A 107,787-nucleotide genomic window follows, 5' to 3' on the forward strand; every position below is an offset into this window, starting at 1 on the left:
GAACCAGTCGGCCTGTTCGCCGGCGGTGCGGCACCAGTAGAAGAAGTGATAGGCGCCGCGCCTCAAGCCGGCAGCGTCGGCATTGCGCCAGTTCTTCATGAACATCGGATCGAGATGGTCGCCGCCGTCTGTCGCCTTGATGTAGGCGAAGTTGGCGCCCTGGGCGCGCAGCTTGCCCCAGTTGACGTCGCCTTGCCAGCGCGAGACGTCGACGCCGTGCACGGCGAGGTGGCGCGGCGAAGCCTTGCCGAAATTGATCGGCTTGGCGTCGCGAAAACCATAACGGGTGAGTGGCCCCGCAAGCATGGCCGGAGCGGCGCGGGTCAATAGTTTTGGCGGCGACACCAAGGCTGCCGGCTCGACCGGCAGCCCGCCGACATCAGGCACCTGGGGATCAGGCACATCGGGCGCGGCAAAAACCCCCGTCTCTTCCTCCTCCGCCAAGCCGAACGGGCGCGTTTTTTCACCCGGACCGTTGCCAGACATGGGAGCCAATTCGGCCCTTGCCGCCCTGTTACCCCTTGCCGCCGGAGCAGCGGCGATCGGTGCCGGCGGCCGGATCACGGAACTGGTGGTTTCGCTCGATGGCAAATCCAGCGCATCGACGCCGGCTGTCGACGAGCAGCCGGCAAGGCACAACGATGCAATCAAAAAACTGACGACGCCCGGAATCCGCATCTGGACCTGTACTCAAAACACAACAGACCGAGGGCAAAACGACAGCCAACGGACAAACCGGATCATTTATGAATGAGAAATTACCAATAAAGTTTGAATCAAAGATTATTAGTCGGAGCGAAGGTTGGCGAACGGGGTCCGCAACGGCCAAGCGGGAGCCGGGAAGAGAGTTCGGGCGCTAGCCATTCTTCCTGAAGACCCCGATCATCGGCCCCAGATTCCAGTAGTCGTCGTTGCGGCCGATGGCAGGCGCAAACAGGCTGGATATCGTGCCGTCGAGGAACAGCGCATTGTCGCAGCCGAGAGCGTCGCGGAAGAGCCGGGCGAAGGCATGGAAGGTCACCGTGCCGTTCGAAATCGCAAAGACCGCGGCGCCGTCCTTTCGCACCCCGACACCGTCGCGGGTTTTTCGCGAGGTGCTGTCGGCCTGGAATTTCGGATGCAACTGGCCATCGATCACCAGCATCGGCCCGGATTGCGTCGCATAGTCGACGGAAGGGCGCCTTTTGACAAAATCCCTGGTGGCGCGGACCGCGGCCTTGCCGTCGCGCATGTAGAAAATACCGTTCGGCTGCAGGGAGAAATTGCCGCTTCCCGATCCCGTCTTCACCGAGGCTATTTCCTGGCCATGCTCGACATAGAGACCGACCGGCGCGAGGTTCGGATGATACATGCCGGCGTTGATGCCAAACAACATCGTGCGCCCGGCCGCCTGCTGCGCGGCATGGAGATTGTGCAGCGACTGAAAAGGCTTGCCTGCCGGATCCTTCCAGAACAGTTCGACCTGATATCGTTTCGGGTCGACCTCGCAAACGAGATAGCTGGTCGCCTCGAAGGCGAAGTCCCGGCATGGCGGTAGCGAGGCAACCCACTGGCCCAACCCCATGCCGAGTGCCGCCACCGACGGCAGTGCGCCCTTGGCCAGCGCCAGCAGCAGCGGCACCGATTGCAGAAAGGTCAGAAAATCCATGCGCGTACCGGAATCCAGTTCGATGATCCGGTACGGATATAGCCCGTTTCAAGCGATACTGTGAAAGTGCCCTAGACGAGCCATCCCATCGCCACGCCCAGCAGCAGGACGACGCCGAGCAGGCCGCGATAGATGACGAACGGCCAGGCCGAAAAACGCTCCAGCACGTGCATCAGCCCCCATATGGCGAAGAAGGCGGAGATCGAGGCGACGACCAGCCCGACGGCGAGGATCGACCAGCCATGGGCGTCGAGATGGACCTTGTGCAGCTCCCAAAGCTCCTTGAGGCCAGCGAGTGCGATCGCGGGCAGCCCGAGCAGGAAGGAGAAGCGCGCCGCCTCGGCGCGCTTGAAGCCGAGCCCCAGTGCCGCCGTCAGCGTCGAGCCCGAGCGCGAGACGCCCGGAATCAGCGCGCCGATCTGGGCGATGCCGACGAGCAGCGCGTCGCTCAGCGAGGCTTCGACCATGGTGCGCCGGTGACGTGCAAAGATCTCGGCCAGCGCCAGCAGGATCGCCATGGCGATGCATGCCCAACCGATCACCGTCAGGCTGCGCAGCGGCGAATTGCAGGCGTTGAGCACACCCGACAGCGCCACGCCGGCGATGACGATCGGGATCGTCGCCAGCACGATCCACAGCGCCAGCTTGAAATGCCGGTCAGCGAAATCGCGTCGTGCCAGCGCGTCGAGCGACCCAAACAGGATATCCCTGACGTCACTCCAGAAATAGCTGACCACCGCGGCAAGGGCCGCAAGCTGCATGGCGGCGGAGAAGGCGGAACCGGGATCCTGCCAGCCGAGCACGGCCGGCACGATGCGCATATGGGCGGTGGAGGAAATCGGCAGCAATTCGGTGATGCCTTGCACCACGCCGAGGAACGCCACCTTGGCGAACCCCAGGCCGACGAAGCCCGTATCCAGGCCTTGAGTGCAGATGTCGGCCAATGTCGAATTCCATGCGTGAGAGATCGGACTTGCGCGGACCGACCAGCGTCGGTCAATCCGAGGCAAGCCTTATCGTCATGGGCCGGATAATCAATTTACGGATTTGTAAGCTGGTGCCGAGATGCACGCGATTCAAAACCGACCCACCTTGGGGCCGGCTTGAAGTCATAGGGAAAACCGCAAGGCGATCACGGGCAGAGCCAGAGTTTCTGGCATGTCCTGGCGATCACATGCGCCGGCGGCACCTCAGGTTCATCGACGGAAGGCCGGCGAACCCGTTCGAGCAGCATGCGCACCTGTTCGGGGCGCACACGATCGCGCTCCATCACAAGCAGGACCATCGGATCGCTCAAAAGCTCGTCCAGGGTGCTGATGCTGTCGTTCATCCGTCGTCTCCTCGAATGCCGTGCCCGCGCCCCTTAAATAGGGAGACAAAGATGGCCCGCCAATGACGCTTTGCCGGCTATCTCGTGTTGATTTGGATTAAATTTTGTCCAGGGTGAAATGCGGTCCGCGCAGCGGACGAAAAGCCAATTGCTTGGCTTTTCGAGCTTTGAACGCCCTGAACGCCCTGAGCGCCCTGAGCGCCCTGAGCATGCGAAGAGCCGGACGGTGGACGATCCGCCATGCCGGATCCCCCTTTCCGGCATGGTCGGAGAAGGGAAAAACTCAGCCTGGCGGCGGGGCGCCTTCGTGCTGCGGCAGGCCGTCATCGAGCACCAGCCAGGGCTGCTTCGAGGCCGTGAAAATATGCATTTGCGGTTTGAAAACAGAGGGATCGTCGAGCGAACCAGTGGTGACGCCGATGATATCAGCGGAATCGCGCCGGGAGAACATCGTCGTGCCGCAGCCCGGACAAAAGCCGCGCTTGAGATCTGGCGAGGAGTTTATCGTCGCCAATGGCCCATCGACCGTCAAATCGTCGATGCGAAACAGCACGCGTGCGTTGAAGGCGGCACCGATCGCCTTCTGGCAAACCCGGCAGTGGCAGATGCGTTCGTTGATGGGCGCCGCGTCGGTGCGGTAGCGCACCGCCTTGCACAGGCATCCGCCCTCATATCTTGCCATCGCCCGGATCCATTGGTTGAGAGAATAAGCGACAAGGTAGCGGTGAGGCCGATTGGGTCAATTGAAAAGCTTTGATACAACACCATCGATTATGGTGATGCGGGTGGAACTGGAGCCATGACGCCGGACATCGAAACCATCGGCATTGCGGACCTGTTCGGGCCGCCCTCGCCCGCTCGCGACCGCATCGACGCCAGGATCATGGCTGCCGCCTCCGGGATCGGCTTCATGGCGGTCCGGGACTTTCCCGGCGACGATTGGCTGACGCCGGACAAACGCGCGCAAGTGCTGCGCATCTTCTCGCTTGCCGACGCCGAGAAACAGAAACTGCTGCGCTGGAATTTCGACCGCACGAAAAACAATTTCTATCGCGGCTGGTTCCCGCTGCAGCCGACCGCCGTCTCCTACAAGGAAGGCATCGACATGGGACCGGACCTTGCCCATGCGGCTGATGTCCCGGCTTCCGACGATCCGTTGTGCGAGCCGACGCCCTTGCCGGCCGAAGACGCCCTGCCCGGCTGGCGTGCGGCGGCAGCGGATTACTACCGCGCGATGGAGATGGTGGGCAACGCGCTGATGCGCTCGATCGCCCGCGGGCTTGGCCTGCCGGAAACGATCTTCGATGCCAATTTCGACCATGGCATCTCGACGCTACGGCTGATCCGTTATCCCCTGCGGGACGCCAATGCCGGGGTCGACACCAGTGGGCCGGAATTTTCGGTTGTCCACAAGGGCGAGACTCGCGCCATCATAGGCCGCGAGCATGCCGATTCAGGTTTCGTCACCTTGCTGGCGCAGGACGGCGTCGAGGGCTTGCAGGCAAAGACCCTCGCCGGCGAATGGATCGACGTGCCACCGGCCAACGGCACGCTGGCGGTCAATTTCGGCCAGTTGCTGGAGCGCTGGACCGGCGGGCGCGTCCGGGCGACGCGGCATCGGGTGATTGCGCCGAAGACAGCACGCTTCTCGATCCCGTTCTTCTACGAACCACGCGTCGATGCCGAGATCGCGCCTCTGCCGCTGGCGGGCACTGAGCCCTTCGAGCCGTTTCTCTATGGCGACTATCTCTGGGAGGCGGCGACGAACTTCGTCGAGATGAGAGGCATCAAACATCTCAGGCAGCCGCGCCGCGCCAAGGCTTCTTAAGCCCCAACGCGATTGTCTTCGGGGCGGCCGTCGTCAAAGTCCCTTGGCGAGTTGTTCGAGTTGGTCGGTGCACTGGCCCCAGCCCTCGTGGAAACCCATCTTCTCGTGCTGCTCGCGGTCGGCAGCGCTCCAGTGCCTGACCCTCGCGATGTAGCGGGTCTTGCCGTTGCCTTCGTCCTCGAAGGTCAGCACGCCGGTCATGAACGGCTTTTCCGATGGCTCCCATGCCTTTGTGTAGGCGTCGGTGAAGACGATCTTCTTGCCGGGAATGACTTCGAGGAAGACACCCGGGTTGGGAAATTCGTTGCCGTCGGGGCCTGCCATGACGACAAGGCTCGAGCCGCCGCTGCGCACATCCATTTCGGCGCGTGGCGTCGTCCACGGCTTTGGCGCGAACCACTGCGTCACCAGTTTCGGGTCGGTCCAGCAGCGATAGACGTTTTCGCGCGGCGCATCGATGATGCGGGCAAGGACCAGTTCGCGGTCGGTGGCGGGAGCGATGTCGAGCTTGGTGGTCATGGTGGTGTCCTCGGAGTGCGTTTGATCTGGCTTCCGCCCCAAGGACGAGCCGATGAACCGCAAACCGACACCGCCAGCGAAAATTTTGCGACGACGTTGGTGCGTGCGCCGATTGGGTGGCGAACGAAGGACGTATCAGTGACGCTTGGCTTGCACCAGATAGGCCTCTATCTCGGTCTCGCCGAGCCACTTTGCCGCCTCCAGCCGATGCAGGCCTTCGACGAGGATATGGCGCTTGCCGTCATGGCGGACCTGGATCGGCGTCTTCATGCCGTTTTCCAGGATGTCCTCGGCCAGATGGCGGACGGTCTCGGGATGCAGCGTCTTCTTGCGCGCCGTCGGCACGTAGATCTCGTCGACCTTGACCTTCTGCACTCTGAGCATGCCGACCCCCGTGGCGGAAACGCCGCCTCCCCTGAGATAGTCCGTTTGATGGAGGCGGCCAAGGGCGCGGCTAACGAATACGAGGCGCGAAGGCCATTCCCGGCCTGAAGATGCCATGACAGCAGACCGTTTGCCTGTCGGCGTGCGTTTCGATATTGCGTCGGCGCGATCGTCGATGGCCACGGAGCAAAATCCCCATGAGCAAATCTCTCGTCACCTTTGTCGGCGTCGCTCATCCCTGGATGTGCGATGTGATGGGGCACGTGAATGTGCGTCACTACGCGGCGATGTTCGACGATGCCAGCTTCCAGCTTCTCGGCCATATCGCCGGACAGGACGATAACCAGGCGTCGCAAATCGGATGGGCCGATGTGCGCACCGAAATCGACTATCGGCATGAAACGAAAGCCGGTGCGCTCATCACCATCCGCTCGCATGTCGTGAAGATCGGCCGTACGTCAGTCACCTTCGAACAGGTTATGTCGGGCTCGCTAGACGGCGTTGTCCGGGCATCGAGCCGGACGACCAGCGTGCGCTTCGACCTCGCCCAGCGCGCCTCGGTGGCGCTGGACGAGCCGATGCGCAACCGCGCGGCGGCCTTGCTGAATGAATAAGCGAAGACCGGTCAGCCTTGGTAGATGCGGTCCTCGAGCGGCGTCTCGGCAATTAGCGTCTGCAGCCCTGACAGCAGCGCCTTCTCGGCGCGGTTCATCGCCTTGTCCGGATTGAGCAACAGGAAGATGTCGATGGCCGGCGGCGCATCGTAGGGCGGCAGCCGCCACAGCATTCCATCCGCCACATCGCGCCGCGCCACGTGCAGCGGCAGCGGGCCGATGCCGAGCCCGGCGACGATCATGCGCCGTACCTCTTCCAGGCTGGAGGACACGCCGACGACATCGGCGTTCAGCCGGGCTTCGCTGCGCAACAGCGCGACCGGCCGCAACGCATCCGAAATATGGTCGGTCTGGAACGATACCGAGGGTTCATTCCTGAGATCGGCCAGCGTCAGTCCTTTTTGCCCGTAGAGCCTGTGCTGCGGCCCGCAGAAGAAGCCGAAGAACTCGCGGTAGACCATCGCATATTCCAGCGCCGGATCGCGCTGGCTGACCAGGCAGATGCCGAAGGAGGCACGCCGCTCCCTCACCTGCTTGGCGACTTCGGTGCTAGCCGCCACCGAAATGGTGATGCTGGCGCGCGGGTAGTTGCGGTGAAACTCCGACAGTGCCTGATCGAAGAGCGGCGAGACGACATGGCTTGCGGTGGCGATCATCACATGGCCGGTGACGTCGTCGCTGATGCCGCGCATCAGCAGCGGCAGTTGCGATATGGTGCCGAACACCTCGACGCTCTGCTCGTAGAGAAGGCGTCCGACCTCGGTGAGTTCGAAACGTGTCGCGTCGCGCTCGACCAGCCGCCGACCGACCCGATCTTCCAGCCGCCGCAGGGCGTTGCTGACGCTGGGCTGCTTGAGGTTCAGCCGCTCGGCGGCGCGCGTGATGCTCTTGACCTCCGCGATGACGACGAACGTCCGCAGAAGGTTCCAGTCCAGATCCCAGACCAGCCGTTCGGGGCGCGGCAGTGCCATTCCTGATATCTATGCTCCCTATTCCCATTATCTATTTGCGCAATGATACCGCAAAGGCAATCATTGAAGTCAGGAAAGCGTCCGTACGCCTCCCAAGAACAAACCTTGCGCGCCATCCAGAGGACAGGAAATCAGATGAACAGAGTATTTTCCGGCATCGCCGTTGCAGCCCTGCTGCTTGCGTCGACCCTCACGACCGTTTCGGCCAGGGCCGACGACCTCGAGAAGATCAAGGCGGCGGGCGAGCTGAAGATTTCCATGAGCGGTCAGTATCCGCCCTTCAACTTCGTCAACGACCAGAATGAAGTCGTCGGCTTCGACGCCGATATCGGCAAGGCCATCGCCGAGCGCATCGGCGTCAAGGGTACCATCATCACCACGGCCTGGGACGGCATCATCGCCGGCCTGCTCGCCAACAAATACGACACCGTCGTCGGCTCGATGACGATCACGCCGGAGCGCGAAAAGGTGGTCGATTTCGTCGGGCCTTACTACCATGCCGGCCGCGCCGTTTTCGTCAACGAGGCGTCCAAGGTGCAGAGCCTCGATGACCTCAAGGGCAAGACCATTGGCGTGACGCTGGGCGAAACGCACGAGAAATGGGCGCGCGAAAAGGGCGGCTGGGATATCCGCACCTACAAGGGCCTGCCGGAACTGCTGCTGGAGCTGAGGGCCGGCCGCGTCGATGCCATCGTCGTCGACAACATTCCGGTCATGGTTGCCGTCAAGGAGACGGGTGAGAAAGTCCGCAAGCTCAACACGCCCGATATCGAAGGCGGCGCTGTCGCCATCGGCATCGCCATCCGCAAGGACAATCCGGAATTGAAGGCTGCCATGCAGAAGGCGCTGGACGACATGCTGGCGGACGGCAGCTACGAAAAGATCTCGATGAAGTGGGTCGGCAGCGACATCCGCTGATCACTCCTGGCCTCAGGCGGCCAAAGCCGCCTGAGGCCGAGCGTCACTCCTGCTGGACCCTTTCATGGATTTCTCCTTGATGCAGCGCGTCTTCCCGTTCTTCGTGGAAGCCGCCCTGGTGACGATCGAGATCACGGTGCTGGCCCTTATCCTGGGCCTTGCGGCTGCTTCATTGGCCGCGGCCGCCAAGATGTCGAGATCGGCGATCCTGCGGACCATCGGCACGCTCTATGTCAGCCTGTTTCGCGGCACTCCGTGCCTGATCCAGCTCTTCGTGCTCTATTTCGGCGGCCCGCAGATCGGCATCAATCTGGAGCCATTCGCGGCCGGCGTCATCGGCCTCGGCCTCAACATCGGCGCCTATATGGCGGAATCGATCCGTGGCGCGCTGGTCGCGGTCGACAGGGGCCAGACCGAGGCCGCCCGTACAATCGGCTTCAGCCGTTTCCAGACCTTGCGCAAGGTCGTGCTGCCGCAGGCCGCGCGGCTGATGATCCGGCCGCTCGGGGTCAATACAGTTGCTTTGTTGAAGGGATCCGCACTGGTGTCGACCATTTCAGTCGTCGAACTGACCTACACCGCCCAGCGCTTCATCGGCTCCACCTACAAGCCGTTCGAGATCTTCGGCGTTGCAGCCCTGCTATACATGATCATGGTCTACGCGGTCGCACGGGTCGTCGACCTGCTCGACAAACGCTTCGCCATCGTCTGACCGGAGAGCACGATGCAAGGTTTGGATTTCACCGTCGTCGCGCCCTACTGGGATCTTCTGCTGATCGGCGCCTGGTGGACCGCGGTGCTGACCGTTTCGGCGGGCGCGCTCAGCTTCATCGGCGGCATCCTGTTTGCGGTCACCGTGCTCTATGCTCCGGTGATCGTCGCCTATCCCGTGCGCGCCTTGATGTGGGTGTTCATGGGCACGCCGCTGCTGCTGCAGCTGTTCCTGATCTATTTCGGCCTGGTGCAGATCGGCATCGACATTCCCGCCCTTGCCGCCGGCATTGTTGGACTTGGCCTGCATTTTGCCGTCTACAATGCCGATATCATCCGCGCCGGCATCGTGGCCGTCGATGTCGGCCAGACCGAAGGTGCGCGCAGCATCGGTTTCGGCAAGTGGCAGACGCTGCGCCATGTCGTGGTACCGCAAGCCATCCGCAACACGGCACCGCCGATCGGCGGCAATCTGATCGCGCTGCTGAAGGAGTCCTCGATCGTCTCGGTCATCGGTATCGCGGAGCTGGTCCATTCGGCCCAGCTGGCGATCAGCGAAACGTTCCGCCCGTTCGAGTTCTACATCACGGCCGCGGCGCTCTATTACATTCTCAACCTTGTGCTCGAGGCGGCCTTGCGCCTGTTCGAAAGACATGTGGAGGCTTCCCGATGAGCACACAGCGGCCAATGGTCGAGGTTCGCGGCGCGCGCAAATCGTTCGGCGCGGTCGAGGTCCTCAGAGGTATCGACCTGTCGGTCGACCGCGGTCAGATCGTCGCGATCATCGGGCCGAGCGGCTCCGGCAAGAGCACGCTGCTGCGCTCCATCAACCATCTGGAATCCCTGAACTCCGGTGAAGTCTGGCTCGACGGCGTGCAGGTCAACCAGCCTTTGCACGGCCAGGCTTTCGAGCGGCACATCAACAAGGTGGCGCCAGCAGATGGGCATGGTGTTTCAGCACTTCAATCTGTTCCCGCATCTGACCGTGATCGAGAACATTTCCATGGGACCGATGATCCTCAAAGGCATGAGCAGGAGTGACGCGCATGCGCTTGCGCATAGCCTGTTGTCCAAGGTCGGGCTCGCCGACAAGATCGACGCCTATCCGTCGCGGCTTTCGGGCGGCCAGAAGCAGCGTGTGGCGATTGCCCGTGCGCTGGCGATGCAGCCCAAGGTGATGCTGTTCGACGAGGCCACTTCGGCGCTCGACCCGGAACTGGTCGACGAGGTCAACGCGGTGATGAAACAGCTTGCCGCCGAACACATGACCATGCTCATCGTAACGCATGAGATGCGCTTTGCCGGCGAAGTGGCCGACAGGGTTCTATTCATGGATGGTGGCGTTGTCGTCGAGGAAGGCCCGCCGGGCGACATGTTCCGCGCTCCGCAGAAGGAACGCACGCGCAGCTTCCTCAAGAAATACCTTTCCGCCTGAGTATCATCATGACCAGACCAAACACGGAATTTCCCGATTTCGGACTGACGCCGGAGCAGCGCCGGCACGCGGTGCGTGGCCACTATTACGAATGGCCGGGGATGGATGGCGAGCGTGGCGAGATCTGGTGCTACAGCGACCGGCTTTCCTATCGCGCCGGCGAGACGGTGGCGTTGCATGTCAGTTCGACAGCTCCGACGTTCGGCATGACAATCACCCGGGATGGCGGCAGCGAGACCAAAGTGTTCGAGAAATCGGGCATCGCTGCGCGCTGGCAAGAAAGTCCGGACCAATGTTCGGCTGAAGGCTGCGGCTGGGAAGCCTCGTTCGAATTCCGTATCGGGAGCGACTGGCCGTCAGGAGCCTATCGGGTCACGCTGACCGCGGACGGCCGCGACGGCAAGCCGATCCAATCCCATCATATTTTCATCGTCGCGCCCCAGCCCGGCAAGAAGCCCGGTCGTGTGCTGCAGGTGGCGGCGACGGGAACATGGCTCGCCTACAACACCTGGGGCGGCTCCAACCACTACCAGGGCATCACCGGGCCGGACCGCAACCAGTATTCGCCCATCGTGTCGACGCAGCGCCCCTGGTGCCGTGGCTTCGTCGTGCTGCCGAAAGACGCGCCGCGCGTACCGTTGGAAGTCGCCGTGCCACCGAAGACGGTGCCGCGTTATCCCCATATGGAATGGGCGCTCGCCACCGGCCATTCGAAGAAATACGCCTCGTCGGGCTGGGCCAGTTACGACAGCCACTTCTTCCGCTTCGCTGAGCGGGCCGGCTATGAAGTCGATCTCGCCAGCCAGCACGATCTGCATGTTTCACCTGAGATTCTCGACGGCTATGACTGCGCCGTCTTCGTCGGCCATGACGAATATTGGACCTGGGAGATGCGCGATGCCGTCGACACCTATGTCGAGCACGGCGGCCATGCGGCGCGCTTTGCCGGCAATTTCATGTGGCAGACACGGCTCGAGGACGAGGGCCGCCGGCAAGTCTGCTACAAATATCGCTCGCGTGCCGAAGACCCGGCCTATCTTCCAGGCGGCGACGTCACCCGCGCCACCAATTCCTGGGAAGCGCCGGAAATCGGCCGGCCGGGTTCGGCGACCTTCGGGCTCAATGCGACCCGTGGCCTCTATGCCGGCTGGGGCGGCTGCGCGCCGCGCGGCGTGCGTGGCTTTCCGGTCTACCGGCCCGAGCATTGGGCCTTTGCTGGCACCGGCATCTACTATGGCGACCTGCTGGGCGCCGACAGCCATGTCTATGGCTACGAGGTCGACGGGCTCGAGTTCGAGATACGCGGCGGCCTGCCCTACCCCACGTCCGATAGCGGCGCGCCAGACGGGCTGCAGGTGCTCGCCGTCGGCATGGCCTCCCAGGTCGAGGAAAGCGCCGACATCCCGATCGAGGACCAGTTCCTCACCGACGAGGATGGCCGCTTCACCGCCGAAACCCTGTTCGGCGAGGCGAGCGACGCCAATCTGGAAAAGGTCAAACGCGGCAACGGCATGATCGTCAACTTCCCGCGTGGCAAGGGCGAGGTGTTCCACGCCGGAAGCTGCGAATGGGTCGCCGGCCTGCTAAGACAAGACCCGATGGTCGAACGCGTTACCCGCAATGTCCTCGATCGTTATCTCGGAAAGTCCTGACATGTCGAAAGTCCAGACCGCCACGCAAGACACTGACGCCCGGCGAGAGTCGCATCTGTTCTATCTGTCCAGCCTGCGCCGGCCGCTGATCGACCGCGCCGAGGGCATCTATATGTGGACGCAGGACGGCCGCCGCTTCATCGACGGCTCGAGCGGTCCGATGGTCGCCAATATCGGCCACTCCAACCGCAATGTGCTCGACGCCATGAAGCGGCAGATGGACCGCGCCACTTTCGCCTACCGGCTGCATTTCGAAAACGAGCCGGCCGAGGAGCTTGCGCGGGAACTCGCCGGCAAGCTGCCGGAAGGCATGGACCGCATCTTCTTCGTCTCGGGCGGCTCGGAAGCGACGGAATCCTGCATCAAGCTGGCGCGGCAATGGGCCGTCGCCACCGGCCAGGCCAGCCGCTGGAAGGTGATCACGCGCTTCCCCTCCTATCATGGCGGCACGCTGGGTTCGCTGTCGATCACCGGCGACGATGCGCTCGCCGAAACCTTCGAGCCGATGATGCGGGTGATGCCGACCGTGCCGGCACCGAATGCCTGGCGCGACCGCGACAATCTCTCGATGGAACAGCGCGGCATCCGCTACGCCGATATGCTGGAGGAGAAAATTCTTGCGGAAGGCCCGGAGAGCGTGGTCGCCTTCATCATGGAGCCGATCGGGGGTGCTGCGACCGCGGCGCTGGTAGCGCCCGACAGCTACTATGCGCGCATCCGCGAGATCTGCGACCGCTACGGCATCCTGCTCATCCATGACGAGGTGATGAGCGGGGCCGGCCGTACCGGCAGATTCCTCGGCGGCGACCACTGGAACTGCAAGCCCGACATCGTCGCGCTGTCCAAGGGGCTGGGCTCGGGCTATGCGCCGCTTGGCGCGCTGGCCGCACCGATGCGGCTGGTGCAACCGCTGCTCGACTCGGGCGGCTTCCAACACGGCCACACCTATGCCGGCAACCCGCTGGCCTGCGCCGCCGGGCTGGCCGTGCTCGGCGAGATGGACCGGCTCGACCTGATCGCCAATGCGGCTGCCATGGGCGACGTGCTGATGGACGGGCTGAAGGGGCTGGCGAAGCGGTTTCCGTTCATTGCCGACGTGCGCGGCAAAGGTCTGCTCACCGGCGCCCAGATGGTCGCCGATCCCGAGACGCTGAGGCCGATCGACCAGAACAAGAAAGCCACGCAGCGGCTGCTCGACCTCGCCTACGAACGCGGGTTGATCATCTATGGCCGCAGGGTAAAGGGCGGCGTCGACGGTGACAATTTCATGGTCGCGCCACCGACGATCGTCACCAGCGAGCAGGTAGGCGAGATCATTTCCATCATCGGCGATTCGCTGGAGGTTCTGGCCTCCGAGCTCGACCTGCCGGTCGAAGGGTAAGAGCATGGCGTCGCGAAAGGTCATCATCACCTGCGCCGTTACCGGCTCGGTGCACACGCCGTCGATGTCGCCCTATCTGCCGGTGACGCCGGACCAGATCGCCGCCGACGCGATCGCGGCGGCCGAAGCCGGCGCCTCGATCCTGCATCTGCACGCCCGCGACCCCAGGGATGGCCGCCCGACCGCCGATCCCGACGTCTACATGCAGTTCCTGCCTCGCATCAAACAGGCGACCGATGCGGTGATCAACATCACCACCGGTGGCTCGTCGCTGATGACGCTGGACCAGCGGCTGGCTGCCCCTTTGCGGGCCGAACCCGAAATGTGCTCGCTCAACATGGGCTCGATGAACTTCGCGCTGTTTCCGATGCTCGACAAGCCACGGGAATGGCAGCACGAATGGGAACCCAAGCTGCTCGAAGCGACGCGGGACACCATCTTCAAGAACACTTTCGCCGACATGGAAGGCGTGCTGGAGAGGTTGGGCAAGGGTTGCGGTACGCGCTTTGAATTCGAATGCTACGATGTCGGCCATCTCTATTCGCTGGCGCATTTCCGCGATCGCGGGTTGGTGTCGGGACCGCTGTTCATCCAGTTCGTGCTGGGCATTCTCGGCGGCATAGGCGCCGATCCGGACAATCTCATCCATATGAAGCGCATCGCCGACAAGCTGTTCGGTGACAGCTATCAGTTCTCCGTGCTCGCCGCCGGCCGTCAGCAGATGCCGCTGATCTCGATCGCCGCGGCCATGGGCGGCAATGTCCGTGTCGGGCTGGAAGACAGCCTCTATGACGGCCGCCAGCTTGCGAAATCCAACGCCGATCAGGTGCGCCGCATTCGTGGCATTCTCGACGGGCTGTCGCTGGAGGTTGCCACGCCCACCGAAGCGCGCGACATGCTGGCGCTCAAGGGTGGCGACCGGGTGGCGTTTTGAGATGACGGCGTTCATAGGAAGACAATCTGAGATGATTGCGATCCTTCCCACCCCCCTCTGTCCTGCCGGACATCTCCCCCGCAAGGGGGGAGATCGGATTTCCTTTCCGCTTTCGCTAATTTTCGATGTTTTACAATGGGCGGCGAGATCAAAACTGCCAATCTCCCCCCTTGCGGGGGAGATGTCCGGCAGGACAGAGGGGGGTGCCTGGGCGCCGAGCCTCCAATGACTGCCGAGCCCGAAATCATCCTCCGCCCCGGCCGGATCGAAGACGTCGACACCATCCATGCGGCGATCCTGAAACTCGGCAGCCATATCGGTGCGCCGGAAGAAATCATCTCGACGCCTGACGATCTCAGAACCTACGGCTTCGGCGAGAAGCCATCCTTCTCGACCCTGATCGCCGAAGTCGGCGGCGAGTTTGCGGGCCTCTGCCTGCATTTCCCGATCTTTTCGACCTGGATGGGGCGGCCCGGCGTCTATGTGCAGGACCTCTATGTCGAAGACCGCTTTCGCGGCCGCAAGATCGGCGAACTGCTGCTGCGGCACGTTGCGGCGCAGTGCCGGAAAGAAGGCGGCGTCTATCTGCGGCTGTCCGTCGACACCGACAATGAAGGTGCCAAGGCCTTCTACGAAAGGCTGGGCATCGCCTGGTCGAGCTACGAACAGACCCAAAAAATCATCGGCGAGGCCTTCTTTGCCTTCGCCGACACGGTCGAAAATGGGGATCAGGAATGAAAGCCTTCTATGCCGAGGAACAGAAGCGCCACGACCCCAAGGCCTTTCTTTCGAGCGGTGCGGCGCAGCCCAATCCGGAGAAGCCGGAGCGCGTCGAGAGATTGTTATCCGGCGCATTATCCGCCGGTTGCACAATCGAGCGGCCGCGCAATCATGGGCTCGGCCCGGTCGCGGCGGTACATACGCCGGAGTATCTCGACTTTCTCGAGCATATCTACACCCGCTGGCAGCGCATCGAAGGCGCATCGGCTGAAGTGATTCCAAACATCCATCCGATTGCGCGCAATGGCTCCTATCCTGCCTCGGCGGTCGGCCAGGCCGGCTATCACATGGCCGACACGGCTTGCCCGATCTCGGGCGAGACATGGCAGAGCGCGCTGTGGAGCGCCTGGAGCGCGGTCGACGCGGCCGAGGCGGTGATGTCAGGCGCGCCGGCCGCCTACGCTCTGTGCCGCCCACCCGGCCACCATGCCTTCACCGACGTCGCCGGCGGCTTCTGTTTCATCAACAACTCGGCCGTTGCCGCGCAGGTCTTGCGCAGGACGGCATCGCGCGTGGCGATCCTCGATGTCGACCTGCATCACGGCAACGGCACGCAAGGCATCTTCTATGCACGGCCGGATGTGCTGACCGTCTCGGTGCATGCCGATCCCGTGCGCTTCTATCCGTTCTTCTGGGGCCATGCCGACGAGCGCGGCGAAGGGTCGGGCCTCGGCTACAATTTCAACCTGCCTTTGCCGCGCAAATCGGCCGACGCGGCGTTTCTCGAAGCGCTTGAGGTGGCGTTCCAGCGCATCCGTGCCTTCTCGCCGGAGGCGCTGGTCGTGGCGCTCGGGCTCGACGCGTTCGAGGGCGATCCGTTCGGCGGACTTTCGGTGACGACGCCTGGCTTTGCGCGCATCGGCGAGGCCATCGCAAAGCTCGGCCTGCCGACGGTCATCGTCCAGGAGGGCGGCTACCTCTGCGACGAACTCGGAGACAATCTCACGGCGTTCCTCACCGGCTTCGGCGGCAAGACGCGGTGAAGATGGAAGCCAGCGTCAGGACCGCAGCTGCCTGAGCATGGCGATGACCCGATGCACGCTCGCCAGCGTCTCGTCGATTTCGGCTGATGTGTTGTAGTGGGCAATGCCGATGCGCACGACGCCATGCTCGGCCGGAATGCCGAGCTGGTGGACGATCTCCCAGGCGTAATTGTGCCCCGACCACAGGAAGATGTTCTCGGCGTTCATCTGCCGAACGATCGTTTCGGGCACGATGCCGTCGACGGTGAAGGAAACCGTCGGCACGCTGCTCGCCAAGCCGCTTCGGATCGGTGATGCCATGGATCGTCAGACCTGAAATGTCGGAGAGGCAGTCGATCAGCTGTTGCGCCAGCGGGTTTTCATAGGCGATCGAAACCGCAAACGCCTTGGCAATCTTCCGCCTTCTTGAACCGCCCTCGCCCGCCGCCGCGCCAAGGTCGGCAAAGTAGTCGACCGCGGCGGTGAGACCGGCCATCAACTCGATCTGCGGTGTGCCGAGTTCGAACCGCTCCGGCAGACCATTCGACGAGCAGCGGCATTTGTAGGGTGTCAGGCCGTCGATGACGCCGCGCCGGCCCCACAAAATGCCCATATGCGGGCCGAAGAATTTGTAAGCCGAGCAGATCAGGAAATCGCAGCCTAGCTCCTGCACGTCGATCAGGCCGTGCGGCGCGAACTGCACGGCGTCGACATAGACAAGCGCGCCGGCGTTCCTGGCGATGGCGGTCAGCGCCTTCACGCGATTGATGGAACCGGTCAGGTTGCTGGCATAGTTCAGCGCGACCAGCCGGGTCTTCTCCGAAAGCAGACCAGCCAGCGTCGCCTCTTCGACCTGCCAGCTCTTTTCGTCGAACGGCAGCCAGCGCACGACGAGGCCGAGGTCCTCGGCCAGCTGCAGCCAGGGCGATACGTTGCCCTCATGGTCCATGCGGGTGAGGATGATCTCGTCGCCGGGCTTCATCGTGCGGCCGAGCGTGCGCGACATGTGATAGGTCAGCGTCGTCATATTGGCGCCGATGATGATTTCCTCGGGGCTTGTGGCGCCAAGGAAATCGGCCATCGCCCGGTGCGCCTCATCGACCACGGCTTGCGCGGCAATCGTCGTTTCGAAATAGCCGCCAAGATTGGCGTTGGTGGTCAAAAGGCAGCGCGACACGGCGTCCGCGACGGCTTGCGGCACCTGCGTGCCGGCGGGATTGTCGAGATAGATGCGACGGCGGCCCTTGTCGGTCAGGGAGAGAGCGGGAAACCTTCCACGTACGGCCTCGATCGGAAAATCCACCATCGTCGTCTCCACCCCTCTGTTATTCCTGGATAATTCCGCTTCAAACCAATCAAGGACAGGGATTGCCGACCCGCTGATGGATTGCATCCACCGCCTTCTGCATCTCGTCGGTCCAGACGACGTCCACGGAGGACAGCGCCATGTCGAGTTGCGAAATGGTCGTCGCGCCGACGATGTTCGAGGTCACGAACGGCCGGCTCGAGACATAGGCATTGGCAAACAGCGCCGGCTCCAGGCCAAAGGAGCGCGCCAGCTCATTGTATTCGAGTTGTGCTTCGGCGGCATTGGGCGTCTCGTAGCGCTGGCCGCGGTTGAACAGCTGCGAGCGCGACCCTTGCGGGCGGGCGCCATGATCGTATTTGCCTGAGAGATAGCCCTGCGCCAGCGGCGAATAGGGCAGCAACGACACCTGCTCGCGCTCGCAGACCTCGGCGAGATTCACCTCGAAGGTGCGGTTGACGAGATTGTAGGCGTTCTGGATCGACGCGACGCGCGGGCCGATGCCCTTGTCAGCTTCTGCAAGGAACCGCATCACGCCCCAGGAACTCTCGTTCGACAGGCCGAAATGGCGGATCTTTCCTGCCTTCACCAGCTCGTCGAACACGGCAAGCGTCTCGGCGATCGGCGTTTCATCGGCCGGCGCGCCGACAGAATCGGCGCGCGGCGATACGGCGCCGACGCGCGTCGGGTTGGCGCCCCAGGGGATGTCCCGTTCCGGCCAATGAATCTGGTAGAGGTCGATATAGTCGGTGCCGAGCTTGGCCAGCGACTTGTCGATGGCGTCAAAAATATCGGCGCGCACCAGTTGCGATGGCCGGTCGCCGCGAAACCATCTGTTGGCGGTGCGGCCGACAACCTTGGAGGCAATGATCACCTTGTCGCGGTTGCGGTTGGCTTTCATCCAGCTGCCGATGATCTTTTCGGTTCGTCCTTGCGTCTCCGCCTTGGGTGGGATCGGGTAGAGCTCGGCAGTGTCGATGAAATTGACGCCGCGTGAAAAGGCAAGGTCCATCTGGGCATGCCCTTCAGCCTCGGTGTTCTGCTGGCCCCAGGTCATGGAGCCCAGGCAGATCTGGGTAACAAGAAGATCGGTCCGACCGAGACGGCGCTTGTGCATGGAAATTCGGCTCCGGAGGGAAAGCTTGCGCGGTAGCGCGGGAGGAAGCGCATCTATAGGCAAAGCAGAGGCGCTCTCCAAGCCTCGGCAGACCGACTTTTGCGTGAAGCCGAAAGGTTTAGCGGCGAGCGCCGGCCAGCGCGCGGCGCTTGGCCTCGTCGATCAGCATGTTGGCCACCTGCATGCGGATCATGGCGCGCTGGCGCAGATGCGGGGCGACACGGTCCGGATGGTTTGCAAAGGCAAAGCTGCGGCGCATGCGGCTGAAATCGGCGACCTGCTTGGGCTGGTTGAGGCCAAGTTCGACGGCGATGGATTCGGGATCGATCGACGGCAGCTTTTCCTCGGGCTTTGGGTCTTCGCCGGCGAGAGCCAGTTTGGCATGATCGAGCAAGGCGGCGAATTCGGTCGCCAGATCGGCACCCGCCTCGCGATATTCGGTGGCAAAGCCGCTGCCCGAAACCTTGATGCGGCCGGAATGGAGTTCATCGGCCACCGAGAGATAGTCGAACGGGATGGATGGACGAGCGCCGGCCTCTTCGCCCTCGATCCCGTCATCCCCAATTCCATCGCCCTTGTCGGAGGCGACGAAGAGGTCGTCGAGCAACGAAGCGAAATCCCGCTTGGCGCCAGTAGCGATGTCAGCCTCCCCCTTGCCCAACCGTGCAAGCTTCAGAGCATAGAACCGGCTCGTTAAAAATGCATGCCAACGATCTTAACGAATTTAGCCGTTGCGCGGGTTCGCCGCTTGAACCTCCTCAACCCCAAAACAAAAAGCCGGACTGCACTTTCATGCAGTCCGGAATTCGCCAGGAGTGGCGAGGAAAAACCGGCCATGTAGCCAGCATTCGAGGCTACGGGGCGCGCCGGGCAAAAGTTTCACCCAGCTGCAGAAATATGGCCAGGGAAATCACCAGGACATGGCAGGCATGCAAATGCTGCACTGCACAATTGTCACGATTCACCTATATTGGTTGGTGTGGAGGACCAAACTGGAGCCTGGATCATGGGTTTCTTCACTGAAATGTTCGCCCGGCCGCGTCCGCAGGAACATCTGAGATACCGCTCGGCGCTCGCACTGCTCCATGCGATGAGCAATGCCGACCGCGCCGACATCGGCATCAAGCCGGCCGATTTTCCGCGCATCGCCCGCGAAATGTCCATTCGCTAAGCGCCATCGGAGTCGTCAGATGTCCCGGATCAGCCCGGGACATCTGGAAAACTCTATCCTCAACGCGCTCCCAGGAACGTCGCCTTGCCCAACGGCACGCCATTGTGGCGAAGGATGTCGTAAGCGGTGGTGAGGTGGAAATAGAAGTTGGGCATGGCCACGTGCAGCAGATACTGCATGCCTGGCATTGAGCTTTCGCGTCCGCCAAGCTTCAGCTCGATGATCTTGTCGTCGGAGCCATCGAACTCGGCAGCCGAAAAGGTCGCGAGAAGGTCCAGGGTCTTCGTGATGCGCGCCTGGATATCAGCAAAACTCGCCTCGTTGTCCTCGTATCTCGGCACTTCGCGCCCGGCGAGCCGGGACGGTGCGCCCTTGGCATGGTCGGTGGCGATCTGCACCTGCCGGGTCAGAGCGTACATGTCGGGCGCCAGCCGAGCGGTCAAAAACACCTGCGGATCGATCTTGCGGTCAAGCGCATTCTGTTCGGCGGTCGCCAGTACAGTGGAAAGCGCTTTCAGCCTGGCTGAAAACACAGGCACGGATGCCTCATACATCGATATCGTCACGTCAAATCTCCTACCCGGCCGAACGCCGGCGGACGCGACGTAGCGCCTTCGCGCAGGATTTTTCAAGGCCGCCGACGCTGCGTCACCACGTTGCCGCAATCGCCAGAGTAGAATCTCCCTATCGAGCGGAGATTCCCGATGAGACGCGCCCTTTTCGCAGCGACTGCCTTTCTCTCCCTTGCCCCGATCGGCCAGACGGCATTGGCCGCCGAAGATGCACCCGAAGCGCCCTATGTCGACGATCGGTCGAGCGCCGAGGCGGTTGTCCGCTCGCTCTACAGCGCCATCAACCGACATGAGTTCGCCCGCGCCTGGGGGTATTTCGGAGATACTAAGCCGGCAAAAGATTTTGACAGTTTCGTCAAGGGCTATGACGGCACCGACAAGGTCGAGGTCGCCACCGGTGCGGTTTCAGATGAAGGCTCCGCCGGCAGCATTTTCTACAATGTCCCCGTCGCCATCCGCGCCACCGACAAGACCGGCAGCGAAAAGGTGTTTGCCGGTTGCTATACGCTGCGCCAGGTGAATGCCCAGATCCAGGCGGCGCCACCCTTCGATCCGATCCACATCGAAAAAGGTGCGCTGAAACCCTCCACAGCCGATTTCGAGGAGGCGCTGCCGCCGAGCTGCGGCGACGGCCCGCCGCCGCCCAAGAAAGACACCGCGCTGGAGCAGGCCAAGAAAGCCTTTCTGGCGACTTATGGCGACCAGTGCGACAAGCAGTTCCTCGCCGATGAGCCGACCGTTTTTTCGATCAAATACAAGGACAACGATGCGCAGCCCGGCGATCCCGACAAGGAAACGCGGCTGTTCCATTTTTCCTGCTCGGCCGCGGCCTACAATGAAAGTTCGGTCTACTACATGACCGACGAGGTCTCGGGCGTGCAGCAATTGCAGTTCGCCGAACCCAAGATGGACATCCGCTACGAGAACAATGACAGCGACGGCAAATTGCTGGGCATGACCATCGTTGGTTTCCAGACGTCCGGCTGGGCCGTCAATTCCGACTATGACGAGGCTGCCCACACGATCACCACGTTCAACAAGTGGCGCGGCGTCGGCGACGCGTCCGACGCGGGGACATATCTGTTCCGCAATGGCAATTTCTCGCTGGTCCAGTACGACGTCGATGCGTCCTATGACGGCGAGCAAAATCCGCAGACGGTTGTCGATTACAACACCGCGCCCTGAGCCTGGACGGGCTCCCTGCGGTGTCGGTCAAGGCGCCTTCGACAGCATCCAGTTGAGCGTGCCGCGCCAGTCGGTCATGCGGATCGGGGTGCCGTGGGTGCCGGTCTCGAAGCGGACGAAGCGGGTCGGATACGGGTAGGCTTTCGATTTGGCGATGATCGAGCGGAAGAAGGCTTCCTGCTTTTCCACCGGGAAAACCACGTCATGGCTGCCCTGGCCGAAGAACACCGGGACATGGCGCCTGAAGGCGGGGCTGGCGAGGAAACTCTCGTCCCATAGCGAGCCAAGCAGCAGCAGCCCATTGATGCGCCGGCCGGTGTCGTTGCGAGCGGCAAGCTTCCAGCACAGCGCGCCACCCATCGAGCCGCAGGCGACGAAGATCTTCGCACCGGGCGATTGTTCGGCATAGTGACCGATCAGCGCCGCCACCTGCGCCGCTCCCTTGTCGCCGAAATCGGTAAAGTCCGGGCTGAGATAGAGGCCGCCATTGCCGGCCATCAGGTTCTTGAGCCGGTTGAAATTGCCGCCAAAGGTGAAGTCGTCGACACCTTGCTTGCGGCTGCCGCCCTGCCCGTGCAGGTAAAGCACGATAATGCCGGCGCCCTCGGTCTTGCCGACGGCAACATGCCTGACATCGCCGGCATCGGTCTTCAGCAACAGATCCTGCTGCACCTTGCGAACGTTGGTGTCGGTGTATTGGGCGTTCACCCGGCGTTCCGGCACCTGGTCACGCTGGTTGATGTCGCGCAGTTCGCGATAATCGAGGACCGTGTAGGCGCCGTTGCTGTCGGACGACAGCGTGGCCGGATAGGCGAAGAGATCGTCCTTGAAGGGTTTTAGGGACAGCGTCTGACTTTGTGCGACCGACGACAGAAACGCGGTCGCGACTACAAAGGCACAGAAAAATTGGCGGTGAAAAGACATGTCCAAGGCATGCTTAATTCGGCCTGGGTTTGTCAATCCTGCAGCACGCCGCCGGCGCCTTCTAGTGCCTCGCGCGTGTCGACATCGACAGACGCCGCCGCACCGATCTCGACATCGATGACATCGAGCCCTTCGGTCTCGACCAGATGGCGTGCGCCTGTGTCGCCCTCCAGATGGGCAATCCCCGGAAACAGCGAACGCGGCAAAAGCACCGGGTTGCCGCGCTTGCCGTCATGCGAGGCGCGGACCACAGAATTGCCGCCGGCCTTGCGGAAGGCATCGATCAATCCGTCGAGGTCGTCGGACGTGATGTCAGGCATGTCGCCGAGAACGATCATCACGCCGGCGACGTCCTCCGGCAGATAGGCAATGCCGGCCTTCAGCGAAGTGGACAAGCCCTCGGTAAAATCGGGATTGTCGGCGAAGGTCACGTCGAGGCCCGCCAGCGCGGCGCGCACCCGCTCGCGCTGGTGGCCGGTGACGACAATCGTGCTTGACGCCTTCGAGCCGAGCGCCCGCTCGGCGGTGCGGCGCACCAGCGGCTTGCCGTCGAATAGTGCCAGAAGCTTGTTGGGCCCGCCCATGCGGCTCGACCGGCCGGCCGCCAGCAGCACGATGCCGACCTTGAGCTGGCTTTTGGCCGGCAGCGGTTCGCGCGGCTGCGGCCGCGTCGGGATTTCCATCAACAGCCCGCCGACTCCCATGCCGGCAATATCCCTGGCGGTCACGTCGAGACCGGCGATCAGCCTGTCGAGCACCCAGTCAAAGCCGTTTTCCTTGGGGCTGCGGGCGCAACCGGGCGCGCCGATGACGCACTTGCCATCAAGCATACCCAACACCAGCAGGTTGCCTGGATCGACAGGCATGCCGGCGCGGATGACAGTACCACCCGCTTTCTCGATCGCCGCTGGAACGACATCGGCGAAATCGCTCATCGCCGAGGCGCCGAAGATCACCACCATGTCGTTGTCGCGCGCCAGGGAGACCGCGGCTTCCGCCACCGGCGCGATCTCATGCGGCGTGCGGCGCTCCGCCGTCAGCCTGCCGCCCGTGCGCGCCAGCCGCGCTTCGGTGACGCGCAGCGTCTTGTCGAGCACGGAAGGCTTGATGCCAGGCAGAACCGTCTGGATGACGCCGACGCGGACTGGCTGGTAGGCATTGACGGCAAATATCTCGCCACCGGCGCAGATTTTTGTCGCAGCGTCGACCAGTGCTGAACTGACCGCGAAGGGGATGATCTTCACGGTTGCAACCATCTGGCCTTTCTCGACCGGCGCATGCTGCGCCAAGGTGGCGATGGTGATGGCCGGATCGATGGCATTGATGGCGTCGATGGCAGCGGCATCGACCGTGAAGATGCCGGACGCTCTGGCATGGAGATTGACCCGCCCGGTCGCGGCCGACCTGGCCTCGATGCCGCGAAAGGCCATGCTCTCGGCTATTTCCTGCGCGGCGGCATCCTCGCCGAGGTCGTCGGCGGCCAGCACGGCCGCAACAACCTGCGAAATGCCGGCGGCCCGCAGCAGCGCCACATCGTCGGCGCTCAGCCTGTGCGCCTTGCGAAAGCGGCGTTCACCGGCGGTGGTGGCGTGCGCCAGCACCGCGCCTTCCGCCGTCTCGATCGGGATCGGGCCGAATTTCACGCTGCCGCGCCTTTGGCATCAAGACCGCGCGAGCGGAAGGCGTGGATCGCTTGCGCCAGCACCGCAACGGCGATCTCGGCCGGGCTGGCAGCACCAATATCGAGCCCGATCGGCGCATGGATACGGGCGATCTGGTCAGCGCTCGCTCCCAACGCCAGCAGGCGTTCGACTCGCTTGGCATGCGTCTTCCTGCTGCCGAGCGCCCCGACATAGAAACAGTTGGCGTCGAGCGCGGCCTTCAGGGCGAAATCATCCACCTTCGGGTCATGGGTGACGGCGGCAAGCGCCGTATAGCTGTCGAGCGGCTGACGCTTCAGCACATCCTCCGGCCATTCGGCATGAAGCGCCACGTCAGGGAAGCGGTCCGGCGTGGCGAAAGCGGTACGAGGGTCGATGATCTCTACGGGGTAGCCGGCGATTTTCGCCATCGGCGCCAGCGCCTGGCTGATATGGACAGCGCCAATCACCACCAGACGCGGCTGCGGCAGATGCGCGTTGAGAAAGAAGGTTCGACCCTCTGCTTCGACCGATCCGGAATTGCCGGTGCGGAATGCTTTCGCGATGGCAGCGCCGAGATCGCCGGCGACCTGGTCGCCCTCGCGCACGATGCGGTCGCGACCATCACCAAGGTCGGTGACAAGGATCGCCGCGCGGCGGGCACGTCGTTCAGCGTTCAGTGTTTTCAGTGCATAGGGATCCATTGGAGATCAGCCGAGCCTTTCGACATACACCTTGATGCGCCCGCCACAGGACAGGCCGACCTGCCAGGCGGTTTCATCGGCAACGCCGAATTCCAGCATCTTGGCCTTGCCGCTGTCGATGACGTCGATGGCTTCCGTCACCACAGCGCCTTCGACGCAGCCGCCCGAGACGGAGCCGTGGAAATTGCCATCAGCGTCGATGACCAGGTGGCTGCCTACGGGTCGGGGCGCCGATCCCCAGGTCTCGACCACTGTCGCGATGGCCACGTCCTTGCCGTCCTTCATCCAGCCCTCCGCGATGATCAGGGGGTCGCGAGCTTCATCCAGATAAATGCTGTTTTCCATGACCGTTTCTCTAGGAGTCTGTTTTTCTCGGGGGTCTGCTTTTTCGAATGGGAAAGATATGGTTATGCGGCGTGCCTCGCGCCAGCGTCCAGCCATCGGCGCGGATCGACGGATTGTGCCGACTTCTTGTCCAGCGACGCGCAGAGATCGGCGAGCGCATCGAGATTGTGCACCGAGCGGAACTCGTCGACATGCGGCAGCATCGCCATCACACCACGGGCGCGTGCCTGGAAGCCGTCGAAACGCAGCAACGGGTTCAGCCAGATCAACCGCCGGCAGGATTTGTGCAGGCGCTCCATTTCCTCCGACAGGCCGGAGACATCGTCACGCTCCAACCCGTCGGTGATCAAAAGCACGACCGCGCCCTGCCCCAGCACGCGTCGCGACCATATCAGGTTGAACTCGGCCAACGTATCGCCGATGCGGGTGCCGCCCGACCAATCCTTGACCGCCGCCGAACAGTCGGCAAGGGCGGCATCGGGATCGCGATGGCGCATCTGCCGGGTCAGGTTGGTGAGCCGGGTGCCAAAGACGAAAGTGTGTACGCGCCGGCGCTTTTCCGTCAGCGCATGCAGGAAGTGCAGGAAAATGCGCGTGTACTGGCTCATCGAGCCGGAAATGTCGGCCAGCACCACCAGTGGCGGATGAACTTCGCGTGGAGAGCGGAATTTCGGCAGGATCAATTCGCCGCCGGTGCGCGCGGCCGAACGCATCATGGCGCGCGGATCGATGCGGCGGCCATGCGCGTCGGCCTTGAAGCGCCGCGTCCGCACCATGTCGAAAGGCAGCCGCAGCTGGGCGATCGCCTTCTTGGCGTCTGCCATTTCGGCGGCGTTCATCTGGGCAAAATCCTTAGCCCGCAGCACCTCGTTGCCGGAGAAGGTGAAGCGGGCGTCGACCTCGATCTCGGGGATTTCTTGGCGCGGCTGATTCTTCTGGTGGCCCTCGAACATCGCCTGACTGACGCGGTTCTCGGCAGCACGGGGCTTCTGCTTCTCCCTAGTGTCGGGCGCCACCGGCGAAAACATCGCCAGCATCTTCTCGATCAGCTCGCGCGATTTCCAGAACAGCCGGAAGGCTTCGTCGAAAATGGCGTGATCCTCATGCCTGGACACCAGCACGGCGTGCAGCGTCCAGTAGAAATCATCGCGCGAACCGATGCCGGCGACCAGTACCGCCTCGATGGCATCCTTGACCGAAGCCGGCCCGACCCGCATGCCCGCCTTGCGCAAGGTGCGGGCAAAATAAACGATGTTGTCGGCGATCCGCCCGTCCGCCGTCGCTTCTTTCGGTTCGGGGCGCGGCATCGCCTACTCCGCCGCCGAAAGCTCGGCCTTCACCTCGTTGAGGATGCGCCGACCTTCGCCCTGTTCGATGCGGGCAATGTCGTCCTGGTATTTCAACAGCACGCCGATCGTGTCGGATACGGTTTCCGGATCGAGCGCCACCTTGTCGAGTTCGGTCAGCGCGCCGGCCCAGTCGATGGTTTCGGCGACGCCAGGCACCTTGAACAATTCGATCTGGCGCAGCTTCTGGATGAAGGAGACGACCTCGGCCGAAAGCCGCTGGTTGGCCTGCGGCACCTTGCGGCGCACGATTTCCAGCTCGCGTTCGGCGTTGGGATAGTCGACCCAGTGATAGAGACAACGCCGCTTCAGCGCGTCGTGGATCTCGCGGGTGCGGTTGGTGGTGATGATGACGATCGGCGGTTCTTCCGCCTTGATGGTGCCGAGTTCGGGCACAGTCACCTGGAAGTCGGACAGGATTTCGAGCAGGAAAGCCTCGAAGGCTTCGTCGGTGCGGTCGAGCTCGTCGATCAGGAAGACCGGGGCAGCGCCGGCCTTGCCGGTCAGCGCATCGAGCACCGGGCGGCGGATCAGGTATTTTTCGGAGAAAACGTTGCGCTCCATGGCGGAGCGCTCGACCTTGCCGGCCGCCTCCTCCATGCGGATCTCGATCATCTGCGCGGCGTAGTTCCACTCATAGACGGCGGACGAGACGTCGAGGCCTTCATAGCATTGCAAGCGGATCAGCCGGCGGCCGAGCGCCTGCGCCAGCACCTTGGCGATCTCGGTCTTGCCGACGCCGGCCTCGCCCTCGAGGAACAGCGGTCGCTTCATGCGCAACGACAGGAACAGCACGGTCGCCAGCGACCGGTCCGCCACATAGTCCGCGCCGGTCAGGAGATCGAGCGTCTCGTCGATCGTCCGCGGCGCGGCGCGCGGTTTCAGCTCGGTCATTCTTTCTCCGTGAACGCCGCCGCTCCGCTTTCCAGAACGTGGTAGCCGCGGGCGTGGTAGATCAGCGGCCGCAAATTATCGCCCATACGCAAGCCTGTCACCTTGCCAAAAAGCACACGATGGGTGGCCAGGTCCTTGGTGTCGATCAACTCGCAGTCGAACACGGCGAGCGCACCCTTCAGGGTTGGCGCGCCGGTGGAGATCACGTCCCATTCGCCGAGCGCGAAACGCTCCTCGACCGGCAGGCCGGTGATGCCGGAAAAGCCGACCGACAGCGGCTCCTGGTGCGAAGCGAGCGTATTCAAGGCAAATTTGCCGTTTTTCACGAACGGCTCGTTCTTCAGATTTTCACGATTGAGGCAGACCAGAATGGTCGGCGGGGTGTCCGATACCGAACAGGCGGCGATCACCGTGGCGCCGCGCTTGCCAGCCGGCCCGTCGGTGGTGACCACATGGACGTGGCCGGCAAAGTGGCTCATCGCGTCGCGATAGGCCTGCGGCCCAATGTCGTTCTTCTTCAGCACCGGAAATTTTCCATGGTCAGAATCCTACCGACATATATGGCCAGACATAGCCCGCCACAAGCGAAGTGCCTGAGCCATATCCCGAAATTCGCGTGTTGCACCAAGGCCGGGCAGCCTTTAGGTCTTGGCGGCAAATAGTGCCAGGAGCATAAGACCGGCACGGAGGACCCCATCGCTCGAATGCGACCCAGGACAAGAACAATTGCGGCGCTGTTCTGGCTGTTTCTGGCCAGTGGTGCGAATGCCCAGACGCTGGTGGTCGGCGTCGCCGCGCCCCTGTCGGGACCATCGGCTATCCTCGGCAAGCAGATCGAAGCCGGCACCAGTCTGGCGGCCGAAGCGAACGGCATCGAACTGAAGACCCTGGATGATTCCTGTACCGCCGGCGGCGGCGCCGCGGCGGCCAGGGAATTCGTCACAGCCAAGGTCAATATCGTGGTCGGCTTTCTCTGCACCGAGGCGATCGAGGCGGCGATGCCGATCCTCAAGGACGCCAACATTCCGGTCATCACCGTTGGCGTGCGAACCGAAAGCCTGACCGACCGCCGCGCCAAGACTGGCTGGCCGGTCTATCGCCTCGGGCCACGCGGCGACGATGAGCGCAACACCGTCGCCTCCGCCCTCACCCATCTGTGGCAGAATGAGCTGTTCGCCATTATCGACGACGGCACCATCTATGGCCGCGAGATCGCCGAGACGTTCCGCGCAGCGGCCGAACAGGCGGCGCTGAAACCGGTGTTCGTCGACACGTTCCGGCCACAGCTCGATAATCAGATCGGCATGATCGGCCGGCTGAAGAAGGCCGGCGCCACGCGTGTTTTTGCCGGCGGCGACGGCGACGACATCGCCATCATGGGCCGCGATGCCGCACAGCTCCAGGCGGGCATCATCTTTGCCGGCGGCGAGAATCTGCGCACACCGCCCGGCGACGTGCCCTATGCCGTGGGCACACTGATGATCGCACCGCCGGAATGGGCTGATGTCGCCGATCCAAAAGTGCTGGCTACCTTTGCCACGCAGAAGATCGTGCCTGACGGTTATACACTGCCCGCCTTTGCGGCGGTCGAAGTCGCCAAAGCGGCGTCAGGCTTGTCCGAAAGCGCGGGCAAGCCGCTGACTGAAGCCCTGACCGGACAGGATTTCACCACTGCGATCGGGCCGATCCGCTTCGACGCAAAAGGCGATCTCAGCCAGAGCCCCTACCGCGTCTTCCGCTTCGACGGCACGCGTTTTGCACCTTTGGAAAGCAACTGATGTTTCGCACCGGCCCACGCAACCTGATCACCGACGTTGCCGGCCTGCGCGTTGGCAACGCGTCCGACGCCAGGCTGAAATCCGGCATCACGACGATCCTTTGCGATGCGCCGACGGTGGCCGGCGTTCAGATCCTGGGCGGTGCGCCGGGTACCCGCGAAACCGATCTACTCGAGCCGCACAATTCGGTCGAGGTGGTGCACGCCATTGTGCTTTCTGGCGGCTCGGCTTTCGGCCTCGACGCGGCATCCGGCGTGCAGGCGGCGCTGCGTGAGCGCGGCATCGGCCTGGAGGTCGGTGGCTTTCGCGTGCCGATCGTGCCGTCGGCGATCCTGTTCGACCTGCGCAATGGCGGTGACAAGGATTGGGGTCGTTATCCGCCTTACCGCGAGCTTGGCTATGAAGCAGCGCAAACCGCCACCGCCGATTTCCAGCTCGGCACGGTCGGTGCCGGCACCGGCGCGCTAACCTCGGGGCTGAAGGGCGGCCTCGGCTCTGCCTCGACGCTGCTGGACAGTGGCGTTACCGTCGGCGCGCTGGCCGCCGTCAATCCGACCGGCTCGGTGACAACAGGCCGAACCCGTCATTTCTGGGCGGCACCGTTCGAAATCGGCGACGAATTCGGTGGGCTTGGCTATCCCTCACCGATGCCGGACGACGCGAAGCAAATCCTTTTGAAATATCGCGACAAACACGTTGGCAGACAGATGGAGACCGGCGGCAACACGACCATCGCCGTCATTGCCACCGATGCGGTTCTCACCAAGGCCGCGGCAAAACGGCTGGCGATATCGGCGCATGACGGGTTCGTGCGGGCCATCTGGCCGACGCACACGCCGGCAGACGGCGACCTTGTGTTCGCGCTGGCGACGGGCACAAGCGGCATCGAACTTTCCGCCGATGCCGCAATCGACCTCTACGCCACAGCCGGCGCCACGATGGCGCGGGCCATCAGCCGCGGCGTCTATACGGCAACGCCTGCCGAAAACGATCTGTTTCCGGTCTGGTCATCACGCTTGGGATGATGCGAAGGGGGTGATCAGACCGGATCGGACTTTTCTTCCTCGAACGTCACCGCGACATCGGAATTCGCCGACAGCCAGACCTTCTTGCCGTCGACCTCGGCAATCAGGCTGAGGGGAATGTAATGGTGATGGCCCTTGTGAGCGCCCTCGCCGCTATCGGCCTTGGTCAGCTTGATGCGCTGGCCGTCGACCTTGTCGACAGTGCCGACATGCACGCCATCGGCGCCGACGACTTCCATATGCTCGCGAATTTTGCTGGTGTCGGTCATGGTGGTTCTCCATTGGGACTGCCGACATTAACAAATGACGGGCCGATTGGATGCATCGGCTTTCGCACTGCACGACGTTTTGATTCTTCCGTGCTAGTGGATTGAGACGATCACGGGGTGAAGACCAATGCGAATGCTCTTTCTATTTGCCGTTGGCCTGCTTGCACAGTTTGCGACCTCGATCGCCGCACGGGCCGGCGATGTCGCCGAGCTTGAAATCCTCGGCTTCACCAAGGACGGCGGCGTCTTCGCTTTCGAAGAATATGGTGTGCAGGATGGATCGGGCTTTCCTTATGCCAACCGCTACTACATCGACACCAGCACCGACAGCTTCCTCAAGGGCACGCCGATCCGGGTCCGGCTCGAGGACGAGAATGCCAAGCTGGACGCGGCGCGCCTTCAGGCCCGGCAAAAAGGCGAAGCCATTGTCAGTCAAGCCGAGTTGAGCGCCAACCGCGGCATCACCGCCGGTTTCAACCCGGTGACCGAACTTTCGGCCGATCCGCACCGGATGGCGGTCAACCCGCGCCCGATCTTTTCGCCGGTCGACCCACCGCTCGAGTTCCGCCTTGACGAACTGGGCATGAACAACACCGAGGGCTGCGAGAGCCAGGGCGAGATCAACGGCTTCCGGCTGCTGCGCATCGAGGCGCAGGATGGCGGCACCACCAAGCTGCTGCACGAGGACAAGGCGATACCGAAAAGCCGGGGTTGCCCGAACGGCTATCGCATCGGCGCTGTGCAGACCTTTTCCATGGACAGCCTCAGCGCCTATGCGGTGCGCCAATACGGCTTCGAGGGGCCTGACTTTCGCTGGATCGCGGTGACCGGCCGGCTGTGACACCGCTTGTTCAACCCGCCACGCGCGATCGTGCGCTGAACCGCTTTCGCCGCGCCATACCGACGCCGCGCACGGCGCTTGTCGGCGCCTTGTTGTGGGCGGTGACGATGGGCGCCAGTGCGCTCGTCACGCTGTTTTTGGACGACTGGGAGACGCCGGCGAAAATCCGCATTGTCACCGTGCTGTTCGCAGTGGGAGCTGCGCTGGCCTTTCCGATTGGCCTGTTTGCGGCGCGGCTGGTCTCGCAGGGGAGGCGCTGGGAAGTCGCTTTCGCGGCGGCTTTCGTGTGCCTCGCCGCCGCAACGGTCGGCCTGACCGGCGGGCTGTTTGCGCTGCAGTACCGCTCCTACTATGCCGAGTGGCACGCACCTGCTTTCACCCACACCTGGGCTCTCCAATTCATCTTCACGACGTTGATCGCGCTCTATCAATTCGTGGTGCTGGGCATCCGGCTTTATTTTCCGCTGGGTTTCGTCGCCCTGTTTGCCGCGGGCGTCTGGTTTGCGCGCCAGCAGCGTTGAGCATTTTGTCCGCCTCTGTTAGGACGCGGGCAAACTTCTCGATACGTCAGGACTGACCGATGATCCCTCGCTATTCCCGGCCGGAAATGGTCGCCATCTGGTCGCCCGAAACCCGGTTCCGCATCTGGTTCGAGATCGAAGCCTATGCGTGCGACGCGCTGGCCGAACTCGGGGTGATCCCCAGGGAAGCGGCAAAGACCATCTGGGAAAAGGGCAGTGCTGCAAAATTCGATGTCGAGGCGATCGACGAGATCGAGCGCGTCACCAAGCATGACGTCATCGCCTTCCTGACCCATCTTGCCGAATTCGTTGGACCGGACGCCCGCTTCATCCACCAGGGCATGACCTCGTCGGACGTTCTCGACACCTGCTTTGCGGTACAGCTTACCCGCGCCAGCGACATCCTGCTCGCCGACATCGACGGTCTGCTTGCAGCACTCAAGCGCCGCGCCTTCGAGCACAAGGACACGGTCACCATCGGCCGCAGCCACGGCATCCATGCCGAGCCGACCACCTTCGGCGTCAAGCTGGCGCAGGCCTATGCCGAGTTCTCGCGGTGCCGCGAGCGGCTGGTGCATGCGCGGGAGGACATCGCCACCTGCGCCATTTCGGGCGCGGTCGGCACCTTCGCCAACATCGACCCCTATGTCGAGGAACATGTGGCGGCAAAGCTCGGCCTGAAGCCCGAGCCGGTGTCGACGCAAGTGATCCCGCGCGACCGCCACGCCATGTTCTTTGCCACGCTCGGCGTCATCGCCTCGTCGGTCGAACGGCTCTCGATCGAGATCAGGCATTTGCAGCGCACCGAAGTGCTGGAAGCGGAAGAGTATTTTTCGCCGGGCCAGAAAGGCTCGTCGGCCATGCCGCACAAGCGCAACCCGGTGCTGACCGAAAACCTCACCGGGCTTGCCCGCATGGTGCGCTCCATGGCGCTGCCAGCGATGGAGAATGTGGCGCTCTGGCACGAGCGCGACATCTCGCACTCCTCGGTCGAGCGCATGATCGGGCCGGACGCCACGGTGACGCTCGATTTCGCGCTGTCACGGCTGACCGGCGTCATCGACAAGCTGCTCGTCTATCCCGAGAACATGCTGAAGAATATGAACAAGTTCCGCGGTCTCGTGCATTCGCAGCGCGTCATGCTGGCGCTGACTCAGGCCGGCCTGTCGCGCGAAGACTCCTACCGGCTGGTGCAGCGCAACGCCATGAGAGTGTGGGAGCAAGGCGCTGATTTCCTTGAGGAATTATTGGCCGACAAGGAAGTGACCGCAGCGCTGCCGGAAGCCGAGATCCGCGAGAAATTCGACTTGGGCTATCACACCAAGCATGTCGACACGATCTTCAAGCGGGTGTTCGGCGAAGCCTGAGGAGCTTCCTTCTCCCCGTCACTATACGGGGAGAAAGACGCTCTGTCCGAACCGGCAATCAAGCCTTGCCGGGAACAGTCCTGATCACCGTGCCCCAGGGATCTTCACGGGTTACCGGGCTGGTCACATTGTCTGAACGCATTTCGACCCAGGCCAGACCAGACCGGGTGGAATCGCGGCGGCCGGCGCCCGAACTCTGCCAGGCGTTGGCGCCGATGTGGTGGTGATAGCCGCCCGACGACAGGAACACCGCCTGGCCGCCATATTTGGCCACCGTGTCGAAGCCAAATTCCTGGTTCCACCAGGCTTCGGCGTCTTCCGGCCTGCCGACGCGCAGGTGGACATGGCCGACAATGCTGTTTTCCGGCGCGCCCTGCCAGCCTGCATCACCCGCAGGCACTTCGGCAACGACGGAGGGGATGTTCAGCCGCTCGGTCGCCATGGCGATCTTGTCGCCATTCCATTTCCATTCCTTTGGAAGGCGGTCGGCGTAGATCTCGATGCCGTTGCCCTCCGGGTCGGTCAGGTACAGCGCTTCGCTGACCAGATGGTCGGAAGCGCCCTCGATAGCGATCTTGTCTGATATGGCGTGGTTGATCCAGCGGCCGAGATCGGCGCGGCTGGGCAGCAGGAAGGCCGTATGGAACAGGCCGGCGCTACGCGGATCATCCGGCTTGGCCGAAGGATCGGCCTCGATGACCAGCAGCGGACGGTTGGCGGCGCCCAGCATAATCGCACCATCGGCGCGGCTCAATTCCTGCAAACCGACGACTTTGCGATAATATGCGGCAAGACTTTCGGCGTCGCGCGCCTTCAACCCGACGCGGGCAACGCTGACCGGGGTGGTGGCGGCAAAAGGCAGTTCACTCATCAGATGCTCCGTTCGACCGGCCTGCGGTGAAAAGGCAACAAGCCCCGCGCCGCCGATCATCATACGTCGTGTCAGTTCCAATATCCGGGTTCCCGCACACGGCTGTTTCTGTTCCAACCACAAATCGTCCATCGGCATCGTTCACACAAGACGCGAAGAAGCGAACATCGTGTTCACTATTGTGATCAAGAGTGCCGTTGATGACCGTTGCACGAAGCGACGCCGCTCGCTATCTCAGCGCCATGAAGGTCAAGGAAGCAGATATCCTCATCGTGCCGGGCTACACCAATTCCGGCCCCGATCATTGGCAAAGCCGCTGGCAGTCGAAGCTGTCGACGGCGCGCCGCGTCGAGCAAACGGAATGGTCGAAGCCGGTGCGCGAGGACTGGACGGCGAGCGTGGCCAAGGCCGTCAACGAGGCTGACAGGCCGGTCGTCCTGGTCGCGCACTCGCTCGGTGTCGCCACGGCGGTGCAAGCCATTCCGCAGTTCAGGAAACTGGTTGCCGGGGCCTTCTTCGTGGCGCCGCCCGATGTCGCCAATCCAAAGATCAAGCCGAGGCATCTGATGACCTTCGGCCCCTACCCGCGCGAGCCGCTGCCCTTTCCGTCCATCGTGATCGCCAGCCGCAACGACCCGTTCTGCGCCTTCGATGTGGCCGAGGACATTGCCGGGGCGTGGGGTTCGCTGTTCATCGATGCCGGCGAGACCGGTCATCTCAACGCGGATTCGGGCTTTGGTCCGTGGCCCGAAGGGTCGATGACCTTCGCCAAATTCCTCACGGATCTGAAGGCCTGAACTCTTCAGGAGCCGATCGAATCCCGGACGCTCTTGATCAGGGTTTTTGCGCCGAGCCCGATCAGCGCGTGTTCCGAGCCCATGGCCAGCAGGCGGTAGCCCATCGACACGACACGGCCGGCAATTGCCGGCTCGACGACATAGATCGCCGCATGTTTGCCGGCCTTGCGAGTGCGCTCGGCGACCGACGCAACGGTCTCCATCATGCTTTCCAGCGTCGAATTGATCGTGGCGCCATTGCTCCAGGCGATCGAGAAATCCGACGGGCCGAGGAAGATGCCGTCGATGCCCGGCGTGTCGAGGATGCCATCGAGCGCGTCAAGGGCCGCACGAGTCTCGACCATGGCGAAAGCCATGGTGCGCTGGTTGGTGTCGCGCAGCCATTCAGCCTGGTCGCCCTTGCCGTGACGCGGAAAAGCATAGGTCGGACCCCAGGAACGCTCGCCGAGCGGCGGGTATTTCATGGCAGCGGCGAACAGTTTTGCGTCGGCGACCGAATTCACCATCGGTGCAATGACTGCCTCGGCACCAAAATCGAGCGCGCGGCTTGCCATGTCGAAACGGCCGACAGGAATGCGAACCAGCGCCGGCTTGCCGGCAGCGAGCACCGGCACCAGGCCACGCAGCACGCTGTCCTCGTGATGACCGCCATGCTGCATGTCGAGCGTGACGGCATCGAAACCCTGCTTGGCGACGATTTCGACGGTCAAGGCATCCGGCACACCGGACCATGCGGTGAACAGCGTTTCATCGGCCGCCAGGCGAGACTTCAGGGACATAGACTCTTTCCTTGTTAACGATCGCAGTTCAGCCGGAAACCGCGGCAAAGGCAAAGAAAAACCGCCCGGATAGGCCGGGCGGTCGATTGGTCCAGTTGTTCTTTGTCTGTCGCAGGTTCTGTCTGTCGCAGGTTCTCTGGCGCAAAACCGTGGGACACTTTTGCGGAACCTGCTTGGCCGAATCAGGTGTTCTTGATCTGCTCGATCGCCTGCGCCATCAGTTCGTCCATGGTGCGGCGGATCTGATGGTCCGACTGGTCGACGCCGGCCGCATCGAAATCCTTGCGGATCTTGCGGAAAACGTCGTGATCGCCAGCTTCCTCGATGTCGGCAACAACCACTTCCTTGGCGTATGCGTCGGCGTCGGCGCCCGACTTTCCAAGCTTTTCGGCGGCCCACAGGCCGAGCGCCTTGTTGCGGCGCGCCGAGGCCTTGAACCGAAGTTCCTCGTCGAAAGCGAATTTGCGCTCAAAGCCCTCTTCGCGATCCTTCATGCTGCTCATGGCGTCCCTCCGGGTCAAATTCGATTCGTTGGCAGTGCATATGTGTGTTGCCAAAGCACAAACCAAAAGGTCGCGGGCCGGTCAATACGCTTCATCGCATGCTGCGCTGCGGCATTTCGGTCCCGAAAGCGGTTGATTGGAAGGATTTGCCGATTGAGCAAACGATGTGATTGGGATAGACCCGGCATTGAACCCTACCGTAGCCGCACTATTTCAGGCAGACGGACAGGAAATGGTCTGATACCGCCTGTCCGGAACCCCAGAGAAAAATCAGATGAAAAATCGCCGCCGCATTTATGAAGGCAAGGCCAAGATCCTCTATGAGGGACCTGAACCGGGCACGCTTATCCAGTTCTTCAAGGATGATGCAACCGCGTTCAACAAGAAGAAGCATGAAGTCATCGACGGCAAGGGTGTGCTCAACAACCGCATTTCCGAGTACATTTTCAACCATCTCAACCGCATGGGCATCCCGACCCATTTCATCCGCCGGCTGAACATGCGCGAGCAGCTGATCAAGGAAGTCGAGATCATTCCGCTCGAAGTGGTGGTGCGCAATGTCGCCGCCGGTTCGCTGTCCAAGCGTCTCGGCATCGAGGAAGGCACGGTTTTGCCGCGCTCGATCATCGAATTCTATTACAAGGCCGATGCGCTCGACGATCCGATGGTTTCGGAAGAGCACATCACCGCGTTCGGCTGGGCGAGCCCGCAGGAGATCGACGACGTCATGGCGCTTGCCATCCGCGTCAACGACTTCCTCTCCGGCCTGTTCATGGGCGTCGGCATCCAGCTCGTCGACTTCAAGATCGAGTGCGGCCGCCTGTTCGAGGGCGACATGATGCGCATCGTCGTCGCCGATGAGATTTCGCCTGATTCGTGCCGACTGTGGGACGTGGCGACACAGGACAAGCTCGACAAGGACCGTTTCCGCCGCGACATGGGCGGCCTCGTCGAAGCCTACCAGGAAGTCGCCCGCCGCCTCGGCATCATGAACGAGAACGAGCCGCCGCGCCCCACCGGTCCGGTGCTCGTCGCCTCGACCGAAGGCATCAAAGGCAAGCCGCACTGACAGCGGCTTGCAACCCGATAGTCAGAACAGGAGCATGTCCAGCGTGATCAAGGCCCGCATTACCGTCACCCTCAAGAACGGCGTGCTCGACCCGCAAGGCAAGGCGATCGAACACGCGCTGTCCGGCCTGGGCTTTGGTGGCGTCGGCGCGGTGCGGCAGGGCAAGGTGTTCGACATCGAACTGGCGGAAAGCGACAAGGCCAAGGCCGAAGCTGACCTGAAAGCCATGTGCGACAAGCTGTTGGCGAATACGGTGATTGAGAATTATAGTGTGACACTTACCTGAGGTTGTGTCGGAGGCACTATGCCGGAAGTCACGAATGAGCTGATGTTCGAGCTTCTGAAGCGCGTGCATCACGAAATGGGTGAGCTTCGTCAGGATGTTTCCGAGGTGACGCGAGAGTTGAACGTGCTTCGAGGCCATATGGTCGCGATGCAAAGCGATATTCACAACATCTATGGCATTCTTGCCCGCCACGACGACCCCCTTGAACGCATAGAACGTCGTCTCGACCTGCGAGAACTCGCCGAAGCACAGAGGCCCTACGAACCGAAATGAAATCCGCTGTCGTCCTCCTGCCTGGCCTCAACCGCGACCGCGACATGATCGCGGCGCTGACCAAGATTTCGGGAACGCCGCCGGTCACCGTCTGGCAGACCGACACAGAAATCCCCGATGTCGACCTGATCGCCATTCCGGGCGGTTTCTCCTTCGGCGACTATCTGCGCTGCGGCGCGATCGCCGCGCGCATGCCTGTCATGCGGGCGGTGGCTGAAAAGGCGGCACAGGGCGTGACGGTCATCGGCGTCTGCAACGGTTTCCAGATCCTGGTCGAGGCTGGCCTGCTGCCGGGCGCCTTGATGCGCAACACCTCGCTGAAGTTCGTCTGCCGGCAGGTGAAGCTCGAGATCACCAATGCCAACACCATGTTCACCCGCCGCTACCAGCCAGGCCAGATCATCCGCTCGCCGGTCGCGCATCATGACGGCAACTACTTCGCCGACGCCGACACACTTGCCCGCCTCGAGGGCGAAGGCCAGGTGGTGTTCCGCTATGCCGACGGCACCAATCCCAATGGCTCGATCAACGACATTGCCGGCATCATCAACGAGCGCGGCAATGTGCTCGGCCTGATGCCGCATCCGGAAAACCTGATCGAAGCAGCCCATGGCGGCACGGATGGCCGTGGACTGTTCGAAAGCGCGCTTGGCATCGCTGCCTGACGTCATCGAAGCGAACAGCTTGAAAACAACCGGACATTCCTGTCTCTTTATCGGGGCAAGTCCGATTCATTGGGGAGAGAGACGGTCTCATGAAACTCTATTCGCGGCCGTTGTCGCCCTACTCGTCGATCGTGCGGGCACTGGCCTATATAAAGGACGTGCCGCTCAAGATCATCGCGCCGCCACCTGGTTTTCCGATCCCTGAAGCGTTTCGCGCCATCTCGCCGATGAATCGGATCCCGGTGCTGATCACCGGTTCGGGCGAAACGATTGTAGAATCGGTGGTCATCGCCGAATATCTAGAGGAACGGTTTCCGGAACCGGCGCTGCTGCCGCCGGATTCCAAGGACCGCGCGCTGGTGCGCATGTTCACCCGCATTACCGATCTCGATGTGCTGACCCCGACGATGAAGCTTTTCGAGCTTCATTTCGTACCGAAGCGAAACACTGCCGAGATCGACGCCCAGTTCGCCCGCCTGCATCACGGACTGGCGGCAATCGAGGCGCGCATGGCGCAAGGGCCCTTCGCGCTCGGTGACGACATCAGTTTCGCCGATGCCTGGCTGACACCGACGCGGTTCATCTTCAACAATTTCCGCGCCATGACAGGACGTCACGACCTGCTCGACGCCTATCCCAAATTCGATGCCTATGAGCAGATCGCCTCGCAGCATCCGGCATTGTCGCGGGTGTGGGGCGAGATGACCGACGGTTTGAAGATCTTTCTGTCCGAACTTGAGATGGGTGCCGCTTGATCAGGAGCAAGACGATCGCGCTGGTTGCCGCCGCGGGTTTCGCGCTCGCATCCTGCCAATCGACCCCTAAGAGCACGCCTGTCCCGTCAGGCAAAAGTGCGGCGCTGCTGGCCATGGAACAAGTGGCGATCGCGGCCCACAAATGCTGGATCGCCAGCAAGGATCCGGCCTTCAAGCAATATCAGATGGCCAATGAACTGAATTCGTTCAGCGGCACGCCGCGTTTCCTTTTGGTGCCGGCCAAGCACTATGGCGGCAAGCCGCTGCTGGTCGTGCAGGCGCAAGGCAATTCAAGCCGCGTCGACGTGTTCGGACCGCTGATGAACGATCCGCTTGGCGCCCGCATCGGCTCGGACATTGCCCGCTGGCAAGCCGGCAATCCGGCCTGCGCCGCGACGGCCTAGCCATGGGCCGGTTCCTGCAGATCGCAGGTCTGGTCATCGGTCTGGCAGGACTCGTCCTGCAGTTCTGCATCAGCATTCCGGCGTCGATGGAAGCCGGCCGCAGCCTGCTCGGCTCAATCATTTTCGTTTTCAGCTTTTTCACCATCCTGACCAACATCGGCGCGGTGCTGGTGTACACGTCGCTGCTGTCGCCCTCTGGCTATGCCTGGCTGCCGGCCTTCGCCGGGACACGGATGCGGGCCGGTGTTGCGGTTTCGATCGCGCTGGTCTTCATCATCTATGCCACGGTCCTGGCACAGCTCTGGCAGCCGCAGGGACTGTTCCTGCTCTGCGACGTCCTGCTGCATTATGTGACGCCGGTGCTGTTCCTGCTGTGGTGGCTGATATCAGGCGCTGACGGCCGGACGCGCTGGAGCGACATTTCCTGGTGGATGCTCTATCCCGTCGCTTATCTGGTCTATGCGCTGGTACGGGCGCCGCTTGCCGGCGAGGTGCCCTACCCCTTCCTCGATGTCGCCAAGAATGGCGCGATCAGCGTCGCCATTTCGGCAGCCGCCATCACCGGACTTTTTCTCGTGCTGTGCGTGATCGCCGTCCTTGCGGACCGTGGCATTGCACGCACCAGAGCTTCAAAACTCCGTTAGCCTTCAGTCCCAGAACGGCCTGATGCCCTCGCGATGGGCATCGCAGCGCGAGACGCCAATATCCTTGAGCTGATCGTCAGTCATTTCCAGCAGCGCCAGCCGGCTGCGGCGGCGATCCAGCAGGCTGTCGATCCATCTCGCCAGCGATCTGACCAGACGCACCAGACGGCTGACAAAGCCGCTCCGGTCCGATGGGCGTGTCGATTGGCCTGATAACGCGGCGCTAGAATGACGGATTGTCGTGATTGTATTCATTTTCTTTCTACCAGAATTCCAAATTGTACCCTTTTTGGCACGCATCCGATATGTATTGACTCATGTATGGGTGCAATATAGAAAATTGTCACCATGACAAATTGGCTTCCAGATCTCACCGCCGGCTCCGGCCCGCTGTATCAGCGGCTTGCGGATTCCATCGAAACGGACATTGATCGGGGTGTGATCGACGCCGGCGCAAAGCTGCCGCCGCAACGCGACCTCGCCTATGACATCGGCACCACGGTCGGTACTGTCGGCCGGGCCTATCACTTGCTGCGCGAGCGGGGGCTGGTGAGCGGGGAAGTCGGGCGTGGAACCTATGTGCTCGGTCAGCGCGCCGATGGCGCAAAGCCGGACTTCCTGGCCCCGGACGTCGGCGGCGAAGGCACGCGCACTATCGATGCGCCGCGCGACAAGCTGCGTTTCGACAGCATGGCGGCGCCCGACATCGGCCAGGGCACTGATATCGCCGATGTGCTGTCGCGCACGGCGCAGGACCATCCGCATGAGATTTCAAGCTACGTCAGGGATTTTCCCGACCGCTGGTACGAAGCCGGCGCCCGCTGGCTGTCGCGCAATTCCTTCCGCCCAAATGCCGACGCCATTGTTCCCACGCTCGGCACCCACGCCGCGGTGATGGCGGCGATCGCCGCGCTGACCACCCCTGGCGACTATGTTGCTTTCGAGCACCTCACCTACTCGCAGATTTCCCGCAGCGCCGGCCTGATCGGCCGGCGGACGGCCTTGGTGGCGTCCGACGACGAAGGCATCGACCCCCAGGATTTCGAGCGTGTCTGCGCGCAAAAGCATCCCAAGATGATCTTCCTGATGCCGACAGCGCAGAATCCTACCCTGGTGACCTTGTCAGCGGCGCGCCGCCAAGCAATCGCGCGTGTCGCACGCGAATATAGCGTCGTCCTCATCGAGGACGATCTCTATGGAAATTTGACCGATGATCCGACGCCGTTGCTGGCCGAATATGCACCTGAGAGAACCATCGTCGCCGGCGGCCTGTCGAAGTCGGTCGCAGCCGGCGTGCGCGGCGGCTGGCTTGCCTGCCCGCCCGCCTACCGCCATCGCATCCGCGTCGCCCACAAGATGATGACCGGCGGCATGCCCTTCCTGCTGGCGGAGGTGAATACAAGGCTGGTGCTGTCTGGTCAGGCCGATGAGATCCGCAAGCGCAGCATCGCCGAAATCAACGCCCGCATCGCGATCGTGCGCGAGACTTTGGCCGGCTTCGCGTTCAAGTCCCATGACAGGGTGCCCTTTGTCTGGCTGACCCTGCCCGATCCCTGGCTTTCCGGCACCTTCAAGAATGCTTGCCTCGAGCATGGCGTGCTGATCAATGACGAGGACCAGTTCAAGGCCGGTCGCTCCGAGCAGGTTTTCCACGGTGTCCGCTTCGGCGTTTCGCAGCCAAGACAACGCAAGGACATCGCCGAAGGCGTTGCGGTGATCCGGCGACTTCTCGATGAAGGCCGCGCCGGCTACGACAGCTTCTCCTGAGCCAACTCGCGACTGACAGGCCCATTAAGCGTCGGTTTGGCGCAGAGCAGCCTCTACATGGCTCTCAGATCAGCCCTCTGCCTTGAAGTTCTTGGCTTCCTTCTCGGCCTTGTCTTTCCCGTGCTTCTCAGCCAGCTCTTTGGCCTGCCCAGGCGAAACGTCAGTGGTCTCCGCGATGTGCATAGCCTCCTTGTCCGAGAGGCGATTGTCTTTCTTGCCTTGCTTGGTGGCCATGGTCCAAAGCTCCTGATTGGTTGGAGACCTAACGGCCGGAATGTCATCCCGTTCCCCAATGGCGGTGCAGAAGCCTTTCCTTGTAGCTTTCCATTGGTTTTCAACATCCGATGGGGTGTATTGGCTCCCAAGCTTGCGATAAGACGGGACTCAAATCCCAACGCGCCCCGGATAAAAATCGCCGCCCATGACCATTTCCAATTCCGTGCCGATCACCCCCGAGCTCATTGCCTCACACGGGCTGAAGCCCGACGAATATCAGCGCATCCTCGACCTCGTCGGCCGCGAGCCGAGCTTCACCGAACTCGGCATCTTCTCGGCGATGTGGAACGAGCACTGCTCCTACAAATCCTCGAAGAAGTGGCTGCGCACGCTGCCGACCACCGGTCCACAAGTCATCCAGGGCCCGGGCGAGAACGCCGGCGTGGTCGACATCGGCGACGGCGACTGCGTCGTCTTCAAGATGGAGAGCCACAACCACCCCTCCTATATCGAGCCCTACCAGGGTGCGGCGACCGGCGTCGGCGGCATATTGCGCGACGTCTTCACCATGGGCGCGCGGCCGATCGCGGCGATGAATGCGCTGCGCTTCGGCGCGCCTGACCATCCCAAGACCAGGCACCTCGTTTCGGGCGTGGTCTCCGGCGTCGGCGGCTACGGCAATGCCTTCGGCGTGCCGACGGTCGGCGGCGAGGTCAATTTCGACGCCCGCTACAACGGCAACATCCTGGTCAACGCTTTTGCAGCGGGCCTTGCCAAGACCGACGCGATCTTCCTGTCGGAAGCCAAGGGCGTCGGCCTGCCGGTCGTCTATCTCGGCGCCAAGACCGGCCGCGACGGCGTCGGCGGCGCCACCATGGCCTCGGCCGAATTCGACGACAAGATCGACGAGAAGCGCCCGACCGTCCAGGTCGGCGACCCCTTCACCGAAAAATGCCTGCTGGAAGCCTGCCTCGAACTGATGGCCTCGGGCGCCGTCATCGCCATCCAGGACATGGGTGCGGCCGGCCTCACCTGCTCGGCGGTCGAAATGGGCGCCAAGGGCGATCTCGGCATCGAGCTCGATCTCGACAAGGTGCCGGTGCGCGAAGAGCGCATGAGCGCCTACGAAATGATGCTTTCGGAAAGCCAGGAGCGCATGCTGATGGTGCTGCGCCCGGAAAAGGAAAAGGAAGCCGAGGCGATCTTCCACAAATGGGGGCTCGACTTCGCCGTCGTCGGCAAGACCACCGACGATCTGCGCTTCCGCGTGCTGCACCAGGGCGACGAAGTCGCCAACCTGCCGATCAAGGATCTCGGCGACAAGGCACCGGAATATGACCGGCCCTGGGTCGAGCCGAAGAAGCCGACGCCGCTGGCCGCCAATGACGTTCCGCAGGCCGATGTTGCCGATGCGCTGCTGAAGCTGCTCGGCGGTCCCGACCTGTCCTCGCGCCGTTGGGTCTGGGAGCAGTATGACACGCTGATCCAGGGCAATTCACTGCAGCTTCCGGGCGGCGATGCCGGCGTGGTCCGGGTCGAGGGTCATCCGACCAAGGCGCTCGCCTTCTCCTCCGATGTGACTCCGCGCTATTGCGAGGCTGACCCCTATGAGGGCGGCAAGCAGGCGGTGGCCGAATGCTGGCGCAACCTGACCGCCACCGGCGCCTTGCCGCTGGCCGCCACCGACAACCTCAATTTCGGCAACCCGGAACGACCCGAGATCATGGGGCAGCTGGTTGGCGCGGTGAAAGGCATCGGCGATGCCTGCCGCGCGCTTGGCTTCCCGATCGTCTCCGGCAACGTCTCGCTCTACAACGAGACCAACGGCCAGGGCATTCTGCCGACACCGACCATCGGCGGCGTCGGGCTGATCGCCGACTGGTCGAAGATGGTGCGGACCGGCTTTGCGGCCGAGGGCCAGATGATCCTGCTGGTCGGCGCGCCGGCCTCCTGGGGAACGCATCTTGGCCAGTCGGTCTATTTCAGAGACATCCACGGCCGCACGGACGGTCCGCCACCACCGGTCGATCTCGAGCATGAGAAGCGCGTCGGCGACCATGTGCGCGCGCTGATCGCATCCGGCATCGTCACGGCGGCGCATGACGTTTCCGATGGTGGCATCGCGGTGGCTTTGGCCGAAATGGCGATGGCGTCAAGCATCGGCGCCACCGTTCCCGGGCTCGTCGGCACCGACCCGATCCCGGTCTGGTTCGGCGAGGATCAGGGCCGTTATCTCTTGACGTTGTCGATCGACCCGCATGGCGATGAATGGGACGCCATCCGCAAGCAGCAGAGCGAACTCGGAATCTTCGCGCCGTGGATCGGCTCGACCGGCGGCAGCGCGCTGAAGCTCGGTGAGGCGCGGGCAATCCCGGTCAGCGAATTGACCGCGGCTCACGAAGGCTGGTTCCCCCGCTTCATGGATCAGGCCAGTTGACCGTACTGGCTGCCCGGGCGCTCCTTGCAGTTGTCTTCTGGCCGTCGCTGTTCTTCTTCTGGTTCCTCGGGCCGTTCGTCTTTTTCCTGCTGTCGACGACCTCAAGCGAGGTTTGCGCCCAGCTGGAAACGCGCGCGCAGTTTCTTGCAGCGGCCAACGGCGCCGTCCCAATGCTCGTGATGCAGAACCTCATCTATGCGGTTCCGATCGTATGTTTGGTGCTGTGGGGCCGCCTTGCGCCGGATCCGGCACGTGCAAGGCACATCGTCACCTGCATCAAGCTTTTTGCCAGCGCGGTGGTTGTAGGGGCGTTGTGGGAGTACGGCTCGTCGCTTGTCTGCGACGGCTACGGCCAGGAATTCTTCTCGCCGTTCTGGCAAATGACGAGTTATCTTCCCATAGTCAGCCTAGTCATCAACATTCCGCTCTATGTGCTGGCCTTCAGCCTTGGCCGCGCCTTCTCGACACGCGAGGACGTTGCCGAGGATGAAGCAAGCCCACCGGCCTAGGTCCATCCCTGATGGTTCTCGGGCCGTCTTGCTCTTGGCAGGACAGAACGGCTTCAATCCGGACCGGAAAGGCTTTAGGCTCGGCCGACTCTCATCTCATGACCGGCTACCGGCCGCTCGAAACAGGATTTTGCCATGGCAATGGATGCCCACGACATCGAAAAACTGATCAAGGACGGCATTCCAGACGCCAGGGTAACGATTCGCGATCTCGCCGGGGACGGCGACCATTATGCGGCCGAGGTGGTGGCCGAGAGCTTTCGCGGCAAGAGCCGCGTCCAGCAGCACCAGATGGTCTATGACGCGCTGAAGGGCAATATGGGCGGCGTGCTGCACGCACTCGCCTTGCAGACCAGCGTTCCTGACTGACCCGCATCGGAACATAGACCGCAACCACGCGAATCAGTGTTGCGACAGCCGCTTGGCCCAACACGGCCCATCCTTTGCGCCATTTCAGCCACGGCACGGCTAACGTCTTGTTTCGAGCAATCGTTGGGTTTATTTGAAGGATATGTTTCGAGCCTGACTCCCACAGGCGGGAAAGGATATTCCATGAGCGGTATCAACGACTACATCGACAACGAAGTGAAGGGCAACGACGTCGTCCTTTTCATGAAGGGCACGCCCGGTTTCCCGCAATGCGGATTTTCCGGTCAGGTCGTCCAGATCCTCGACTATATCGGCGCCGACTACAAAGGCGTGAACGTTCTGGACTCCGCAGAACTGCGCCAGGGCATCAAGGAATATTCCAACTGGCCGACGATCCCGCAGCTCTACGTCAAGGGCGAATTCGTCGGCGGCTGCGATATCATCCGCGAGATGTTCCAGGCGGGCGAACTCCAGACATTCCTGGTCGAAAAGGGCGTCAGCGTCAAAGGCGCCGCCTGATTTCTGTTTTCGTGCAGATCCTTTCCGAAAATCGATATTGATTTTCAAGGTCAAGCACTAGGCACCGGGGGCAGCCCCACCTCGGCAATTTTTATGTCCTGAACCAGGACCAAGACGAGCCAATGCGCCGGCCCGCCGGCGCATTTTCGTTTGAAAGATCGGACTTGCCGTGGACCAGCCAAAATCAGCGCCGCAATCGGCAAGCAAACTGCCTATTCCACGCTGGGAGTTCATCGCCTTGTGCGCGGCGCTGATGGCGCTGAATTCGCTGGCCATCGATATCATGCTGCCGGCTCTGCAGCAGATCGGCGCCTCGCTCGGCGTCGAAAATGAAAACCACCGGCAGTACGTGATAACGGCCTACATTCTGGGCTTCGGCGGCGGCCAGCTGTTCTTCGGGCCGATCTCGGATCGCTTCGGCCGTCGCGCACCGCTGGTCGCCGGGCTGGTGATCTATGTCGCCGCGGCCGCGGCGGCCGCCGTTGCACCAAGTTTTGAAACACTTCTGCTGTGCCGCGCCGTGCAAGGCATCGGTGCGGCCGCGACCCGCGTCATCGCGGTCTCGATCGTGCGCGATACGTTCGACGGCCGGCGCATGGCCGAGGTGATGTCGCTGATCTTCATGGTGTTCATGGCGATACCGGTCATTGCTCCCGGCATCGGCCAGTTCATCATGCTGTTTGCGACCTGGCATTGGATCTTCGTCACCATGGCCGTCGGTGCACTCATTGTCTCGGCCTGGTCACTGCTGCGCCTGCCTGAAACATTGCATCCCGAACATCGCCGGCCGCTGACCATCACCTCCATCGTCGGCGGATTTCGCATCGTGCTCACCAACCGCATGGCGATCTGCTATGCCTTCGCCAGCACCTTCGTTTTCGGCGCCATGTTCGGCTTCATTGCCTCGGCGCAGCAGATCTATGTCGACATATTCAACGTCGGCGAGATGTTCCCGGTCATCTTCGCCGGGGTTGCCGGGGTGCTTGCTTTCTCCAACTTCCTGAACTCGCGCCTTGTCGGCCGTATCGGCATGCGTCGCCTGTCTCAGAGCGCGCTGCTGCTGTTCCTGGTCATCAGCCTTGCCTGGCTGGTCGTTTCTCTCGAAATGAGGAGCCTCTCTGGCTGTTCATCACCTTCTTTGCCAGCGCCATGCTTCCGTTCGGTGCGCTCGGCGCGAATTTCAACGCATTGGCCATGGAGCCGCTCGGCCAACTGGCCGGCACGGCGTCGTCCATACTGGGTTTCATGCAGACATTTCTCGGCGGCATTCTTGGCACGCTGATCGGTCAGGCTTTCAACGGCACGGTGACGCCGCTGGCGGCCGGCTTCTGCAGCGTCTCGGTCGCAGCGCTGCTGATGATCTTCATCGCCGAGCGCGGCAAGATGTTCCAGCCGCACAACCCGCCCGTTTCAGGGCACATCACCGACTTGCATTAGGACGCTCAAGGGCCGCCGTGAAGCGAGGGGCAAGCATACGCCCCGCGATTGCTCCGCCCATGCTGTCCGAAAAGGGCAATGGCAGAGCTTCATCGAGTGCCCTGAGGATTGAAGCCACGAAGGCCCGGCTGAGCTGGGCATCGGTGCCCAGATCGGAATATGTGGCGCGAGGCTCGCCGATCAGTGTGCCGTTGCGGCGAAGCGAGAACCGCAGCGTCAGGGACATGCCGGCGGTTCCGGGCGGCGGCTTCCAGCAAGCATAGATAGCCTCCGACATCTCCTTTATCGTGTCGACGGGATCGGGACTGTGACAGCTGCGCTCTTGCGATCCTGCCTCGTGTGAGCTGGCAAACAGGGCGACGACAAGAGCCGCCGCGACAATTACGAACCGAGGTTTCATTCGAGAGCCTCCGGATCTGCGTAAGATTGCATCGCTCTTTCAGCTTCAGCCGGGCACCGCCAGCTCAGACGTTGGCCGCAGGAGTTGATCCTATTGCGCCCAGAGCTCGCGGCGCAATTCGTGCCAGCTTTCCCGATCGGGCGCGACAAGCAGGCCGCCGCCGAGATGCGAGGGCAGATAGGCGCTGCCGTCGAAGCGCGCGGCATGGCCGCCAGCCTCGGCATGGATCAGCATACCGGCCAGATGATCCCACGGCATCAGCTTGTTGTAGACGACGAAGTGGGCATGGCCGCTCGCCAACAGACGGTATTCGTGCGCCGCGCAGCGATAGGCGAACTGCGACAGGATCTTCGTCTGGTTGCGCGCCAGCCGCGACCGCTCCGGCTCGGGCATATATTGCCAGGAGACCGAGCCGGTCATCTCCGAGATCGGCGCGGGTGCGGCGACATGCACCTTCTCGATACTGCCATGCGCATGCCGGATATGGCTGCCGGCGCCCCTGGCGCCGATCAGCCAATCCTTGCCGACGGGATCGTGGATGATGCCGGCAACGGTCTCGCCCTTGACCACGACCGCCAGCATGACGCCGAACAGCGGCACGCCGGAGGCGAAGTTGAAAGTGCCGTCCACCGGGTCGATGACGAACGCCAGATCGGCATCGCCCAACCCATTTAGCAGCGCTGGATTGTCGGAACTGGCCTCCTCGCCGACGACCATCGCCGAGGGGTAGCGCTCGCGCAACCTGGCGGTGATGAGCCGCTCGGCATTGACGTCGGCTTCGGTCACCAGGTCGGCGGCCGAGGTCTTCTGGCGGATATCGCCCTCGCCCAACCGGCGAAAGCGCGGCATGATTTCGGCTATTGCCGCGTCGGACAAAAGGCCGGCCAGCCAGTCGATCGCAGTATCGTCAAATGTCATCGGGAACGTCTTGCCTGGTGGTGAGGGTTTCATTGAGGGCGGCGAAATCGAACAGCTTTCTGTCGAGCAGATGCGATGGCCTGCTGTTGGACAGTGCGCGCAGCATCGTGTCCTTGCGGCCGGGCATGCGCTTTTCCAGGTCCTCCAGCATCGCCTTCATGGCGTTGCGCTGAAGACCTTCCTGGCTGCCGCAGAGATCGCAGGGAATGATCGGGAACTGCATGGCGGCCGCGAATCTCTCGAGGTCGACCTCGGCGCAATAGCTCAGCGGCCGCAGCACCATAACGTCGCCCTCGTCATTGAGCAGCTTTGGCGGCATGGCGGCGAGACGGCCGCCATGGAACAGGTTCATGAAGAAGGTTTCGAGAATGTCCTCGCGATGGTGGCCGAGCACCAGCGCCGAGCACCCCTCCTCACGCGCAATGCGGTAGAGATGGCCTCGCCTGAGGCGCGAACAGAGCGAGCAATAGGTGCTGCCCGCAGGCAGCTTGTCGGTGACGACGGAATAGGTGTCTTGATATTCGATGCGATGCGGGATGGCGTATCTGTCGAGATAGTCCGGCAGGATGTGTTTGGGGAAATTCGGCTGGCCCTGGTCGAGATTGCAGGCCAGCAGGTCGACCGGCAGCAGCCCGCGCCATTTGAGATCGAGCAGCACGGCGAGCAGACCGTAGGAATCCTTGCCGCCAGAGAGAGCTACGAGCCAGCGCTGGCCGGGCCTCACCATCGAGAAATCCTCGATCGCCTGTCGGGTCAGCCGCAGCAGCCGCTTGCGCAATTTGTTGAACTCGACCGAGGACGGCACATCGGCAAACAGCGGATGAAAGCCACCCTCGATGTCGCTGGCTGGTTCAAGCGATTCGGCGTCTGGCAGCATGTTCATGGCGTCAGTTCCAAAATCCGGGAGCAACGACTGTCCGGCGCTTCGTTGCGCCCGGAATTAGCGGACATGGCGGACAAAGAAAAGGCAGACAAAGAAAAGGCCGCCTCGACGGGCGGCCTTTGCTTGGTATCGCAAAACGCGCCCGTTTAGCGCGAATAGAATTCGACGACCAGGTTCGGTTCCATCTGCACGGCGAACGGGACGTCCGCCAGGCCCGGGATGCGCGAGAAGGTCGCGACCATCTTGTTGTGATCGGCTTCGATGTAATCCGGCACGTCGCGTTCAGCCAGGCCGACCGCTTCGAGAACGATGACCAGCTGCTTCGACTTCTCGCGCACTTCGACGACATCGCCCGGCTTGCAGCGGTACGAGCCGATGTTGACGCGCTTGCCGTTGACGTTGACGTGGCCGTGGTTGACGAACTGACGCGCGGCGAAAATGGTCGGCACGAACTTGGCGCGGTAGACGACCGCGTCGAGACGCGACTCGAGCAGGCCGATCAGGTTCTCCGAGGTGTCGCCCTTGCGGCGATCCGCCTCTTCATAGACCTTGCGGAACTGCTTTTCCGAAACGTCGCCATAGTGGCCCTTCAGCTTCTGCTTGGCGCGCAGCTGCAGGCCGAAATCGGAAAGCTTGCCCTTGCGGCGCTGGCCATGCTGGCCGGGGCCGTATTCGCGCTTGTTGACCGGGGACTTCGGGCGACCCCAGATATTTTCGCCGAGACGGCGGTCGATCTTGTACTTTGCGGATTCGCGCTTGCTCATCGCATTCCCTTTCAAAACAACACACCCGGAACCTCATGGTCCGGGTGAAGGAAACGCGCCCTCCTCTGGCCTCCGTTTTCGAGACCTGACAGGGTTTTCCCACGCAACGCGGCGGAAAACCCACGGGACACGTCAGTTCAAACAAGATAGTAGAATTGAGTTCCACGCATCTTGCACACATAAAGAAAACCACCGGGCATTGCGGCCCGGTGTTGGCGCGCTGATTAAACGGAGATTTAACCGGTGTCAAGCTTGCGGCTGGCGTTGGGGATGGTGACGATATAGCGTCTCTGGGTTGAGTGCGGTGCCGGACGTGGCGGAAGGTTGCGCCAACGGCATTAGGACGAACTGGAGCAGAGGAGCCACAATTCGCATGAAGAAGTTCTTTCTTACCCTGACGGGAGCCGCGGTGTTGGCGGGATCCATGGCGGTCATGACGCCGGAGCCGGCAGAGGCCAGGCATTGGCAAGGACATCGGCACCACCAGGTTTGCCGCATCGTGGTCAAGAAGAAGGTTGTCTGGCGGCACGGCCACAAGAAGGTCATCCGCTACAAGGTCAAGCGCTGCTGGGCCCGCTGGTAAGCTCCAGTCCGGTTTCAGGCGACCGACAGATCATTTCAAAGCCCGCGGTTCTGGCCGCGGGCTTTTTGATTCCGGCTCGTGTTCCCGTCGACGAGCTTGTCATCGCCCGCGAAGCGCGATGCCATGATCCTAATGCTTCGATTTCTTTTCCGGCAGGCCCTTGCGCTTCGTCTCGGCGAATTCCTCGAGCTGCTTTTCGCTCATCGATTCGTACATTCCCTTCGAAGCGCCTTGGAGTTCGCTCTTCTTCGTCTCGCCGCGCTTGGCCGACAAGGCTGCGCCGGCGGCTTTCTGCTGGGCTTTCGAGGTGGCTGGCATGACTGTTCCTCCTGTTTGTGTCGGGAGAAAAACGCAATGACTGCTGTGATGTTCCCTTTCGGGGATCACGACATTGCCAGCCCGAACCCCTGTATCAGGCGGCGGGTCGGGAAATCGGCTCTTTTCGATGTGAAGACAGCAAGGTCGGGGCCTTCCGGCAGCTTCTCGCCACGGCCGTTCGGATCAATGTCGGCGAGAAGCGAAAGTGCCCGACGCGCAATCGCTTCGGCCGGGTCGAGCCAATCGACCGGCCAGGGCGCCGTCTTGCGCATGCGATTGGCCAGAAAGGGGTAGTGTGTGCAGGCAAGCACCACGATATCCGTACGCAATGCATCATGTTCGACGAAGCACGGTGCAATCTCGGCGCGCACAGCCTCTTCGTCGACGAAGCCCTCGCGCATATAGACCTCGGCAAGCCCCGCCAGCCTGTCGCTGCCGACCAGCCGGACATGACACTTCTGCGCCCATTTGCTGATCAGGTCGCGGGTGTACTGGCGCTTGACGGTGCCAGGCGTCGCCAGGACCGAAACCAGTCCTGAGCGCGTGCGTTCCGCCGCCGGCTTGATTGCCGGCACCATGCCGACGAAAGGATGCTCGGGAAATCTTTCGCGCAGCGCATCGATCACCAGCGTCGAGGCGGTGTTGCAGGCGATGACCGAAATGGCCGGCGCAAACCGGTCAAGCAATTGACCGAACAAGTCGAGTATATGCGCCCTCAGCGCTGGCTCCTCCCAGGCGCCATAGGGAAACGCGGCGTCGTCGGCGACATAAATGAAGCGGCGGTCTGGCATCAGCACGCGCGCCTCGCGCAGCACGGTAAGCCCGCCGATGCCCGAATCGAACATCAGGATCGGCCGCTCAGTCATTGTCCGTTCCCTTGCCACCCAGCGGCGGCGTGTCACTGTCGTCACCATTGACGTCGGGCGGCTGGCGACCCGCTTCCGCCTTGCGGGCACGCGCGGCGGCCGCGGGCAGGCGCCGTGGATCATCGCCAGGAGAACCATCGCCCCGCGGCATCGCGGGCGAAAACCGGTCGAGCGACGAGATGATGCCGCGCAGCACCTTCAGCTCCGGTTCGGCAAAACCGGCGCGCGTCAGCACCGCGCGCAGATTGTCGATCATTTTCGGCTTCTTCGGTGCCGGCCGGAAATAGCCACGCGCTTCCAAGGCGCCTTCGAGATAGGCGAACAGGCCGTGCAGCTCTTCCTTGCTTGCCGGCTTCATGTCCGGGCCAGCGAAGTTGGTTTTGGTCTCGTCCTCGAGGCCCGACTTCATCCATTCGTAGGACATCAGCAGGGCCGCCTGGGCGATGTTGAGCGAGGAGAAATCGGGATCGACCGGAAAAGTGACGATCTCGTCGGCAAGGCCGACCTCGTCATTGTAGAGGCCGAAGCGCTCGCGTCCGAACAGGATGCCGGTGCGTTGCCCCATTGCGTGACGGGTCCGCAGCACCCTGCCCGCTTCCACAGGACCGCGCACGGATTTGAAGCCGTCGCGCTGCCTGGCCGTGGTGGCGAAAACGAAGTTCAGGTCGGCGAGCGCCGAGGCCAGATCGTCGAAGACGGTGACAGCGTCGATGACATGATCGGCGCGACTGGCTGCCGCGCGTGCCTTCTCGCTCGGCCAACCGTCACGAGGGTTGACGAGACGCAGCTCCGACAGACCGAAATTGGCCATGGCGCGAGCGACCATGCCGATGTTCTCGCCGAGTTGCGGCTCGACCAGGATGATCGCCGGGCCGGCGGCTGGAATGGTGGTGGCGTTTTCGGTGGCTGGCATGATTGTCAATGAACTGCTGTTTGCGGCATTTCAGCGTCCCCTGCCATATTCAGCCGCGAAAATGAAGCATTCGCAAATGATGGAGGCCACGGCCTCACATTCGTGACCGATCGCCGTTTGCGTGGCCAAAAACGCTTTGATATACGGGCGGCATCCCCCGGCCCAACGCCACGCGGGCAAGGCCGTCCTATTTCCCAGCAACGAGGCATTCTTTCCATGGCGAAGATCAAGGTGGCGAACCCGGTCGTCGAACTCGACGGCGACGAGATGACCCGCATCATCTGGCAGTTCATCAAGGACAAGCTGATCCACCCGTATCTCGACCTCAAGCTCGAATATTACGACCTCGGCATCGAACATCGTGACGCCACCAACGACCAGGTGACCATCGATTCGGCCAACGCCATCAAGAAATACGGCGTCGGCGTGAAATGCGCGACGATCACCCCCGACGAGCAGCGCGTCGAGGAATTCAAGCTGAAGAAGATGTGGAAGTCGCCGAACGGCACAATCCGCAACATCCTCGGCGGCACGATCTTCCGCGAGCCGATCATCATGAAGAACGTGCCGCGCCTGGTGCCCGGCTGGACCAAGCCGATCATCGTCGGCCGTCACGCCTTCGGCGACCAATATCGCGCCACCGATTTCCGCTTCCCCGGCAAGGGCAAGCTGACGATCAAGTTCGTCGGCGAGGACGGCAAGGTGATCGAGCACGACGTGTACGACGCGCCCGGCGCCGGCGTCGCCATGGCCATGTACAATCTCGACGATTCGATCCGCGAATTCGCACGGGCCTCGCTGAACTACGGCCTGCTGCGCAACTATCCGGTCTATCTGTCGACCAAGAACACCATCCTCAAGGCCTATGACGGCCGCTTCAAGGACATCTTCCAGGAGGTCTACGAGGCTGAATTCGAGGCCGAGTTCAAGTCGAAGAAGCTGTGGTACGAGCACCGCCTGATCGACGATATGGTGGCCTCCGCCCTGAAATGGTCGGGCGGCTATGTCTGGGCCTGCAAGAACTATGATGGCGACGTGCAGTCCGACACGGTGGCGCAGGGCTTCGGTTCGCTCGGCCTGATGACCTCGGTGCTGATGACGCCGGACGGCAAGACAGTGGAAGCGGAAGCGGCGCACGGCACCGTCACCCGCCACTACCGCCAGTATCAGAAGGGCGAGGAAACCTCGACCAACTCGATCGCCTCGATCTTCGCCTGGACGCGTGGCCTCGCCCACCGCGCCAAGCTCGACGACAATGCCGAACTGAAGCGCTTTGCCGACACGCTGGAAAAGGTCTGCATCCAGACGGTCGAGTCCGGCTTCATGACCAAGGACCTGTCGCTGCTGATCGGCCCCGACCAGCCCTGGCTTTCGACCACCGGTTTCCTCGACAAGATCGACGAGAATTTGCAGAAAGCGATGGCGTAACAGGCAAGCAAGATGGGCAAGCCCATCGTCTACGGGGCGGATTACAGCGTCTATGTGCGTATCGTCCGCCTCGTGCTTGCGGAAAAAGACATCGACTACGAGCTTGTGCCGGTCGATGTCTTTGCCGCCGATGGCATTCCTGCCTGGTATCTCGAGCACCACCCGTTCGGCCGCATCCCGGCCTTCGAGCATGACGGGTTTCGACTCTTCGAGACGAGCGCGATTGCGCGCTATGTCGACGAGGTTTTTGAAGGGCCAGCCCTCCAGCCGGCGGATCCTCGTGGCCGCGCAAGAATGAACCAGATCATCGGCATGCTCGACGCCTATGCCTACAGGTCGATGGTCTGGGATGTCGCCGTCGAACGGCTGGAGAAGGAGGCGCCCGACGAGGCGCTGATAGCCAGTGGGCTTTCACAGGCGAGCAAAGCGCTTCAGACGCTCTCCGCGCTGAAAGCGCCGGGACCGTGGTTGCTAGGCGACCAACTGACGCTGGCCGATCTGCATGCAGCGCCGATCATCGGCTATTTCGTCAAGGTCGCCGAGGGGCAAAAGCTGCTCGCCGAATTTGCCGATATCCGGGACTGGTGGACGCGCGTTGCCGCGCGGGCGAGCTTTGCCAGAACAGAAAAGACCGAGTGATCCGCGGTTTCGCCGTACCCATGCGAGATGGGTCTCACGGGATGGCAATTATTGGCGCTGGTGCCGCCCCTCATTGCCTTGCCGGGCATTTCTCCCCGTAAACGGGGAGAAAGTAGCTGGCCGCCGCATCCGCGGCCATTCTTCAACGCTGAAAACTGGCGAAAGCCGCGATGGCAGCCCCTTCTCCCCGTTCACGGGGAGAAGATGGCGGCAGCCAGATGAGGGGCAGCGCTGCCCTTAGAGAACCTGGCGCTTGGCTTGGGGCCTAGCCAATTCGGCCGTCAGGCGGCTTCGAGTGCCGCCCTCACCGCCGCGATCGCATCATTGGCTTTCGACGCATCGGGGCCACCGGCCTGCGCCATGTCGGGCCGACCGCCGCCGCCCTGCCCGCCAAGTGCGGCGGAGGCCACGCGCACCAGATCGACAGCGCTGAAGCGGGTCAGGAGATCATCGGTGACGGCGACGACGACGCTTGCCTTGTTGTCCTCACCGGTGCCGACGAAGACGACGACGCCGGAACCGAGCGAGGTCTTGCCGGCATCGGCCAGAGGCTTCAGATCCTTCGGCGCCACACCAGAGACCGCCTTGCCGAGGAAGCCGACGCCCGCGACGGACTCGTTCTCCGACGGCGCACCCGCCCCTGCACCGCCGCCCAGCGCCAGCTTCTTGCGCGCTTCGGTCAGCTCTTTTTCGAGCTTCTTGCGCTCATCGAGCAGCGCCTCGACACGCGCCGGCACGTCGGCCGGCGAGATCTTCAGCACGGCTGCCGCCGCCTTCAAACGCCTGTCCTGCTCGTCGAGATGTTTGCGTGCCGCCTCGCCGGTCAGCGCCTCGATGCGGCGCACGCCGGCGGCGACCGCGCTGTCGGACACGACACGCACCAGGCCGATATCGCCGGTCGCCCGGACATGGGTTCCGCCGCAGAGCTCGACCGAATAGGGTCGGTTGGCCTTGGCGCCATGCACGCCGGTGCCCATCGACACGACGCGCACTTCGTCGCCATATTTCTCGCCAAACAGCGCCATGGCGCCTTCGGCGATGGCATCGTCGACCGACATCAGGCGCGTGGACACGGGGCTGTTCTGCACGACAATCTCGTTGGCCATGCGCTCGACCTCTTCGAGATCTTCCGGTGAAATGGGCTTGTTGTGCGAGATGTCGAAGCGCAGGCGCTCCGGCGCCACCAGCGAACCCTTCTGCGCGACATGGCTGCCCAGCACCTCGCGCAGCGCCTCATGGATCAGATGCGTCGCGGAATGGTTCGCGCGCAGCCTGGAGCGCCTGGCATGGTCGACCTTCAGCTCGACGGCAGCGCCCGTCTTGACCGTGCCGCTGGCCACCTTGCCGAAATGCACGAACAGCCCATCGGCCTTCTTCTGCGTATCGGAAACCTCGATCGAGAAACCCTCGCCTGAAATGATGCCGGTGTCGCCCATCTGGCCGCCGGACTCCGCATAGAACGGCGTCTGGTTGACGACGATCGCCACCGCATCGCCCTTGCCGGCGCTGTCGGCGATCTTGCCGTCCTTGATCAGCGCCTGGATGATGCCTTCCGCAGCTTCAGTCTCGTAGCCGAGGAACTCGGTGGCGCCCGCCTTCTCGCGCACGGAGAACCAGATGGTCTCGGTGGCCGCGTCGCCGGACCCAGCCCAATGCTTGCGCGCCTCGGCCTTCTGCTGCTCCATCGCATTGGTGAAGCCGGCAAGATCGACAGAGATGCTGCGCTGACGCAGCGCGTCCTGCGTCAGATCGAGCGGGAAGCCGTAGGTATCGTAGAGCTTGAAAGCCGTTTCGCCGTCCAGCATGTCGCCGGCATGCAACGTTTCCGTCGCCTCGGAGAGCAGGCCGAGGCCACGCACCAGCGTCTTGCGAAACCTGGTCTCCTCGAGCTTCAGGGTCTCGGTGATCAACTGTTCGCCGCGCAGCAATTCCGGATAGGCCTGGCCCATTTCGCGCACCAGCGCCGGCACCAGCTTCCACATCAGCGGCTCGCTGGCACCGAGCAACTGCGCATGGCGCATGGCGCGGCGCATGATGCGGCGCAGGACATAGCCGCGGCCTTCGTTCGACGGCAGCACGCCATCGGCCACCAGGAACGAGGACGAGCGCAGATGATCGGCAATGACGCGGTAGGACGCGACCGTCTCCTTGTCGGGACCATGCCCGATGGCCGACGAGGCCGCGTCGATCAGATGACGGAACAGATCGGTCTCGAAGACGCTTTCCACCCCTTGCAGGATGGACGCCATACGCTCCAGGCCCATGCCGGTGTCGATCGACGGGCGCGGCAGGTCGATGCGCTCCTCCTTCGTCACCTGTTCATACTGCATGAACACCAGGTTCCAGAATTCGAGGAAACGGTCGCCATCCTCTTCCGGGCTGCCGGGAGGTCCGCCCCAGATGTGCTCGCCGCGATCGATGAAGATCTCAGAGCACGGCCCGCACGGTCCGGTGTCGCCCATCGCCCAGAAATTGTCCGAAGTCGCGATGCGAATGATGCGGTCGTCGGAAAACCCGGCGATCTTCTTCCAGAAGCCGGCCGCCTCGTCGTCCGTGTGATAGACGGTGACCAGCAGCTTGTCCTTGTTCAGCCCGAATTCCTTGGTGATCAGGTTCCAGGCAAGTTCGATGGCGCGCTCCTTGAAGTAGTCGCCAAAGGAGAAATTGCCGAGCATCTCGAAGAAAGTCAGATGGCGCGCGGTATAGCCGACATTGTCGAGATCGTTGTGCTTGCCACCGGCGCGAACGCTCTTCTGGGCGGTCGAGGCGCGCGAATAGGGCCGCTTCTCCAGACCGGTGAAGACATTCTTGAACTGCACCATGCCGGCGTTGGTGAACATCAGCGTCGGGTCGTTGCGCGGCACCAGCGGGCTCGACGCGACGATCTCGTGACCCTCCTTGCGGAAATAGTCGAGAAATGTCGACCGGATTTCGTTCACGCCACTCATGAATGCTGCCTTTTCGAGAGAACCGCCGGGCCGGCCGACGGATGATGGGCTCTGCGTCCTAGAAGATTAGGACTTGGCCTTTTAGCCGCCGCGCTTCACCCTGTCCAGAAACACGGAATTGGTCCAATCCACGGCTTTGCCAGCTGTTCGAACCGGCCTGGTTTCGCCACCAAAACGCAAAACCGCCGGCACTGGGCCGGCGGTTTCGAAACGCAATACTCGGAACTCGATTACATAAGCCTGAGATAATAGAACGCGATTATGGCCGAACTCCGGCCGGCATCGCGCACGAAGCTGTTACATGGCGCCGGATTCTTCCTCGAAGCCGTCCTCTTCGCCGCGCTCAGGGCCGCCATTCTCAAGGAATTTCTCGGCAATCAGCCCGGCATTCTGCCGGAGCGCCAGTTCGATCTCGCGCGCCGTGTCGGGATTATCGCGCAGGAACAGCTTGGCATTTTCGCGGCCCTGGCCGAGACGCTGCGAATTGTAGGAGAACCAGGCGCCCGACTTCTCGACCACGCCGGCCTTGACGCCGAGATCGACCAGTTCGCCGGTCTTGGACACGCCTTCACCATACATGATGTCGAACTCGACCACCTTGAAGGGCGGCGCCAGCTTGTTCTTGACCACCTTGACGCGGGTCTGGTTGCCGACGACCTCGTCGCGGTCCTTGACCGAGCCGATGCGGCGGATGTCGAGGCGCACCGAAGCGTAGAACTTCAGCGCGTTGCCGCCGGTGGTGGTTTCGGGCGAACCGAACATGACGCCGATCTTCATGCGGATCTGGTTGATGAAGATGACCATGGTGTTGGAGCGCGAGATCGAGGCGGTCAGCTTGCGTAGCGCCTGGCTCATCAGGCGGGCCTGCAGGCCGGGCAGCGAATCGCCCATCTCGCCTTCGATTTCGGCGCGTGGCGTCAACGCCGCGACCGAATCGACCACCAGCACGTCGATGGCGCCGGAGCGCACCAGCGTGTCGCAGATTTCCAGCGCCTGCTCACCAGTGTCGGGCTGCGAGATCAGGAGGTTTTCGAGATCGACGCCGAGCTTGCGGGCATAGACCGGGTCAAGCGCGTGCTCGGCATCGACAAAGGCGCAGATGCCGCCCTTCTTCTGCGCTTCAGCCACGGTGTGCAGGGCCAGCGTCGTCTTGCCCGAGCTTTCCGGCCCGTAGATCTCGACGATGCGGCCGCGCGGCAGGCCACCGACGCCAAGCGCGATGTCAAGCCCAAGCGAGCCGGTCGGCACCGTTTCGATCTCGACGACCTGCTCGTTCGCGCCGAGCCGCATGATCGAGCCCTTGCCGAAAGCCCGCTCGATTTGCGACAGCGCCGCATCCAGAGCCTTTGATTTGTCCACCGCTTTGTCCTCTACCAGCCGCAAAGAATTCTGAGCCATGATACATCACCCCTTGGTCGTCAATGAAGGCCGGACAATCCGTAATCCCTGCCAATTTGTACCTTTTTTGTTCTCGTTTGGCAAGAGGGGTCAAATATCTGAAAAACAATCAATATCCAGATTTGTTCTTTTTTTGTCTCACGATTTCGTTTCACGATGCATTCCGCATTGGGCCAGACGGCTCGATTGTTTCGATCTGCCGAATCGCTGCCTTGCATGCGAAGCTTCGTCCCGCAGCCTAGCGCTTGTGCGGCTGGAATAACAAAGGTCATATCGCCGGCATGCTGAAATCCGCGAAAATACTGGCCATAGGCGGCGCCCATATCGACCGGCGCGGCCAGGTGTCCGGCGCTTACGTGCCTGCCGCCTCCAATCCCGGCTCGATGCGCGAGGATGTCGGCGGCGGCGTTTTCAACGCACTGCGCAGCGCCGTGCTGCGTGGCGTCTCCGCGTCGCTGATGTCGGTGCGTGGCGGCGATGCCGCCGCCGACACCGTGTCACGAGCCATCGCCGAGGCAGGCATTGCCGACCTGTCGGCGGTGTTCCTCGACCGCACCACGCCGAGCTATACGGCGCTGATCGACCGCGAGGGCGAGCTGATCGTCGGCTTTGCCGACATGGCGCTCTATGATTTGGCGTTTCCCAAGCAGATCAGGCGCTCCAAGGTCCGGGAGGTGATCGCCGCCGCCGATGCCGTCTTCTGCGACGCCAACCTGCCGACGGCGGCACTGGAGCGGCTGGTTTTTCTTGCTGCTGGCAAACCCGTTTTCGCCATTGCCATTTCGCCGGCCAAGATCGTGCGTTTGAAGCCGGTTCTCGGCAATCTGGCTGTCGTCTTCATGAACCGGCGCGAAGCGATCGCGCTGGCAGACCTGGACGCTGCGGCCTCTCCGCAAGACATCGTCGACGGGCTGAGACGCGCAGGGCTCAAGAGCGGCGTGGTGACGGCGGGCGGCGGCCCCATGCTGGGCTTCGATGAAGCCGGCGCCTTCTCGATCCTGCCGCCGCCGCCAAGAAAGGTCGCCGACGTCACCGGCGCCGGCGATGCGCTGGCGGGCGCAACGGTCGCCGCCTTGCTGCGCGGCCTCTCTCTGCGGGCAGCTCTGCGCGAGGGTATCGCCGCGGCGACGCTTGCCATCGAAAGCGCCAACGCCGTTCCCGAATTCACCACGGCGAGCTTCGCGGAAGCACTGGCTCTTGTGCCGGATGCCAGGGAAGTGGCATGAGACCGGCAAATTCTTAGTGCCGCAGTGTTGCCGAGCGTCCCGATGGACGCGCCGCACTCCGGATTGGAGATCGAGATGACCCCAGAGACCGCCCGCCCCTTCATCGATATCCACGCGCCTGTGGCGCAGGCCCTGGCGGCCGGCCGGCCGGTGGTGGCGCTGGAAAGCACCATCATCACCCATGGTATGCCCTACCCCGACAACGGCGCCATGGCGGCCGACGTCGAAAAGATCATCAGCGATGGCGGCGCCGTGCCGGCGACGATCGCCGTGGTCGGCGGCCGCATCAAGATCGGGCTTTCGGACGGCGAGCGCGAATCGCTGGCGATGACGGGCGACGCCATGAAGCTGTCGCGCGCCGACCTCGGCTTCGCCGTGGCGCAAGGGCGCACCGGCGGCACCACGGTCGCCGCCACGATGATCGCGGCGCATATGGTCGGCATAAAAGTGTTCGCCACCGGCGGCATCGGCGGCGTGCACAAGGGTGCGGAAAAGAGTTTCGACATTTCCGCTGATCTCGACGAGCTGGCGCGCACGCCGGTCATCGTCGTGTCGGCCGGCGCCAAGGCCATCCTCGACATCGAAAAGACGCTGGAGGTGCTGGAGACGCGCGGTGTGCCGGTGATCGGCCATGGCTGCGAGACGATGCCGGCCTTCTGGTCCAGGCATTCACCGTTCCGCGCGCCGCTGACCCTGCACAGGCCGGAAGAGATCGCGCATTTCTACCAGACGCGTCTGGCGCTTGGCCTCGGCGGCGGCATGCTGATCGCCAATCCGGTGCCGGAAAACCACGAAATCCCCGCTGAAGAGATGGCCGGCTACATCGAAGCCGCGCAGAAGGCCGCCGAGGCGCTCAACGTGACCGGCAAGGCGGTGACGCCGTTCCTGCTGGGAAAAATCCTCGAACTGACTGGCGGCAGGAGCCTGAAGACCAACATCGCGCTGGTCGAGAACAACGCAAGGCTGGCGGCGAGGATCGCGAAGGCGTTGTAGCCTCCACGCGGCAAAGGCCCCCTCACCCGGATTGCCCCGAGGGGAGAGGGGCTCGCAGCGCCGACATCGACCTCTTCTTCCCTCGGGGAGAAGGTGGCCGCGAAGCGGCCCGGATGAGGGGGCGGCCTCGCGTTTGCGGGAATCTACTTCCCAGCCCTTCGCCCTGCCTCATAAGCTCTGCGTGCCCAGACCGTCATCTCGTCGGGATCATCGAAAGCGCTGTCGGGAATGCTCCAGTAGGGCATGGCGACCAGCTTGCCATGGCGGGAGCCGGTATAGGTCCATTGCGTGCAGCCGGCGGCTTCGAAATCGGGTGCGCTTTGCTCGTCGGCCTTCAGCATCAACTCGCCGCGCAGCACGATGGCGACGATGACGCCGTCGAAATAGATGCCCTTGCCGCCGAACAGTTTGCGGATGCTGACCGGGCCGAGGCCTTCGAACAGTTCGGCGATGCGTTCATTGTCCATGCCGAGATCATGTCACCGGCATCTGGCCTTGTCATCGCCGCAACCAAAATCATGCTGACAGGTTGAGAACCATCCATCGGAGTTTTGTCATGCCGCTTCTGCTCAAAGGGTCCTGCCGCTGCAATGCCGTCCGTTTCGAGGTGGAGAGCCACACGCCGGCGCCATTCATGCTGTGCTATTGCTCGATCTGCCGCAAGCAACAGGGCGGCGGCGGTTTTGCCATCAATCTGGGTGCCGACAGTGAGACGTTGAACATCAGGGGCAAAAGAAGTCTTGGCGTCTACCGGGCCGAGATCGAAGACGACGAACACCCACGGTGCGAGATTTCATCGGGCGAGCGCAATTTCTGCAAAAAGTGCGGAGCGGCACTCTGGCTCTACGATCCGAACTGGCCGGAGCTGGTGCACCCCTTCGCCTCGGCGATCGACAGCGACCTGCCCAAACCGCCAAGCAAGGTGCACCTGATGCTGAAGTACAAGGCGAACTGGGTCGAGCCTGACATCGGCAAGAGCGACAAGACGTTCGACGTCTATCCCGAGGAATCGATCGCCGACTGGCACAAGCGGACGGGCATGTGGGTGGATTAGCGTTCTTCGCCCCGTTTACGGGGCGAAGAAAATCAGGCGGAGGCGCGTGCCTCTGCCAGTGCCTTGAGGTCGGCCGGCTTCAATTCGACCGATTCGCCGCAACCGCAGGCCGAGCTCTGGTTCGGATTGCGGAATGTGAAGCCGGTGCGCAGAGTCGTCTGCTCGAAATCCATCTCGGTGCCGAACAGGAAAAGGGCTGCTTCCGGCGCCACATAGACATGGGCGCCGTCACGCTCGATATGGTCGTCCTTGGTGTTGGGCTCGGTCACCAGATCGACCGTGTATTCCATGCCGGCGCAGCCGCCCTTCTTGATGCCGAGGCGAATGCCATGCGCGTTGTCGCGGGTGGCAACGATCTCGCGCACCCGGTCGGCGGCCTTTTCAGTCATCGTGATGACGGCAAAGCGTCCCATGTTCTTCCTTCTCCATTCCATGCAGGTTCAAGGCCTGCCGAATGATTCCTCACCTAAAATGGTGAAGTTTTTACACTGGCGCAAGTGCACCAGCCTTTGTCAGGCTCGACGCTAATACCAACCCACCGCAACCTGCGCCTCTTCCGACATGCGGTCGGCGGACCAGGGCGGGTCGAAGGTCATGTTGACCTCGACGCCGGACACGCCTTCGACGGCGCCGACGGCATTTTCCACCCAGCCGGGCATTTCGCCGGCGACCGGACAGCCGGGCGCGGTCAGCGTCATGTCGATCTTGACCGAGCGGTCGTCCTCGATGTCGATCTTGTAGATCAGGCCGAGTTCATAGATATCGGCCGGGATTTCCGGATCGTAGACGGTCTTCAGCGCCGAGACGATGTCGTCGGTCAGCCGTGCCAGTTCGTCGGCTGGAATGGCTGATCCCGAAACCAGCGCATTGGGCGTGGTTTCCGGAGTGGTCTCGGCAGCGATGCTCACATCATCCATGGTCGTCACCCAAAAAAATCGTCATCCGAAGAATTTGCGCGCTTTTTCAAGCGCCTCGGCCAAAGCGTCGACTTCGGCCCTGGTATTATACATGCCGAACGATGCTCTGCATGTGGAGGTTACGCCGAAGCGTTTCAACAGCGGCTGGGCGCAATGGGTGCCCGCGCGCACGGCCACGCCCTGCCTGTCTATCACCATCGACACGTCATGGGCATGAATGCCTTGCAGTTCGAACGAGATGATGGCGCCCTTGCCGGGCGCATCGCCGAAGATGCGCAGCGAATTGATGGCGCGCAGCCGCTCATGCGCGTAATTCTTGAGGTCCTCCTCATGGGCTGCGATGCGCTCGCGGCCAACGCTTTCCATATAGTCGAGCGCGGCACCCAGCCCGATCGCCTGGACGATTGGCGGCGTGCCGGCTTCGAAGCGGTGCGGCGGTTCGTTGTAGGTGACGATGTCCTCGGTCACCTCCTCGATCATCTCGCCGCCGCCCATGAAGGGGCGCATGCCCTGGAGAATGTCCTTTTTGCCGTAGAGCACGCCGATGCCCGACGGGCCGTAGACCTTGTGGCCGGTGAAGACGAAGAAGTCGCAGTCGAGGTCCTGCACGTCGATCGGCATATGCACGGCGCTCTGGCTGCCGTCGACGAGGACGGGAATTCCACGCGAATGCGCGATCCGCACGATTTCCTTGATCGGCGTCACCGTGCCCAGCGCATTCGACATCTGCGTAATGGCGACCAGTTTGGTGCGGTCGGTCAGCCGCTTCTCGAATTCCTCGATGTGGAAGACACCGAGATCGTCGACCGGCACCCAGACCAGTTTCGCGCCCTGCCGCTCGCGGATGAAATGCCACGGCACGATGTTGGAGTGGTGCTCCATGATCGACAGTACGATCTCGTCGCCCTCGCCGATGTTGGGCATGCCATAGCCATAGGCGACCGTGTTGATGGCCGACGTCGTGTTCGAGGTGAAGATGATGTTGTCGGTGCTGGGTGCGTTCAGGAAGCGGCGCACCGTTTCCCGCGCCTTTTCATACGCGTCAGTCGCGGCATTGGAGAGGAAATGCAGGCCGCGATGGACGTTGGCGTATTCCTGGGAATAAGCGTGCTGGATTGTGTCCAGCACCACCTGCGGCTTCTGTGCCGAGGCGCCATTGTCGAGATAGACCAGCGGTTTGCCATAGACTTCCCGCGACAGGATCGGGAAATCGCGGCGGATCGCTTCGACGTCGTAGAAGTCTCCGATCTTGCCCGGCGCGTTCATCAGATCACCCGTGTGCCACGAACCAATCGTCGAGCCGCGCTTCCAGCGCCTCGACGATCATCTCGTCGTCCAGTTCCTCGATCACCTCGGCGACGAAGGCCTTCACGAGAAGCCCCCGCGCGGTCTTCTCGTCGACGCCGCGCGCCATCAGGTAGAACAGATGGTCGTGGTCGATTTCGGTGACCGTCGCGCCATGGCCGCAGACGACGTCGTCGGCGAAGATTTCAAGTTCGGGCTTGGTCGAGAACTCGCCATCATCCGACAGCAGCAGCGTGTTGCAGGCCATCTTGGCGTTGGTCTTCTGCGCATATTGATGGACGTTGATGCGGCCCTGGAAGACGCCGCGCGCCTTGCCCGTCACCACATTGCGGATCACTTCCGTCGAGGTGGTGTGCGGCACGGCATGGTCGAGCACCATGGTCACGTCGGTGTGGGTGTCGCCGGCCAGAAGGTTGATGCCGCGCAATTTGAAATCGGCGCCTTCGCCTGTCGTCCTGACCACGATCTCCTGGCGGACAAGCTTGCCGCCGGCATTCATGAAGAACACCGTCAACTTCGAATTCTTGCCGAGATGCGCCTTGAACTGCGCCAGATGCGTCGCCGTTTCCGGCTGTTCCTGGACGATCAGCCACGTCACCTCGGCGCCCTCGCCCAGCACCAGCTGACTGACCGAGCTGACCAGGGCAGCCCCGTCACCGGTCTGACGCTCGACGATAACGGCCTTGGCACCAGCGCCGACACGCACTGGCAGGCGCACATGGGTCTGGCCACCGGCCTGCAGGTTCTGCAGTTCGATCGGCTTTTCGAGTTCCGCGCCATCGGCGATATCGACAAAATAACCGTCGGCGACGAAAGCCGTGTTCAGCGCGCCGATAGCGTCGTCGCTGCCATAGGGATCGAGTCCAGGTGCTGCGCTGCCGTCGGTCAGCTTTTCCGACAGGCGCTGGAAGGTGACGCCTTCAAGGACCGGCACTTTGGCGTCGGACGTGCCGTTCAGGATCGAGACCACGGTGGAACCGTCGACGATCGGTGCAATGGCTTTGGCCATGGCGGCCGGGTCGAAGTCCGGCACCGCATTCAACAGCCGGCGCAAATCGGTGTAATGCCAGGATTCGACACGCCGTGTCGGCAGGCCGTGCTTGATCGCCTCGATGGCGTCGTCGCGCTTCAGCATCACCGCGCCGTCGCCCGGCAGCAGCGACAGCCGGTCGCCGAACGCGTCGATCAACGCTGTCTCGGCCTGTGTCCGCTGCGGTTGTGTGTGCATATTCATCAGTCTTGCCTCTGGTGGCATATCACGCGGCTTCGCCGATCACGCCGGCGTAGCCGTTGGCCTCGAGGTCCAGCGCCAGCGACTTGTCGCCCGACTTGATGACCTGGCCCTTGTAGAGCACGTGCACGGTATCGGGCACGATGTGTTCGAGCAGGCGCTGGTAGTGGGTGATGACCAGGAATGCCCGGTCCGGCGCGCGCAGCGCGTTGACGCCGTCGGAGACGATCTTCAGCGCATCGATGTCGAGGCCGGAATCGGTCTCGTCGAGCACGCAGAGTTTCGGCTCAAGCAATTTCATCTGCAGGATCTCGGCGCGCTTCTTTTCGCCGCCGGAGAAGCCGACATTGAGCGGCCGCTTCAGCATTGCCATGTCCATGCTGAGCGAGGCGGCGGCTTCCTTCACCCGCTTGAGGAATTCCGGGATCTTCAGCGGTTCCTCGCCACGCGCCTTGCGCTGCTCGTTCATCGCAACTTTCAGGAATTCCATGGTGGCGACGCCCGGTATCTCCATCGGGTACTGGAAGGCGAGGAAGATGCCCGACGTGGCGCGCTCGGCCGGGTCCATTTCGAGGATCGACTGGCCGTTGTAGAGGATGTCACCCTCGGTCACCTCATAGTCCTCGCGACCGGCGAGGATGTAGGACAGCGTCGATTTGCCCGAGCCGTTCGGCCCCATGATCGCAGCGACCTCGCCGGCTTTCACCGTCAGGTTCAAGCCGCGGATGATTTCGGTGCCGTCATCGACGATGCGGGCATGCAGGTTTCTGATTTCAAGCATTGTTCTTTTCTCTGAAATAATCGTCGTAAGTGATGGAGTAGTCGGTGTGCCGGCGCTGCAGGGCCATGAACCACGATAGGGACAGGCCAAAACCGCCCGACAAGACGGCGATGCCGAGGAACACATTGACGAAGGCAATGAGCAAGACGCCGGCAAATACCGAAACGATTGTCGCGGCCGCAAATTTGGCTATGGCGATCCTGCCCTCGCGGCGGACAGCCCACAGCCGCCGCCAGCGTACGGCAAACCAGACGTCCTCTTTCGGCAGTTGCGTCGCCATGATCCCTTAGCCCACGCTACCTTCCAGCGAGATGCCAATCAGCTTCTGCGCTTCGACGGCGAACTCCATCGGCAATTGCTGGATGACATCCTTGACGAAGCCGTTGACGATCAGCGCGATCGCTTCCTCTTCCGGGATGCCGCGCTGCATGACGTAGAATTTCTGGTCCTCGGAAATCTTCGACGTCGTCGCTTCATGCTCGAACTGCGCGGTCGAGTTCTTGGCTTCCATGTAGGGCACGGTGTGCGCGCCGCACTGGTCGCCGATCAGGAGCGAGTCGCAATTGGTGAAGTTGCGGGCGTTGGTCGCCTTGCGGTGCGCCGAGACCTGGCCGCGATAGGTGTTCTGCGAGAAGCCGGCGGCAATGCCCTTGGAGATGATGCGGCTCGACGTGTTCTTGCCGAGATGGATCATCTTGGTGCCGCTGTCGACCTGCTGATAGCCGTTCGACACGGCGATGGAATAGAATTCGCCCGAGGAATCGTCGCCGCGCAGGATGCAGCTCGGATATTTCCAGGTGATCGCCGAACCGGTCTCGACCTGCGTCCACGAGATCTTCGAGCGATCGCCACGGCAGTCGCCCCGCTTGGTGACGAAATTGTAGATGCCGCCCTTGCCCTCGGCGTCGCCGGGGTACCAGTTCTGCACCGTCGAATATTTGATCTCGGCATCGTCGAGCGCCACCAGTTCGACCACCGCGGCATGCAACTGGTTCTCGTCGCGCTGCGGCGCCGTGCAACCTTCGAGATAGGAAACGTAAGCCCCCTCCTCGGCGATGATCAGCGTGCGTTCGAACTGGCCGGTGTTCTTCTCGTTCATGCGGAAATAGGTCGACAGTTCCATCGGGCAACGCACGCCCTTGGGCACGAAGACGAAGGAGCCGTCGGTGAACACGGCGGAATTCAGCGTGGCGTAATAATTGTCGGAGGTCGGCACGACCGAACCGAGATATTTCTTCACCAGCTCCGGATGCTCACGGATGGCCTCCGAGATCGAGCAGAAGATGACGCCGGCCTGCGCCAGCTCCTTCTTGAAAGTAGTGACGACGGAGACGGAATCGAACACGGCATCGACGGCGACGCGGCCCGACTTGTAGACATTGTCGCTGACTTCCTCGAGCTCCGAGGCGTCGGTCTTCTGCACGCCGGCGAGGATTTCCTGCTCCCGCAGCGGAATACCCAGCTTCTCGTAGACCTTCAGCAGTTCGGGATCGACGTCGCTGAGCGATGTCGGGCCGGGCGTGCTCTTCGGCGCCGCGTAGAAGTAGATGTCCTGGAAATCGATCTTGGGATAGTGGACGCGCGCCCAGGTCGGCTCGTCCAGCGTCAGCCAACGACGATACGCTTCCAGACGCCATTCCAGCATCCAGGACGGTTCGTCCTTCTTGGCCGAAATGAAACGGATGATGTCTTCGCTCAGACCTTTGGGGGCCTTGTCGACAGCGATTTCGGTCTGGAATCCATATTTGTATTGGTCGACGTCGATCTTTCGGACCCGATCGATCGTGTCCTGCACAGCAGGCATATGCGTTCTCCATCCACGCCGGGGTCAAGGCCCGACAGTTTTCAAACTATGGCACCGCCAAAAAACGAACGCCGAAGAAGCACTCGCGGCAGCGTAAGTTCCATATAGTGCGCCCCGACCGGAAATTCACCCGGCCAACATGAAACGCACGGCTCTACCAGGCCGAAAGGCCCAAAATTGTCCAACCGCTCACGCGGCTTTTTCTCTACTCGCCCGACGCGCGGCGATTCCCGTCAGCGCAACGCGAAACAACTCGATGTCTTCCGGGCCGGTCGCCGGTCCGATCGACACGCGCAAGGCGCCGAGACTGTCACCGTATCCCATGGCTTTCAGCACATGGCTCGGTCCGACCTTGCCCGACGAGCAGGCGGAGCCGGCCGACAGCGCCACACCGGCCAGGTCGAAGGCGATCTGCGCGGTTTCGGCTTTGACGCCCGCAATAGCGAAGAATGTCGTGTTGGCAAGCCTTGGTGCACCGGTTCCAAAGATTTCCGCGTCCGGCACCAGCAATTTCACGATGGCTTCGATCTCGTCGCGGCGATGGCGCACCGCATCGATGGCTGGCAATCCGGTCAGGGCCTGCCGTGCGGCCGCGCCAAAACCGGCAATCGCGGCGAGGTTCTCCGTGCCGCCGCGATGGCCCTTTTCCTGGCCACCGCCATTGATCAGCGGCTTCGGCATCATCAGATCGGAGGCGGCGACAATAGCGCCGACGCCTTTGGGGCCACCGATCTTGTGCGAGGACAGAATCAGGTAGTCGGCGCAACCCGCTGATAGATCGATCGAAACGCGCCCCGCGGCCTGGACCGCGTCGACGACGAGTATGCCGCCCGCCGCCTTGACGATCTCCGCGATGCGACTGATCGGCTGGATGACGCCGGTCTCGTTGTTGGCGGCATGGATGGCGACCAGCGGCAGGCCATCGGCCTTGTCATGGCGGCCGAGCGCCGCGGTCAAGGCTGCAAGGTCGGCAATGCCGTCGGCATCGACGCCGATCCGTGACACCTGCGCTGCCGGGAAGCGCCCGCCGTTCAACAGACAGGGGTGGTCGGCCTCCGACACGTAAAGCCGGCTCATGCGCACAGTGCCGCGCCCCATCTGCCAGTCCGATGTCAGCAGCGTCGAGGCGGCCTCCGTCGCGCCGGAGGTGAACACGACATGTTCTGATTTGGCGTTGACCAGTGCCGCAACGTTACGCCTGGCGGTCTCGATCAGGCGCCGAGCGGCGCGCCCCTCTGCATGAACCGACGACGGGTTCGCCGAGACATCAAGCGCCGCGACCATAGCCTCGCGGGCCGCGGCAAGCAGCGGCGCACTGGCATTGTAGTCGAGATAGGCGCGTATTGCGGCCATTTTCGTCCGTCAAGTCCCGTTAGAAGCCATTCCGCTGACGTATCGCGTTATTTCCTTGAAATTCCAAGGCGAGCCGTCCTATTTACGCGGCTTGCGGCGCGGGTGGTCGGGCTCGATGTCTTGCCACTCAGTTTTGAACAATTCTAAACTAGCTTCTAAGAAGACGCTCGCCCTGCGTCAAGGCCAGAGGAAGACACGTTCCGGGCGCCGCGCATTCGTATACCAAGTGGAGTATTTCATGCCTGAGGTCATTTTCACCGGTCCTGCCGGCCGCCTGGAGGGACGTTACCAGCCTTCCAAGGAAAAGAGCGCGCCGATTGCCATCGTCCTGCACCCGCACCCCCAGTTCGGCGGCACGATGAACAACAAGATCGTCTACGACCTCTTCTATATGTTCCAGAAGCGGGATTTCACCACGCTTCGCTTCAATTTTCGCGGCATCGGCCGCAGCCAGGGCGAGTTCGATCACGGCACCGGCGAGTTGTCGGATGCCGCGGCGGCGCTGGATTGGGTGCAGTCGCTGCATCCGGATTCCAAGAGCTGCTGGGTCGCGGGCTATTCCTTCGGTTCGTGGATCGGCATGCAGCTCCTGATGCGACGGCCGGAGATCGAAGGCTTCATCTCGATCGCGCCGCAGCCCAACACCTATGATTTCTCGTTCCTGGCGCCCTGCCCGTCCTCGGGCCTGATCATCCATGGCGATGCCGACAAGGTGGCGCCGCCGAAGGATGTGCAAGGCCTGGTCGACAAGCTGCACACGCAAAAGGGCATCACCATCACGCAGAAGACCTTGCCTGGCGCCAACCATTTCTTCTCCAACGACGCCGACCTGCTGCTTGAGGAATGCGCTGATTATCTCGACCGCCGGCTGGCCGGCGAATTGTCGGATCCGCGGCCGAAGCGGTTGCGCTAGGCAGGAAGAGACGGCGATGTACGAGCCTCCTCACTTCAGGGAAACGCGGCCGGAGATCCTGCATGGGTTGATCCGGACGCATCCGCTGGGCCTGTTGATTTCCAACGGGCCCGAGGGGCCGGTCGCCAACGCCATCCCGTTCCTGCTCGACGCCGAAATTGGGCCGAACGGCAGGCTGCGCGCCCATCTGGCGCGGGCCAACCCGCAATGGCGCCTGCTGGCCGACAATCCGGCTTCACCGGTGTTGATCGTCTTCCAGGGCAGCGACGCCTATGTGACGCCGTCCTGGTACGAGACCAAGCGCGAAACCGGCAAGGTGGTGCCGACCTGGAATTATGCCATCGTGCAGGTTCGCGGCAACGTCACGGTGATGGATGACCAGGACTGGCTGGCGCAGCAGATCGCCGATCTGACCGTGTCCCAGGAAGGCGCTCGCGAGGCGCCGTGGGCAGTGACCGACGCGCCGGCGCCGTTCATCCAGTCGCAGATCAAGGGCATTATCGGGCTGGAAATCGATATCAGCGAAATCCACGGCAAGTGGAAGGTCAGCCAGAACCGGCCCGTGGCCGATCGCGCCGGCGTTGCGCAAGGGCTCGAAAGCGAGGAGCGCTCGTCGCCCGACATGGCCGGCCTGGTCAGATCCTATGGCGGGCTGGACGGCTAAGCCTCGGCGAACCCGAGTATTCAGCCAGCCTTCCTTGTGGGTCCAATCAGCCAAAACGTCTTCTTGCGGACCGGCAGCCCCGATGGCATCGGCCGGAAGATGAAGCCGAGCCGGGCAAAGACCACCCCGCAGGCAAGCGCGAAGGCGCAGCCAAGGCCGAAGCCGGCGACGGTGTCGCTGGGATAGTGCGCGCCGACGAAGATCCGTGTCGAGGCGATGCAGGCGGTGATCGCCAGGGCGATGTACCAGCGCCTTGGGAACAACAACAGGGCAACCCCGAACACGGCGCCCATCGTCGTGGCGTGGCCGGACGGGAAGCCGGCAAAGCGCGCATTGAAAGCAAAGGGATGCAGGGACAACACGCCGAAATCATTGAAATACATCGGCCGAGCCCGACCGATCGCGTATTTCAGCACGTTGACGGCGAGGCCCGACAGGCCGGCGGCGCCCAGCACCAGAAAGGCCAGGCAGGTCCAGTTGTAGGCGAGCATCAGCGAACGTCTTGAAAGGCTTCGCCAGTCCGTCAGGTTGGCGGCGACGAGCAAAAGCGCAGACGGAATGAGATACCAGCCACCCAGGCCGAACTGCGTGAAAAAATCGGCCAGATGGACGAATCCCGGCGACCATTGGTCGCGAAGCATTCCGGCCGGGGTATCGAGGCGAACAAATGCTGCTGCCGTCAGCAAAACCCAGACCAGCACCCAGACCGACCACAAGATGTTCGGGTATCTGGTGGGGCGAGCGGCAAAGCGCTTTCTTACGATCTGCATCGTATCGCGAAAATTGTCGACCGATCGGCGCCCCACTCCAAGGAGCATAGCGGAAACGGAAGGGCGCGATTTCACCAGCATTTGAAATTCGACCCCATTGTTGCCGTCACGGGCATCGACGAGCCGTCATGGGGCCACACGATAAAGGCCGAGCGACAGTTTGTCTCCCGACGAATAGTTGAGGCCGTCGACTTCGGCAACGCGGGTCGCCGACTTGCCTTGCGCCGACAACAGGCCATTCAGTTTCTGCTCGTCCCCGATTTGTGCCAGCGCCAGCGCGCAGGCCGGATCGCCAAGCAGATGTCTGGCGACACCATCGACATCGGTCAGGACGGTCCTGGTGCCGACCAGGAACACCAGGCTCGGCTCGTGATATTCCGCCGAGGCGAGCACCGTGGTGTCGCAAAGCCTGTTGGCTTGGACCGCAGCCTCGATCGCCGGGCTCAGCCAGATCGGCTTCAGCGACGGCGCGATGACGCCGAACAACAGCCCATAGGTGATGCCCGCACAGACCGCGATGGCGCCGATGCGGCGCAACGGCACTTGCAGCTGCCGCGAAAAAGCAAAATAGCCCGCCGCCAGTGCCGCCGCGGCCGCCGGAATGCTCCACCAGGAGAAGGTGCCGGTGAGGTAGATCGGCGCTCCGATGCAGACCGCGGCCAGGCCGAGGCTGACCACGGCAAGACCAAATGCCGTCGACCACCACAACCAATCCTGCCAGCGCCTGAGCGGCGCATTCGCCTCCTGCGGCGACAAGGTCAGCAGCCAGCCGATCAGCAGCGCCATGCCGGGATAGGCCGGCAGGACATAATGCGGCAGCTTGGTCGGGATCAGCTCGAACACCAGCCAGAACGGGATGTACCAGGCCAGGCAGAAGCGCAGGCGCGGATCGTCGCGCAGCCGGTTGAGGGCCTGCAGCCCAGCACCGACCGCGATCAGGCCGAAGGGCCACATGAACAGCGAATAGGTCAGCATGTAGAAACCGGGCGGCAAGCCGTGCGATTCCTCGCCCGACGCGACCTTGGCCACCATGTCCTTGCCGACGGCATCCTGGAGAAAGGCGCCACCGCTCTTCCAGGTGATGAGGACGACCCAAGGCAGCACGATGAGAAGCACCAGGGCGACACCGCGCACGAGCTTCAGCTTCAAAAGCCAGCGCCAGTCGCGTTCGAAGGCAAACAGCGTGGCGACCGTCAGCACCGACAACAGCGGGGCCACGGGCCCCTTGATGAGGATCCCCAGGCCTTGAGCCGCCCAGAAGATCCACGGCAGGTGGGCGGCCACCGGTTCGTTCCGGCGCGCTGCCAGATAGATCTGAGCGAGCGCGCCTTGCGCTGCCACGCAGCAGGCCAGCAGCATGGCGTCGGTCTTGGCGTCACGGCCCTCGAAAGCGGTCGCGAAGATCGCCGCTATCATCAGGCCGGCGGCGAGACCTGCATTGGCACCGAAGAGCTTCGTGCCCGTCCAGGCGATGCCGACGACGGCCAAGGCAATGCCAAACATGGAGACGAGGCGGTAGACCCAGATCGACGCCGCGGCCCCCTCGCCACTCAGCGCCACGGCCGCCGATTGCAGCCAGTAGATGCCGATCGGCTTCTTGTAGCGCGAGGCATCCTGAAAACGGATGTCGACATAGTCGGAGGTTTCGACCATCTGCTTGGTGGCCTGGACAAAACGGGACTCGTCGCGGTCGATTGGTGGAAGGCTCATCAGCCCACTGAGCGTCATCAGCAGGCTGAACAGAAAGAGGATGAGATAGTTCCTGTTCATCGCGGAGCTTTCCGGATCTGATCTGCGGGATGGCCCCGTCGCGGCGCTTCAGGCCCTGCCCCCTGCGCGGCGCCTCAATACGCCAGCCAAAACGGCGAAGCAAGGATTCGCAACGCCATCCGCGCGGGCCGCAAAACCGGAAACCACTTTTGCCGATCGCGAGTCCTTGTTGGAGCGCGATCAGACGCAAAACCGGATTCCACTTTTGCTGATCGCGCTTGGATGCTAAACGCCCGCGTTCATGCACGCCTGAGCCACAGCGGCCGGGCGCTTTCGGGAAAGAAACAATGTCCGCCTTCAAATCCGATTTCCTGCGCACGATGAGCGAGCGCGGTTTCATCCACCAGACGTCGGATGATGCCGGCCTCGACAATCTCTTCGCCAAGGAGACGGTGACGGCCTATATCGGCTTCGACGCGACCGCCAAAAGCCTGCACGCCGGCTCGCTGATCCAGATCATGATGCTGCACTGGCTGCAGCAGACGGGTCATCGGCCGATCGCGCTGATGGGCGGCGGCACCTCGATGATCGGCGACCCGTCGTTCAAGGACGAGGCGCGCAAGCTGCTGACCCCGCAGGACATCGACGACAACCTCGCCGGCATCCGCCGCAACTTCATGCCCTACCTCAAATTCGGCAGCGGTCCGAACGACGCCATCATGGTCAACAACGCCGACTGGCTGATGGAGATCAACTACGTCAACTTCCTGCGCGACGTCGGCCGTCACTTTTCCGTCAACCGCATGCTGGCCTTCGATTCCGTCAAGCTGCGGCTCGATCGCGAGCAGTCGCTGTCGTTCCTCGAATTCAACTACATGATCCTGCAGGCCTATGATTTCGTCGAGCTTTACAAGCGTCTCGGCTGCCGCCTGCAGATGGGCGGCTCCGACCAGTGGGGCAACATCATCAACGGCATCGATCTCGGCCGCCGCATGGAGGACGCGCAGCTCTATGCGCTGACCACGCCGCTGCTCACCACCTCGTCGGGCGCCAAGATGGGTAAGTCTGCCTCGGGCGCTGTCTGGCTCGATGCGGAGATGCTGAGCCCTTATGAATTTTGGCAGTACTGGCGCAACACCGAGGATGCGGACGTTGCCCGCTTCCTGAAACTCTACACGACGCTGCCGCTGGACGAGGTCACGCGGCTTGAGCGGCTCGGCGGGTCCGAAATCAATGAGGCGAAGAAGATCCTCGCCACCGAGATCACCGCCTTGCTGCACGGCCGCGCAACCGCCGAACGAGCCAGCGATACGGCGCGCAAGACGTTCGAGGAAGGCGCGCTCGCTGAATCACTACCGACCGTCGAGGTTGACAAGGCTGCGCTCGAAGCCGGCGTCGGGGTCCTGTCGCTGCTCGTCACCGCCGGATTGGCGGCGTCGAACGGCGAGGCGCGGCGGCATGTGCAGGGCGGCGCGGTGCGCCTGAACGACGAGCCGGTCAGCGACGAGCGCCGGCTGGTGACCCCTGAGGATTTGAGTCCGGAAAACGTCGTAAAGCTTTCTCTGGGCAGGAAAAAGCACATCCTAGTGCGGCCGATTTGACCTCGATCACCGGTACTCGAAGATCGACCTGAATATCCCGGGCGCGATCACCGACAGCGGATTGATGTCCAGCAGCGGCTTGTTGGCATTGCCCCTGAGCCGGTAGGTGACACCGATCAAGCCCCGGTCGCGGCCATTGCCGAGCAGCGCGCCCACGATGGGCAATTCACCGAAGATACGGTTGAGGCCATAGACCGGCATGAACGTGCCGGTCATGTCCATGTTGTTGTTCTGGTCGTAGAGCGTGCCCTGGAACGTCGTGCCGATGCGCGGGCCGCGCAGCACGCCATTGGCCAGTTTCAGATATCCGCCGCCCTTGTCGATCTCGGCGTAACCGCGTTCGAACTTCACCCGCGACGTGTCCAGCTTGCCTTTGACCGCCTGATTGAGGCTGCGGCTGTCGCCGGCCGGCGTGGTCGAGACGATGGAGGCAAGTTTCGGTTCATTGACGACGAAAAAGTTGCTGGTGTCGACCTTGCCCTTCAGCGATCCGTCGCTCGGTCCCGCCAGCGCCAGGGTGATCGCTCCGCCTTCCATATGCTCGTAGATGTTGAGGAACCTGAGGATGGCGCCGGCGTCGGCGGACTGCATGTTGAGCGCGCGCCGGCCGGCGCCAGTGGTGTTGCTGATGCTGATCGCAGCGCCCGAACTTGCCGTGGCGCTGACCTTCAGCCCGTTCACCCGCGAACCGGCCGCGCTATAGTCGAGCTTCAAATTGGACAATTGCTCGTCGTGGAAACCGGTCAGTTGATCGACATCGGCGCTGACCGAAATGGCATCGGACCCGGTCGTCTTGGTGGCTGTATCGACGTCCGAGGTGAATTGCTTGATGAGCGAGCGTGCATCCAGCGCGCTGCCTGATATGTCGACCGCATAGCCCTTGCCGGATCGCTTCACCGATACCGCGACGTCGTCGCCCCGGTTCAAGGTGACCTTGCTGAACCGCGCCGACGACAGCGCGCCATTGACCAGCACGATGCTGCCGTCGATGGAGAACGTCTTGCCGTCGAGATCGAAGTCGGACAGCGTCGTGGTGTCGCCGGACTTGGTCATGACGAAAGTGACATTGGCGGGAACCCCCGCCCCCTTGCTCCAACCCGCCCAGGGAATGTCCAGCCTGGCATTGGTCAGATCGGCCGAAACGTTCTGGTCGCCGCTGCCGCTCTTGTCGATCGCGACCTTCACCGTTCCGCCAAGCAGCGGCTTCAGACCGGGCATGGCGGCAGCGCGGACCTTGTCATCGAGCACCAGGGCCACCTTGCGGCTGCGCGCCGGCCCGTCATCCCTGAGCGGCTCGATCAGATCGAGTTCGGCCGGAATGCCGTTCAGCAACGCCTTGGCGGAGATCACCGCCTTTACAGGGTCGACCGTGATCGAACCATCGGCATCCGTCACGACCTGCCCCTCGAAAGGCTTGGCCAACGACATGCCGCTGTAGTCCAGCGACACCAGCCAATCGAGTTTCGAGGAGTCGACGCCGGACTGCAGCGGAATATCCGCCTTGACGTGTCCGGTGACACTGCCCGACAGGTCTTCCGGCAGAAAGCCGACATGGCGCATGGCGTTGATCGGTTCGTAGGATGCGAGTTCGGCAACAGCGGATGCGTCGCCTTCAACGTCGATATCGAGCGCGCCGACGACCGGCGGGCGGTTGGCCGCCTTGACTGTCAGCGTGCCGTTGCTGGCCGCCACGGTGCGACCGCTGGGCATATAGACGGTGCCCGAGGACAGGGAGATATCGACATCGTTGCCGTGGAAGCCGACAACGCCAATCGCGTCACGTATCGGCGGGATGCGGCCGGCGGTGTCGAAGCGCGATCCCTCGATCTGGAAGCGGCCGAACACCTCATCGGCGGACAGCGGCACGCCGTTGCCCAGGCGGCCCGGCACGACCTGGAACTGGAGGTTGGCGTCGACGACGCGGCCGCCGAACAGATTGGCCAGCACCCACAGCCGGGCGTTGCGCGCTGAAAACCATGGCCACAGCTGCTTGACGTGAGAGACCTGCATGTTGTGGATGTTGAACGCCAGATTGATCCCCGGCGCCTTGCCGTCGACGAACTCCACGGCGGCGGTGCCAAGCACTTCGCCGGAGGCAGTGGATCGAAGCGCGATCTGCTCGGCGACCAGTCTGTGGCTCACCGTGTTGTAGACACCGGCAATCCGGGCGAGGAAGGTGAGCGCTGGCTCGGGTGACTCCGTAGGGGCAAGCGACGACCTGTCGCTGGTCAGGTCGTAGCGATAGGACGGCTCCTCACCCGCCGCTCCGCTTGCCGGCTTCGGCCCGATCGAACCGGCGAAATCGAATGTCGAACGGCCGGTCTTCAGCAGCAATCTGTCGACCTGGACCTTGTTGCTGCCGGCAACCAGCGTCGCATCGACATCGACATCTGCCGGCAGCAGCCCGCGCGTGCCGAGATCGAGGATCGAGCCCGTCGATGACACAGCGGCCGTCAGCCGCGATGCATTCACGCCGAACCCTTCCGATCCTGTCAGTTTCAACGCGACCGCACCCAACTTTCCGGCAGCGGCCGTCGTGTCACCGGCATCAGCCAGATCGATGCTCGCATCCAGCGCCGTGACGCGGTGTGCCGCGATATCGCGGGTGGCGGAAGCTGCAACGGTGACCGTCCTGCCGTCGACATCCGCCCTGGAGGAAAACTGCATGCCGCCGGGTCCCGACTGCGCGACGGTGGCGTCGGTGATCTTGAAGAGCTTGATCGTTCCGGCTTCGGGCAGCACGAATTCGACATTGCGTAGATCGATCTGGCGCAGCGAATCTTCGCGCACGGCATCGAGCGCGCGGTTGACGTTTGCGAACACCGCAACGGACAGTTTCTCCGGATCGATGAGGCCGTCGGCATTGCGCAGGGCGGCCGTCCAGTCGCCGCCTGACGGCATCGCCGCCACGACAATGCGGGCATCGGAGATCCTGGCGCTGGTCAGCCGCACATCCCCCCACAGCAGCGGGATCAGGCGCACGCCGAAGCGCACGCGGCCGGCATCGGCCATCGGCTTGCCGTCTGATGTCTTCAAGCTGACGTCGCTGACCTGGAGCGCTATGAAACTCGAACTGTCGAGGGTGATGCGGGCGGGCCCGACCGCGACATTGACATCGACACCCGCCAGTTTCTCGAGAGCCGTTTCCGCTTCCGTCCGAAGCCGTTCGGAACCGACGCCGGACGCACCGATGAGATAGACAACGACTGCCGCCAACAAGACGAGGCTGGCGAAACCGGCAAACACCCTTGCCAGGAGGCGAAAGCCGCGTCCGATCGACGCCTGACCGAGCGGCGGCACGCGGCAGGCGGACGGAAAGGTCCCCAGGTCGGTGATCTCATCACGCCTGAACCGGATCTTCTCGTGCTGCGGCTGCTCCTGATCCACGCAATTTTCCGTTGTACGAACTCGATCGTGGACGAATCCCCGCTCGACACTATATCGGTGTGGCTTGGCGCGTAACCACAAACAAGGGCATCGGTATGGCTGACCTCGACGTAGGCGATCTTGCGCCGCAATTCGACCTGCCGCGGGACGGCGGTGGATCAGTCAGCCTTGCTGCATCCCTGGGCAAGCCCATTGTCCTCTATTTCTATCCGCAGGACGACACGACGAGCTGTACGCAAGAGGCAATAAGCTTTTCGCAGTTGAAGCCGGAGTTCGAGAAGGCCGGCGCCGTGGTGATCGGCCTCTCACCTGACAACGCCAAGAAGCACGACAAGTTCAAATCTAAATACAATCTCACCATCGACCTTGCGGCCGACGAGGAGCGCAAGGTGATCGAAGCCTACCATCTGTGGGTCGAGAAATCGATGTATGGCCGCAAATACATGGGCGTCGAGCGCGCGACGTTCCTGATCGGCCGCGACGGGCGGATCGCCGGGATTTGGCGCAAGGTCCGCGTCAAGGGCCATGCCGAAGAAGTGCTCGAGGCCGTTCGCGCGCTTTGAGGTTTACGGCTGACGCGCCTTCCGACAACCTTATGCCCGCCTGACGGGCAATCGCTGGCGGCAAGCTGGTACCGCAAGCCTTTGTTAACCCTAATAATGTGTAATCAAGCTTCGTGGTGTCGTAACCGAAAGCTTGGTCCCGTGAACGCAACCGGTCAGTCAGCAGTCTTCGGCAGGCGCAAGGAGCCCCATACGGTCATCATCGCCCGGGGCAACGAGATCAGGCACTTCACGATCCGCCCCTGGCTCGTGGCCTTTCTTGGCTCGGCGCTCGCCGCCATTGCCATCGGCTACCTCATGGCCACCTCCTACCTCGTGCTGCGCGACGATTTGATCGGCGCCACCACAGCGCGGCAGGCGCGCATGCAGCAAGCCTATGAAGATCGCATTTCGGCGCTTCGCGCCCAGGTCGACCGCATCACCAGCCGCCAGTTGCTCGACCAGCAATTGATGGAAACCAAGGTCAGCGAACTGCTTGAACGCCAGAGCCAGCTGAGCCAGCGTCACGGTAGGCTTGGCCCGCTGCTTGAGCGCGCCGAGAACGAAGTCGGCGCGGCGCCGGCCGAAGATCCGGCAGCGGCGGGCAAGCCGGACAAACGCGCCGAAGTGACCGGCAGCATCGCCCCATCTGCACAGAACTATGCAGTCGCCAGCCTGAGCGCCGACCTTGGCGCCGGCGACACCAGGCCGTTCTCATTGTGGTCGACGCGCTCCGACCCGCTGCCCAACGACACAGCCGCAGATCGTGCCGACAAATTGTTCGTCTCGATCAACCAGTCGCTGAAATCCATTGAAAGCGACCAGCTCACCCGCATCAGCACGCTTGCCGACAACGCCTACAAGAGTGCCGACGCGATCACCCAGGCGCTTCAAGCGGCCGGACTGCCCGTCGACAGCGACTTCGGCAAGGACGATAGCGATGTCGGCGGACCGCTGATCCCGCTCGACTCCTCGATGATGTTCGACAGCAAGGTCAAGGAGTTGGACGAAGCGCTTGATGCGCTCGACCACCTCAAGAAGGAAGCACGCCAGCTGCCGCTGACCAACCCGGCGCCGGGTCACTCCGTCACCAGCCCGTTCGGCGTGCGCACCGATCCCATCCTCGGCACCGCAGCACTGCATTCCGGCATGGATTTCAGGGCGCCGATCGGCATGGCCGCAAAGGTCACCGCGCCCGGCGTAGTCACCAAGGCAGGCTGGAACGGCGGCTATGGCCGCATGGTTGAAGTCGACCACGGCAATGGTTTTGCGACACGCTACGGGCATCTCAGCGAGATCGACGTGACCGTGGGCGAGAAACTGGACGCCGGCGCCGTCATCGGCAAGACCGGCAGCAGCGGCCGCTCGACCGGCCCGCATCTGCACTACGAAGTCCGCCACAATGGCGAAGCCATCGATCCCTTGCGCTTCCTGACTGTCGGCAAGAAGGTCGCCCAGTACCTCTGAGGTGCAGAGCCCTGAGCTGATCGGCGGCGCAATATTCCAGGACCAGCCCTATCCCCGCTCGCAGGCAATCAGGCGTTCAGGCAGCCATCCCGCGCTGCCCTCACTTCTTTTTCGGGTCCTTGTCGCCGTTCGGAGCTTTCCCCCCGCGGCGCGAACGCAGATTGTCGAAGCCCATATAGTGGTCGACATCCGACGTGTTCCATCTGCCGCCCACATAGATGATTGCAATGGCCGCAGCGAAGATCAGCAAGGCATAGATCGTTTCCATATCTCTTATGTAGTGCGCAGGGATCGCTCGTATAGCTACCGGCTTTTGTGGGCCGTTTCTCGCTGTTCACCGCCGTGGTGATGGCTGGGCACCGCGCGATCAAATACTGAGCCGGCGATGCGTTCGCCGGCTTTCGGCCGCCGTGCGCGCAGCCTTGGTTATTCGGCACTCTCCCGTTGCATCGACAGAAACGAGGTCGCTGCCGAAACCAGGGTGGCGGCACCGACTTTCAAGGCGGCCTCATCGACGCGAAACCTGGCATGGTGAAGCGGAAAGATCGATCCGACCTCCTCGTTTCGGATTCCGAGGCGGAAATAGACCGAGGGGCGTTTCTCGCTGTAGTAGCCAAAGTCGTCCGCGATCGTCCATCCGGGCGTATTGAGAACATTGTCGGCGCCGATGCAGGCCTTGGCACTGGCGACAATCAGCTCCGTCATCTCGACGTCGTTGACGACGCCGGGTTCGCCCTTGTGGATGTCGATCTGCACACTGGCGCCATGGGCCGCTGCGATTGCCTCCAACATCGCACGAACGCGCCGCCAGGCCCGCTCGCGGGTGGCGTCGCTGCCGCTGCGGATCGTCCCTTTCAAGGTGACCTTGCCGGCGATCACGTTGTAGGCGTTACCGCCGTTGATGCCGGTCACGGAAATGACCAGGGGATCGTAGGGATCGATCTCACGCGAGACGATCTTCTGCAATTCCCCGACCATGGAGCAGGCCACGGCGATCGCATCGATGCCCTCATACGGCTTTGCCGCATGCGCGGCCGAGCCGGTGACGACAACGTCAAATGTATCGCAGGCCAGAGTATACGGGCCGGAGCCGACGGCGATCTTGCCGGACGGCGTGTATGGATCAACGTGGACGCAGATCGCGGCATCGATGTCGTCGAGAAGCCCCTCTTCCACCACCCGTCTGCCGCCCGACGGTTCGTCCTCCTCCGCCGGCTGGAAGATCAGGCGGACGGTTCCACCAAAACCATCCCTTGACTGGTGAAGATGCGTGGCAACCGCAAAGGCCATCGACGCGTGGGCGTCGTGGCCACAGGCATGCATCACACCTGGATTTATCGATGCGAATTCGACACCGGACTCCTCCGCGATCGGCAAGGCATCGATGTCGGCGCGAATGGCCAGCTTTCGATTTGACGGCTTGCCGGTGCCGACAATGTCAACCGCCAGGCCAAAGCCCGCCACGTCGCGAATGTCGGCAATTCCCTGCCGGCCAGCATCTGCCTGAGATAACGCTGCGTGTTGACTTCGCGGTTCGAAAGCTCTGGATTGCGGTGCAGATGGCGGCGGATCTCGATCATCCGGTCGAGAATTCCGGCATCGATATCGATCGTGCCGGGAATCGCAGAACCGCTCGCCATGGCGGGCCCCTCAGGATTTGACATGGATCTCTCGCGGGAACTTCGTCAGCGTCTCATTGCCGGTTTCGGTCACCAGGATGGTCTCGCTGATCTCGATGCCCCAGCCGTCCATCCACATGCCGAGGATGGAATGAACGACGTTGCCCGGTTCAAGCACAGTCTTGTCGCCGGGCCTCAGGCTGATCGTGTGTTCGCCCCAATCCGGCGGATAGGCGACACCGATCGAATAGCCGATGCGCGACTCCTTCTTCAGTCCATAGCGCTGGATGACCTTGCGCCAGGCGCCCTCGACGGCCTCGGCTGATGTCCCTGGTCTGACCGCATCGAGCACCGCATCCATGCCCTCGATCACCGCTTTGGCCGTGTCCGAGACATTTGTCGGCGTCTTGCCGAGTTGCATCGTTCGCGCCAGCCCGGCGGCATAGCGGCGGCAGACGCCGGCGAGTTCCAGGGCAATCGTCTCGTTGTCCCCGAACCGCCTGTCGCTCCACATGATATGCGGCGCGGAAGCGTTCTCGCCGCCGAGAATTGTCGGCGGCAGCGCAGTGATATCGCCCGCAAAGTCCGGGCTGCCGGCGATTTGCGCCGCCTGAATGGCGGCGATGGCATCGCACTCACGAACACCCGGCGCGATCACCTCGAAGGCCCGCGTGACCGCCGCTTCGGCGAGCGTCGATGCCTTGCGCAAATAGGTGATCTCGGGCGCCGATTTCACCGCGCGGATCCAGTTCACCAGCAGATCGGCATCATGCCATCTTGCATTGGGAAGTCCGGCGACAAGCCGGGCATGCGCTTTCGGGGAGAAATAGTAGGCCTCGAGTTCGATGCCGATGTGTCTGAGACCCCAGCCCTTCGCAACGATCCAATTCGCGATCCAGTCCATGGGATGGCGATCGACGCGCTGGACATGGTCTTCCGGGAAGCCAACCACGTTCTCGGGCTTCATCCAGGCTGTCAGAAGACCACCGGCCGCATCCATGGCACGCCCGATCCAGACCGGCTCGACCTCTTCGATCGGGACGAGCACAACCTGCGGCGTATAGAATGACCAGCCATCATAGCCAGTGATGTAATGCTGGTTGGCAACGTCATTGACAACCAGGAGCTCGAGACCGCGCTTGGCCATCTCAGTGCGGATCTTGCGCAGCCGCTGTTGGTATTCGTCGCGGGCAAAAGGCAATTCGATCATCTTTGCTCCATGCTTTGTCGGATCAACGGTCGCGGGTTCGCCCACCTTTGAAACGGTTTCGACATGGCGGCAATCAGCCAGGGCGGCGCGTAAGCAGGTCCTGAGCAGGAAGTGTCCATTCACGGCCTTCCCCAGATTCGGGTTTCGCCGTCATTTATTTTTGAATTCCATTTGACTGAATAAATAAGCGGTGCCAAGTTACGCTCTCCTAAGGGGCGCACGTCATGGCACTGCGGGGGACCAATCAAGAGTTTGGGCGGCCGTACAACCGGCGCATCGTGCTTGAGTCCATCCGCCTTCATGGACCGATCGCCCGCGGCGAGATCGCCCGGCGCGTCGGACTTACCGTCCAGACGGTATCGACCATCGTCCGCGAACTGGAAGACCAAGGCTACATCCTGTCGGTGCGCGAAGAGCCGAAGGGGCGCGGCCTACCTCCGGCGACCCTGCGCATCAACCCCGAGGGCGGCTATGCCGTCGGCGTCCACATCACCCCGCTCGGCATCAGTGCCGCCTTGATCAATCTGAGCGGCGACGTGATCGAGAGCAACTATCGCGAAGCCCCGAACGCGGCGCCGGACCATGCCTTCGAGCTGATCGGGGCGATGGTGATCGAATTGACCAGGCTGCGGGCGGGCGGACGGGTGCTCGGGGTCGGCCTGGCCCTGCCCGGACCGTTCGGCGTCGAATCCATGAGCTTTGTCGGCCCGACCACCATGACCGGCTGGAAGGATGTGGCGCTGCGCGAGCGGCTGGCGACCTCGACCGGATTGCCGGCCTTCTTTGAAACCGACATGGCGGCAGCGGCCATGGGCGAGCGCCTCTACGGCCTCGGCGCCCGGTTTTCCGAATACTACTATCTCTATTTCGGCGTCGGCCTTGGCGGAGTCATGGTTCATGACGGCGGCGCGTTGCGCGGTGCCTGGGGAAATGCCGGCGAGATCGGACACATTCCCGTCGTTCCCGGCGGCGAGGCTTGCCCGTGCGGCAACAGCGGCTGTCTCGAAAGATACCTCTCACTCGAGGCGCTCCGGCGCTGGAACGGCAGCGAGGCCGATTGGGTGGCTGAAGTCGGCACGATCTTCCACAATGCCGTCGCCATCATCGAGAACCTGTTCGACCCGGAGACGGTCATCCTCGGCGGGCTGGCATCCACCGATCTGCTCGAACGGCTGGCTGCTTCGGCAGGAGGCCTGCACAACTCCGTTTCCGCACGGAAGGATCGCACGACGCCTCGGATCGTCGTCGCGCGCGGCGGGCAACATTCGGTGTTGCGCGGCGCCGCCGCCCTTGCGGTTTCGGGGGTGCTGTCACCCCGCTTCGGGCAGATGTTCGCTGCCGAACGCGAGCGCGAGCGCGACCTTCTCAAGGCCAGGGAGATTGCGGCATGAACGAACCCCTGCTGGTGCTCGACAACGTCACCAAGAACTATGGCGCGATCGAAGCGCTGAAGGGGATCAGCTTCTCGATCGGCAAGGGCGAGGTCGTGGCGCTGCTGGGCGACAACGGCGCCGGCAAATCGACGCTGGTCAAGATCATCGCTGGCGGACTGGAGCCGACCTCGGGCCGCATGCTGTTCGAGGGCAAGGAATTTCTTGCCCGGTCGCCCGCCGAGGCCAAGGCGGCTGGCATCGAGACAGTCTACCAGGACCTGTCGCTGTGCACCAATGTCGACGTGGTCGCCAATTTCTTCATGGGCCGTGAGATCACCAGGAAGGTTCTCGGCATTCCCGTGCTCGACGAGCGCGCCATGGAAGCCGTCGTTGGAAAGGCGCTGGCCAGTGCCGGCACCCGCATTCCCTCGCTGCGCACCAATGTCGAGCATCTTTCGGGCGGCCAGCGGCAAGCCATCGAACTCAACCGGTTCGTGCACTGGGGCGGCAAGCTGGTGCTGCTCGACGAGCCGTTTGCAGCTCTTGGCGTCGAACAGACGCGGCGCGGCCTCGACATGATCCGCCAGGTGGCGAACCAGGGCATCGGCGTCGTCATCATCACCCATATCATGCAGCAGGCCTTCCAGGTCGCCGACCGGATCGTGGTGATCCGGCAAGGCGTCGTGGCCGGCGATGTCGCACGCAACAAAACAAGTCCCGATGCGGTGATCAACATGATCACCGGTGAGACGCTTGCCGGTGCCGGACCGACAGGCTGAGGGACAAAAGAGGGGTCCGGCTTAAGAGGAGCGAACGACATGAAGCGAATACTTCTTGCTGTCTTCGGTATCCTTGCACTGGCCTTTGCCACGCTCACGCCGGCATTCGCCCAGTCCAAAGGTATCGTCTACTATATGGTGCCGACCCTGCTGGACGAGTTCCAGACCGGCTCGGTGAGCGCGCTGGAGCTGTTCCTGAAGCAGACCGGCTACGAGATGAAGACGCTGAACGCCGACAACAAGACCGACGCCCAGCAATCGCAGATGAACGACGTCATCGCGCTGAAGCCGGCGGCGATCATCCTTGCCGCCGTCGATTTCAATGCACTGAAGCCGTCCATCGAAGCCGCGCGCGCGGCCGGCATCCCGGTGGTCGAGTTCGACCGCCAGATCACGTCGACACCATCCGACTTCACCTCTGTCGCCGGAACGGTCGAGATCGGCTACGTCGCCGCCGACCAGGCCGAGAAGCTGCTGAAAGCAAAGAACGGCTCGGTGAAGGGTAAGGTGCTGCAGGTGCTCGGCGATCCGGGCGACCCCTATACGCTCGACATCCAGAAGGGCTTTGAAGAGAAGATGAAGGCGTTTCCGGACGTCAAGATCATCTCGCTTCCGGCCATGCAGTGGGAAGCCAGCAATGCCGGCACCATCGTTGCCGACCAGATGCTGGCGAACCCCGACATCGACCTGATCTTCAGCCATGCCGCGCACCTCTCGGTCGCCGCCGTCGCCTCGCTCGAGGCCGCCGGCAAGAAGCCGGGCGACGTCATGCTGATGAGCTCGAACGGCGCTCCGGTCGGCCTCGACCTGATCCGCAAGGGCTGGCTCAACGCCGAAATAGAGCAGCCGCTCTACGCGCAGGCCGCGGCCGTCGCCATGTTCATGGACAAGATCGCCAAGAAGGAAGAGATCAAGCCCGGCGAATACGACGTGCTAGGCCTGAAATCGACCGTGACCAAGGAAGCCTGGGGGCCGAACATCAAGATCCCCGGCGCCGCCATCACCAAGGAAAATGTCGACAACCCGGCCTTCTGGGGCAACCAGAAGCCACCGACGGACACCGTCAAGTCGGTCGAATAGTCATTTGAAAGCGCTCCGGGCCGTAGCGGCCCGGAGCCTGCCCTTTCACAGCGCCGCGTCCGAAAGGACGCTGTGGCGAATTTGAATCCGCGCCTTAACCCGACGAAATCGAGTTGATTTCGCGGGGGCGCCAACCGGATCACCTACATGAACCCGCGCACACGCAAAGCCCTGGAGTTCGTTCTCGACAACCTCGTCTGGTTCATGCTGCTGTTCGTGCTGGTGGTCTTCTCCATCTTCGTCCCGAACTATTTCCAGCTCGGCATCTTCGCCAACATCATCGAGGCTTCCAGCGTGCTGGGTGTTATGTCGATCGGCCTGGCGCTGGTCATCATCGCCGGTCACATGGACCTGTCGGTGGAATCGGTGGCCGCGCTCAGCGCCATGGCGGTCGGCATCCTGTTCTGCTCGTCCGGAATAGGGCTGGGCGTTCAATTGTATCCGGAATGGCTGATGGTTCCGGTGTCGCTGCTGCTGGCGCTGGCCGTCGGCGGCCTCATCGGCGCCTTCAACGGCTACCTCGTGGTCAAGGTGAAGATGAGCGCCTTCATCATCACGCTGGCGTCCTACATCTGGGTGCGCGGCCTCGTGCTGGTGATCTCGGGTGGCCGCTCGGCGCAGGACCTGGCGCCGGCCATCCGCTGGTTCGGCATCCAGCGCCTTGTCGGCCTGCCGCTCACCGCATGGATCGCGGTGGCCTGTTTCGTCGTCTTTTCGCTGATCATGGCCAAGACGCCGTTCGGCCGGCATCTCGTGATGATCGGCGGCAACGAGACGGCGACCTTCCGCGCCGGCATCCGGGTGAACCGCAATCTCATCATCGCCTTCGTTCTCGCCGGCGCCATCGCCGGCCTTGCCGGCTGGTTGTTGGCGATCCGCACTTCGGGCGCTACCGCCAATCTCGGCGTCGGCCTTTTGTTCAACGCCTTCGCCGCCGTCGTCATCGGCGGCGTCAGCCTCAAAGGCGGCGTCGGCACCCTGCCCGGCGTCTATGCCGGCGTGCTGCTGCTGTCGGCCATCAACACGGCGATCAACCTGATGGGCCTGCCGGCCAACTTCACCCAGGTGATCCACGGCCTGCTGGTGCTGGCCGCCGTGCTGCTCGACGCTTTCAAGCAAACCATTCGCCAAAGACTCGCATGACAGGAGGGGCTGGCATGACCGGACGGCTGAAAGACAAGGTGGCGCTGGTCATCGGCAGCGCCCGCGGCATCGGCAAGGGCATCGCGCTGCGCTTTGCCGAGGAAGGCGCGAAGCTGGTGCTGGCCGATACCGAGGTCGAGGCCGGGCAAGCGACCGCTGACGAGCTGGGCGTCCCCTTCATCCGCACCGACATCTCGCAAATGAGCGACGCCGAGGCCGCCGTTGCGCTGGCGCTCAAACTCCATGGCCGCCTCGACATCATCGTGCAGAATGCCGGCATCTATCCCTGGCAGCTGATCGAGAACACCAGCGCCGACGACTGGGACCGCGTCATGGCGGTCAATCTGCGCGGCACCTTCAATGCCAGCCGCGCGGCCCTGGTGCCGATGAAGGCGCAAGGCTTTGGCCGCATGCTCTACACCTCGTCCATCACCGGCCCGCATGTCACCAGCCCGGGCCATGGCCACTATTCGGCCAGCAAGGCCGGCATCAACGGCTTCATCCGTGCCGCCGCGCTGGAATTCTCCGGCTACGGCATCACCGTCAACGGTGTCGAGCCCGGCAACATCCTCACCGAAGCCATCGAACTGCATCGCGGCGCGGCCTATATCAAGAACATGGAGGACTCGATTCCGCTCGGCCGCCTCGGCAGCCCGCGCGACGTCGCCAACGCCTTCTTGTTCCTCGCCTCCGACGATGCCAGCTACATCACCGGCACGACCATCATTGTCGATGGCGGGCAGTTGCTGCCAGAGGGTAACGACTTCCGGCTCCTGCCGCCTTGATCGTTGCAGGGATGACGATGGATCGCTCAGTCCTGACGACGAGCGGGAATGAGAACCATACTTCAAGCGACAGATTCATAGCCCGCGCATTAGTTACCAATATTCCCCCACAAGTTGCAGCGGAACAACTTCGCGTCTCAAAGGTTGTTCACCAAGTGCTGATCTAAGGGGATGTTTGGGAATGACCAAAGAAATCAGAACCAGCCATATCTACCAGCGGGCTCATGCTTTGGCCGAGGGTGGTGTTCACCACTCGCCAGCCGAGATCGTGGCCGCATTGCTGGCTGAGGGTTATCCGGAAGCCGCGGAGCTGTTGAACTCCAGAAACATCCATGCCGATCTGCTGCGGGTTTGTGATGCAGCGGCTGATGGAAGGCCAGCCACTCCGCACCGCGATCTTCGCCATTGACTCGGCCGTGGATGAATTGCGATTGGAATGGTGGGCGATGACGGGCTCGAACCGCCGACATCTTCGGTGTAAACGAGCGTTCAAACCGCAGAAACTGCGCATTCCCGGGCTTTTTCGTGCCGTTTGTGCCCAGTTACATCACCTGAAACTGGGCGCTTGCGATGGTTATCTGGGCGCTTTCTGGGCGCTTTCTATTTCGGATAGTCAGCCTTTACCACGATCCGTGTATAGGCACGCTCGACCCCGAAGACAGCCTCATCCTTGGTCAGCACCGATCCTCTCGATGATCCCTGATACCAGTTCCAGATACCCTTGGAGGGCGGGTGAAGTTCCATCATGATCCGGCCGACATACTTGCTCTGGAATTCTGCTGAGAAATCGCATGGCTTCGAGTTTCCGGCGATGATCGTCCTGCTCCACTGAAGATGAACGCGGGCGCCGCGGTCGACCAGATATTGGAAAGCATCTTCCTTCGTCTCGAACGTCTCCAGGATCGAACTACCATCCACGACTTGCCAGCCGCGTTGGTAGGCGAAGCGGACCTTGAGGCGTTCGCTCATCCCCGAAACCGCTCAGTGTACCAGGTGATCTTGCCATCGACCTTCATTGGCTTGTGTATCATCAGGCGCTTGGGCAGGTGTTCCGGATGCACCTCGAGAAGCGTGATCTTGATCTGTGGCTTGCAGCGGCTGCAGTCGAACTTCAGCGCGAGCGGATCGACGCCACCGCCGTAGACCATCATCAGATCGGCCGATCTGCAGTAGCGGACATTGCCGCAGCTGCATTCTGCTTTCACAAGCATGTTGTGCCGGGTCGCCTTGCCCAGCGTGTCGATCGGATCATGCGCCATGAGAACAGAAAAGGAACATTTTCCTTGCCCGTCAAGCCTGACTGTGGAATCTTTTCACCATGAGCGATGAACCATCGAGACTTGCCGAGGGCATGACACCGGCACAGCGCGACCGCGTCAGAGTGCTAGGCCACACGTGCGAACACGAAGGTTGTGGTAGGGTCGCAGGATGGGGTTTCGCGCGGCCCCGCCGCGAGTCGCATTGGTTCTGCTTTGAGCACCGCAGCGACGGCGACCGCTACCTCTAGACGTCAAACAGGTCAGTCGGCCCGAGGCCGATCTCGTCGATGATATCAGGCGTGTTGTTGCGAGGACTGCCCACCTTGCTGTCGATCGGCCACATCTTCATCAATTCGGACGGATAGGGCTTCATCAGGTCGCGCGGATCTGGCTCGGGGCCAAGCCAGCGCATGTAGTCTTGCCGCGCCAGGATAACCGGCATCCGATCGTGGATCGTGGCCATCATTTCGTTCGGCTCACAGGTGGTGATTGCGAAGGTTCTCACCAGTTCCCCGGTCACTTTGTCGGCATACTCTTCCCAGATACCGGCCATGGCGAACGGCTCGTCATCCTTCATGGCGATGGCATAGGGCTGCTTTTTCTTGCCGGAGGCGTCCAGCTTTTGCCATTCGAAGTAGCCGTCGACCGGCACCAGGCACCGGCGTGAGGCATACGCCTTGCGAAACAGGCCATTGGTCGCGATGGTTTCGCAGCGGGCGTTGACGGGCGGCGGGCGACCGCCTCCATCGCGCGCCCAGCCTGGGACCAGGCCCCACTTGGCGGACACGAAGCCGGCCATGGAGGTCGATAGCTCTTCGCGGATAATGATCGGATAGTTCAGGCTGGGCGCACCGTTCCAGATCGGGAACCCGTTCCCCAGGCGCTCGACATCGCCGGGGTGGGCGAACTCGAAGCGCCGCACCATGTCTGGGATTGTCGATTTTACGAAAACGCGTCCACACATTTTAGGGTCGTCTCATTGACAAGGATCGAGGCCCGACCAAAATGGGAACGGAGTGAGAACGAGTCAAGGCGATTGTTGTGATGCCGAAGAAGCCAAAGGACGTGTTGCTGCCTGGGGTATCGGGCGTAACAATCGATATCGATGACCGAGACAATCCCAAGGTTTGCCTGGTTGGGCTGCTGACTGCTGAGGGGAAGCGATCCTTCACTTTGAACGAAAACGGCGCACGAATGATGGTGACGGCGATGCGCTCATTTCTCGATCTCATCGATGGACCTGCATCGGTGACAGCCGCGGCAAAGCGCAAAGGCCCCACCAACTGAAGCCCATAGGCGTCATTCAGGCAGGCCGGCATCGTAGTGCACGATGGCATCGAGTATGGTGCGATAGAGGCTGTCGACCTCCTCGTCGATCTCCTCTCGCTTGATCCCGACCGACTTGGCGTCGGCGATCAGCTTGTGCGTCAGTTCGTCAACAGAGATGACGTCCGCTTTCGTGGTCTCGGGAACGTTGTTGGCGATCCAACGATCTAGAAAGTTGATACCGCGTGTGCTCATTGAGGCTTAAGCTCGATCTGGCACTTAGGTTCCTGCAATACGTCGTCAAGGTGACATTGACGCAATTTTAGCGCCGCCACATATACAACAGCGACGATGCTATGGTTCTCGCCTCCCGTACCCGTTCGGACAAAACGCATCGGCATGACGCGTCAGGTGAACAACGTCGATGCTGCAGCGGAGGAGCTGTTGGAGTGGGACAAGCGCGGGGCAAAGTGGCGCGCCGCCGTTGAAGCATGCATCGCCGCCAAGGAAGGCACCAAGACGCCCGACGACGCGAGAAAGGCGTTCCTGGCTGCCGCCCGGGCCTGTGGCATGTTGCGGGACCAATAAAAAAGCCGCCCCGGCGAACCGGGGCAGCTCCTATTTGTCGGCGGCGATCATCACTCTGCTGGGGTGAAGTCCAGATAGAACTTCTGGCCAGGCTCGATCTTGCCGATCAGAGCAGGGTTGGCGATGGTAAGGCTCAACTCTCCGGCCGGCGAGAACTTGGCGTAGCTGTTATCCTCGTCGGATCCGTCAGCCGGATAGGCCTTGGCCGCGACAGCGTTCATGGTGATCCGATCGCCACCGACAAAACGGTCGACCTTTTGCACCTGCATCTTGGCACGCATGGTTGTGGACATTTCAGTCTTCTCCTTTTGATGAAATGCCCGGAACCGCCGGGCGCGGATGACTTAGCCGGCCCGGCCAGGCAGCGGCGGCAGGTTGAGGCCTTGCGTCTCGCTCGGCGTCACGCGGAAATAGACGCGCGGCGAGGCCACGATAATGGGCCAGCCCAGATTGTGGGTGAAGTTACAGGCGTAGCTCAGCCTGATCACGTAGAAGGCGGTGCCGGGATGGACGGCATCAGGGATGGTGATCGTCCTGTCATAAGTCTCGCGACCCGGTCTGGTGTTCGAGGCGAACGTGTAGTTCGCAACGGCATGCTCGGTATCCGTCGAATCGGTCAGCGTGCGCGCCGACTTGATCACCGGGCAGATGCGATGGCGGTAGACGTCGAAGTGGATGTCGATCGTTCCGCCTGCCGGAGCCGACTTTTCCATGGCGGTGGCGGAGATGAAATCGATCGGCGGCGCACGGTCTATGGCAGCGTTGACCAGCCAGGCCAGCAACACGGCGATGGGAGCGGCAATCACGGCCGAGCGCCAGTCGAACGCATGGATTTTCTCGCGAAGCGTCATTTGAACGACCTCATGACGTAGGGGGACACGTAACTCCAGATTTGGTTGAGTGCGACGAGGAAGCCGGCTAGCACGAGAACGAACTTGGGGATCGAGCGCATGGCGCCACTGATCACGGCCGACCTCGTGACCATCTTGAAGCCGGCATCCCATTTGTCGTCTGGCAGGGACAGAAACTTCTTGAGGCGCCTTGATTCCTTTTCGTCCAGGTGGCTGACCTCGATCAGCCGTTCCCGTTCGTCCTCATTGAGACGGGCAATCCATTCAATGGTGCGCTTGTCGAGTTCCCGCCAACGCTGCGGCAACTCGCGCGGATCTGTTTCAGCCATCGGGCCCCGTCGCTCTCTCTGTCAGGATTTCAGTTCGGCCCGGCGCGCGGCGCTGGCCTTGGTGTGGCGGTCGCATTCCGCGCGGGTGTAGAGCTTCACGGCACAGCCCGGTGCCATCGTGAGGTCGATCTTGTTCTGATCGGTGACCGTCTTGCCTTGCGCCCCTGCAAGGCTGTTACCGAGGGCCGAGCGTAGCGGCGTCACACCGCTGACGCCCGAAGTCGTACACGCCCCCAGCGTCAATGCACTCGTCAAGAGACATGCGAGCGTCAATGCCCTTGTGGATCGCATCGGTATTCTCCTTTTCGATCTTGGCGCGGACCTCGTCAGCGCCCCAATGCTTGATGAGTTCGTAGCCGCCAAAGACGGTTCCCGAGACGGCGAGAGCGATGGCCGCCCATGCCACGATGGCGGCGATTGGGCGTGGAACGCCGGTCAGGCCGGCGACGATACCGATGATCGCGCTCATAGCAGCCATCCGACGACGAGACCGATGACGGCTCCGGCCGCAAACGGCGGCCAGGACTGGCGAAGATACGCGGCGATCAGTTCGATCCGGCCTTCCATCACGGTGCACTCGACAGAGCGTCGGCAATCTTTGCTGCCTTCCGGCGCGCGTAGAGGCTGTAGAGCCCGCCGCCGATGAGCAGCACCGCAGCAGTCAAGGCCAGACCGATGACAAGCCAGGTGATCCAGTGGGAAGCTGAGGAAAACGGCGTCAACTGGTCCTGCAATGTCTGCAAGACACCAGCCGTGCCGCCAGCGCCAACACCACCGCCCGCCGCCGCGTCGGACACTGCTGTCGATGGTGCGACCTGAGCGTCCTCGACAGAGCCTTTTGCGGAACCGTCAGCCACGAACGACGCCGCAACCGGCTTCGCCCCCGTGGCCCATGCCTGGCCGCCACTGCGCACCTCGGCAACTCGAGCCGCCCAGCCCTTGCCGAACGTGCGCCACGTCTTCAGAGCTTGAAGAAAGCGAAGGCGCTGGTCGCAGATGCGATCGATTAGATTGTCGTAGTTGGTCACCGCTGCGACCGCGGCAAGTGTCCCCTCGCCGATGTTGCCGTCGATCGAACCCTTGTAGAGAGGCCCAAGCGCACGCTGCAGCCACTTCACGGACTGGTTGACGCCGGAGTTTACAGCGCCGTCGAACACGACATAATCCACGCCGGCGGGCAATTGGTCGCCCTTCACAGCGTCCCAATACTGCCGATCGTAGATGTCGAACAGTTCATCCGACGTCAGCGACTTCACTGAACGCGTGGAAAGGCCTTTGCGCTTGCGGTAGGCGTCATAGACGCGCTGCGTCACGCCCTTCATCGTCGGGCCGCCTGGATCAGCGGGGTTGTTCGAATAGCCGCCTTCGTGCACCAGCACGCGGGCAAGCGATTCCTTTTCACGGGAAACGGCCATGGGATTTTCCTTCTTCGGATGATTGACTATGGTCGGCGCCGGGAGGGCCGATGGGGATGAAGTTCAACGAACCGCGAGGCCACTGGTTTTCGCTGCCCAAGCCGTGGCTAGGGCTATTTCAAGATTTGCGAGACAGAGTTGCCGACAGGGCCGGCGAGATCCGGACCTATGACGGCGGGCATCTCCGGCGGATTGACGGGGTATGGGAAGTGCTGCTGAGTGGCACCCACAACGATGCCGATGTGGTGCTCAACGCGCTGCGGAAGGCGAACTAGGCTCAAATACAGGAACGCTGCTTCTTGCCAACTGCTTTAGTCCACTTGAGTTCTTCCGCCACTCGGCAGTATAAGGCGGATCGCAAGGGGGACATAACACTTTGGCTAGAAATAAAGCGCTCGACGGGCTTCGAGGTCTCGCGGCTCTATCCGTAGTTCTCGGCCATTGCGTCACATCAGTTTCAGGCATTGCCGTCTGGTCGAAAAGCGCTGCCGATTTCCCGACCATGCCGTGGCAGGATATCGCCGCTCGCCTTGGCCACGTCCTGTTCCCGGCAGATGCAGCCGTGGTCGTTTTCTTCGTCTTGAGCGGCTACGTTCTGTGGGGCTCCATGATGCGTCGAGAGAGCGGCACATTGTCAGCCCTGTTGCCGTACGTGGTTGTCAGGGCGTGGCGCCTGCTGCCCGTCTCGATTTTCGCAGCGCTGATGATGAGTTTGTGCGTACCGGCGACCGCGATTGACGTGGCTAAGAACGCCTTCCTGCTGAGCTACAGTATGAACGGCGTGCTTTGGTCTCTGCAGGTCGAGGTGGTCGGTAGCGGGCTAATCTTCCTGATGTTTGCCCTGGTCTCGAAATCCGTACCCGGTCTGCTGGCGGTTTTCACTGCGGCGCTGACCATCGTGGCGCTTCGCGATCCGAATTTCGTGTTGCTGTTCCTGCCAACCTTCGCTCTAGGGGCATCCATCCACTATTTGCCGCGCGGTTGGTTCTCCCGTTGGTGGCTGGCAGCAGCAGCCTATGCAGTTCTAATCACGGCCGACCTGATATTCCACCATGGAGTCCTAGCCAGGTTTGTTGCCTTTGGGGCGACATTCATCTTGGTCGCTTCGACAATAGCGCTCCGACCCCGCTTTCTTGCTGCTGCGCTACCGCAATTCTTTGGTGAGATCAGCTATCCGCTCTACTTGCTGCACCCGGTCACATTGCAGTTCGCGCATTGGGTGATTGGCAGATCTGGGTTGGCTTCGGAAAACCTGTTCGCAAGCTTCCTTATGCTGGCCGCGATCGGAATCGGCGCCGCGATCCCACTCGCCTACTTCGCCCATATCGTCATCGAGAAGCCGGGCATGAAGGCAGGACGTCTGCTGGCAAAGAAGATCAGGTCGCCACTCGTATTGCCATCAAATCTTCAGGCGACCTTGCCGCATCAATCGCCGGCAACACCGTAACGTCCCGAAGCCGCTGCTTTTCGGCTGAGATGGACGCAATGGCGGCCTTGTCGCCAGTCTCCAGTGCTCTCAGCGCGTCAATGTCTTTGCTGGCAAGCAGCGGTGCCCGCTCCGCTCGCAACCTTCGTCTGGTGTACTCTTTGGCTTTTTCCATATCGACGACGATCTTGCCCTTTTTGACCGTCCACGCCTCGCGCAGCTCGTGGTGCTGAACCGGGAAATCTTCGAGAGCGCATCGCTGCCAGCCGACAGCGGTCAGACCGAGCGCTGCCCATGTGATCGCTGTCTTGTCTATCTCGGCATGGATGTCCTCGTCGCTCCATTCCGAGACCACCAGAAGATTGGTCAACTGGTCGATGATGCCCCTCTCGACAAGCTGCATTCGACCGACAGACCCATCCTGAAAACTAACCGCCACAACCGCTGCAATCTTGGTCATCTTACTGCGCTCCGAAGCCTTGAACGTGCCAGGCGGCAGGGTCTGCCGCGAGATTGGTTGTTGCCGTCTTGTCCGTGCAGTCGATGGCGACCGAGCCAGCGGCCTGCGACGCATTTCGGACATTGCATGCCCGAGCGTTGGCAACCGCGTAGGTCGTTGCGGTCAGCGTCGCGTCGCATGTGCAGGACCAATTCGCGGAGGCGAAGTCGGTCCCTATGGTCACGGTCAGGATGCCTGGGCCGGTGTCGGTGATGCTCGTGACATTGTGGCTTGCCGCCAGCGTCGGCACCCCTGCCGCGACGGTCGCATAGGCCCAGAAACCAACGAGATCGTCTCCCTTGAACTGTCCCATATGAAAGCCTTCATGCTGTGGCGTGTTTTGTTGAACGCCCGGGATTAATTGTATTGCCCACCGGTGAGGATGGTTCCGGCGGCATTACCAGGGAAGTAGCTGGTGCCAGAACCGCCCGTGTAAATCACGCCATTGGTGTCGGCATTGTAGCGCTTACCGGTCAGAGTTCCTGAGAATGTGGCGAGCAACGCCACGATGCCGGAGCCGATCTGAGCATTGGCGAACGTTCCAAAAGCGGGGGATCCAGTAATCGTGACAGTGGCCGCCCCGATGGCGCGAATGCAAGCGCCGAAAGTCTCCGTCCAGAAATGGTAAACGGCTGCGCCGGTGATGTTATAGGCAATGCCCGATATATCGATGAGGCCACCGTATTTTGCATGGATATGCGCGCTTGACGGGCACGCGCCGAAATCCATCTTTCCGGTCACCGTTATCTGCGCGCCGTCCGTTGCCACAATTCCGTCTGAGCCGGAGGACGCGATCTTTAAACCTTCTACGGACAGCTTTACCCCGGCGCCCGAAACGGTGATGCAAGCACCAGCCATTGACAGAAGCACGTTCGAAGGTGTCGTCGTGTCACCGGATATCTTGAGGATACCGCCGATCGCCGGACGCGTCATCGATACACCGGCAGTGAAGGTCGCTGTGCGAGCTTGCACCGTGACCGTAAACCCCGCCAGATCAAGGGTATCGGTGACGACGTTGATTGCCTTTTGCAGGGTCAGAAAAGCGCCGACGGCGTTGTCCCCAAAGCCGGTGTTGCTGTCATTACCATCGGAGCGGACGTAGTACGTCCGGTTGCCAGTCAGCACCTCGCGCGCGGTCGCCCACTCCGGTGCGGTCAGAGCGCCGTTCTGCCTGAGTGTTTGAAGCGCCGTGCCCTTGGCCAGGCGCGACCACGTCGATGAGCCGCGATAGAGGACATCGCCCTGCGCCGCAGAGCCGACCATGTCGAGCACCTGGGTAAGCGTCAGGTCTTCCGGCGCGCCAGTGCCGGCCGTAGCCCGGCCCTTAATACGCGCCGTCGCCATGTTGGCCATCTTGACCACAGGAACGGCGGGATTCGTGTTGTCGACGTTGATGCCCGTGCCGGGAGCGATGCTGCTGACCGGCCCGCCGGCCGCTGCATCCGCAACCGGGAACGGCCCATCCCATGCCGTGCCGGTCCAGCGGTAGAAGGCGAAGGCAACGCTCGGTTCCGCGTGCAGGAAGATGAAGCCTTCATCATCCGTGCCAAGCGTGATCGCGTCGCGGTCGGCGATGGAGCCGGATTCGTTCGGATGCACGCCGGCCAGGGACAGCGTGCGCAACACCTGCGTCATGCGGTCGTAGACATCGACAATCGCCGCGGCGTCGGAGTTCTCGCGAACGATTGCATAAGGGTACGTTCCGGTCGCGCCGGTCCATTTCACCGCGCCGGTCAGGTGCGTGTTGTCCGTCACCGACAAGATCGGCATCGGATTGCCTGCCGCCTCGATGTTGAGCGTCCCGCCCGTGACCAAGGCGACGGCCCACGCCGTACCGGTGCCGACGACCGCAGCACTGCCATTCGTCACGGTGACCGTGCCGGTGTTGTATATCGATGTCATGGGGATTCCCTAAAGGCTCGGGGGGATGCCGAAGATGTAATAGCGAAGGCCCAAGGCGTCCGTGTCGGCACTGCCAGGCCACGTCTTGTTCTTCGTGTTTGTGGTGGAGTTGAAAATCTGCGGGTTGCTGCCGGCCATGTAGAAGTCGACGCTGGTATCGTGCAGGTTAGCCCAGCTACTATCTTGGCTGCAGCGATTGGAATACGTGCCGCTGTCCACAAATACGCGATGATAGTTTCCGTGCGAGGCGACTGGAAACGAGTTGGTTGGAAACACAACGATCTGCTTGACGAACGGCAAGAGGCGCGGAGTTGGGTTGGTGAAATTCACCGTCGCCATCCGCTCGCCCTTGTAACGATCACTCCCGCTGATGACGGTGGGAAAATCGCTCGTCCAACTCAGAAAACCCTGCGCTAGGATAGGCATGTAGGCCAACCGCGTGTCGACCATGATGTCGTTCAGGTTCGGCGCAATGTCGGATGAACCAGGTCGCTTGATCTGAACGTAGTCCCGAACGCCGTCATTGCCCTTCAGGAAGACCTTCTTGCCGCCTGTCGTCGGCGCCTCGTCGCTGTCAGCGAAGATCACGTAGCGAATGGTTATGGCGAAGTCGGCGGTGTTCGTAATGAAGATGCTGCTCGACTGGACCTTGTAGGTGAACGAGCACTGTTGCGATTCCGATGATCCCACAAAATACGGAGGGTTCCAGAACTCGGCGTCCGTCTGCCGCTTCACGTGGAAATCCATGTACGTGAACGGTGTCAGCGGAAGATTGGTGTTGATGGTGGTAGTGCCGCCCAATGCAACGTTGATCTCGCCGGCCGCCATGATCTTGGCGGGGATCTTGTCTTCATGGAATATGAAGTGGTCCGGGTTGGTGTCGGTAACATCGCGGCCAGACAGCGCCAGTCTGGCAACTGTGGGGTTCAGGAGCAGTGGAACTTGCCCGCTTGTCGGTGCGCCAGAGAAGTCTGGCAGCGCGTCAGCGCGCGCTGGCAATTGAAGCGCACTCACAAGAACCGTTCGATTCGTGCCGTTGTTACGGCTGACGATCGTGTTTGACTCTCGCGAACCGTTACTGCCGAAGTAATTGGCATTCACCAGAGCGCCAGTTGTGCACTGGTTACCGCCTTCGCTAAATATCCAACCCGTGCCACCAGCCAACTCGGCAAGGCTCAAGGTCGGGCCAGAGAATGTATCTAACCCCGCGCCAGTCGGAAGCCTTTGCTCACATATGGGCATATATCCAAACGGCCACCATTCCTTGAAATAGTACCAGGTCTGGCTATCGCTGCCCGTGGTGTTCCAGAAGACCAGAGCGCCACAAGTCAGCGCATCACTGGTGGTTGTTGTAGCGTGGTCCTTGTCGCCGGGCGTGTTGAAGTACCAACTGTTGAGCGACCCGCCGACCTGGTATCGGCTGTCATAGGCGGTGATGTCGATTTTATACACATAGCCGAGATTGCCGCCGTTCAGGCTATCGAACATGAACTTGCCCCGGTTTGCCGAGGACTCGTTGATCAGGTCGGTGGAGTTGTCGTACGCCATGCGCAGAGCTGGCAGACCGCCTGCCGCAAGGCCAAATCCAAGCTTGGGCATTACGGCACCGCGATCGAGAAGAACTTGTTGTTGTAGTCGGTGATCATCGCGTTGTCCGGGCTGTGGATATAGGCTGCCGTGACGTCCCCAAGGTTGGTGATGAGCGACTTCAGGACACCGCCTTCGAAGGTCAGCGGCGTTCCGCTGTTGGTCCCGTCGGTGACGACAAACTTGCTGGCGTTGATGACGAAGTTCGAGAACGGCGCCAACGGATTGCCGCCGGTGAATCCGGCTTCCATGTAGAAGCCTGACGACACCCAAGTCGCGCCGATGCTGGCGCGCACCTCGGCGACGAGGCGTGACACCACATCACCGCTACCGGCCTCGGCTCGGATCCTGAACAGACCGCCGGCCGACACGTTGTCGACATCAACCTGCACACCCAGCAGTGCCGTGGCTTGCGCCTCCAACTCGCCGTTGATCTCCTCAACGCTGGCGTCGAGTTCGAGGAAGGCGGCCGCACTGGCGTCGCGGAACCGACGCGCGACTGCATTGTCTTGGGTTGTCCGTCCCGCCGCATCGAGCGACGCCGCTGCCAACTGAGCAAGCTTGTCGCGGCTCTCCTGCAGGCTCGCCGACATGCCTTGCAGGAAGTCGATGACATCCTGCTGCATCTGCGCCAGGTCGACTGAGACGTTGACGACCTCATTGGGTGTCGACACCTCGTCCCACGCCGTGAAGAATGTGGTGCGCGGCGGGTTTGTGATGATCCGGTGCCGGTACTCATAGGTCTTGTTGGGCAGCACGCCTTCCGAGACAGTCAGCACCTGCACGGGCATCTCGGCCCGCTTGACGATGCTGTCGACATAGCCGCTGTGGATGCCGCTCTGTGCGCCCGTGGTGACGATTGCCGCGCCGCCCGGCGTCAGCGAGGCCGTGAAGGTGCCTGATGTCAGCACCGTCTTGACGTAGAGTGGGCTGTCCGGCGTCAGGCCGGTCGGCAGGGCGCCGGTGGTGGCAAGATAGAACAGGTCGTTCGCCGACAGGCCGTGGTTCGGCCAGGTGATGACCGCCGGATTGGCGATCGACACCGTGACGCCGACGGCTTCAGGCCGGTACTCGACATCGACGGCCGACACGGTGACATCGTCGAAGCCATCCCACTGGAAGCGGATACCTGTCTTGCGGTCGGTCGATCCCTCGACCTTGATCTGGATGCCGATGGCAACGAAGTTGCTGGCGGAAACGGCATAGTCCGGGTCACCAGGCGCCACCGGAACGACAGGGACCGTCACATAGGCGGTCGGGTCGAAGATCGCGTCGTCGACCTGCTGCACCGTCAGATAGATGTTGCGCGCCGCCTTGTCGCCGAGCGGGCCGAGGCGCTTCTCCAGGATCTGGAAGGGGAAGGTGCCGTACTCGTCCGAATCCCACTCGATCCAGCGACCGACCTTGGCCTCATCCAGATACTTCGGATGGATGCAGATTTCGCCATTGCCTTGATACCGGCTCGCCTTGAAGGCGATGTCGGCAAGGCGATCGGCGACTTCGGTGCGGTTGACGGCGCTATAGGGCACCGACACCGCCAGGCGCTCGCCATCCTCCGCAAGCGCCGAGGCATTGATGCGGATCGCCAGCGGCGTCTGCTCATAGAAATTGTCCGGCTCGAGATAGGTGCCGGCCAGCGTGTTGATCAGTTCCGACTTGGTGCGCTTGGTCGAGAAGCGGAAGGTCTCGTCGACCATGATGTCGTCGTCGGTGAAGGTCATGACGATCGACTGCGCAGCGCCCGCGATCGGGAACTCGCCGGAGGCATCCTCGACCCAGGTCGATGCAGACGCCTCGAGCAACGGCTGAAGGTTTTGATCGTGCGTGACGCCCGAGCCTGCAGCGGCGATCAGCCCGGCCGAATAGCGGTGGCCAGAGCCGACGATCTCGTCGCTGACGTTTGCCGCCAAGGTCCACATGTCGAGCGGCAGGCGCGATGCCGGCGCACCCTTGCCGACCATCATTTCCGTGCCGTTGAAGATGCCCCGCTCAAGCGCATAGGCCATCAGGATCGGGTTTTCAGAGAATTCCCATGTGTCCTGGTCATTCCACCGGTGTAATCCGGAGCCACCGACAGATGTATCCTTGCGCCAATCATAGAGCGGCGCGCCCTCGATCTCGAAGAACGCATCCCAGGGCTGCTGGAGGTGCTCGCGGTCGAGGATGCTGGTGACGACGGCATAGGCGATGCCGGCGCCACGGTGATCCGACGTCCAGCGCCCGGTCGGGTTGGATTTCGCGATCAAGCCGGCATCGGCCGTCTGATCCATCGTGCCAATGTAGAGCTTGACCCAAACCTCGGCGTCGATGCTTTGGATGCGGAAGCCCTTGGTCGCGTCCTCGATGCCGCCGAGCGTCTTCCACTCGCCCTTGTAGCGAACGCGGGTGATGCCGGTGATGCGGAAGTGCGAGAGAATGCGGACGTCCTGAACGCGCCGGTTGCCGGAACTGTAGGCGTTTCGGTAGACCAGTTGGCCGGCGGTGCCAACCTTGCCCATTGCCACAGACCGTGCCAGATCCTCGCCATAGGTCGTGTCGAGCTGCGAGGCCTGCGCCTGCGTCTGTTGGCCGCCGCCAAAGAGCGAGCCCAGAGCATATTTCGCGGCAAGCCCGAGGCCAAAGCGCGCCAGGCCTGCAAGCAGCGTCGAGCCGCCCAGCCACGAAGCGGCGCCACCAAGGCCGACCGCACCAAGAACGGTCGTGAAGATCGGGACAAGAAAACCCACGGTCTAGCCGACCTTGAAGGCGGTCTTGATCGCCGACTGCGGCAGGATGATCCGGCCGGTTTCCGTGCGGACCAGAAAACCGAGGTCGCACATGAAGCCGGCGCAGATCATGCCACTCTGGTCGACCACGCCGACATCGCCACGCTGCGCCATCAGCCGGCCGATCTCAGGGAAACCGAAGAAGTCGCGGAAGACTTCCTCGACATCCTTGCAGCCTTCCTTGCGCATCAGCTTGGCGGCACCGGCAGCGCTTTTGTAGCGGCCACGCCAAGCCTTCATGATGTCGACGCCGGTCACCGCCTCGACGCCGGCGGCGGCCGTCAGCAAACAGTCTGACTGCCCCCAGACGCCGGGCGTCGCGGCGATCTCCGGGACCAGGCGCGCAAGGCGGCGGTCCCAGTCGGGCAACCGGGTCAATGACAGCATGTGGGGATTGCCTCAGTCGAACTTGATGTCGAAGGTCTCGTGCTTCACCTTCGAGGCGTACTGAAAGAACATGTCGCCGGGTGAAACGAGCTGCTGGTCTTCATGGCTGGCGGTGCGGTAGCCGTCGCGGTGGTTGGCGATGGCGCCGGACCGGATGTTGGCGATCAGTTTCTTTTCGCCATTGTCGCGGGAATGGTCGATCGTGTCGATGAAGCCGTACGCGCCGGGCTCCGCATGCAGGAAGGAGCGGTCGTCGGGATCGAAGTAGAAGTCGAACACGGTGACCGGCGCATCCTTGTAGCCCTCGCTTTCGATCAGCAGCAGCTTGTCTGGCGTCAGGCCCGAATCGCGCTTGGCGATCAGTTCGACGGTGAAGGTCGAGGCGGCGGTGCCAAGCCCATAGACCGGCTCGGAGACGCTGATCAGCGCGTTCGGCCAATAGACCAGCCCATCGACCGTGATATCGCCCTTGCCGTTCCAGAAGCCATAGGTGCCAGTCGTGCACACGATCCTGATGCCGGAGCGGATGACCGCCCTGCCCTCGGAGAGGACCGTTTGTAGGCGTGTCGGGAACGTCATTTCGGCACCTCCTGCAAGTTGAAGGTCGCCACCGGCAGATAGTCGTCGGTCATCTCGCCCGAGTTCGGCTCCATGCGGACGTTGAGTTCGAGGTTCTTGAACTTCACCACGGCGCCGGCGGTGATGTAGCTGGGGACGTAGGGCTCGACCACGAGTGTGATAGCCGACGATGCTGCGACCGCACCTGTCATGACGGTATGCATCGACCGATAGTCGTCCTTGACCAGGCTGATGAGATCGCCGCGGCGAATGTCCAACCCGGTCGTCACAGAGTTGACGGCGATGGTCAGGCCGCCGGTGCCGGACACGAGGTTGCCATCGTTCGACAGGGCCGCGTTGCCGGGATCGGCAAGATACGCCTGCGGCACATCGAGATAGGTCGGAGCCCAGATGATCGTCTTGATGGCGCTGTTGCACTCGTCGATGAAGGCACGCACGCCGGGGATCAGATCCCGGTCCAGCGGAGCGCTTTCAACAATGATCTGCCAGAACGGGTCGACAGTCTCGATCGCGGCCATAAAGCGCTTGCCGGCGCGCGAGACAGAGGTCGTTCGCACTAGCTTCGGCATGCCCTTTGCATAGGGGACGTCGGGGAAAGCGACCATGTCAGAACGACTTCCCGGACGTGACCCTGAGTGTCTTCAGGCTCTTGGTGGTCGACGCCGTGAAAGCTGGGCTGCTCGCAAACTGCTTGATGCCTGCGGACACGCCAGCCTCGACCATCTGCATGACTTCCTGATTGCCGGTGGCGCCGCGAGCGTCGACGTGGATGTGCAGATCGGTTGGGCCGGACTGCTGGTTGTTGTTGGCGGCCATGCTTGCCATGACGCCAAGCTGGCCAGCGCCATTGCGACGGAGCGGCAGGATGCCTTCCGGCCCTGCCTCGCCCATCAAGCCAGCGCCAGCGGCGAAGCGGAACCGGGTCGGACGATCGACGACAGTGTTTGAAAACCCGCTGATGCCCCTGTCGAATACCCCGCCGTTCGCGTAGAGGCCGCCCGTGCTGTTAAGTGATCCGCCGCCAGGGAAGACATTCGCGCTGCCGCCACCGCCGAACGCGCTCGACAACAGCCCGCCAAGACTGAAGTCGCCGCTGCCACCAGATCCGATCGACTGCGCCTTGAGAAGCTGCATGATCAAATCTTCGAGGGCGGGGATCATCGCCTTGAGCGCGTCCTTCCACGTGCCGGTGCCATCGATCAGCTTGCCGAGCGCATCGGCCGCGGAGTCGCCAAAGCCCTTCCAGGCGTCCTGCGTCGTCCGGATCTGCTCATTGATGCGGAACATGCTGGCGCTGGCCGAATCCAGATCGACAGGCAGGCCGGCCGAACGCTGCATGTCTGCTGTCTGCTGATCGATATCGGAGCGTCCAAGCTGCGCACGATCGAACAAAAGATCCTGCTGAAGTTTGGCTTCCGAGGTGGCCTGCGCCAGCTTCGCCATCTGTTCGGCACGGTCATGCAGTTCCGCCTGCTGTTTCTCACCGATGGTCCGGCCGTGATCGGTCGCGCGTGACAGCAACTCCTGATAATTGCGCAAGGTATCGGCAGCGACTCCAACCTTGCCGGTGAGATCGAGTTCGATCTTCATCTGATCGATGCGATCCTGCGCGCTTTTCAGGATGTCGCGGTAGGGATTGGAGGCGCGAGCGGCGCGTGCGGCCCGTTTGTCATTGGCGGCGCCGATATCTTCGGCGTTTGGCCGCTGGTCAGGCACCGGGGCATTGTCAGGCAAGATGCCGACAGGAAGCTTTTGACGACCATTAGTCGGCCCGCTCTGCGAGATGCTGTCGATCGCGGCAGATGCCTCATACGCCTTTGTTATGAGGTCACGGAAGCCGGCGATGATGCCGGAAAAACTTGGGTTCGCTTGCTGGAGCGTCGCAATCTGGTTGAGGATCGCGTCGAGTGGTTCCTTGCCGTCCTTTGCTTCATCGAAGATGCCCTGCAGCGCCTTGCGGATCGGCTCTGCAGTGACATCGGCAATCTGCCGGTTGAACTGATCGACGATGTCGACCAGCTCGGAAACCTTCGGCGACATTTCCGAGATGCGCGCGGCAGTACTAGCTGCTTCGAGCGCTAGACCTTTCAGTTCGTCACGGGCAGACGAAAGAGACGGGTTAACCTCGGCGATGCGGTCGATTTCATCAATGAACTTCTGAACGTCAGACGTCTTGCCGAGTTCGGCGAGAGCCTGCTTGAAGGGCTCAAACTGTGACCGCAAGACTCGCTCCAAAGGCCCTTGCTGTCCGCTACCGCCGCCGATCGTCGGCTCGACGCTGTCGAAAATGCTGTTGATCTGCAAAGCAAGCAAATCCTTGGCGTCCTTGATATCCTTCTCATTGAGGGCGCCGACAGAACGCGCGGTCAGCGCCGCATATTTCTGCTGCTTGCCACTGACCTGGTCGTAGGCATCGCCTAGGAGCTTGATGTTGTCAGCATGGCTTTTCAGGATATCGTCAAGCGTCCGGATGCGCGTGCCACCGACAACAGCATAAGCTGCGAGCGCGACCCCAGCGGCGGCGACTGCCGCCGAAGCGAGCGGAAACTTGGTAACAAGCCCGAGAACACCTTCGCCGATCGCCGCCAGCGATCCCTTGATGCCGCCAGGCCCCTGTTCCAGCGCGTCATAAACTTGGCCGGCCTGGGAGGCAAAAATCTGCATCGGCGGTGCCCCCAGGGCAAACATCGTGGCGACGTCGTTGCCCTGGCGAGAAAGGTTCAACAGCTGACTGGACGTCAGCTTCGCTGTTCCGCCAACCTTGTTCATATTTACTACGGTCGCGGCGAATGCCGCCTTCTCACGCACGATAGCGGCGGCCATTTCGTCAGCGCCTAGCGCACCGACCGAATGAGCTGCCTTGATGTCATTCAGGTTGGCGAGATAGGTCTGCTGCGCCGCATAAAGCGGGTTATATTTGGCGCGCAACTGGTCAAGTATTTGGCCCTGCTGGGCAAGCGCTCCGGTCCACTCCTTCGTGCCGCGCGAGCCGATCCCCACCATGTCATTGATGCGGGCTTGCATGGCCGTGACGGCGGCAACCGACCGTTGAATCGTCACTGTGGCCTCGTTGAAACCTGACGACAACTGTGAAGTCAGCGACGCGCCCGCTTGCTTCGCTGCTTCTGAAGCACGCACGAGCGAACTTGCATCGCCGACAATGTTATATTTTAGAGTTTGATCCAAGAAATACTTCCTCACAAGCCATTTTTCGGCTTACTTGCGGGCCGCTGGAGAGATCAGATGAACACGCTCTTGAAGATTTTGGTTGCCGCAGCATGCATCGTAATCATCGCTGGCGGCGGCTACTTTGGTGTGACCAAGTGGCAAACATACCAGGCCGAGGAATCAGCGAGGTTGGAAGCCATTCGAATTACGGTGAAGGCAGGAGATCAGAAGCGGCGTTACACGGATTGCTCAAATCTGGTTTACGACACGATGGTGAAGGTCGCCTACAAGCACATCGACGAAGGCACTTTGTCTGAGGACCTGAAGAAGAGCGATCAATGCCTGATCGATATACCAGCGCTGGCCAGTGATCGAGATCTTGTAGGCGATGTCGCTGCGCCATGGATCAGGAGCCGACTGGCGAAGATCCGGCAAACATCGCCTTAAGCACACCCGGTGTCATCACAGGCAGAGGCGGAGGCGCCTTCGCTTCGCCACCACCGAAGATGGAACGCAGCATCTCGCAGCGCCCCTCATAGCCGACCATTATGGCGTTGACATCGGACGCCAACGCCTGTTCTTCGCTCCAACCCAGCCATCCGATCGCAATCATGGCTAGATCGTCGTAA

General features: G+C 62.3%; 119 protein-coding genes and 3 pseudogenes (1 of these 122 only partly in view). 54 read left to right on the forward strand and 68 right to left on the reverse strand.

The genetic code is table 11. The features are described from left to right. The 5 genes from ACZ89F_RS15610 to ACZ89F_RS15630 all read right to left on the reverse strand — a co-directional run. Positions 1-678, reverse strand: partial view of a glycoside hydrolase family 25 protein gene (locus ACZ89F_RS15610; RefSeq protein WP_476092781.1) — the 5' portion only. 417 nt of this gene lie to the left of the window's left edge; the window shows 678 of its 1,095 coding nt (coding positions 1-678); it begins with the start codon at positions 676-678; the stop codon falls past the left edge of the window. Between the two features lie 178 nt (positions 679-856). Then, on the reverse strand, positions 857-1,648 hold the full coding sequence (locus ACZ89F_RS15615) for a phosphodiester glycosidase family protein (protein WP_476092783.1): 792 nt from the start codon (positions 1,646-1,648) through the stop codon (positions 857-859). 71 nt (positions 1,649-1,719) lie between these two features. Next, complete coding sequence (locus ACZ89F_RS15620; protein WP_476092785.1) at positions 1,720-2,592, reverse strand: undecaprenyl-diphosphate phosphatase; 873 nt, start codon at positions 2,590-2,592, stop codon at positions 1,720-1,722. Between the two features lie 188 nt (positions 2,593-2,780). After that, the gene (locus ACZ89F_RS15625) at positions 2,781-2,978 is read right to left on the reverse strand and encodes a hypothetical protein (RefSeq protein ID WP_476092786.1); all 198 of its coding nucleotides are present in this window, start codon (positions 2,976-2,978) and stop codon (positions 2,781-2,783) included. A gap of 283 nt (positions 2,979-3,261) precedes the next feature. Then, positions 3,262-3,660, reverse strand: coding sequence for a GFA family protein (locus tag ACZ89F_RS15630; protein ID WP_476092787.1), 399 nt, complete (start codon positions 3,658-3,660; stop codon positions 3,262-3,264). Positions 3,661-3,777: 117 nt separating this feature from the next. Between ACZ89F_RS15630 and ACZ89F_RS15635 the strand changes: the two genes are divergently transcribed. Further along, positions 3,778-4,806, forward strand: a complete 1,029-nt coding sequence (locus ACZ89F_RS15635) for an isopenicillin N synthase family dioxygenase (protein ID WP_476092789.1) — start codon at positions 3,778-3,780, stop codon at positions 4,804-4,806. Between the two features lie 33 nt (positions 4,807-4,839). On the opposite strand, the gene ACZ89F_RS15640 is transcribed toward ACZ89F_RS15635, so the two are convergent. Then, positions 4,840-5,325 (reverse strand): SRPBCC family protein, encoded by a 486-nt coding sequence (locus ACZ89F_RS15640; RefSeq protein WP_476092790.1) that lies wholly within the window; start codon positions 5,323-5,325, stop codon positions 4,840-4,842. 135 nt (positions 5,326-5,460) lie between these two features. After that, positions 5,461-5,709: a ParB N-terminal domain-containing protein gene (locus ACZ89F_RS15645; RefSeq protein ID WP_013532091.1), complete on the reverse strand. Its 249-nt coding sequence runs from the start codon at positions 5,707-5,709 to the stop codon at positions 5,461-5,463. 197 nt (positions 5,710-5,906) lie between these two features. Between ACZ89F_RS15645 and ACZ89F_RS15650 the strand changes: the two genes are divergently transcribed. Next, positions 5,907-6,323: an acyl-CoA thioesterase gene (locus tag ACZ89F_RS15650; protein WP_476092791.1), complete on the forward strand. Its 417-nt coding sequence runs from the start codon at positions 5,907-5,909 to the stop codon at positions 6,321-6,323. Between the two features lie 11 nt (positions 6,324-6,334). On the opposite strand, the gene ACZ89F_RS15655 is transcribed toward ACZ89F_RS15650, so the two are convergent. Next, complete coding sequence (locus tag ACZ89F_RS15655) at positions 6,335-7,294, reverse strand: LysR family transcriptional regulator (protein ID WP_476092792.1); 960 nt, start codon at positions 7,292-7,294, stop codon at positions 6,335-6,337. Between the two features lie 135 nt (positions 7,295-7,429). Between ACZ89F_RS15655 and ACZ89F_RS15660 the strand changes: the two genes are divergently transcribed. From ACZ89F_RS15660 to ACZ89F_RS15700, 9 genes and pseudogenes are all read left to right on the forward strand, one after another. After that, entirely contained in the window at positions 7,430-8,212 is a 783-nt protein-coding gene (locus ACZ89F_RS15660) for an ABC transporter substrate-binding protein (protein ID WP_476092794.1), read from the forward strand. Between the two features lie 64 nt (positions 8,213-8,276). Continuing rightward, positions 8,277-8,924, forward strand: coding sequence for an amino acid ABC transporter permease (locus ACZ89F_RS15665; RefSeq protein ID WP_126069288.1), 648 nt, complete (start codon positions 8,277-8,279; stop codon positions 8,922-8,924). A 12-nt stretch (positions 8,925-8,936) separates the two neighbouring features. After that, positions 8,937-9,596, forward strand: a complete 660-nt coding sequence (locus ACZ89F_RS15670) for an amino acid ABC transporter permease (protein WP_476092796.1) — start codon at positions 8,937-8,939, stop codon at positions 9,594-9,596. Then, positions 9,593-10,358, forward strand: a pseudogene (locus ACZ89F_RS15675) (amino acid ABC transporter ATP-binding protein). The gene ACZ89F_RS15670 and the pseudogene ACZ89F_RS15675 overlap by 4 nt, the downstream one beginning before the upstream one ends. A gap of 8 nt (positions 10,359-10,366) precedes the next feature. After that, positions 10,367-12,010 carry a N,N-dimethylformamidase beta subunit family domain-containing protein gene (locus ACZ89F_RS15680; protein ID WP_476092798.1) on the forward strand — a complete coding sequence of 548 codons (1,644 nt, stop codon included), beginning with the start codon at positions 10,367-10,369 and terminating at the stop codon, positions 12,008-12,010. A gap of 1 nt (position 12,011) precedes the next feature. Next, complete coding sequence (locus tag ACZ89F_RS15685) at positions 12,012-13,391, forward strand: aminotransferase family protein (protein WP_476092800.1); 1,380 nt, start codon at positions 12,012-12,014, stop codon at positions 13,389-13,391. Between the two features lie 4 nt (positions 13,392-13,395). Continuing rightward, the gene (gene kce / locus ACZ89F_RS15690) at positions 13,396-14,325 is read left to right on the forward strand and encodes a 3,5-dioxohexanoate:acetyl-CoA acetone transferase (RefSeq protein WP_476092801.1); all 930 of its coding nucleotides are present in this window, start codon (positions 13,396-13,398) and stop codon (positions 14,323-14,325) included. A 225-nt stretch (positions 14,326-14,550) separates the two neighbouring features. Next, the gene (locus ACZ89F_RS15695; protein WP_476092803.1) at positions 14,551-15,063 is read left to right on the forward strand and encodes an N-acetyltransferase family protein; all 513 of its coding nucleotides are present in this window, start codon (positions 14,551-14,553) and stop codon (positions 15,061-15,063) included. Beyond that, positions 15,060-16,088: a histone deacetylase family protein gene (locus ACZ89F_RS15700; RefSeq protein ID WP_476092805.1), complete on the forward strand. Its 1,029-nt coding sequence runs from the start codon at positions 15,060-15,062 to the stop codon at positions 16,086-16,088. The genes ACZ89F_RS15695 and ACZ89F_RS15700 overlap by 4 nt, the downstream gene beginning before the upstream one ends. Positions 16,089-16,103: 15 nt before the next feature. Here the strand turns inward: ACZ89F_RS15700 and ACZ89F_RS15705 are convergent. The 3 genes and pseudogenes from ACZ89F_RS15705 to ACZ89F_RS15715 all read right to left on the reverse strand — a co-directional run bounded on the left by ACZ89F_RS15705 (position 16,104) and on the right by ACZ89F_RS15715 (position 19,097). Beyond that, positions 16,104-17,373, reverse strand: a pseudogene (locus tag ACZ89F_RS15705) (cysteine desulfurase-like protein). A 49-nt stretch (positions 17,374-17,422) separates the two neighbouring features. Next, positions 17,423-18,490, reverse strand: a complete 1,068-nt coding sequence (locus ACZ89F_RS15710) for an aldo/keto reductase (protein ID WP_476092806.1) — start codon at positions 18,488-18,490, stop codon at positions 17,423-17,425. Positions 18,491-18,608: 118 nt separating this feature from the next. After that, the gene (locus tag ACZ89F_RS15715; protein WP_476092808.1) at positions 18,609-19,097 is read right to left on the reverse strand and encodes a hypothetical protein; all 489 of its coding nucleotides are present in this window, start codon (positions 19,095-19,097) and stop codon (positions 18,609-18,611) included. Positions 19,098-19,496: 399 nt separating this feature from the next. Between ACZ89F_RS15715 and ACZ89F_RS15720 the strand changes: the two genes are divergently transcribed. Further along, positions 19,497-19,661, forward strand: coding sequence for a hypothetical protein (locus ACZ89F_RS15720; RefSeq protein WP_109669696.1), 165 nt, complete (start codon positions 19,497-19,499; stop codon positions 19,659-19,661). A 59-nt stretch (positions 19,662-19,720) separates the two neighbouring features. Here ACZ89F_RS15720 and ACZ89F_RS15725 read toward each other — a convergent pair whose 3' ends face one another. Beyond that, entirely contained in the window at positions 19,721-20,227 is a 507-nt protein-coding gene (locus tag ACZ89F_RS15725) for a DUF1993 domain-containing protein (RefSeq protein WP_476092810.1), read from the reverse strand. A 138-nt stretch (positions 20,228-20,365) separates the two neighbouring features. On the opposite strand from ACZ89F_RS15725, the gene ACZ89F_RS15730 reads away from it, so the two are divergent. Continuing rightward, complete coding sequence (locus ACZ89F_RS15730; RefSeq protein ID WP_476092812.1) at positions 20,366-21,418, forward strand: DUF1176 domain-containing protein; 1,053 nt, start codon at positions 20,366-20,368, stop codon at positions 21,416-21,418. Between the two features lie 27 nt (positions 21,419-21,445). On the opposite strand, the gene ACZ89F_RS15735 is transcribed toward ACZ89F_RS15730, so the two are convergent. From ACZ89F_RS15735 to ACZ89F_RS15765, 7 genes are all read right to left on the reverse strand, one after another. Then, positions 21,446-22,342 (reverse strand): alpha/beta hydrolase, encoded by an 897-nt coding sequence (locus ACZ89F_RS15735; RefSeq protein ID WP_476092814.1) that lies wholly within the window; start codon positions 22,340-22,342, stop codon positions 21,446-21,448. Positions 22,343-22,374: 32 nt separating this feature from the next. Continuing rightward, positions 22,375-23,985, reverse strand: coding sequence for an NTP transferase domain-containing protein (locus tag ACZ89F_RS15740; RefSeq protein ID WP_476092816.1), 1,611 nt, complete (start codon positions 23,983-23,985; stop codon positions 22,375-22,377). Next, positions 23,982-24,686, reverse strand: a complete 705-nt coding sequence (locus ACZ89F_RS15745) for an XdhC family protein (RefSeq protein WP_476092818.1) — start codon at positions 24,684-24,686, stop codon at positions 23,982-23,984. The genes ACZ89F_RS15740 and ACZ89F_RS15745 overlap by 4 nt, the downstream gene beginning before the upstream one ends. A gap of 6 nt (positions 24,687-24,692) precedes the next feature. After that, positions 24,693-25,031, reverse strand: coding sequence for an XdhC family protein (locus ACZ89F_RS15750; protein ID WP_263786710.1), 339 nt, complete (start codon positions 25,029-25,031; stop codon positions 24,693-24,695). A gap of 62 nt (positions 25,032-25,093) precedes the next feature. Then, positions 25,094-26,338, reverse strand: coding sequence for a vWA domain-containing protein (locus ACZ89F_RS15755; RefSeq protein WP_476092820.1), 1,245 nt, complete (start codon positions 26,336-26,338; stop codon positions 25,094-25,096). 3 nt (positions 26,339-26,341) lie between these two features. Next, on the reverse strand, positions 26,342-27,271 hold the full coding sequence (locus tag ACZ89F_RS15760) for an AAA family ATPase (protein ID WP_013532114.1): 930 nt from the start codon (positions 27,269-27,271) through the stop codon (positions 26,342-26,344). After that, complete coding sequence (locus ACZ89F_RS15765; protein ID WP_127266049.1) at positions 27,268-27,795, reverse strand: flavin reductase; 528 nt, start codon at positions 27,793-27,795, stop codon at positions 27,268-27,270. Before ACZ89F_RS15765 ends, ACZ89F_RS15760 begins: the two co-directional genes overlap by 4 nt. Positions 27,796-27,975: 180 nt before the next feature. Here ACZ89F_RS15765 and ACZ89F_RS15770 point away from each other — a divergent pair, with 180 nt between their 5' ends. Further along, positions 27,976-29,049, forward strand: coding sequence for a branched-chain amino acid ABC transporter substrate-binding protein (locus tag ACZ89F_RS15770; protein ID WP_476092822.1), 1,074 nt, complete (start codon positions 27,976-27,978; stop codon positions 29,047-29,049). Next, complete coding sequence (locus tag ACZ89F_RS15775; protein WP_476092824.1) at positions 29,049-30,074, forward strand: P1 family peptidase; 1,026 nt, start codon at positions 29,049-29,051, stop codon at positions 30,072-30,074. Before ACZ89F_RS15770 ends, ACZ89F_RS15775 begins: the two co-directional genes overlap by 1 nt. A 14-nt stretch (positions 30,075-30,088) precedes the next feature. Here the strand turns inward: ACZ89F_RS15775 and ACZ89F_RS15780 are convergent, their stop codons facing one another. Beyond that, positions 30,089-30,343: a DUF2171 domain-containing protein gene (locus tag ACZ89F_RS15780; protein ID WP_013532118.1), complete on the reverse strand. Its 255-nt coding sequence runs from the start codon at positions 30,341-30,343 to the stop codon at positions 30,089-30,091. A 127-nt stretch (positions 30,344-30,470) separates the two neighbouring features. Here ACZ89F_RS15780 and ACZ89F_RS15785 point away from each other — a divergent pair, with 127 nt between their 5' ends. The 3 genes from ACZ89F_RS15785 to purB are packed head-to-tail and all read left to right on the forward strand — an operon-like array spanning position 30,471 to position 33,072. Then, positions 30,471-31,184 carry a DUF2259 domain-containing protein gene (locus ACZ89F_RS15785; RefSeq protein ID WP_476092826.1) on the forward strand — a complete coding sequence of 238 codons (714 nt, stop codon included), beginning with the start codon at positions 30,471-30,473 and terminating at the stop codon, positions 31,182-31,184. Continuing rightward, positions 31,181-31,705 carry a hypothetical protein gene (locus ACZ89F_RS15790; protein WP_476092828.1) on the forward strand — a complete coding sequence of 175 codons (525 nt, stop codon included), beginning with the start codon at positions 31,181-31,183 and terminating at the stop codon, positions 31,703-31,705. Before ACZ89F_RS15785 ends, ACZ89F_RS15790 begins: the two co-directional genes overlap by 4 nt. A gap of 59 nt (positions 31,706-31,764) precedes the next feature. Beyond that, positions 31,765-33,072, forward strand: coding sequence for an adenylosuccinate lyase (gene purB / locus ACZ89F_RS15795; RefSeq protein ID WP_127265981.1), 1,308 nt, complete (start codon positions 31,765-31,767; stop codon positions 33,070-33,072). A 58-nt stretch (positions 33,073-33,130) separates the two neighbouring features. Here purB and ACZ89F_RS15800 read toward each other — a convergent pair whose 3' ends face one another. Continuing rightward, entirely contained in the window at positions 33,131-33,943 is an 813-nt protein-coding gene (locus ACZ89F_RS15800) for a VOC family protein (protein WP_476092830.1), read from the reverse strand. 242 nt (positions 33,944-34,185) lie between these two features. On the opposite strand from ACZ89F_RS15800, the gene ACZ89F_RS15805 reads away from it, so the two are divergent. Next, positions 34,186-34,740, forward strand: coding sequence for an RBBP9/YdeN family alpha/beta hydrolase (locus ACZ89F_RS15805; RefSeq protein ID WP_476097293.1), 555 nt, complete (start codon positions 34,186-34,188; stop codon positions 34,738-34,740). Between the two features lie 5 nt (positions 34,741-34,745). Here the strand turns inward: ACZ89F_RS15805 and ACZ89F_RS15810 are convergent, their stop codons facing one another. Both ACZ89F_RS15810 and ACZ89F_RS15815 read right to left on the reverse strand, forming a co-directional pair. Then, positions 34,746-35,519 carry an HpcH/HpaI aldolase family protein gene (locus tag ACZ89F_RS15810; RefSeq protein ID WP_476092831.1) on the reverse strand — a complete coding sequence of 258 codons (774 nt, stop codon included), beginning with the start codon at positions 35,517-35,519 and terminating at the stop codon, positions 34,746-34,748. 182 nt (positions 35,520-35,701) lie between these two features. Continuing rightward, positions 35,702-36,022, reverse strand: a complete 321-nt coding sequence (locus ACZ89F_RS15815) for a DUF1476 domain-containing protein (protein WP_183453072.1) — start codon at positions 36,020-36,022, stop codon at positions 35,702-35,704. A 274-nt stretch (positions 36,023-36,296) separates the two neighbouring features. On the opposite strand from ACZ89F_RS15815, the gene purC reads away from it, so the two are divergent. The 7 genes from purC (at position 36,297) to ACZ89F_RS15850 (ending at position 40,118) form a co-directional block, all read left to right on the forward strand. Further along, entirely contained in the window at positions 36,297-37,091 is a 795-nt protein-coding gene (gene purC, locus ACZ89F_RS15820) for a phosphoribosylaminoimidazolesuccinocarboxamide synthase (protein WP_056594372.1), read from the forward strand. A gap of 43 nt (positions 37,092-37,134) precedes the next feature. Continuing rightward, a complete protein-coding gene (gene purS / locus ACZ89F_RS15825; RefSeq protein ID WP_476097294.1) occupies positions 37,135-37,377 on the forward strand; it encodes a phosphoribosylformylglycinamidine synthase subunit PurS in 243 nt (80 codons plus the stop codon). 18 nt (positions 37,378-37,395) lie between these two features. Then, positions 37,396-37,650, forward strand: coding sequence for a hypothetical protein (locus ACZ89F_RS15830; protein WP_476092833.1), 255 nt, complete (start codon positions 37,396-37,398; stop codon positions 37,648-37,650). Further along, positions 37,647-38,315: a phosphoribosylformylglycinamidine synthase subunit PurQ gene (gene purQ / locus ACZ89F_RS15835; protein WP_476092835.1), complete on the forward strand. Its 669-nt coding sequence runs from the start codon at positions 37,647-37,649 to the stop codon at positions 38,313-38,315. Before ACZ89F_RS15830 ends, purQ begins: the two co-directional genes overlap by 4 nt. A gap of 89 nt (positions 38,316-38,404) precedes the next feature. Then, entirely contained in the window at positions 38,405-39,070 is a 666-nt protein-coding gene (locus ACZ89F_RS15840) for a glutathione S-transferase family protein (RefSeq protein ID WP_476092837.1), read from the forward strand. After that, positions 39,067-39,474, forward strand: a complete 408-nt coding sequence (locus ACZ89F_RS15845) for a hypothetical protein (RefSeq protein ID WP_476092839.1) — start codon at positions 39,067-39,069, stop codon at positions 39,472-39,474. The genes ACZ89F_RS15840 and ACZ89F_RS15845 overlap by 4 nt, the downstream gene beginning before the upstream one ends. A gap of 2 nt (positions 39,475-39,476) precedes the next feature. Then, positions 39,477-40,118, forward strand: coding sequence for a Pr6Pr family membrane protein (locus ACZ89F_RS15850; RefSeq protein WP_476092841.1), 642 nt, complete (start codon positions 39,477-39,479; stop codon positions 40,116-40,118). Between the two features lie 3 nt (positions 40,119-40,121). Here the strand turns inward: ACZ89F_RS15850 and ACZ89F_RS15855 are convergent, their stop codons facing one another. After that, complete coding sequence (locus tag ACZ89F_RS15855; RefSeq protein WP_476092842.1) at positions 40,122-40,373, reverse strand: DUF1127 domain-containing protein; 252 nt, start codon at positions 40,371-40,373, stop codon at positions 40,122-40,124. 93 nt (positions 40,374-40,466) lie between these two features. On the opposite strand from ACZ89F_RS15855, the gene ACZ89F_RS15860 reads away from it, so the two are divergent. Beyond that, positions 40,467-41,885, forward strand: coding sequence for an aminotransferase-like domain-containing protein (locus ACZ89F_RS15860; RefSeq protein ID WP_476092843.1), 1,419 nt, complete (start codon positions 40,467-40,469; stop codon positions 41,883-41,885). A 69-nt stretch (positions 41,886-41,954) separates the two neighbouring features. Here ACZ89F_RS15860 and ACZ89F_RS15865 read toward each other — a convergent pair whose 3' ends face one another. After that, positions 41,955-42,119 (reverse strand): hypothetical protein, encoded by a 165-nt coding sequence (locus tag ACZ89F_RS15865; RefSeq protein ID WP_168991916.1) that lies wholly within the window; start codon positions 42,117-42,119, stop codon positions 41,955-41,957. A gap of 187 nt (positions 42,120-42,306) precedes the next feature. Here ACZ89F_RS15865 and purL point away from each other — a divergent pair, with 187 nt between their 5' ends. The 5 genes and pseudogenes from purL to ACZ89F_RS15890 all read left to right on the forward strand — a co-directional run bounded on the left by purL (position 42,307) and on the right by ACZ89F_RS15890 (position 47,372). Further along, entirely contained in the window at positions 42,307-44,538 is a 2,232-nt protein-coding gene (gene purL, locus ACZ89F_RS15870) for a phosphoribosylformylglycinamidine synthase subunit PurL (RefSeq protein WP_476092844.1), read from the forward strand. Next, positions 44,535-45,047 (forward strand): hypothetical protein, encoded by a 513-nt coding sequence (locus ACZ89F_RS15875; RefSeq protein WP_476092846.1) that lies wholly within the window; start codon positions 44,535-44,537, stop codon positions 45,045-45,047. The genes purL and ACZ89F_RS15875 overlap by 4 nt, the downstream gene beginning before the upstream one ends. 135 nt (positions 45,048-45,182) lie before the next feature. Continuing rightward, on the forward strand, positions 45,183-45,416 hold the full coding sequence (locus tag ACZ89F_RS15880; RefSeq protein ID WP_015318146.1) for a BolA/IbaG family iron-sulfur metabolism protein: 234 nt from the start codon (positions 45,183-45,185) through the stop codon (positions 45,414-45,416). Positions 45,417-45,599: 183 nt separating this feature from the next. Continuing rightward, positions 45,600-45,935: a Grx4 family monothiol glutaredoxin gene (gene grxD, locus ACZ89F_RS15885; RefSeq protein WP_006332883.1), complete on the forward strand. Its 336-nt coding sequence runs from the start codon at positions 45,600-45,602 to the stop codon at positions 45,933-45,935. A gap of 169 nt (positions 45,936-46,104) precedes the next feature. Next, positions 46,105-47,372 (forward strand): annotated as a pseudogene (locus ACZ89F_RS15890) (multidrug effflux MFS transporter). Here the strand turns inward: ACZ89F_RS15890 and ACZ89F_RS15895 are convergent. The 4 genes from ACZ89F_RS15895 to rpsD all read right to left on the reverse strand — a co-directional run bounded on the left by ACZ89F_RS15895 (position 47,356) and on the right by rpsD (position 50,337). Beyond that, positions 47,356-47,598 (reverse strand): hypothetical protein, encoded by a 243-nt coding sequence (locus ACZ89F_RS15895; protein ID WP_476092848.1) that lies wholly within the window; start codon positions 47,596-47,598, stop codon positions 47,356-47,358. The pseudogene ACZ89F_RS15890 and the gene ACZ89F_RS15895 sit on opposite strands and share 17 nt — an antisense overlap. Before the next feature lie 264 nt (positions 47,599-47,862). Then, entirely contained in the window at positions 47,863-48,690 is an 828-nt protein-coding gene (locus ACZ89F_RS15900) for an inositol monophosphatase family protein (protein ID WP_476092850.1), read from the reverse strand. Further along, positions 48,680-49,573 carry a tRNA 2-thiocytidine(32) synthetase TtcA gene (gene ttcA, locus ACZ89F_RS15905; RefSeq protein ID WP_476092852.1) on the reverse strand — a complete coding sequence of 298 codons (894 nt, stop codon included), beginning with the start codon at positions 49,571-49,573 and terminating at the stop codon, positions 48,680-48,682. The genes ACZ89F_RS15900 and ttcA overlap by 11 nt, the downstream gene beginning before the upstream one ends. A gap of 146 nt (positions 49,574-49,719) precedes the next feature. Further along, positions 49,720-50,337, reverse strand: coding sequence for a 30S ribosomal protein S4 (rpsD, locus tag ACZ89F_RS15910; protein WP_023759539.1), 618 nt, complete (start codon positions 50,335-50,337; stop codon positions 49,720-49,722). Positions 50,338-50,710: 373 nt separating this feature from the next. Here rpsD and ACZ89F_RS15915 point away from each other — a divergent pair, with 373 nt between their 5' ends. Next, complete coding sequence (locus ACZ89F_RS15915; RefSeq protein ID WP_476092854.1) at positions 50,711-50,920, forward strand: hypothetical protein; 210 nt, start codon at positions 50,711-50,713, stop codon at positions 50,918-50,920. 129 nt (positions 50,921-51,049) lie between these two features. On the opposite strand, the gene ACZ89F_RS15920 is transcribed toward ACZ89F_RS15915, so the two are convergent. The 3 genes from ACZ89F_RS15920 to ACZ89F_RS15930 form a co-directional block, all read right to left on the reverse strand. Continuing rightward, entirely contained in the window at positions 51,050-51,238 is a 189-nt protein-coding gene (locus ACZ89F_RS15920; protein ID WP_292189293.1) for a DUF3008 family protein, read from the reverse strand. A gap of 65 nt (positions 51,239-51,303) precedes the next feature. Continuing rightward, positions 51,304-52,104: a glutamate racemase gene (murI, locus tag ACZ89F_RS15925; protein WP_476092856.1), complete on the reverse strand. Its 801-nt coding sequence runs from the start codon at positions 52,102-52,104 to the stop codon at positions 51,304-51,306. Continuing rightward, positions 52,097-53,017, reverse strand: a complete 921-nt coding sequence (locus ACZ89F_RS15930) for an RNA methyltransferase (protein WP_476092857.1) — start codon at positions 53,015-53,017, stop codon at positions 52,097-52,099. Before ACZ89F_RS15930 ends, murI begins: the two co-directional genes overlap by 8 nt. 216 nt (positions 53,018-53,233) lie before the next feature. On the opposite strand from ACZ89F_RS15930, the gene ACZ89F_RS15935 reads away from it, so the two are divergent. After that, a complete protein-coding gene (locus ACZ89F_RS15935; RefSeq protein ID WP_476092858.1) occupies positions 53,234-54,445 on the forward strand; it encodes an NADP-dependent isocitrate dehydrogenase in 1,212 nt (403 codons plus the stop codon). Between the two features lie 12 nt (positions 54,446-54,457). Continuing rightward, entirely contained in the window at positions 54,458-55,084 is a 627-nt protein-coding gene (locus ACZ89F_RS15940; RefSeq protein ID WP_476092860.1) for a glutathione S-transferase family protein, read from the forward strand. Positions 55,085-55,365: 281 nt separating this feature from the next. Here ACZ89F_RS15940 and alaS read toward each other — a convergent pair whose 3' ends face one another. Continuing rightward, complete coding sequence (gene alaS / locus ACZ89F_RS15945; protein WP_476092862.1) at positions 55,366-58,032, reverse strand: alanine--tRNA ligase; 2,667 nt, start codon at positions 58,030-58,032, stop codon at positions 55,366-55,368. Positions 58,033-58,329: 297 nt separating this feature from the next. Then, positions 58,330-59,430, reverse strand: coding sequence for a recombinase RecA (gene recA, locus ACZ89F_RS15950; protein WP_476092864.1), 1,101 nt, complete (start codon positions 59,428-59,430; stop codon positions 58,330-58,332). Between the two features lie 281 nt (positions 59,431-59,711). On the opposite strand from recA, the gene ACZ89F_RS15955 reads away from it, so the two are divergent. Together ACZ89F_RS15955 and ACZ89F_RS15960 are read left to right on the forward strand one after the other, a co-directional pair. Beyond that, positions 59,712-60,656, forward strand: coding sequence for a carbohydrate kinase family protein (locus tag ACZ89F_RS15955; protein WP_476092866.1), 945 nt, complete (start codon positions 59,712-59,714; stop codon positions 60,654-60,656). A gap of 75 nt (positions 60,657-60,731) precedes the next feature. Then, positions 60,732-61,649: a pseudouridine-5'-phosphate glycosidase gene (locus ACZ89F_RS15960; protein ID WP_476092867.1), complete on the forward strand. Its 918-nt coding sequence runs from the start codon at positions 60,732-60,734 to the stop codon at positions 61,647-61,649. A gap of 143 nt (positions 61,650-61,792) precedes the next feature. Here the strand turns inward: ACZ89F_RS15960 and ACZ89F_RS15965 are convergent, their stop codons facing one another. Then, a complete protein-coding gene (locus ACZ89F_RS15965; RefSeq protein ID WP_476092869.1) occupies positions 61,793-62,116 on the reverse strand; it encodes a TfoX/Sxy family protein in 324 nt (107 codons plus the stop codon). Between the two features lie 89 nt (positions 62,117-62,205). Between ACZ89F_RS15965 and ACZ89F_RS15970 the strand changes: the two genes are divergently transcribed. Continuing rightward, the gene (locus ACZ89F_RS15970) at positions 62,206-62,703 is read left to right on the forward strand and encodes a GFA family protein (RefSeq protein ID WP_476092871.1); all 498 of its coding nucleotides are present in this window, start codon (positions 62,206-62,208) and stop codon (positions 62,701-62,703) included. A 32-nt stretch (positions 62,704-62,735) separates the two neighbouring features. Here ACZ89F_RS15970 and sufA read toward each other — a convergent pair whose 3' ends face one another. From sufA to ACZ89F_RS16010, 8 genes are all read right to left on the reverse strand, one after another. Then, complete coding sequence (gene sufA / locus ACZ89F_RS15975) at positions 62,736-63,116, reverse strand: Fe-S cluster assembly scaffold SufA (RefSeq protein WP_023810316.1); 381 nt, start codon at positions 63,114-63,116, stop codon at positions 62,736-62,738. 111 nt (positions 63,117-63,227) lie between these two features. Further along, complete coding sequence (locus tag ACZ89F_RS15980; protein WP_476092872.1) at positions 63,228-63,620, reverse strand: SUF system Fe-S cluster assembly protein; 393 nt, start codon at positions 63,618-63,620, stop codon at positions 63,228-63,230. A gap of 21 nt (positions 63,621-63,641) precedes the next feature. After that, positions 63,642-64,886, reverse strand: a complete 1,245-nt coding sequence (locus ACZ89F_RS15985) for a cysteine desulfurase (RefSeq protein WP_476092873.1) — start codon at positions 64,884-64,886, stop codon at positions 63,642-63,644. Between the two features lie 4 nt (positions 64,887-64,890). Then, on the reverse strand, positions 64,891-66,159 hold the full coding sequence (gene sufD, locus ACZ89F_RS15990; RefSeq protein ID WP_476092875.1) for a Fe-S cluster assembly protein SufD: 1,269 nt from the start codon (positions 66,157-66,159) through the stop codon (positions 64,891-64,893). 22 nt (positions 66,160-66,181) lie between these two features. Next, the gene (sufC, locus tag ACZ89F_RS15995) at positions 66,182-66,937 is read right to left on the reverse strand and encodes a Fe-S cluster assembly ATPase SufC (protein ID WP_023810312.1); all 756 of its coding nucleotides are present in this window, start codon (positions 66,935-66,937) and stop codon (positions 66,182-66,184) included. Beyond that, positions 66,930-67,217 carry a hypothetical protein gene (locus ACZ89F_RS16000; protein WP_476092877.1) on the reverse strand — a complete coding sequence of 96 codons (288 nt, stop codon included), beginning with the start codon at positions 67,215-67,217 and terminating at the stop codon, positions 66,930-66,932. Before ACZ89F_RS16000 ends, sufC begins: the two co-directional genes overlap by 8 nt. A gap of 6 nt (positions 67,218-67,223) precedes the next feature. Continuing rightward, on the reverse strand, positions 67,224-68,741 hold the full coding sequence (gene sufB / locus ACZ89F_RS16005; protein WP_109669585.1) for a Fe-S cluster assembly protein SufB: 1,518 nt from the start codon (positions 68,739-68,741) through the stop codon (positions 67,224-67,226). Positions 68,742-68,930: 189 nt separating this feature from the next. After that, positions 68,931-70,094: a cysteine desulfurase family protein gene (locus ACZ89F_RS16010; protein ID WP_476092879.1), complete on the reverse strand. Its 1,164-nt coding sequence runs from the start codon at positions 70,092-70,094 to the stop codon at positions 68,931-68,933. Between the two features lie 238 nt (positions 70,095-70,332). On the opposite strand from ACZ89F_RS16010, the gene ACZ89F_RS16015 reads away from it, so the two are divergent. Together ACZ89F_RS16015 and ACZ89F_RS16020 are read left to right on the forward strand one after the other, a co-directional pair. After that, positions 70,333-71,007: an alpha/beta hydrolase gene (locus tag ACZ89F_RS16015; RefSeq protein ID WP_013532163.1), complete on the forward strand. Its 675-nt coding sequence runs from the start codon at positions 70,333-70,335 to the stop codon at positions 71,005-71,007. A 16-nt stretch (positions 71,008-71,023) separates the two neighbouring features. After that, positions 71,024-71,671: an FMN-binding negative transcriptional regulator gene (locus tag ACZ89F_RS16020; RefSeq protein ID WP_476092881.1), complete on the forward strand. Its 648-nt coding sequence runs from the start codon at positions 71,024-71,026 to the stop codon at positions 71,669-71,671. 20 nt (positions 71,672-71,691) lie between these two features. On the opposite strand, the gene ACZ89F_RS16025 is transcribed toward ACZ89F_RS16020, so the two are convergent. Next, entirely contained in the window at positions 71,692-72,441 is a 750-nt protein-coding gene (locus ACZ89F_RS16025) for a phosphatase PAP2 family protein (RefSeq protein WP_476092883.1), read from the reverse strand. A 126-nt stretch (positions 72,442-72,567) separates the two neighbouring features. Beyond that, positions 72,568-74,211 (reverse strand): ArnT family glycosyltransferase, encoded by a 1,644-nt coding sequence (locus ACZ89F_RS16030; RefSeq protein ID WP_476092884.1) that lies wholly within the window; start codon positions 74,209-74,211, stop codon positions 72,568-72,570. A gap of 287 nt (positions 74,212-74,498) precedes the next feature. Here ACZ89F_RS16030 and tyrS point away from each other — a divergent pair, with 287 nt between their 5' ends. Next, entirely contained in the window at positions 74,499-75,752 is a 1,254-nt protein-coding gene (gene tyrS / locus ACZ89F_RS16035) for a tyrosine--tRNA ligase (protein WP_476092886.1), read from the forward strand. A gap of 6 nt (positions 75,753-75,758) precedes the next feature. Here the strand turns inward: tyrS and ACZ89F_RS16040 are convergent, their stop codons facing one another. Beyond that, positions 75,759-79,139: a hypothetical protein gene (locus ACZ89F_RS16040; RefSeq protein WP_476092888.1), complete on the reverse strand. Its 3,381-nt coding sequence runs from the start codon at positions 79,137-79,139 to the stop codon at positions 75,759-75,761. A 95-nt stretch (positions 79,140-79,234) separates the two neighbouring features. Here ACZ89F_RS16040 and ACZ89F_RS16045 point away from each other — a divergent pair, with 95 nt between their 5' ends. Beyond that, positions 79,235-79,702 carry a peroxiredoxin gene (locus ACZ89F_RS16045; protein WP_476092890.1) on the forward strand — a complete coding sequence of 156 codons (468 nt, stop codon included), beginning with the start codon at positions 79,235-79,237 and terminating at the stop codon, positions 79,700-79,702. Positions 79,703-79,843: 141 nt separating this feature from the next. Further along, entirely contained in the window at positions 79,844-81,148 is a 1,305-nt protein-coding gene (locus ACZ89F_RS16050) for a M23 family metallopeptidase (protein ID WP_476092892.1), read from the forward strand. A 100-nt stretch (positions 81,149-81,248) separates the two neighbouring features. Here ACZ89F_RS16050 and ACZ89F_RS16055 read toward each other — a convergent pair whose 3' ends face one another. From ACZ89F_RS16055 to ACZ89F_RS16065, 3 genes are all read right to left on the reverse strand, one after another. Further along, positions 81,249-81,416, reverse strand: a complete 168-nt coding sequence (locus tag ACZ89F_RS16055; RefSeq protein ID WP_476092894.1) for a hypothetical protein — start codon at positions 81,414-81,416, stop codon at positions 81,249-81,251. Between the two features lie 158 nt (positions 81,417-81,574). Further along, positions 81,575-82,612, reverse strand: coding sequence for a M20 metallopeptidase family protein (locus tag ACZ89F_RS16060; RefSeq protein ID WP_476092896.1), 1,038 nt, complete (start codon positions 82,610-82,612; stop codon positions 81,575-81,577). Between the two features lie 186 nt (positions 82,613-82,798). Next, positions 82,799-83,977 carry a M24 family metallopeptidase gene (locus ACZ89F_RS16065; RefSeq protein ID WP_476092898.1) on the reverse strand — a complete coding sequence of 393 codons (1,179 nt, stop codon included), beginning with the start codon at positions 83,975-83,977 and terminating at the stop codon, positions 82,799-82,801. Between the two features lie 224 nt (positions 83,978-84,201). On the opposite strand from ACZ89F_RS16065, the gene ACZ89F_RS16070 reads away from it, so the two are divergent. The 6 genes from ACZ89F_RS16070 (at position 84,202) to ACZ89F_RS16095 (ending at position 89,546) form a co-directional block, all read left to right on the forward strand. After that, positions 84,202-85,368, forward strand: a complete 1,167-nt coding sequence (locus ACZ89F_RS16070; RefSeq protein ID WP_476092899.1) for an ROK family transcriptional regulator — start codon at positions 84,202-84,204, stop codon at positions 85,366-85,368. Then, on the forward strand, positions 85,365-86,129 hold the full coding sequence (locus ACZ89F_RS16075; protein WP_352870593.1) for an ATP-binding cassette domain-containing protein: 765 nt from the start codon (positions 85,365-85,367) through the stop codon (positions 86,127-86,129). The genes ACZ89F_RS16070 and ACZ89F_RS16075 overlap by 4 nt, the downstream gene beginning before the upstream one ends. Before the next feature lie 39 nt (positions 86,130-86,168). Further along, positions 86,169-87,209 (forward strand): sugar ABC transporter substrate-binding protein, encoded by a 1,041-nt coding sequence (locus tag ACZ89F_RS16080; RefSeq protein ID WP_476092901.1) that lies wholly within the window; start codon positions 86,169-86,171, stop codon positions 87,207-87,209. A 147-nt stretch (positions 87,210-87,356) separates the two neighbouring features. After that, entirely contained in the window at positions 87,357-88,352 is a 996-nt protein-coding gene (locus ACZ89F_RS16085; protein ID WP_476092903.1) for an ABC transporter permease, read from the forward strand. A gap of 14 nt (positions 88,353-88,366) precedes the next feature. After that, on the forward strand, positions 88,367-89,137 hold the full coding sequence (locus ACZ89F_RS16090; RefSeq protein WP_476092905.1) for an SDR family NAD(P)-dependent oxidoreductase: 771 nt from the start codon (positions 88,367-88,369) through the stop codon (positions 89,135-89,137). Positions 89,138-89,318: 181 nt separating this feature from the next. Beyond that, entirely contained in the window at positions 89,319-89,546 is a 228-nt protein-coding gene (locus tag ACZ89F_RS16095) for a hypothetical protein (protein WP_476092907.1), read from the forward strand. A 191-nt stretch (positions 89,547-89,737) separates the two neighbouring features. Here ACZ89F_RS16095 and ACZ89F_RS16100 read toward each other — a convergent pair whose 3' ends face one another. From ACZ89F_RS16100 to ACZ89F_RS16110, 3 genes are all read right to left on the reverse strand, one after another. Further along, positions 89,738-90,106, reverse strand: coding sequence for a hypothetical protein (locus ACZ89F_RS16100; protein ID WP_476092909.1), 369 nt, complete (start codon positions 90,104-90,106; stop codon positions 89,738-89,740). Continuing rightward, positions 90,103-90,348 carry a hypothetical protein gene (locus tag ACZ89F_RS16105; protein WP_476092911.1) on the reverse strand — a complete coding sequence of 82 codons (246 nt, stop codon included), beginning with the start codon at positions 90,346-90,348 and terminating at the stop codon, positions 90,103-90,105. The genes ACZ89F_RS16100 and ACZ89F_RS16105 overlap by 4 nt, the downstream gene beginning before the upstream one ends. Before the next feature lie 292 nt (positions 90,349-90,640). After that, the gene (locus ACZ89F_RS16110; RefSeq protein ID WP_476092913.1) at positions 90,641-91,360 is read right to left on the reverse strand and encodes an SOS response-associated peptidase; all 720 of its coding nucleotides are present in this window, start codon (positions 91,358-91,360) and stop codon (positions 90,641-90,643) included. 80 nt (positions 91,361-91,440) lie between these two features. Between ACZ89F_RS16110 and ACZ89F_RS16115 the strand changes: the two genes are divergently transcribed. Further along, positions 91,441-91,683 (forward strand): hypothetical protein, encoded by a 243-nt coding sequence (locus ACZ89F_RS16115; RefSeq protein WP_476092915.1) that lies wholly within the window; start codon positions 91,441-91,443, stop codon positions 91,681-91,683. Between the two features lie 12 nt (positions 91,684-91,695). On the opposite strand, the gene ACZ89F_RS16120 is transcribed toward ACZ89F_RS16115, so the two are convergent. After that, entirely contained in the window at positions 91,696-91,917 is a 222-nt protein-coding gene (locus ACZ89F_RS16120) for a DUF768 domain-containing protein (RefSeq protein WP_476092916.1), read from the reverse strand. A gap of 96 nt (positions 91,918-92,013) precedes the next feature. On the opposite strand from ACZ89F_RS16120, the gene ACZ89F_RS16125 reads away from it, so the two are divergent. After that, positions 92,014-92,250: a DUF982 domain-containing protein gene (locus ACZ89F_RS16125; RefSeq protein WP_476092917.1), complete on the forward strand. Its 237-nt coding sequence runs from the start codon at positions 92,014-92,016 to the stop codon at positions 92,248-92,250. 50 nt (positions 92,251-92,300) lie between these two features. Here the strand turns inward: ACZ89F_RS16125 and ACZ89F_RS16130 are convergent, their stop codons facing one another. From ACZ89F_RS16130 to ACZ89F_RS16155, 6 genes are all read right to left on the reverse strand, one after another. Next, complete coding sequence (locus tag ACZ89F_RS16130; RefSeq protein WP_476092919.1) at positions 92,301-92,543, reverse strand: hypothetical protein; 243 nt, start codon at positions 92,541-92,543, stop codon at positions 92,301-92,303. A gap of 51 nt (positions 92,544-92,594) precedes the next feature. Continuing rightward, positions 92,595-93,101, reverse strand: a complete 507-nt coding sequence (locus ACZ89F_RS16135) for a hypothetical protein (protein WP_476092921.1) — start codon at positions 93,099-93,101, stop codon at positions 92,595-92,597. Next, a complete protein-coding gene (locus tag ACZ89F_RS16140) occupies positions 93,098-93,430 on the reverse strand; it encodes a hypothetical protein (protein WP_476092922.1) in 333 nt (110 codons plus the stop codon). Before ACZ89F_RS16140 ends, ACZ89F_RS16135 begins: the two co-directional genes overlap by 4 nt. Positions 93,431-93,451: 21 nt before the next feature. After that, on the reverse strand, positions 93,452-93,634 hold the full coding sequence (locus ACZ89F_RS16145) for a hypothetical protein (protein ID WP_476092924.1): 183 nt from the start codon (positions 93,632-93,634) through the stop codon (positions 93,452-93,454). Then, on the reverse strand, positions 93,606-93,899 hold the full coding sequence (locus ACZ89F_RS16150; protein WP_476092926.1) for a hypothetical protein: 294 nt from the start codon (positions 93,897-93,899) through the stop codon (positions 93,606-93,608). The genes ACZ89F_RS16145 and ACZ89F_RS16150 overlap by 29 nt, the downstream gene beginning before the upstream one ends. A gap of 97 nt (positions 93,900-93,996) precedes the next feature. Further along, complete coding sequence (locus ACZ89F_RS16155) at positions 93,997-94,845, reverse strand: glycoside hydrolase family 108 protein (RefSeq protein ID WP_476092928.1); 849 nt, start codon at positions 94,843-94,845, stop codon at positions 93,997-93,999. 56 nt (positions 94,846-94,901) lie between these two features. Here ACZ89F_RS16155 and ACZ89F_RS16160 point away from each other — a divergent pair, with 56 nt between their 5' ends. Together ACZ89F_RS16160 and ACZ89F_RS16165 are read left to right on the forward strand one after the other, a co-directional pair. Then, positions 94,902-95,120, forward strand: a complete 219-nt coding sequence (locus ACZ89F_RS16160) for a hypothetical protein (RefSeq protein WP_476092930.1) — start codon at positions 94,902-94,904, stop codon at positions 95,118-95,120. Between the two features lie 101 nt (positions 95,121-95,221). Next, positions 95,222-96,292 carry an acyltransferase family protein gene (locus ACZ89F_RS16165; protein ID WP_476092932.1) on the forward strand — a complete coding sequence of 357 codons (1,071 nt, stop codon included), beginning with the start codon at positions 95,222-95,224 and terminating at the stop codon, positions 96,290-96,292. Here the strand turns inward: ACZ89F_RS16165 and ACZ89F_RS16170 are convergent. From ACZ89F_RS16170 to ACZ89F_RS16210, 9 genes are read right to left on the reverse strand one after another with little or no spacing between them, the layout of a single operon-like run. Beyond that, entirely contained in the window at positions 96,222-96,731 is a 510-nt protein-coding gene (locus ACZ89F_RS16170) for a hypothetical protein (protein WP_476092933.1), read from the reverse strand. The two genes, ACZ89F_RS16165 and ACZ89F_RS16170, sit on opposite strands and share 71 nt — an antisense overlap. A gap of 1 nt (position 96,732) precedes the next feature. Continuing rightward, positions 96,733-97,083 carry a hypothetical protein gene (locus ACZ89F_RS16175; RefSeq protein ID WP_476092934.1) on the reverse strand — a complete coding sequence of 117 codons (351 nt, stop codon included), beginning with the start codon at positions 97,081-97,083 and terminating at the stop codon, positions 96,733-96,735. Between the two features lie 44 nt (positions 97,084-97,127). Continuing rightward, positions 97,128-98,672 carry a hypothetical protein gene (locus ACZ89F_RS16180; protein WP_476092935.1) on the reverse strand — a complete coding sequence of 515 codons (1,545 nt, stop codon included), beginning with the start codon at positions 98,670-98,672 and terminating at the stop codon, positions 97,128-97,130. Between the two features lie 9 nt (positions 98,673-98,681). Then, entirely contained in the window at positions 98,682-100,271 is a 1,590-nt protein-coding gene (locus ACZ89F_RS16185; protein WP_476092936.1) for a hypothetical protein, read from the reverse strand. Continuing rightward, a complete protein-coding gene (locus ACZ89F_RS16190; protein WP_476092937.1) occupies positions 100,271-102,985 on the reverse strand; it encodes a phage tail protein in 2,715 nt (904 codons plus the stop codon). Before ACZ89F_RS16190 ends, ACZ89F_RS16185 begins: the two co-directional genes overlap by 1 nt. 3 nt (positions 102,986-102,988) lie before the next feature. Beyond that, positions 102,989-103,411: a DUF6950 family protein gene (locus ACZ89F_RS16195; protein ID WP_476092938.1), complete on the reverse strand. Its 423-nt coding sequence runs from the start codon at positions 103,409-103,411 to the stop codon at positions 102,989-102,991. 12 nt (positions 103,412-103,423) lie between these two features. Continuing rightward, positions 103,424-103,990: a hypothetical protein gene (locus ACZ89F_RS16200; RefSeq protein ID WP_476092939.1), complete on the reverse strand. Its 567-nt coding sequence runs from the start codon at positions 103,988-103,990 to the stop codon at positions 103,424-103,426. Beyond that, positions 103,987-104,595, reverse strand: a complete 609-nt coding sequence (locus tag ACZ89F_RS16205; RefSeq protein WP_476092940.1) for a hypothetical protein — start codon at positions 104,593-104,595, stop codon at positions 103,987-103,989. The genes ACZ89F_RS16200 and ACZ89F_RS16205 overlap by 4 nt, the downstream gene beginning before the upstream one ends. A 1-nt stretch (position 104,596) precedes the next feature. Continuing rightward, complete coding sequence (locus ACZ89F_RS16210) at positions 104,597-107,176, reverse strand: phage tail length tape measure family protein (RefSeq protein WP_476092941.1); 2,580 nt, start codon at positions 107,174-107,176, stop codon at positions 104,597-104,599. A 57-nt stretch (positions 107,177-107,233) separates the two neighbouring features. On the opposite strand from ACZ89F_RS16210, the gene ACZ89F_RS16215 reads away from it, so the two are divergent. Further along, positions 107,234-107,605, forward strand: coding sequence for a hypothetical protein (locus ACZ89F_RS16215; protein ID WP_476092942.1), 372 nt, complete (start codon positions 107,234-107,236; stop codon positions 107,603-107,605). The last annotated feature ends 182 nt before the right edge of the window (positions 107,606-107,787 follow it).

It is taken from the genome of Mesorhizobium sp. USDA 3734, from assembly GCF_056279665.1.

Excerpts from the sequence above, each read along its gene's own strand:
- ACZ89F_RS15615 (WP_476092783.1), bottom strand. The coding sequence starts at position 1,648 with ATGGATTTTCTGACCTTTCTGCAATCGGTGCCGCTGCTGCTGGCGCTG.
- ACZ89F_RS15625 (WP_476092786.1), bottom strand. The coding sequence starts at position 2,978 with ATGAACGACAGCATCAGCACCCTGGACGAGCTTTTGAGCGATCCGATG.
- ACZ89F_RS15630 (WP_476092787.1), bottom strand. The coding sequence starts at position 3,660 with ATGGCAAGATATGAGGGCGGATGCCTGTGCAAGGCGGTGCGCTACCGC.
- ACZ89F_RS15635 (WP_476092789.1), top strand. The coding sequence starts at position 3,778 with ATGACGCCGGACATCGAAACCATCGGCATTGCGGACCTGTTCGGGCCG.
- ACZ89F_RS15640 (WP_476092790.1), bottom strand. The coding sequence starts at position 5,325 with ATGACCACCAAGCTCGACATCGCTCCCGCCACCGACCGCGAACTGGTC.
- ACZ89F_RS15645 (WP_013532091.1), bottom strand. The coding sequence starts at position 5,709 with ATGCTCAGAGTGCAGAAGGTCAAGGTCGACGAGATCTACGTGCCGACG.
- ACZ89F_RS15650 (WP_476092791.1), top strand. The coding sequence starts at position 5,907 with ATGAGCAAATCTCTCGTCACCTTTGTCGGCGTCGCTCATCCCTGGATG.
- ACZ89F_RS15655 (WP_476092792.1), bottom strand. The coding sequence starts at position 7,294 with ATGGCACTGCCGCGCCCCGAACGGCTGGTCTGGGATCTGGACTGGAAC.
- ACZ89F_RS15660 (WP_476092794.1), top strand. The coding sequence starts at position 7,430 with ATGAACAGAGTATTTTCCGGCATCGCCGTTGCAGCCCTGCTGCTTGCG.
- ACZ89F_RS15665 (WP_126069288.1), top strand. The coding sequence starts at position 8,277 with ATGGATTTCTCCTTGATGCAGCGCGTCTTCCCGTTCTTCGTGGAAGCC.
- ACZ89F_RS15670 (WP_476092796.1), top strand. The coding sequence starts at position 8,937 with ATGCAAGGTTTGGATTTCACCGTCGTCGCGCCCTACTGGGATCTTCTG.
- ACZ89F_RS15680 (WP_476092798.1), top strand. The coding sequence starts at position 10,367 with ATGACCAGACCAAACACGGAATTTCCCGATTTCGGACTGACGCCGGAG.
- ACZ89F_RS15685 (WP_476092800.1), top strand. The coding sequence starts at position 12,012 with ATGTCGAAAGTCCAGACCGCCACGCAAGACACTGACGCCCGGCGAGAG.
- kce (WP_476092801.1), top strand. The coding sequence starts at position 13,396 with ATGGCGTCGCGAAAGGTCATCATCACCTGCGCCGTTACCGGCTCGGTG.
- ACZ89F_RS15695 (WP_476092803.1), top strand. The coding sequence starts at position 14,551 with ATGACTGCCGAGCCCGAAATCATCCTCCGCCCCGGCCGGATCGAAGAC.
- ACZ89F_RS15700 (WP_476092805.1), top strand. The coding sequence starts at position 15,060 with ATGAAAGCCTTCTATGCCGAGGAACAGAAGCGCCACGACCCCAAGGCC.
- ACZ89F_RS15710 (WP_476092806.1), bottom strand. The coding sequence starts at position 18,490 with ATGCACAAGCGCCGTCTCGGTCGGACCGATCTTCTTGTTACCCAGATC.
- ACZ89F_RS15720 (WP_109669696.1), top strand. The coding sequence starts at position 19,497 with ATGGGTTTCTTCACTGAAATGTTCGCCCGGCCGCGTCCGCAGGAACAT.
- ACZ89F_RS15730 (WP_476092812.1), top strand. The coding sequence starts at position 20,366 with ATGAGACGCGCCCTTTTCGCAGCGACTGCCTTTCTCTCCCTTGCCCCG.
- ACZ89F_RS15735 (WP_476092814.1), bottom strand. The coding sequence starts at position 22,342 with ATGTCTTTTCACCGCCAATTTTTCTGTGCCTTTGTAGTCGCGACCGCG.
- ACZ89F_RS15745 (WP_476092818.1), bottom strand. The coding sequence starts at position 24,686 with ATGGATCCCTATGCACTGAAAACACTGAACGCTGAACGACGTGCCCGC.
- ACZ89F_RS15750 (WP_263786710.1), bottom strand. The coding sequence starts at position 25,031 with ATGGAAAACAGCATTTATCTGGATGAAGCTCGCGACCCCCTGATCATC.
- ACZ89F_RS15755 (WP_476092820.1), bottom strand. The coding sequence starts at position 26,338 with ATGCCGCGCCCCGAACCGAAAGAAGCGACGGCGGACGGGCGGATCGCC.
- ACZ89F_RS15760 (WP_013532114.1), bottom strand. The coding sequence starts at position 27,271 with ATGACCGAGCTGAAACCGCGCGCCGCGCCGCGGACGATCGACGAGACG.
- ACZ89F_RS15770 (WP_476092822.1), top strand. The coding sequence starts at position 27,976 with ATGCGACCCAGGACAAGAACAATTGCGGCGCTGTTCTGGCTGTTTCTG.
- ACZ89F_RS15775 (WP_476092824.1), top strand. The coding sequence starts at position 29,049 with ATGTTTCGCACCGGCCCACGCAACCTGATCACCGACGTTGCCGGCCTG.
- ACZ89F_RS15780 (WP_013532118.1), bottom strand. The coding sequence starts at position 30,343 with ATGACCGACACCAGCAAAATTCGCGAGCATATGGAAGTCGTCGGCGCC.
- ACZ89F_RS15785 (WP_476092826.1), top strand. The coding sequence starts at position 30,471 with ATGCGAATGCTCTTTCTATTTGCCGTTGGCCTGCTTGCACAGTTTGCG.
- purB (WP_127265981.1), top strand. The coding sequence starts at position 31,765 with ATGATCCCTCGCTATTCCCGGCCGGAAATGGTCGCCATCTGGTCGCCC.
- ACZ89F_RS15800 (WP_476092830.1), bottom strand. The coding sequence starts at position 33,943 with ATGAGTGAACTGCCTTTTGCCGCCACCACCCCGGTCAGCGTTGCCCGC.
- ACZ89F_RS15805 (WP_476097293.1), top strand. The coding sequence starts at position 34,186 with ATGAAGGTCAAGGAAGCAGATATCCTCATCGTGCCGGGCTACACCAAT.
- ACZ89F_RS15810 (WP_476092831.1), bottom strand. The coding sequence starts at position 35,519 with ATGTCCCTGAAGTCTCGCCTGGCGGCCGATGAAACGCTGTTCACCGCA.
- ACZ89F_RS15815 (WP_183453072.1), bottom strand. The coding sequence starts at position 36,022 with ATGAGCAGCATGAAGGATCGCGAAGAGGGCTTTGAGCGCAAATTCGCT.
- purC (WP_056594372.1), top strand. The coding sequence starts at position 36,297 with ATGAAAAATCGCCGCCGCATTTATGAAGGCAAGGCCAAGATCCTCTAT.
- ACZ89F_RS15830 (WP_476092833.1), top strand. The coding sequence starts at position 37,396 with ATGCCGGAAGTCACGAATGAGCTGATGTTCGAGCTTCTGAAGCGCGTG.
- purQ (WP_476092835.1), top strand. The coding sequence starts at position 37,647 with ATGAAATCCGCTGTCGTCCTCCTGCCTGGCCTCAACCGCGACCGCGAC.
- ACZ89F_RS15840 (WP_476092837.1), top strand. The coding sequence starts at position 38,405 with ATGAAACTCTATTCGCGGCCGTTGTCGCCCTACTCGTCGATCGTGCGG.
- ACZ89F_RS15850 (WP_476092841.1), top strand. The coding sequence starts at position 39,477 with ATGGGCCGGTTCCTGCAGATCGCAGGTCTGGTCATCGGTCTGGCAGGA.
- ACZ89F_RS15855 (WP_476092842.1), bottom strand. The coding sequence starts at position 40,373 with ATGAATACAATCACGACAATCCGTCATTCTAGCGCCGCGTTATCAGGC.
- ACZ89F_RS15860 (WP_476092843.1), top strand. The coding sequence starts at position 40,467 with ATGACAAATTGGCTTCCAGATCTCACCGCCGGCTCCGGCCCGCTGTAT.
- ACZ89F_RS15865 (WP_168991916.1), bottom strand. The coding sequence starts at position 42,119 with ATGGCCACCAAGCAAGGCAAGAAAGACAATCGCCTCTCGGACAAGGAG.
- purL (WP_476092844.1), top strand. The coding sequence starts at position 42,307 with ATGACCATTTCCAATTCCGTGCCGATCACCCCCGAGCTCATTGCCTCA.
- ACZ89F_RS15880 (WP_015318146.1), top strand. The coding sequence starts at position 45,183 with ATGGCAATGGATGCCCACGACATCGAAAAACTGATCAAGGACGGCATT.
- grxD (WP_006332883.1), top strand. The coding sequence starts at position 45,600 with ATGAGCGGTATCAACGACTACATCGACAACGAAGTGAAGGGCAACGAC.
- ACZ89F_RS15895 (WP_476092848.1), bottom strand. The coding sequence starts at position 47,598 with ATGTCCCTGACGCTGCGGTTCTCGCTTCGCCGCAACGGCACACTGATC.
- ACZ89F_RS15900 (WP_476092850.1), bottom strand. The coding sequence starts at position 48,690 with ATGACATTTGACGATACTGCGATCGACTGGCTGGCCGGCCTTTTGTCC.
- ttcA (WP_476092852.1), bottom strand. The coding sequence starts at position 49,573 with ATGAACATGCTGCCAGACGCCGAATCGCTTGAACCAGCCAGCGACATC.
- rpsD (WP_023759539.1), bottom strand. The coding sequence starts at position 50,337 with ATGAGCAAGCGCGAATCCGCAAAGTACAAGATCGACCGCCGTCTCGGC.
- ACZ89F_RS15915 (WP_476092854.1), top strand. The coding sequence starts at position 50,711 with ATGAAGAAGTTCTTTCTTACCCTGACGGGAGCCGCGGTGTTGGCGGGA.
- ACZ89F_RS15920 (WP_292189293.1), bottom strand. The coding sequence starts at position 51,238 with ATGCCAGCCACCTCGAAAGCCCAGCAGAAAGCCGCCGGCGCAGCCTTG.
- murI (WP_476092856.1), bottom strand. The coding sequence starts at position 52,104 with ATGACTGAGCGGCCGATCCTGATGTTCGATTCGGGCATCGGCGGGCTT.
- ACZ89F_RS15930 (WP_476092857.1), bottom strand. The coding sequence starts at position 53,017 with ATGCCAGCCACCGAAAACGCCACCACCATTCCAGCCGCCGGCCCGGCG.
- ACZ89F_RS15935 (WP_476092858.1), top strand. The coding sequence starts at position 53,234 with ATGGCGAAGATCAAGGTGGCGAACCCGGTCGTCGAACTCGACGGCGAC.
- ACZ89F_RS15940 (WP_476092860.1), top strand. The coding sequence starts at position 54,458 with ATGGGCAAGCCCATCGTCTACGGGGCGGATTACAGCGTCTATGTGCGT.
- alaS (WP_476092862.1), bottom strand. The coding sequence starts at position 58,032 with ATGAGTGGCGTGAACGAAATCCGGTCGACATTTCTCGACTATTTCCGC.
- recA (WP_476092864.1), bottom strand. The coding sequence starts at position 59,430 with ATGGCTCAGAATTCTTTGCGGCTGGTAGAGGACAAAGCGGTGGACAAA.
- ACZ89F_RS15955 (WP_476092866.1), top strand. The coding sequence starts at position 59,712 with ATGCTGAAATCCGCGAAAATACTGGCCATAGGCGGCGCCCATATCGAC.
- ACZ89F_RS15960 (WP_476092867.1), top strand. The coding sequence starts at position 60,732 with ATGACCCCAGAGACCGCCCGCCCCTTCATCGATATCCACGCGCCTGTG.
- ACZ89F_RS15965 (WP_476092869.1), bottom strand. The coding sequence starts at position 62,116 with ATGGACAATGAACGCATCGCCGAACTGTTCGAAGGCCTCGGCCCGGTC.
- ACZ89F_RS15970 (WP_476092871.1), top strand. The coding sequence starts at position 62,206 with ATGCCGCTTCTGCTCAAAGGGTCCTGCCGCTGCAATGCCGTCCGTTTC.
- sufA (WP_023810316.1), bottom strand. The coding sequence starts at position 63,116 with ATGGGACGCTTTGCCGTCATCACGATGACTGAAAAGGCCGCCGACCGG.
- ACZ89F_RS15980 (WP_476092872.1), bottom strand. The coding sequence starts at position 63,620 with ATGGATGATGTGAGCATCGCTGCCGAGACCACTCCGGAAACCACGCCC.
- ACZ89F_RS15985 (WP_476092873.1), bottom strand. The coding sequence starts at position 64,886 with ATGAACGCGCCGGGCAAGATCGGAGACTTCTACGACGTCGAAGCGATC.
- sufD (WP_476092875.1), bottom strand. The coding sequence starts at position 66,159 with ATGAATATGCACACACAACCGCAGCGGACACAGGCCGAGACAGCGTTG.
- sufC (WP_023810312.1), bottom strand. The coding sequence starts at position 66,937 with ATGCTTGAAATCAGAAACCTGCATGCCCGCATCGTCGATGACGGCACC.
- ACZ89F_RS16000 (WP_476092877.1), bottom strand. The coding sequence starts at position 67,217 with ATGGCGACGCAACTGCCGAAAGAGGACGTCTGGTTTGCCGTACGCTGG.
- sufB (WP_109669585.1), bottom strand. The coding sequence starts at position 68,741 with ATGCCTGCTGTGCAGGACACGATCGATCGGGTCCGAAAGATCGACGTC.
- ACZ89F_RS16010 (WP_476092879.1), bottom strand. The coding sequence starts at position 70,094 with ATGGCCGCAATACGCGCCTATCTCGACTACAATGCCAGTGCGCCGCTG.
- ACZ89F_RS16015 (WP_013532163.1), top strand. The coding sequence starts at position 70,333 with ATGCCTGAGGTCATTTTCACCGGTCCTGCCGGCCGCCTGGAGGGACGT.
- ACZ89F_RS16020 (WP_476092881.1), top strand. The coding sequence starts at position 71,024 with ATGTACGAGCCTCCTCACTTCAGGGAAACGCGGCCGGAGATCCTGCAT.
- ACZ89F_RS16025 (WP_476092883.1), bottom strand. The coding sequence starts at position 72,441 with ATGCAGATCGTAAGAAAGCGCTTTGCCGCTCGCCCCACCAGATACCCG.
- ACZ89F_RS16030 (WP_476092884.1), bottom strand. The coding sequence starts at position 74,211 with ATGAACAGGAACTATCTCATCCTCTTTCTGTTCAGCCTGCTGATGACG.
- tyrS (WP_476092886.1), top strand. The coding sequence starts at position 74,499 with ATGTCCGCCTTCAAATCCGATTTCCTGCGCACGATGAGCGAGCGCGGT.
- ACZ89F_RS16045 (WP_476092890.1), top strand. The coding sequence starts at position 79,235 with ATGGCTGACCTCGACGTAGGCGATCTTGCGCCGCAATTCGACCTGCCG.
- ACZ89F_RS16055 (WP_476092894.1), bottom strand. The coding sequence starts at position 81,416 with ATGGAAACGATCTATGCCTTGCTGATCTTCGCTGCGGCCATTGCAATC.
- ACZ89F_RS16065 (WP_476092898.1), bottom strand. The coding sequence starts at position 83,977 with ATGATCGAATTGCCTTTTGCCCGCGACGAATACCAACAGCGGCTGCGC.
- ACZ89F_RS16070 (WP_476092899.1), top strand. The coding sequence starts at position 84,202 with ATGGCACTGCGGGGGACCAATCAAGAGTTTGGGCGGCCGTACAACCGG.
- ACZ89F_RS16075 (WP_352870593.1), top strand. The coding sequence starts at position 85,365 with ATGAACGAACCCCTGCTGGTGCTCGACAACGTCACCAAGAACTATGGC.
- ACZ89F_RS16080 (WP_476092901.1), top strand. The coding sequence starts at position 86,169 with ATGAAGCGAATACTTCTTGCTGTCTTCGGTATCCTTGCACTGGCCTTT.
- ACZ89F_RS16085 (WP_476092903.1), top strand. The coding sequence starts at position 87,357 with ATGAACCCGCGCACACGCAAAGCCCTGGAGTTCGTTCTCGACAACCTC.
- ACZ89F_RS16090 (WP_476092905.1), top strand. The coding sequence starts at position 88,367 with ATGACCGGACGGCTGAAAGACAAGGTGGCGCTGGTCATCGGCAGCGCC.
- ACZ89F_RS16095 (WP_476092907.1), top strand. The coding sequence starts at position 89,319 with ATGACCAAAGAAATCAGAACCAGCCATATCTACCAGCGGGCTCATGCT.
- ACZ89F_RS16100 (WP_476092909.1), bottom strand. The coding sequence starts at position 90,106 with ATGAGCGAACGCCTCAAGGTCCGCTTCGCCTACCAACGCGGCTGGCAA.
- ACZ89F_RS16105 (WP_476092911.1), bottom strand. The coding sequence starts at position 90,348 with ATGCTTGTGAAAGCAGAATGCAGCTGCGGCAATGTCCGCTACTGCAGA.
- ACZ89F_RS16110 (WP_476092913.1), bottom strand. The coding sequence starts at position 91,360 with ATGTGTGGACGCGTTTTCGTAAAATCGACAATCCCAGACATGGTGCGG.
- ACZ89F_RS16115 (WP_476092915.1), top strand. The coding sequence starts at position 91,441 with ATGCCGAAGAAGCCAAAGGACGTGTTGCTGCCTGGGGTATCGGGCGTA.
- ACZ89F_RS16120 (WP_476092916.1), bottom strand. The coding sequence starts at position 91,917 with ATGAGCACACGCGGTATCAACTTTCTAGATCGTTGGATCGCCAACAAC.
- ACZ89F_RS16125 (WP_476092917.1), top strand. The coding sequence starts at position 92,014 with ATGCTATGGTTCTCGCCTCCCGTACCCGTTCGGACAAAACGCATCGGC.
- ACZ89F_RS16130 (WP_476092919.1), bottom strand. The coding sequence starts at position 92,543 with ATGTCCACAACCATGCGTGCCAAGATGCAGGTGCAAAAGGTCGACCGT.
- ACZ89F_RS16135 (WP_476092921.1), bottom strand. The coding sequence starts at position 93,101 with ATGACGCTTCGCGAGAAAATCCATGCGTTCGACTGGCGCTCGGCCGTG.
- ACZ89F_RS16140 (WP_476092922.1), bottom strand. The coding sequence starts at position 93,430 with ATGGCTGAAACAGATCCGCGCGAGTTGCCGCAGCGTTGGCGGGAACTC.
- ACZ89F_RS16150 (WP_476092926.1), bottom strand. The coding sequence starts at position 93,899 with ATGAGCGCGATCATCGGTATCGTCGCCGGCCTGACCGGCGTTCCACGC.
- ACZ89F_RS16155 (WP_476092928.1), bottom strand. The coding sequence starts at position 94,845 with ATGGCCGTTTCCCGTGAAAAGGAATCGCTTGCCCGCGTGCTGGTGCAC.
- ACZ89F_RS16160 (WP_476092930.1), top strand. The coding sequence starts at position 94,902 with ATGAAGTTCAACGAACCGCGAGGCCACTGGTTTTCGCTGCCCAAGCCG.
- ACZ89F_RS16170 (WP_476092933.1), bottom strand. The coding sequence starts at position 96,731 with ATGACCAAGATTGCAGCGGTTGTGGCGGTTAGTTTTCAGGATGGGTCT.
- ACZ89F_RS16175 (WP_476092934.1), bottom strand. The coding sequence starts at position 97,083 with ATGGGACAGTTCAAGGGAGACGATCTCGTTGGTTTCTGGGCCTATGCG.
- ACZ89F_RS16180 (WP_476092935.1), bottom strand. The coding sequence starts at position 98,672 with ATGACATCGATATACAACACCGGCACGGTCACCGTGACGAATGGCAGT.
- ACZ89F_RS16185 (WP_476092936.1), bottom strand. The coding sequence starts at position 100,271 with ATGCCCAAGCTTGGATTTGGCCTTGCGGCAGGCGGTCTGCCAGCTCTG.
- ACZ89F_RS16195 (WP_476092938.1), bottom strand. The coding sequence starts at position 103,411 with ATGCTGTCATTGACCCGGTTGCCCGACTGGGACCGCCGCCTTGCGCGC.
- ACZ89F_RS16200 (WP_476092939.1), bottom strand. The coding sequence starts at position 103,990 with ATGACGTTCCCGACACGCCTACAAACGGTCCTCTCCGAGGGCAGGGCG.
- ACZ89F_RS16205 (WP_476092940.1), bottom strand. The coding sequence starts at position 104,595 with ATGGTCGCTTTCCCCGACGTCCCCTATGCAAAGGGCATGCCGAAGCTA.
- ACZ89F_RS16215 (WP_476092942.1), top strand. The coding sequence starts at position 107,234 with ATGAACACGCTCTTGAAGATTTTGGTTGCCGCAGCATGCATCGTAATC.